We start from the raw sequence: 115343 nt of genomic DNA, 5'->3' as shown, positions 1-115343 counted from the left end.
CGGTGACAGACGCCCTGTGGCCGGCCGTGACGTTGGTGGTGGGAACGGCGGTTTTCGTCCACGGAGCCTGGCGCGCGCGGCGGACCCACCGAGCGGCGCCCCTCCGCGCGGCGGAGGCCCTCGGGGCGGCGGTGGCAACGCGCGCATCGGAACCGCTTGAGCGGCTTTTGGACGAACTCGAGGCCACCCCGTTGTCTTTGGATGTGGATGGCTCGGCGTTCCTTCAAGTGGTTTTGGACCGGGGGTGGGACCGGCGCCCCGATTTCTTGAAGCCTTTGCGGGACGGTTTGCGTGGGCAAGGAGTGGGCCTGGATTTTGTTTCGCTGCGAACCGCGCTGGCGGTCTTGTTTCAAGGGGATTATCCCACGCCCAACGACGCGCCCGTGCTGCGCGTTTGGTTGGCCGACGAAGAAATGGCGGGCCGGGTGCCGCGAAACCCCGGAGCCGACGCGGTGGTCATCGCGTTGAACCCGGCCGCCGACGCGGTCCTGCGGGCGGCCGGTCACAAGCCGCTCGATGGCGCGGGGTTGGTCCAAGGCGGGGTTCTTTCCCTCGCGGCGGTGGAACGGTTCACCCTCGCGCGGGGTGTGGATCCGGGGCGGTTCGCCGGATGCCGGCTTTTGGTTCCGATGTCCTTTCCCCTGCGCGCGGATGGCGCGCGGACGGACTTGTTCCGGCAGGCGATCGTCGTGCTCATGGACGCCCTGCGAAGTGTTCCCCTCAAGCCCATGGACCTGGACGCCATCGATCGGGTGGCCCGCGCCATCGCCCGCTCGGCCTAGGGCCCAGCGCCCGGCCCTTTCCGGCCCCCGGCCGGTTGTTGACAAGGACCGATTTCTCTGTTAACTTTTAAACACTATGGCCCACACACACACAAACGTTCAGCCGCAGAACCGAGATCCGTTTCAGCCGCCGCGCGTGAAGCGGAAAATCGTCATTATCAAGCGCGGGATGCAAAGCAAATTCGTCTTTCTCGTCACGACCTTCGTGTTGATCGCCGTGACGGCCATCGGGGTGGATTTTTACTACCACTTCGGTCGGGAAATCCAAAATTTCATGGACCCGAGCCTTTACGAACTCTTCCAGAAAGACAGCTACATTTTCCTTGTGAAGCTCGCGCTCTACATGGTCGCCGTGACGATCTTCGCGGTTTTCGCCTCCCACAAGCTCGCCGGGCCGATCTATCGCTTCGAGCGGTCCGCCCGCGCCGTCGGATCGGGCGATCTCACGCACCGCGCCCGCCTGCGCACCGGGGACGAATTGATGGATTTCCAGGACGAGTTTAATTTGATGGTGGAATCCCTCCAGCGGTTGGTCACGCAGGACGCCCATTTGGCCATGCGGGTGTCCAAGCAATTGACCGACCTGATCAGCGACCGGCACTTGTCGGCGGAGGCCCATCAGCGGTTGGCCCAGATCAAGTCCGACGTGGACCACCTCCACAAGGGCTTTAAGATTTAACACGGCCTTGATCGACCCCGCCGCCGCGCCCGGTTCGCCGGGCGCGGCGGCGCTCTTTTGGTGGGGTCCCCGCGCCGTGGCGCCCGTGCTGGGCTGGGCGGCCTTGGCGGCGGCCGCGTTGTCCCTGTGGTCCCCGCCCGCACCGCCCGGCGCGGCCGGTCCCGTGGTGCGGGTCGTCGGGCGCGTGGCCACCCACCCCCGCGGCGCGGCCGTGGGGGACGTCATCGACTTGAAGGCCGAGTGGATCCAGGAAAGCGGCGCGCTCCGCCCGGCGCGCGGGCGCTGGCGGGTTTTTCGTCGCGCGCCCGGCCGTCCCTGGGCCTGGGGGGACCGCGTGGCCGTCGAGGGGATTCCCCGCCGCGTTCCGGACGGCGCGGGGGGCGTCTTGTGGGCCCTCCCGGGGCGGGACCGGTTGGTGGAGCGCGCCCCGCCGTGGGATCCCCGCCGCTGGATGTCGGCGGCCCGACAGGCCTGCCGGGCCGCCTTTCAAGAGCGTTTGAGCCCCGTCGCCGCGCCCTTGATGGCGGGAATCGTTCTGGGGGAGCGCCCCGCCGTCGGCTCCCGCCTCGCGGAGGATTTCCGCCGCAGCGGCACCCTCCACCTGCTCGTGGCCTCGGGCACCAACGTCGGTTTTGTCGTCGCCCTCTGGTGGGCGATCGCGCGCTGGGGCTTGTGGTGGCCGCGGCGCTGGGCCCTCTGGACCGTTCCGGCGGTGGCGTATTTTTACGCCGGGGTGGCGGGGAACGATCCGCCGGTTTTGCGGGCGGCGTTTATGGTCGCTTTCGGCGCGGCCGCGGCGCTGTGCGGCCGTTGGGATCGCCCGTTGAGGATTTTGGTTGTGTCGGGCGTCGTTCTGGTGATGACGCGCCCGGGTGTATTGTTTCATCCGGGGTTTCAAATGTCCTACGCGGCCACGGCGGCTCTGTTGTGGGCCTGGCCCCGAAAGCGGGACGGGGACGACAGGCCGCAAGGGATCGTCGCGCGGGGCCGGCTGACCCGGGTTTGGCTGGTCGGTCTCGCTCCCCAGGTGGCCCTCGCCCCCTTTCTGCTTTTTTACTTCGGCCGGTTTTCCTGGGTTGGAATATTTTCCAATATGGTGGCGGTGCCCCTGGCGGAACTGGCCCTGGGGATGGGCGCCGTGTTGGGGTTTTTGCACACGGTGTGGCCGTCGGCGGCGGGGTGGGTCGTCCCACCGACGGAGGGCGTGCTTCGGGTCTTGGCCGCTTGGACCCAGGGGTGCGCGGGACTGCCCGGGGCGGAGTGGACGCGGCCATTGAGCCTCGCGGGGGCTTTGACCGTGGCGGGAGGTGTGTTTATGGCGTTCTTCGCTTTTCGAAGGGGTCGCGACCGAAAAAAGTTTTTTGCCGGGGCGGCGCTCCTTGTGGCGACGGGGCTTTGGGCCGGCGCCGAGCGCCCCCCCACCCTCCGCGTGCGGTGGCAGGGCGGTCGGGTGCGGACAATCGGCGTGTCCCGGGGGGCGGAGACCTACGTTCTGCGTGTGTCCACCACCGGGGCCGGCCCGCTTTGGGCGAAGGGCGACGGCCGCGGGTTTCCCGGCGTTTTCCTCCGTCCGGAGGGGCCCGGTTACGCTTTCGAAATCCCGGGATCGACGGGGCGGGTGTTTGTGGCGGTGGGGCTCAGCCGGGCCCAACAAAAAATCCTCGTGCGCCGGGGCCTTCCCCGGGTGGAGGTTCTCGGTTGGACCCCGGCGGGGCGTGGCCCCCCGTCGGAGGAAATCCTCAAGGCGTTGGCGCCGCGTTGGATCGTGTACCAGGGCCCGCGGTTGCCCAAGGCGGTTCGCGCCCGGGACCCGCCGACGGCCGTGCATCGGGCGGGGGCGGCGGGTTTAACGTTGGAGGAGGACGGCGCCGGGTTCCGATTAACGCCCCGCTGAGCGTTATCGGGCCCGGCGAAGTGTTAAAATGCGGGCGTGAAAACACCGTCCGTGGGCATCGATATTGTGGACGTGGCGCGGGTGGGCCGGTTGGTCCGCAATCCGCGCTTTGTGGGTCGCGTCTTTTCGGACCGGGAGGTGGCCTATTGCCGGGAGAAAAAGAACGCGGCCCAGCATTTCGCGGTCCGCTTCGCGGCCAAGGAGGCGGTGTACAAGGCGTTGGGAATCGCGGGTGTCGCCCACAAAGAAATTTCGGTCCGCAACGCCCCCTCCGGGAAACCCCGCGTCGAATTGTCCACCCGTTTGAAAAAACACGAACCCCGGTTTTCCCTGTCCCTGTCCCACACCGCCACCCAGGCGGTCGCCGTGGCGGTCTACGCCCCCCGGTGAAGCGCCCCGTTTTCCAGTCCTGGTTGCCCCCGCGGCCGCGCGCCGCGCACAAAAACGATTTCGGCCACGTGCTGGTGATCGGTGGATCGCGGGGTCTGATGGGCGCGCCCCGTCTGGCCGCCGCCGGGGCGCTGCGCGCGGGCGCGGGTCTGGCGACCATGGCCGTGCCCGATTCCCTGGAGGTTGTCGCGGCCGTGGGCGGGCCCTGGGAAGCCATGACGTTGCCTTTGCCGGACCGGCGGGGCGCTTTGACGCCCCGGGCCGCGGAACCGGCGCGGGCTTTCCTGCGCCGCCGCCGGGCGACGAGCGTCGTGTTGGGGCCCGGTTTGTCGATGGCACCGTCGGCGGCCCGGTTCGTCGAAAAGTTTTTGGCGGTTGTCGATGTTCCGGTGGTTTTGGACGCCGACGGCTTGAACGCCGTGGCGGCGGGGGCCTGGCCCGCGCGGCGGCCCCCGCTCGTGCTGACGCCCCACGCCGGCGAGATGGCCCGACTTTTGGGCGTAACGACCGCGGTGGTGGAGAAAGACCGGCGGGGCGCGGCCCGGGCGGCCGCCCGGCGGTTCGGCGCGGTGGTTGTGTTGAAGGGATGGGGCACGGTCGTGACCGATGGGAAGGTGGATTTTGTGGCCGGTGTGGGGAACCCGGGCCTGGCCACGGGCGGCACGGGGGATGTTTTGGCGGGCGTGATCGGCGCCTTGATCGGGCAGGCGCGCGGCCCCGCTCCGGCCGAAACACTGCGCCGCGCCGCGGTCCTGGGCGTTTGGTTGCACGGCCGCGCGGGCGACCGGGCGGCCCGCGCGCGCGGGGAAATTTCCCTGGTCGCGGGGGACGTGGTGGACGCCCTGCCGGCCGCTTTTGCGGACGCCGGTTTCCGTCGTTGATTTTGATATAATAAACCGTCCCCCATGAATTCCCTCCGCCCCTTTATTCCTTTGCCGTGAACGACGCCGTCGCGCTTCAAACGGCGGTCGCGTTGCGTCGGAAAATTCACCGCTGGCCCGAGTTGGGCGGCCGGGAGTTCCGCACCACGGCCCTGGTGGCGCGGACCCTGCGGGACGGGGGCGTCCCGTTCCGGCGCGCGCGCCCCACGGGCGGCGTGGCCTGGATCACCGAGGGGCGCGGCCCCTGCGTGGCGCTCCGCGCGGACATGGACGCCCTTCCGCTTCAAGAGAAAAACCCCTCGACCTTTCGCTCCCAAAACCCCGGCGTGATGCACGCCTGCGGCCACGACGCCCACACCGCCATGCTGTTGACGGCCGCCCTGCACCTGAAAAAAGAGGGGCTGGGCGCGCCGGGCACGGTCAAGTTCTTGTTCCAACCCGACGAAGAGGGTTCGAAGGGGGCCAAGTCCCTGCTGGCCCAGGGCGCCTTTCGCCGGCCGGCGGTGGACGCGGTGTTCGGCGTGCACGTCAACCCCCGTCTGCGGGCGGGCACCCTGGGCGTCAAACCCGGCCCCTTGATGGCCGCGGTCGACCGGTTCACCTTGACGGTAATCGGCGAGGGAGGCCACGGGGCGTATCCGCACGAAGGGATCGACGCGGTGGTCCTGGCGGCGCAGGTGGTGACGGCGTTGCAGACCCTTGTGTCGCGCCGCACGGACCCGGTGGAACCGGTGGTGCTCACGATCGGGACGATCCACGGCGGGGAACGCTTCAATATTTTGCCGTCTTTGGTGACGCTCACCGGGACGGTCCGCACCCTGTCGGAGAAAACCCACACGCGAATGCCCGCTTTGATCCGCCGAACGGCCGAAGGCGTCGTGCGCGGGCAGGGCGGCCGGGTGGAATTGAAATACGAGGTGCTGGGCCGCGCGGTCGTCAACGACCGCGCCATGGCGGCCTTGGCCCGCCGCGCGGCCGTCGAGATCGTGGGCGAGACACGCGCCATCGCCTTGGACGCGCCGTCCATGGGGGGCGAAGATTTCTCAGAGTACCTCCATCGGGCGCCGGGATGTTTCGTCTATCTCGGCACGGGCGCCGACGCGCGCTCGCGCCGCCCTTGGCACCACGCGGCGTTCGCGTTGCACGAGCCCGCGATGCTGACCGGGGTCCGATTCCTTGTGGCGGCGGCCCGGCGGGCCCTGCGGGAGTTGGCCCGCTGAAAACGGTGGGCGGGTTGGGGGAGTGGGGGCTTTTGGCCGCGCTTCTGCCCCGGCTGAACCGCGGTTTGGGAAAAACGATTCCGCTCGGGCCCGGGGACGACGCCGCGCTCTTTCGCGCGGGCGGCGAGACCTGGGCGATCACGACCGACATGCTGGTCGAGGGCGTCCACTTTCGACGCCGATGGACGGGCGGCGCTGATCTGGGCCACAAGACTCTGGCGGTGAATCTGTCGGACCTCGCGGCCATGGGCGACGTCGAGCCGGTTTTGGGGGTCCTCTCGGCCGGTCTGCCGTCGGGAACGCCGGTGCCCTTCGTCGAGGATTTTTACCGGGGGTTCGCCGCCTTGGCCCGCCGGTCCGGTTTTAAGTTGGTGGGGGGCGACACGGTGCGGGCGTCCCGGATGACGTTTTCGTTGACCGCCTTGGGGCGCGTCCGGGGCCCGGTGTTCCGCCGCTCGACGGCGCGGCCCGGCGATCTGCTTTTGGCGACGGGCACGCTCGGCGACGCGGCGGCCGGGTTGCGGATTCTGGAGAAGCGGGGTCGGCCCGCCACGGCCGATGAGCGCTTTTTGGTGGATCGGTTTCGCCGTCCGACGCCGCGCCTGGCCTGGGCCCGGTCGCTCGCCCGCTCCGGGCAAATCACGGCGGGACTGGATGTGTCGGACGGTTTGTGGCGGTCGTTGAGAATTCTGACGGCGGCGTCCGGCGTCGGCGCCCGGGTGGACGCCGAGCGACTGCCCCTTTCGGGCGCGTTGCGGCGGTGGGCGGGATCGCGGGCCGCGTCCCTCGCCCTCGCGGGGGGGGAAGATTACGAATTGTTGTTGACCGCCGCGCCCGCTTCGGCGGGGCGGTGGATGAAAAGCGGGACGGTCCGGATCATCGGCCGCATCGAACCGGCGCGCCACGGCGCGCGGGTGTACGAAAATGGGATTCCACGGGAGGTTCCCCCTGCTTACGAGCACTTTAACGGTTAGAAAGGCCCCGGCCTTGGTCCGGGAAACGAAAAACGAGGCGGAAACGCTCGCCCTCGCGCAGGCCGTCGGACGCTTGATGAAGCCGGGGGATTGGATCGCCCTCATGGGCGAATTGGGCAGCGGCAAGACCGTGTTCGTGAAGGGCCTGGCGGCGGCTCTCCACGTGGAGGACACCCCCACGAGCCCCACCTTCGCGATCGTTCAGACCCACCGATCGAAAAAAGGGGCCGTGACGCTCCGCCACGTGGACCTTTATCGATTGACCCCGGTCGAAATCCCCGCTCTGGAATGGGAGGAGCTGCACGAGGACTCGGGCGTCACCGCCGTGGAGTGGGCGGAAAAAGGCCAATTCCTTTGGCCCTCGCAGGCGATGCCCGTGCGCATTTCCCACCAGGGGCAGGACGCGCGGCGCGTTGAGTTTTTCGTCTACGGATCCCGGTCCGAAGAGATCATCAAGACCCTCAAGAGGCTGACATGAAAATCCTTGGCATTGAAACCACCGGCCCGCGCCTCGGCGTGTGCGTGTGGGAAGACTTCCGTGTCCGGGCGGAAAAAACCCTCCCCGACACCGGCACCCACAGCCAGCAACTGATGCCCGCCTTGAACGACGTTTTTAAAAAAATGCCCTGGGGGCCGCAGGATCTCGACGCCCTGGCGGTGGACGTGGGGCCCGGCCGTTTCACCGGCATCCGCCTGGGCGTGTCGGCGGCCCGCACCTTGTCCCTCACGCTCCAGAAGCCTTTGATCGACATCACCAGCCTCGAAGCCTTGGCGGCCGAGGGGTCGGGGTGGCAGACGGGAAAATCCTTCGTTTGGAACTTCCGCGAAGACATGCTCTGCGTTTTGATGGACGCCCTGCGCGGCGACGTCTACATGGCGGTCTGGCGGTTCCACAAGATCACGGACAAAAGCCGCCGGGGCGTCCCCTCGGGGCGCTCCTACCACACCTTTGGCCACCACTTCAAATTGGTTCACGCGCCGACACTGTTTCCCTTCGATCGGTTCCTTCACTTCTTCCAAAACTGTTTCCAAGCCCAGTCCCTCCTGTTCGTGGGGTCCGCGGCCCAGCGCTACCGCAAGGAACTGTCGAAAGCCTTCGGCCGTCGAGCGCGTTTCAACGCCGCGGTGGCGGATTCTCACGCCTATTGGGTGGCCGCCCTGGGGTCGGAAAAATTTTTCCGGCGGGAAGTGAAGTCCTTCAGTCAGGTGCGTCCGTTGTACCTCCGCCCCTCCTACGCCGAAGAGGCCGCCGCGGCCCGCTGATCGGCCTTTGTCCGATTTGCGCGCTTTCGGTCCCGAGGACGTTGCCGCCGCCGCGGACATCGACCGGCGCGCGTCCGCCAGCCCGTGGACCGCGGCGCAATTTCAGCGGGAGTTGACCGGCCCCCACAGTCGCGGCTGGGCCCTCGTCGAAGGGGCCGCGTTGGTGGGATACGCTTTCTTGTGGATGGTGGCCGATGAGGGCCAGTTGGCCAACCTCGCGGTGACGGAGGCCCAACGGCGCCGCGGAGGGGGGACCCGGTTGTTGGAGCGCCTGCTCGACGAAGCGCGCCGCGCCGGGGCCCGTCGAGTCACTTTGGAAGTGCGCGAGGGCAACGCCCCGGCCCGCGCGCTCTACGAAAAACACGGTTTTCTCACAACCCACCGCCGCCCCGCTTTTTATGAAAACCGCGAGGCGGCGCTCTTGATGGAGCGAGCACTGGAATGATGAAAAAAGCGTGGATTCTTTTGTTGTGGGCGGCCCCGCTCGCGGGGTCGGCGGATCCCTGGGCGGCCCTCAACGATTTTGGCCGGGCGCGGTGGGAAGCCCGCCTCGGCCGGTGGAACGAATCGATCGCCCGCTACCGCGGTTTGGCGGCCCAATTCCCGGAGTCCGTCGCGGTCCGGCGGGCGCTGGCCGAAACCGCCCTTCGCGCGGGCCGGCCGGAGGACGCTATGTCCGCGGCGCGGGAATGGGTGGCCCTGGACAGCGCCACGGCCGCGGGGTTCCTGGCCCTGGGCCGTGCCCAACTGGCCGCCGGTGAAACCGCGGCCGCCCGGACCGCCTTCGACCAGGCCCTGCGGCTTGAGCCGGAGAACGTCGAGGCCCTCGGTTGGGCCTCCAGTCACCGCGAACGATCCGACCCCGGCGCGGCGCGCGCCCTTCTCGAAAAATTTTTGCTTGCCAACCCGGAGCAGGAGGACGTGCGAACCCGCCTGGCCGAAATGCAGCAGACCCAGGGGGATTACGCCGCCGCCGAGAAAACCTGGAAGAAGGTTCTGGCCCAGGATCCGGAAAATCTCGACGCGCAACTGGCGCTGGCCGGGCTTTACGACGCGCGTGGCGACACGGCCACCGCCGTCGCCGCCTACGCGGCGTATTTGGAGTTGAATCCCGATGACGTCCAGGTCCTGACGCGACTGGGGCAATTGGAGTACGGCCGCGATCGGGGGGACGCGGCGCGGGATTTGCTCGACCGCGCCCTCCGCCTCGCCCCCGACAACGAGAGCGCGCTCTTTTGGCGCGCCTTGATCGACCAGGACAAGGGGGATTGGCCTTCCGCCCTCGCCCGCATGGAGCGCGTCGCCGAGTCGAACCGCGACCCGGGCGTATTGATCCGTCTGGCGACGTATTATTCCCGCCTGGGACGGACCCGCGACGCGTTGCGTGTCTTCAAAACCCTCCAAAAATCCCAACCCGACAATCCCGATTTCGCCTACTACCTGGCCCTCGCCCACGCGGAGGCGGGCCGCGTCCGGTCGGCCCGACGGTGGCTGACCCGCACGGTGGCGCTCGACCCCGCGCGCGTGGACGCGCATTTTCAGTTGGCCCTGGCCTGGGACAAGGCCGGGAAATTCGACCGGGCGGTGCCCGCCCTGCGCCGGGTCATCGCCCTGAATCCCGAGCATCACGTCGCGCTCAATTACCTGGGGTACAGTTGGGCCGATCGGGGTGAAAATTTGGAGGAAGCCCTGTCCTTGGTCCGTCGCGCCGTGGCCCTGGATCCGGAAAATCCCGCCTATCGGGATTCCCTGGGCTGGGTTTTTTTTCGGCTCGGTCGGTGGGACGAAGCCATCGCCGCTTTGGAATCGGCGGCCCCGATCGCCGCGGACGCCGTGGTCTGGCGGCATTACGGGGACGCCCTCGCCCAACAGGGCCGGAGGGACGCGGCCCGCCGCGCGTGGCGGGAAGCCCATTTGGCCGATCCCGCGGATTCGGGAACCCGTCAGCGTCTGGGTTCCGGCTTGGTCCCCGACGATGTCACGGATTTGTCCGGTCCGCGCGTCCTGCTCAAGCGGGCGGAGCGCAACTTTCGTGGGATGAACGTCCTCTCCGGGGTGGCGGCCGTGGCGGGCCGGGCGGGGGACGGTTTTCCGGTGCGCGGGTCCGCGCTGTTCTATTACGCCCGCCCCGACCGATTCCGTTTCGAACTGTTGGGGCCGCCGCTCACGCCGCAAATGGTTTTGATTTCCGTGGGCGGCCGGTCGCGGTGGTCTCCGACCGGCGCGATCGATGTCGACCCGGGGCCGTGGCTCGCGTTGTTGGGCGGTGTTTTCTCCGGCGCGGTGTTTTCCCGGTTCGACGACCCCGCGGTGACCGTTCGCGTTGAAGGCGGCCACCTGGTTTACAGCGGACCGGCCGGGGAATTGCGCCTGGATTTAAAAACCAAAACCCCTCTGTCGCTTTCGGTCCCCGACCCCTCGGGCGCGCCGGTGCGTCTCGCCTTTGCGGACCCCCGGGAGGTCGATGGCGTGTGGCTTCCGGGAGCGATGGAGGTGCGGGCGCCCAACGGGGTGGCTTTGACCTTTCGCTTCTCCCGTATGGCCGTGGGAGAAAAGATCCACGCCGACGTGTTCCGCCTGGACCCATGAACCCGTCGCTTCATTCCCCGGCCAAAATCAACCTTTTTTTGGAAATCCTCCGCCGGCGGGCCGATGGCTACCACACGCTGGACTCCGTATTTCAAGAAATTTCCCTGGGGGACCGTTTGCGGGCCACGCCCCGCCGCGACGGCCGGGTGGTGCTCACCTGCGACGACCCGTCCTTGCCCGTGGACGAACGCAACTTGGTGCGTCGCGCCGCGGACGCCTGGACCGCCGCCCGGGGGCCGGTGGGGGTGACGTTCCGTTTGACGAAGCGGATCCCCGTGGGCGCGGGACTGGGCGGTGGATCGGGCAACGCGGCCACGGCGCTGCGCGCTCTGAACGCGTTGTCGCGGGCGCGCGCACCGGTCCGCGCGTTGGCCCGGATCGCCCGGGGTTTGGGCGCGGACGTTCCGTTCTTTTTGCGCGGGGGGTTGGCCCGGGCGGGGGGAGTGGGCGAGGTGTTGACGCCCCTGCCCACGCGCCGCCGCCGGCCCCTTTGGTTTGTTTTGGTCTTCCCGCGCGTTTTTTCCTCGACGGCGGAGGCTTACCGCGCGCTTCGGTTTCCCTTGACGGCTCGGCGTTCGTGCCTTAAACTGACCCGAGCCCTGCGGGCGGGGGAACCGCCGCGCCTGTGGGCCTCGTGGCTCTTTAACCGGTTGGAGGAAGTGGTGGTGCCGCGCCTGGGTCCGGTGGCCGAAACCAAACGGGCCTTGGTCGCGGCGGGCGCGTTAACCGCGCTGATGTCGGGGTCCGGTTCGTCCGTTTTCGGGCCGGTCGACGACGCCGCCCACGGGCGCCGCGTGAAGGCGGCGCTGCCCCGGTCCGTCGGGGACGTCTGGCTCGTCCGTTCGGTGGACCGGCCGTGACCGTCGCCCGCGGGAAAGGGGATTTCTCCGCCGTCGCCGAGGGGAGAGTTTATGGAAATCAGCGAGATCCGCGTCACGTTGCGCAAAGAAGACAAGCTCAAGGCTTTCGTCACGGTCACGTTCGACAAATGTTTCGCCGTCCGCAACATGAAAATCGTGGATGGGGAGAAGGGGGTCATGCTCTGCATGCCCTCCCGGAAATTGCCCGATGGGACGTTTAAGGACGTCGCTCATCCCATCAACGCCGATTTCCGGTCTTACCTCGAGCAACGGATTTTCGCCGCCTACGAGGAGGAAGTAAAGCGTTCGGCCAACGGCTCCTCCCCCGCCTCCTAACTCGTTAAACCCAACCCCCCGGGATTTGCTAAAATCCCGCTCCGTCGTTCCCCGTGACTTTGATTGGATTTTTGGGGCGTCGCCAAGTGGTAAGGCAACGGCCTTTGGAGCCGTCATTCCTAGGTTCGAATCCTAGCGCCCCAGCCATTAAAGGTTGATACAAACTGTCCATTGAGGCCCGGCCGCGAACAGCGGCCGGGCTTCTTTGCTGTCCGGGCGGGCGGGAAAAGATTCGATTCGGAATTGCGGGCGGGCGAATCTAAGGCGGGGGCCGCGTGCGACGCGGCCGTGGTAGGCCGCTGATTTGAAAGTCTTTTTCCGTCGGGCGGGCGGGCGAAGTCGGGGGCGGCGGCGTCCGAAGGACGCCCATAAAAGAACTCAACCGAAGTCGTCTTTTTCGAGTAGTTGATCCCGGCAAGGCGTTGGCGAATGGCCAGAATCCTTTCCATCCCGGTCCTGCGCGCGCAAATGTTAAGAAATTCCTTTAAGGTTTCAGCCGCCTTTTCGGGGGTCAGACCCCCCTCCAATAGCCCTGGTTCGAGTCCAGGCCCTTGGGGGGTCCGGGTTTGGCTGTTGTGTACAAAAACGAGATTTTTGAGGTAGTCCTCATCCATAGAGATGCGGAGGAGGTTCTTGTAGAGCATATCGTGGAACCGCTCCGCGTTGATCTGGCGGGTGGAGCAGGTGTCCCATCCCTTGTGGGTGAGGTTCGCGCAACGGTAGTAATGATAGCGGCGGTGTCCGCTCTTATTGTCCTTGTCCGTGTAGGTGGAGGTCATGACGGAGCCGCATTCCTGACAACGAATGAACCCCGTGAATGGCAGGGCGGGCACGTGGTCGGCGCGGTGGCGGGGGGTCTCCTTCATGAGGGTTTGGACGTGGCTGAAAATGTCATCGGTGATGATGGCGGGGTGGAGGCCGGGGTGCGCCTTGTTCTTGTGGACGACCTTTCCGGTGTAGGTCTGATTTTGGAGGACGTGCCAGATCATGGCTTCCGTGGGGAGGTTCCCCTTGGGGGTGGTCAAGCCCTGCGCTTTGACGCGGTCGTGGATGCGGCGGATGGAGCGCGTTTCCGCGTAGGTGTTGTAGATCATCCTCACGGCCTCGTCCCGAGGCGCGTCCAGTACCAATTTACCCTCCTCGACTTTGTAGCCGAAGGGCGGTGTGCCGCCGAAGTACATCCCCCGCCGCACTCGTTGGATCACCTTGTCCTTGACCCTCTCGGAGGCCAGTTCGCGCTCGAATTGGGCGAAGGTCAGCATGATGTTGCGGAGGAGCCGCCCGGCGGGGGTGGACGTGTCGAAGCGCTCCGTCACGGAAATGAACCCCGCCCCGTGCTTCTCAAAAAGTTCGATCAATTGATAGAAGTCGCGCGGTGACCGGGTCAGCCGGTCAATCTTGTAGGTCAAGACCATGTCAATGTTCCCGGCGCTGATGTCCCGGAGCATGTCCTGCATGGCGGGGCGGTGGGTGTTCGCCCCGGTGAAACCCGCGTCGGTGTACACCTTGAAAATCTTGAACCCCTCCTGGCTGGCGATGAAAGAGCGGATGCGCTCCTCCTGGGCTTCGCAGGAGTTGAACTCGACCTCGGCCTGCATGTCCGTTGAAACGCGGGTGTAGATGGCGCAGAGGGTGGATTTATTTTTGTCGGCGGATTCAGTTTGCATGGGACGCCTCCGTTGACTAAGATGTGAATGGTAGCGACTCAAATACTACTTACTATTGTAGTAGTATAATAAGCAGTAGTAAAGGGCGGCGTCATGCTCGGAAAAAACATCAAAGCGTTCCGGACGAAAAAGGGATGGTCGCAACAGAAACTTGCCGAGGCCGCGAGTCTTTCATACGCGACGATCACCAAGCTAGAGCAGGGGAGGGCCAAGGAGCCGACGATTCATTCCATGATCAAGCTGGCCGACGCCTTGGGCGTGAGCATTGACGCACTCGTGGGGCGGACCCCGCCGAAGTAGAGCGCGGCTTACTCGGACCATCCGACGATCCGCACGTGATCGCCGTCAATCCAGGCTTTCCCCTTCCCTGCCGTCGGTTCGATGAGGTAGTCCACCGCGTGGGGCTTCAAGCGCACGTCTCGAATGATGACCGAGATTTCAACCCCGTTGCTCCATACGAGACCTTCCCGCCCCACCGCCAACTGCTCGTCCTTGAGAGACATACGCCCCCCTTTTTGCGGATTCATTACATAGTGCATGATGCACCATATTTTAGGCCAAAAAAATTCGCCTACGACTTCTTCGCCTCTTTTTCGATCAGCCAGCGGATGTAATTTGAAATGCTGCGCTGATCTTTCTTGGCGAGAGCCTGTAGGGTCTTCATTTCTTCGGGCGTCAAACGAACCTGGACCGCCCGCACCCTTGGGTTGCTGCTCGTCCGGACCATCTGTTGGAAAGTATGACATTCTGCACTACATAGGGTCAAGGAGTATGTCGGGTTTCTACCTTGCGAGGTGCGGCGGCGACGTGGGCCGACGCGGTGAGCCGTAAGAGCGAACGGGCCGAGTTTGGGCCAACCGAGCCCGCCATTCACATGCCGGTACGGATTCCCCTTTCCCTTTAGGGAGAGGGGGCGGGGAGAGGGCGCGCGCAGGACCGGGATGGAAAGGATTCTGGCCATTCGCCAACGCCTTGCCGGGATCAACTACTCGAAAAAGACGACTTCGGTTGAGTTCTTTTATGGGCGTCCTTCGGACGCCGCCGCCCCCGACTTCGCCCGCCCGCCCGACGGAAAAAGACTTTCAAATCAGCGGCCTACCACGGCCGCGTCGCACGCGGCCCCCGCCTTAGATTCGCCCGCCCGCAATTCCGAATCGAATCTTTTCCCGCCCGCCCGGACAGCAAAGAAGCCCGGCCGCTGTTCGCGGCCGGGCCTCAATGGACAGTTTGTATCAACCTTTAATGGCTTGATAGACGAAGTTGTTCCAAAATTCGCCTGTTCTTTCCCAACTATATCACATCACTATTGGGACAGCGTGAAGGTGTCGGGGGAGAAGTGCGTCCGCTCGGCGCGAGCGCCGCGCCTTTGATCCCTCGCCCCCTTGGGGGAGAGGGTGGCCGAAGGTCGGGAGAGGGGGTCCCGCCCCGTCGGTGGCATCGTCGGTCACTTGGCGGTGACCGTTATAACCCGCCACCCGCAGAGAGAGAGACACCGCCGCGCTCTCTCTATTAAGAGACAGCAGAGAGCGGGGAGGCAGAGGCGGAAGGCTCGGGCCTTCGGCCCTCGCCCCGCGCCGGGGGCTGTCGCGTCCGCGCCCGGCGTGATCGTCCCGGCGCTGTCGTCGCGCAGGCTGGATCGTCACCGTCGCCTGGGAAAAACCGGAAGCCGCCACGCGCGGGAGGAAAGAAGCTGGTCCCGCAGAGGGAGAGGGAAACCCCCGCGCCTGGCTGTCGCGGCGAAAGGCAGAGGCCGCCGCCGCGCTTGAAAAGAAGAGCCCCGGCCCTTCGGGCCGGGAGGAAGAAGGCCGCTCGGCGGGCCGAAAGACGGCCCGCCTCGCTCGGTTGTCGCTGGCGGTTGGACGGCTGGACCGGGACGGCGGGGCCGTCGCTCCGGTTTGCGGAGCGCGAGACGGCCGCGCGCGGGGCCGCCACGAAAGACGCGCGGCGGCCCCACGCGCTCGTTGATCGCTGGCGGTTGGACGTTTGGCGGGACGGCTGACGTTGCGGGCTTCGGCTTGCGGAGGCGCGGCGGGCCGTCGCCAAAGACGGGCGTCGTCCCGTCGCGTTGGGATGGCTGGCCGCTGACGGCTGGACGTTTGGACGGGAAAGGCTGGGCGAGCGCTCCGGTTTGCGGAGGAGAAGGCCGCGCGGCGGTCCGCCACGAAAAACGCGCGGCGGCCCACCGCGCTCGTTTGTCGCTGACGGTTGGACGCGGCGGGGACGGCGGACGCCGGGAGCTGCGGCCTTCGGGAAAGAAGCTCCCGGGGCCAGCCGCCACCAAAGACGGGCGGCGTCTGTCCCCGGCCCGCTCCGCGCCCGGCTTCGCACGGGCGCCCGCCCAAGTCAAAGGCAACGTCAAAGGCGGCCCCGGCCCCGCCTGACGGCGGGGCTCCCTGCCCGGCCCGGCGGTCCTGTCCTGTTTGGGGGGAGGGGGGCGCGCGCGGGGTTGAATGGCGGGGTGGATCTTCCTAAATCGTATCCGTCGTTGGGAGGCTTGGGCTTACCTCGCGGAAGCCAGGCCGACCGCCGTTGGACAACCTTTCAAGGCGGGCTTGGTCTGCCGAAGAGTTCCCGGCGACCAAGACAGCCGGTTTTCCGCCAAAAATGGGGGGAGGAGGTATGGAACGAACCTTGAAACGTTCTAAGGACGAATGAAGCAGGGATATCCGCTCCTCGGAAGCGCACCCAAGAGGACTACCTTCTGTGGCCGGTAGAAATCGAGGCAAAAACGCTCCGTCCGGCAATACCGCGCAGCGTGTCATGCCGCGTGCCATTGACAGGCCCAAAAAGATCGCCTATAACATGACTGACTGTTCAGTCATTTATGGAGCGATCATGAAAAGCCGCCATAGAACCGAAAAACACGAAGTCAGAAAACGCCAGATTTTGGATGCCGCGCGGAGCATTTTGATCCGAAGAGGGTACCAGGACGTCCGGTTGGACGACATCTCCCGCTCCGCCGGCATCTCCAAGGGCGCGCTCTATCTTTACTTTCGCGACAAAGAGGACCTCTTCGCCGCGGTCCTGGGCGACCTCGTCGAGCGCCTGGAGGCGCGCCTGCAAGGAATTCCGCCCCAGGGTTCGGCGCTCGACATGCTCCGAAAGACCGCGCAAGAAGAGCTTGCCTTCGTGGACGAAAACAAGGACTTCATCGTGCATTTCTCCCTGGAAAAACCGAGCTTATGCGGAGCCCGGGCCGGGAAGGAGCTCCGGAGAAGGTTCGCCAAACACCTGCTTTTTCTCTCGGAACGCATCAAGGCCTGCATAAAACAGGGAAGCCTGATGTCCCCCGATCCTTCCCTGGGCGCGTTTTTCCTGATATCGCTGGTGCGCATGTTCATGCTTCGAAAACTCATGGGGCAATCCGCCAAGCCGCTCGCTTCATGCGCGACGGACCTGATGGATCTCTTTCTGAATGGTCTGGGAAGAAAAGAGGCCAAGGCCCATGAAAAATAGCCTGCTCGTCCCGCTCCTCGTTTTTCTCCCTCTCTTCCCGGCATGGGGCGCGGAGCCTTCCACGGGAACTTTGACGTTGTCACTGGATGACGCGGTCGAGATGGCTCTCCGGCAAAACCTGGACGTCTCTTTGGCCGAGTTGAACCTCCGCATGTTGGAGAGCCGACACCGGGCCGTTTTTGGCTTGGCCGTCCCGGACGTGAGCCTGACAGGGAACTACACCCGGAATTTCGAGAGACCCTCTGTCTTTTTCTCGGGCAATAGGACCGAGACCGGCTCCGCCAACAGCTACCGCGCGGGCGTGGAACTGGAGCAGACGGTTTACTCCGGGGGTAAGCTGGGGAAAGGCCTCCGGGCGACCCGCCTCGGCGTCGAAGCCGGGAAGGACAACCTCCGCGGGGCAAAAGACGAGATCACCCTCGCGGTCAAAAGCCTGTTCTATTCGGTTCTCCTGGCCAGCGCCACGGTCACCATTCAGGAGGACAACCTCGCTTCCGCCGAAGAGCACCTGAGAACCATCAAGGAGAGGTTCAAACAAGGGTTGGACAGCGACCTGACGCTCCTGCGGCAGGAGGTTGAGGTCGCCAACGCCAAACCCGCCGTGATCCAGGCGCGCAACCTTCTGGACCTGGGTTTGACCCTGCTGAAGGACGCCATGGGCATCGACGTGGACCGCCCCGTGCTGCTGACAGGGAGGCTCGATCCGGCGGACCGCAAGGTGCCGAGCTACGCCGGGCTCTCGCGCCTCGCCCTCGAGCGCAACCCGGAGTTCCACGCCGCCCAAAGAAGCGCCGAGGCCTCCATGAGCCTGATCCGGGCGGCCGCCGGCGACCTCCACCCCCAACTCTCCATTTTCGCCAATTACCAGTGGTTCGCGGAATCGGAAGACCTGAGCCCGGGGCCGAACGAGCGGGCGACGAGCGCCGCCGGAGGGCTTAAGCTTCGCTATCCCTTTTTTACCGGCGGAGAGACCCTCGAGCGAGTACGCCAAGCCAGGCTGGAATACGAGAGGGCGCAGACGCTGGCAAACGAACTGGAACGCTCGGTACGGGTCGCGGTGAAACGGAATTGGCTGGCGGTCATGGAGGCGAGCGAACGCGCGGAATCCCAAGAGTCGGCCATCGGACAGGCGCGCAGGGCTCTGGAGGCCACGGAAATCCGCTACAAGGCCGGCCACGCCAGCCAGCTCGAGCTCAACGACGCCACTTTGGCGCTCAACCGGGTGCGCATGTTGTACGCGCAGGCGCTGCACGACTATCAAGTTGCTTTGGCGGCGCTTGAACGCGCCGCGGGCACGAAGATCGAGGAGATGAAGCCATGACCACACGACGCGAATTAGGGGTGATCCTGCTGGCGATGACGGTTGCGGCCGGCTGCGGTAAGAAAGAGGAGGCCGCGCCGACGCTCGAGACCTTTCCGGTCCGCGTTGAGGCGGCGGCCAAGCGCACGCTTGAGGACGCCCTGATCCTCGTGGGCTCGCTCAAGGCCAAGGACGAGGCGACGGTGTTCTCGCGCGTGCCCGGCAAGCTCAAAGCGAACCTCGTCAAGGAAGGCGACAGGGTTCGCCGCGGCCAGCCGGTGGCGCTCGTGGAGCGTGACGAGGTGGGCGTGCGCTTCGAGCCGGCCCCGGTCCCCTCCACTCTCAACGGCGTCGTCGGCCGAGTCTACCTCGACCGGGGCGCGGACGTGACTCTCAATACCCCGGTCGCCCTCATCGCCGACGTCAGCGCCGTCATCGCCAAGGCGGACGTCCCGGAGCGCTATGCCGGGCGCGTTCGATCCGGCCAGGACGTGCGCGTGCGCGTCGAGGCCTTCCCCGAACGAACCTTCCAAGGCCGGGTTTCCCGGGTCAGCCCCGTCGTGGACCCCGCCACGCGCAGCGCCTACATGGAGGTCCTGCTCGACAACTCCTCGGGCCTGCTGCGCTCGGGCATGTTCGCCAACCTCTCCATCGTCGTGACCGCCAAGGCGGGCGCGCTGGCGGTGCCCGTCGAGGCCGTCACCGACGGCGGCGGCCCGTCGATCTTCGTGATCAAGGACGGCAAGGCCGTCAAGCGCGCGGTCGTCGAAGGACTCAAGACCGAGACGCACGTCGAGATCAAGGAGGGCCTCTCGGCGGGCGAAGAGGTCGTCACCTTCGGCCTTTTCGGGCTCAAGGACGGAAGCGCCGTCCAGGTGCTCGCCCCGGAGCCGGGAGAGAAGAAATGAAGCTCGCCGACGTCAGCATCAGCCGTCCCATCTTCGCGACCATGATGATCTCGGCGCTGGTCGTGCTCGGCCTTTTCTCCTACGGCCGGCTCGGCGTCGACCTGTTTCCGAATATCGACCTGCCCATCGTGACGGTCTCCACGACGTTGCGGGGCGCGAGCCCCGAGGAGATCGAAACCTCGCTCACCAAGCAGATCGAGGAGGCGGTCAACACGATCTCCGGCATCGACGAGCTGCGCTCGACGAGCTTTGAAGGCCTGAGCCAGGTGATCGTCACCTTCGTGTTGGAGAAGGACGCGGACGTCGGCGCCCAGGAGGTCCGCGACGCGGTCGGACGGGTGCTGGCCGATCTCCCGCAGGGCACCGATCCCCCGGTGATCCAGAAATTCGACCCCGGCGCCGCGCCCGTGATGTCGATCGCCGTCAGCGGCGCTCTGCCCCTGCGGGAGATCACCGAAATCGCCAAGAAGAGGATCAAGGAGCCGCTCGAGACGATCAAGGGCGTGGGCAAGATCAGCATGGTCGGCGGCCGCGAGCGGGAGGTCCACGCCGTGGTCAACCCGATGAAGCTCGCCGCCTTCAAGCTCTCGATCAAGCAGGTCAAGGAGGCGCTCCAGCAGCAGAACATCGAGGTCCCGGGCGGCCGCGTGGAGCAGAGCCGGCGCGAACTCGTGCTGCGCACGATGGGGCGCATCGAGTCCCCGAAAGAGTTCGAGAGGGTCGTCATCGCCAACGTGAACGGCGTGCCCGTGCGCGTGCGCGACATCGGCCGCGTGGAGGACGCCGAGGAGGAGCCCCGCTCGCTGGCCCGTCTCGACGGCACGAGCGCGGTCTCTTTGATCGTGCAAAAGCAGTCGGGCATGAATACGGTCGAGGTGATCCAGCGGGTCAAGGAAGACCTCGCGGACCTCAAGGCGGCCCTCCCTCCGGGCGTCTCCGCCAAGGTCGTGCGCGACCAGTCCGAGTTCATCCTGGGCTCCGTGCACACGGTCCAGGAGCACTTGGTCTTGGGGGCGATCCTCGCGAGCGTCGTCGTCCTTCTGTTCATGGGGAGCTTTCGCAGCACCTTGATCGCGGCCGTGGCCATCCCGACGAGCCTCATCGCGACCTACATCCTGATGGACACGGCCGGGTTCACGCTCAACAACATGACCCTGCTGGGCCTGGCCCTCGCGGTCGGCGTCGTCATCGACGACGCCATCGTGGTGCTCGAGAACATCTTCCGGCACATGGAGGAGGATGGCGCTCCCGCCATGCGCGCCGCCGGCGAGGCGACCCGGGAGATCGGCACGGCCGTCATGGCCACGACTTTGTCGCTCGTCATCATCTTCCTGCCGTTGGCCTACATGCCCGGCATCGTGGGGCGCTTCCTCAAGGAATACGGCTTCACAGTGGCCTTCGCCATCATGGTGAGCCTCTTCGTGGCCTTCACCTTGACGCCGATGCTCTGTTCGCGGTTCCTTAAAATCCAGCACGGTCCCAAAAACAAGCTGCAACTGTGGGTCGATCGCCTCAACGACTATCTCAAGGAGCGCTACGGCCGGATGGTCGAGTGGTCGATGCGCCGCCGCCGGCTGATGGTCGCCGCCACGATCCTCACGATCCTGTCCACCGGCGTCATCATCCGCTTCGTAGGCAAGGATTTCATCCCGCCGGACGACGCCGGCGAGTTCCAGATCACGATCAAGTCGCCCGAAGGGACCTCGATCAAGGCCATGGACCTCATTCTCAAGCAGATCGAGGCGGAGGTCAACCGGCTGCCGGACGTCGAGAGCCTGCTCGCCTCGATCGGCGAAGGCGAGGGGGCGAGCGTCAACGACGGACTGGTCTATGTCCGCTTGGCGCCCCTCGGCAAGAGGAAGGCCAACCAGTTCGTGGTTATGGCCCTGGCGCGCAAGGCGCTGGCCAAATATGAGGGGCTGCGGATCGGGGTCACGCCCATCGCCGCCATCTCGGGAGGAGGCTTCAAGTCATCGGACTTCAACTACGTGATCTCCGGCCCGGACCTCGACCGCTTGAGGGACTACTCGGCCGCCATCGTCGAACGCCTCAAGAAGGCCCCGGGCATCGTGGACGTGGACACTTCGCTCACCTACGCCAAGCCTGAGCTCAGGGTCCGCATCGACCGCGACCGCGCCCAGGACCTCGGCGTCAAAATCGAGGACATCGCCAACAGCCTGCGCACGATGGTCGGCGGCGAGGAGGACATCACCAAGTACAAGGAGGGCGACGATCTCTATCAAGTGCGCCTGCGCGTGGACAAGAATTACCGCGACCGGCCGGACGTGATCTCGGGACTGTACGTGCCGTCCTCCAAGGTCGGCTTGGTCCGCCTGGACAGCGTGGCGACCCTCGTGGAGGCGCGCGGCCCGTCGCAGATCGACCGCGTCAACCGCCAGCGCTCGGTCACCATCACCGCCAACCTGCAGGGCGCGCCGATCGGTTACGCCATCGACAAGGCCAACGAGGTGGTCAAGGAACTTAACCTGCCGCCCGACTACAAGACGGGGCTGCTCGGCAAGGCGAAGGAGTTCGGGCGCATGATGAAGGGCTTCCTGGTCGCCTTCGGGCTCTCTTTCATCTTCATGTACATGGTGCTGGCTTCCCAGTTCGAGAGCTTCGTCCATCCGGTGACCATCATGATGACCTTGCCGCTCTCCATCCCGTTCGCCCTGATCTCCCTGCTCGTCATGGGCCAGAACCTCACGATCTTCTCGATCATGGGCATATTCATGCTCTTCGGCATCGTCAAAAAGAACGCCATCCTCCAGGTGGACTACACGAACACGCTGCGCGAGCGCGGCATGGAGCGCGACAAGGCCATCCTGGAGGCGAACAAGACGCGCCTGCGGCCCATCCTCATGACCACCATCGTGCTCGTGGCCGCCATGCTGCCGGTGGCCTTCGGCGGCGGGCCTGGCGCGGCCAACCGGGCGACGATGGCCGTCGTCATCGTGGGCGGGCAATCGCTTTGCCTTCTGATCACCCTGCTCGTCGTGCCCGTCTTCTACTCGCTCTTCGACGACGCCACGCAATGGGTCAAGGCCCGCATGGGAGGCGATTCATGAAGCTGCTCCTGCTCGTGTTCCGTTCCACGTTCGAGGACGCGGTGCTGCGCATCCTCGACGCGCTCAAGCTGCCCGGCTACACGGAGGCCCCCCAAGTCTACGGCACGGGCGCGATGGGACCGGTCTTCGACAGTCACGCCTGGCCGGGCTTCAATGGCATGGTGCTCTCGGCCCTGAGCGAGGAAGACGCGCGCCGGGTCGTTGACGCCCTGGCGTACTTCGCCCAGACCCGCGAAAAGGACGGAGAGCACATGCCCATCCGCATCTTCTCGGTCCCATGCGAGCAGTTGCTTTAAATCCAAGGAGTGAGCCTGGACGCGCAAAAGGAACCGATGGCGGCGGATAAGTAATGGCGCGGATCAACCGGCCGGCGCCGTGACGAAGGGGGCCTTGGTTGGAGCGCTGGCCATCGTCCTCTCCGCGCTTCCGGCGGACGCTCAAGACGGCGGGTTTGGGGCGGGAGGCTTCTTCTCCTCATCAGAGGACAGGGCCGGCTATTCCATGTCGCTGACTCCGGCCCGCGCGGGAGCACCCCGCATGCTCCGGCATGAGGCCGACGGAAGCTTTATCGTCAAGCGGAGCGGTTCCGATGCCTGGTCTGTGTCGGCCCACGCGGGCGAGCTCGAGTTGAGCGCGTCTCCGGTGGTCCCGGGCACGGGGCTGACCATTCCGAGCAAGCTCTGGAGCGTGCAGGCCGGCGGAGCCTTCGCGCGCCGCATCGGCGAGCGCAGGCGATGGGGAGCCAGCCTGGGGCTTGGCTCCGCCAGCGACGAGCCGTTCAACTCCATCCGTGAGACGGAGGTGAAGGCGATGGCCTACCGCGAGTTTCCCAGCCGCGAGCGCAACTCCTGGCTGCTGTTCTTGGCCTACTCGAACAACCGCTCGTTTCTCAACAACATTCCGTTCCCCGGCGTCGCCTATGTGGTTCGAGAACCCGTTCCCGGCCTCCATGCGACGGTCGGCCTGCCCTTCATCCTGCTGTCCTATCAACCCGGGAAGAACTGGCGGCTGGCGCTCTCCGCATTCGGTCCGACCAATATTTCCGCGGAGGGAGCCCGACGCCTGGGCTCATCGGCATGGGCCTATGCGCGTTTCGAGCGCAATCCCTCTCAGTGGCTTCGGGCCGGCCGGGAGAACCTCTCCGACCGGCTCATCTTCGACCGGCAGGGACCCCGCCTCGGCGTGCGAAGCCCGCTGGGAGGAGGCGTATCGGCGGACCTGTCGGCCGGCTTGGACTTCCGCAGACGATTCTACGAGAGCAAGGATGCCAACCGTTCTGGCGTTCCCAAAGCCGAGCTTCCTAACGCCTGGATCGGTCTCTTGCGGTTATCCTGGCGTCGTTGAGAAGTCAGAACTGCCAAAGTTGCGCTCGGTCTTTGACAACCACATGGGAGCCCCGCTTTTTCAACCAATAAATCCGGGCGCGAACATCGGCCCGCTCATCGCCCACTTCGGCGCGGCCCGAACCTGGACGCATGCCAAAAGAGTTCTTGATCCGGATCATGGAGGAGTCCGATGAAGATGCTGATCTTGGTATTTCGCTCAACGCTCAACAAGGAGATATTTCGCCTCCTCGATGGGCTGAAGCTTCCTGGCTACACGGAGACGGCGGAGGTTTACGGAGCGGGCTCGATGGGGAGGGTCTTCGACAGCCACGCTTGGCCCGGCTACAACAGCATGGTGATCTCAGCCGTGGACGAGAGCGACGCACGCAAAGTCGCGGGCGCGATGAAGGAACTGTCCGTGAGATTGACCGCGCAGGGCGAGAAAGTCCCGCTGCGCCTCTTCGCAGTCCCCTGCGAGCAAATCCTGTGATCCCGCCCTGGATCGGCGATTGGGGGTAATTTATGCTCAAAGAAGGCGTTGTTGCGCCGGATTTCTCGGCGGTTCTTGACGACGGCCAACGTTTCCAGTTGTCGGCGTACAAGGGCGAGAAGAACGTTGTCCTCTATTTCTATCCGCGGAATTTCACGCCGGGATGCACCCGCCAAGCGTGTTTGTTCCGGGACAACTATGGCGGGCTGGATGCATATGACGCGATCCTCGTCGGCATCAGCAACAATACCGCAGATTCCCACGTGAGATTCCGTGTTAAATACAAACTTCCGTTTCCCCTCATCGCTGATCCCGACAAAAAACTGATCGAGCTGTATGACGCCAAAGGGCCGCTCGGTCTGCTCACGGCGCGGGTCACGTATGTTATTGATAAAGTCGGCGTTATTCGCCGGGTTCTCCGTCATGATTTTGCGGTGAACCGTCATTGGCCGGAAACCCGGGACGCCCTATCAGCGCTAAAAAATACCGGTCAACCGACGAGCTGATGCGGCGCTGGCCATCTTGGCTCCCGGTGATGAGAGCTGGGAGCATTTCAATGAATCATATGAGCACGAAATAGCGGCGGATGATCTTCGATTCGTGCCGGACGATGAGAGGAGATTCGCAAAAGCCAGAAAGGGATGAGGCCGCTTCTTTTATGCCGGACCGGAACCCTTGACGTGCCCCCGAAGGCCGCCGTTAAACTGAAGAGACACAGGACGGAAAGCGCCAAATCAAGGTTGCCGGGCTACCGGCCTCCCCTCCGATCCGGGGATACCCGGTCGGGGTATCGCAACATGGAGATCCACGGCAAGCTCCTGGCCGTGGCACCTCTGAAGGTCGCGGCTGATTGTGCCTGGCGCCCCGAGGTCATGGAGCCCCGTTTCGCTGGGGCGCAATGGGGCGCAAGACCCAATCCGAGAGACGGTCCCTTCTCCATCTGGCGGCCGCCGGAGGCGGACCCGAAGGAGAAGCCGCAGTATGAAGCCGCCGTTTTTCGGCGGCCGACGGCCGGCCGGCACGCCGGGCCGTCCTGGGTGAGGGCTCGCAACCGAATTCTGTGGCCGGATCGAGGGAACAGCCGTGACCGTTTTTAACGTATTGCGGGAGAGTATGAGGATTCAGAAAGCATTCAAACGGGAGGAAATCGTGAGCTTCATTGACAAAAGCCTGCTTGGTGACGAGAAGGTAATTCATCGGACGAAACGGCATTGGATTGTTTTCTTTTGGCCCGCGGTTCTCCTGGTGTTGGCGGTGTACGGGTTTTCAAAGGGCGGAGGCGGGGCCGTTTGGGGCGTCCTCTTGGTTTTCACCTCGATCATCACTTCCATCATCTGCTGGCTTGAAAGATGGACTGCGGAGTTCGGCGTGACCAACAAGAGGGTCTTAGTCAAGGTCGGCCTGATTCGTCGCAACTCCCTGGAAATCCTTCTGCCGAAGGTGGAAGGCGTCCATGTCCAGCAAAGCATCTTGGGACGGATGCTTGGGTACGGGACGATCATCGTCAACGGTACGGGCGGCTCCAAGCAGCCTTTCCACAAGATCGACGGGCCTATGGAGTTCCGCAAGCAAGTCCACGAACAGATGAACCCCGCCTGACCGGAGTAATACCGGTCTTGGAGGCTCGATAGCATGGGCCAGAAAATAGCGGTCGCCATCATTCATGGCATCGGGCGGACGGAGCCGGATTTTGCCGACGGCCTGATGAAGGACTTGCGACGGCAGTTTACCGCCGAAGGGGCCGACGCGCCGGACTTGGTGATGAAGCCCGTCTATTGGTCGCCGGTCCTTCAAGGCGGGGAGGATGAGTTATGGCGGCGGGTCAAGCGCGGTGGTCCTATGGATTTCACGCGGCTGCGTCGGTTCATGCTGGACTTCGCGGCGGATGCAATCGCCTATCAGCCGTTGCCGCGAGAAAAGAAAGTCTATGAGGCCATTCACCGGGTCGTCGCCCAAACCTTCCGCGCCTTGGCGCGGGAGGCTGGGCCGAAGGCTCCTCTTTGTGTGATCGCCCATAGCCTGGGAACCGTCGTCGCCTCCAACTACCTTTACGATCTACAGACGGCCCCCCGAAAAGACATTCTCCCCAAAACGGTCAAGAAAGAGATGGAGAAGACGCCACTAGAGAAGGGCGAGACGTTGGCCTTCCTCTACACGTTGGGGAGCCCTATCGCCCTATGGAGCCTCCGATATACCGATTTCGGCAGACCGGTCCGGGTACCAGCTCCGGGACTGAAAAGGCATTGGCGGAAGCTCTCCGGAGAGTGGGTCAATTTTTACGATGAGGACGACGTGATCGGCTATCCGTTGAAGACGGTCAACGCGGCCTATGGGAAGGCCGTCACGCGGGACCGGGCTGTCAGCGTGGGCGGGGTTTTCACCGGCTGGACCCCTCTTTCCCATACCGACTATTGGACCGATGGAAGCGTGACGGGACTGGTCGCCAAGAGTCTGGCGAAGGCGTGGAAAAAGTTAAACTTCTGAATCTCTAAAATACGGGGCGGGGGTATCGGATCATGGATTCGCAAATCGTGACGGCCTTCCTGGCCGGGTTAGGCGGGGCTGGCACCCTGCAACTTGTCGCCATCTTTTTAGGCAAGAAGTGGGCGGAAGTCCGGATACAGGAGTCGGTCAAGCACGAATACGATAAGAAGATGGAGGAGTTCAGGGCCGGTCTTAGGGAAACCTCGGACGAGAAAGCGGCGGACAAGACCCTCTTCATGAAACTCCTGGAAAAGCTTCCGGCCACGGGCGGCGGCATAGATTTCATCAGGAGCTTTGACTTTGAAAGCGGGTCGTTCTTGAGGACGAGAATCTACGATCTCCATGACTTCGATCGTGTATGGAAGAATCCCGACCACCTCTTTTTGGACGTGGAGATAAACGGAAAGAGAGGGGCGCTGCACAAGGCCGTGGAGGATTTCCTCCATGCCTATGCGACGTACACTTTCCCTCTGAATACGGATATAGAGTGGGCGGCGGTCCCTCCCGATTGGGCGGACCATATGCCGCAGAAATATTCCGAGGCGGTGAAGCTGTTGAATGGCCGCGCGGATGCGGTGGTCGCGGCTTACGATGATTTGGTGAAAACCGCTCGCGGGAAATTGAAGTGCTGAAAGGACGGGACCTTTTATGGCCGAATTGACGGAACTCCAAGCGCAATTGAAACGTCGGTTGGCCCGCCTCGGGGGCCAGGTCGAAGCCCTGGAAAAGATGATTGACCAGGGCGAGAAGTGGGAAAAGATGTTGGAGCTTGCCGCCGCCGTGGAAGGGGCGACGGATCAGGTGACGGCGGACCTGTTTGAGGGATACCTGGACTCCTTGGGGAGCAAGGCCAGCAAGGACGCGCGGAAGGTTTTGAGCTTGGTGTTGAAGCGGCTGTAAACCTCGGGGACGGGATGAAAGACTACGCCTCATATAAAACCGAGAGCCCGATAGAGGAAGACTTCCTCCGGCAAATCCTCAAACATATCTCCGACGATGTGAAGTTGGAGGCCCAGGTGGAAATGCCGACCAGGTGGGGCATGTTCCGGGCGGACTTCATGGTGACGACTTCAGCCGGGGTTCGGATCGTCTATGAGTGCGACGGAGCGGATTTTCATGACGCATGGCTGGACGACTGGCGGGATGTCCTGACCCTCGGAGAGAAACGCGCTGACCGGGTAGTGAGGTTGCGCGGCCAAGACATCGTGTATCACCTCAACGACCTCCTCTATGCCCTTTGCCGGACGAACCCGGAGGTTTTCACCGTTCAAGGCCGGTCGCGCTTGGAACGGTTGGCTTGCTCCGAAATCGTGAAGTATGAGGGAGAGCTTACGCGGACCGCCATGCCATTCTCTTTCCAGGACGACTCTGACCCTATAAAAAGATTCACGCTTCTAGCCAGGAAGATGGACGCGGACGATCTGAAAGGCCGATTTTTCTCAAAGTGCTTGGCCTGGGCTATGGAGCATCCGGGTTGGCCTGTGGAGCAATTGGCGTCTACTTTCATGAAAGATATTTCCCAAGAGGCGACTCAACCCTAGGGGGAGTCCAGAATCCCGGAGGTTTCGATGCGTCGTTGGACAGCGTGTATCGGCTTCATCTTCTCTCTCGTTTCCCCTGCGGTAGCGGCAAGCATGTATGAACATCCTTTGATCCACGGCGGCGGAGTTCCCTCGACGCAAGCGGATTTCCCCCAAAGACTCTCCAACTTCATCAGCCAAGACGGCCAGGGCGACACGGGCGAAGCCCTACTTAGGAGCTACTTCGGCCCATCCCGCCGGAACGACCATATCCCGGACCTGGTTGTAGCCTTCGGCAAGGGTCGGAAAGACCCGGTGATGGCCCTGGTATTCAAGGGCCGCCGGGTGGACCGCTTGCCGAATGAGGCGTATGTGTGGGCGGTGATCTTTACGGAGGAGGGAGCCCCGATCCTCTCCAAGACCCCCGTCAAACCCGATCTGCCCGTCATGACGATGGGGGACTCCAAAGAAGTGTGCTTGAAGGAAGCCAGCCAGCTTCAAGTGCGGCTGGAAGGCTTGGCCTACGAGAAGGAGAAAGCCTCTGGAATCAACGCTATGGAGGTGATCCGGCTGTACACCGGCAAGGAGCCGTCCATCGTGGGGCAGAAGGGCCTGGAAGGGGAGTGTATAGCCGTGGACTTAACCAAGACCGGTCCGGTCGCGGGGACGACGATTAAGAAAGTGGTTATCAAGTTCATGCTCTCCAAGGAAGCCGTCTATCGGCTGATCTTCCAGCAGACGGGGGAGCTTCAAAGCAGCGCCTACCATTTCTCCAATATGCGGTTGTCCTGGTTCGGCGCGGGAGTGGGAGTAAGCGCTATCCGTGAGGAAGACTGGTTCAAGAAGGCTACGGTCAAGCCCTACATCTACGGCCACCTGTATGTCTCCAAATACCTGAACCCCTGGAACCGCTCCCTGGCGTTGGCTCTCGGCATCCCGCTCGAAAGCAAGGTGGAGGAGGCGACGGTGGGCCTCCGGTATAGCCCGAGGAATGAGTGGATCAACCCGGATTTTTCCCGATTCGGCCTGGTGGTCGGCTATAACTACCACCGCCCGATAGACGACTACGCCGGGAGCGGGAAACAATGGCGGTTCCTGGTGGGGGTGGACTACAAGCTATGAGCCGAGAGCCGGACGAGGACATGCGCCGGGCGGTGGAAGACGGTACCCATGAGGGCTTGAACGATTTGGAATACGCCTTCCTGGTGGAACTGGCTCGGGAAGGGAAGGCCGAGAAGGCGGCGGCCTGTGTGGGGATCGGCGGGGAGGTCATGAGGAGTCTCCTTCGGAAACTGGAAGGGATGGACTTGCTAGACGCCGCCGCCCGGATGCTCCCGGAGTTGCGGGACGTTTTGCTCCAAGACCCCCGGAACGGCAAGACCATGTCCATCCTCGGCAAGCCGAAGGTCGCGGAGTTTTACCGACGGTTGAAGCGGGAGTATGGTTTCGTCCACCCGGAGATCCCCTTGGCGGCCTTCATCCGAGAAGCGGCGGTAAAGGAGTGCTTGGGGCGGAAGGAAGACCGTTGGTACTTCCTGACGGCCCGCGTGGACTTCCTGGTCTGCGACCGGGACGGCTTCCCGCGCCTGGCTTTTGAGTACCAGGGCGGCGGCCACGAAACCCCGGAGAAGCGGAAGAAAGACGCGCTGAAACGGAAGCTCCTAGAGGCCGCCGACATTCCTTTGCGGGAGGTCGGGCCGGGCGCGGCCCAGGCGTTGCCGCCCGTGAATGAGGACGAATCCAGCCCCGCCCGGTCCCTGGTGTCGGATTGGGGCAAGTCGTCCCCCGCCCGCCGGTTTGAGTCCTACCTGTCCACGATCCAGGGCGAACCGATGGAGCCCGAATACCCGACCAACTGGAACCACCTCAAGAAGGAATACGTCGCGGTCCTCGGATTCCAGGGCGGGGCCGTGGAGCGCCGCCTTTTGGGGAAGCAAGTCGGGATGAAGCGGGACGGGCGCTCGGCGGACCTGGAATTCAAGGCGGACGAGTTGCCCGACGCCCTGCCGGTCGGGACGACGTTGGAGATTCGGGACGGCTCCCACAAGCACCTTTTGACGAGCTACTTCCGAAAGGACGCGGGCGGCTGGCGGCTGTTGAAGCGGAAGGAAGGGGCGTCGGCCTTGTTCCAAAAGGATGAGGACGCGGAGTGATACCCCTACCGGGTATAAAAGGGATGGTACCCATGTTCCAAAACAAGAAACACCATGAAATCGTCGGAATGGTCTATCGGGGGTGGGGTTGGGCTACTTTGCTTTCAGGTGGGATGATGGTAGCCATAGCGGGATGCCTCCTGTTTTTCATGCGGCTCAAAGACTTCCAAGACGTTTCACCAATTCTTATCGGTGCGTCATGCCTCCTCGCCAATACCGCATTGATGTTCCCGCTTGGCAAGGCGTTGTCCGCTCATAAGGAGTGGGGGCGAAAGGTGGGCGGTGGGCTGGCCGCTCTTATGCTGATTGGGTTTCCCGTTGGCACGGTACTCGGGGGTTGGATGTTGTGGGGCCTAATAAAGAAGTGGGATGAGTAGCGAAGGAGGCGCGACGATGAGCAAGGACATGGTGTTGAGCGTCCCGCAGTTCGAGAAGTTGGCGAAGGACTTACAGCGGTTGGTGGACGAGGGCCGGGACAAGGCGAAGGCGGCGAACAACGCCATTTTCTTGAAGACGTGTTGGGCTATGGGCGGACGGATCGAGGTAGAAGACCTGGCCGAGAACGCGGGGTATGCGACGACGGTCATGGAACGGCTGGCGAAACCTTTGAAGACGGACCGAACAACGCTCGTCCGATGCGTCCAGTTCTACCGGGCGTATCCGAAGGGAGCGCCCGACACGCCTTTGACGTGGAGCCATTACCGCTACCTTTTGACGCTTGGGACGGACAAGGAACGGGTTTACTACGAGGAGAAAGCAATCAAGGAAGGCTGGACGCGGGAGCAGTTGGCGAAGGCGATCAACGCCGAGGACTACTTGGCCCCGAAGGACGGCTCTAAGAAGGCCAAGAAGCTCCCTCGTCCAACGTCTCCTTTTTTCACCTTCCGGGCGGAAGTTCTCCGGGTGGTGGACGGGGACACGATCGTTTTCCGGGTGGACCTGGGCTTTCAGGTCTGGAAAGAGCAGATCATCCGCCTGGCTGGCGTGGATGCCCCGGCCTTGAAGGAGGGCGGGGAGGAAGCTTTTGAATACGTCCGGGCGCAGATGGGGAAGGCAAAAACGGTTGTGATCCAGACGAACAAGATAGACATCTACGGGCGGTACGTGGCGCATGTCTATTACAGTTTCGACGAGAACGACAGTTGGGAGAAGGTCTTCGCTTCCGGGCGCTACTTGAGCCAAGACCTTCTTGACCGGAGCTTGGCGAGAGCCGTTTAGAAACTTGGGGCCGAAGGCCCCACCGGGGCGCGTAGCGCCCTGGTTTGGTTTTGCTCTTTGAATGGGACTACCACCCGCAGCCTGCCGCGCTCCCCACGTGCGGCCAAGTGAGGCGAGGACCGGCCACCAACCCTCTGGGTTGGTTGGACGGAAAAAGGGGGAGGGGGGGCTAATTTTTCGCCGGCCAGCACCCCCGCCCCCGGTTTGCGCCCTCTGGGCGCAAACCCTGGCCACGGCCGATGGAACGAAGCGGAGACAGAAGAAGGCAAAGGAAACTTAGGTGAACCAAGAACCCCCAAGAAGGCGCGAAGCCGTGGGGGGGAGGGGGGGCGTCTTGGCCGCCGCAAATAGCTCCAAGCGTAGCGCAGGTAACAACTCGCGCCCGCTAGGGCGCGGGGGTGGCAGTAAGCGGGGCGGCCACTTGGGTGTAGTGGCCGCGGCTTTTGACTTGGATTTTGACTTGGCTCCCTGTGCGGCGCACCTGCGCCTTGCCGAGCAGCGGCACCGGCTGGAGCCGGGCACAGGGTAATAAATATGGCCTTATACCCCCCTGGGGTATTTCCTTGCGCATAGTGTGACCCGTGGGTCACATGCTTTTGCCCCGGACAGGCCCCCTTTGGGGCCTGTTTCCCTGACCGGCACGGTGGGCCTGCTACCTTTCCGATTCCCCGCGCGCGCCCCCCTCCCCCCAAACAGGACAGGACCGCCGGGCCGGGCAGGGAGCCCCGCCGTCAGGCGGGGCCGGGGCCGCCTTTGACGTTGCCTTTGACTTGGGCGGGCGCCCGTGCGAAGCCGGGCGCGGAGCGGGCCGGGGACAGACGCCGCCCGTCTTTGGTGGCGGCTGGCCCCGGGAGCTTCTTTCCCGAAGGCCGCAGCTCCCGGCGTCCGCCGTCCCCGCCGCGTCCAACCGTCAGCGACAAACGAGCGCGGTGGGCCGCCGCGCGTTTTTCGTGGCGGACCGCCGCGCGGCCTTCTCCCTCCGCAAACCGGAGCGCTCGCCCAGCCTTTCCCGTCCAAACGTCCAGCCGTCAGCGGCCAGCCATCCCAACGCGACGGGACGACGCCCGTCTTTGGCGACGGCCCGCCGCGCCTCCGCAAGCCGAAGCCCGCAACGTCAGCCGTCCCGCCAAACGTCCAACCGCCAGCGATCAACGAGCGCGTGGGGCCGCCGCGCGTCTTTCGTGGCGGCCCGCGCGCGGCCCGTCTCGCGCTCCGCAAACCGGAGCGACGGCCCCGCCGTCCCGGTCCAGCCGTCCAACCGCCAGCGACAACCGAGCGAGGCGGGCCGTCTTTCGGCCCGCCGAGCGGCCTTCTTCCTCCCGGCCCGAAGGGCCGGGGCTTCTTCTTTTCAAGCGCGGCGGCGGCCTCTGCCTTTCGCCGCGACAGCCAGGCGCGGGGGTTTCCCTCTCCCTCTGCGGGACCAGCTTCTTTCCTCCCGCGCGTGGCGGCTTCCGGTTTTTCCCAGGCGACGGTGACGATCCAGCCTGCGCGACGACAGCGCCGGGACGATCACGCCGGGCGCGGACGCGACAGCCCCGGCGCGGGGCGAGGCCCGAAGGCCCGAGCCTTCCGCCTCTGCCTCCCCGCTCTCTGCTGTCTCTTAATAGAGAGCGCGGCGGTGTCTCTCTCTCTGCGGGTGGCGGGTTATAACGGTCACCGCCAAGTGACCGACGATGCCACCGACGGGGCGGGACCCCCTCTCCCGACCTTCGGCCACCCTCTCCCCCAAGGGGGCGAGGGATCAAAGGCGCGGCGCTCGCGCCGAGCGGACGCACTTCTCCCCCGACACCTTCACGCTGTCCCAATAGTGATGTGATATAGTTGGGAAAGAACAGGCGAATTTTGGAACAACTTCGTCTATCAAGGTTTTTATCGCCCGACGGTTTCGGCGTGCTCCGCCGTTGCCCGGCGTACACCCCGGTGGGACCGCTGAAAGCGTAGGCCACGAAAACCGCGAGGGCGAAGTAGACGGCGTTTTCCTTCCCGAACAATTCCAAACCCAGCACCACCCCCGCCAACGGCGTGTTGGCGGCCGCCGCGAAGACGGCCACGAACCCGAGACCCGCGAACAGATCCACGGGCGCGGCCAGGAGGTGGGCCACGACGTTCCCCAGGGTGGCCCCGACAAAAAACAGCGGCGTCACTTCACCGCCTTTAAAGCCCGCGCCGAGGGTCGTCGCGGTGAAGAGGGTCTTCCACAACCAACTCCACGGGGTGGCGCCCTCGTCCCGGAACGCCGATAAAAGGGTCACGGTGTCGGGGGCGCCCGGCGGCGCGTCCACCCCCAGCCCCAAGTAATCCCGGGTCCCCAAAAGCGCCGTCAAGGCGATCAAAAGGACGCCCCCGGCCACGGGACGGAGCCAAGGGCGGGGAATCCATCGACGGAAGGCGGCGCGCGCCCGGTGAGACACGAAAACGAAGAGAGCGCTCGCGAGCCCGAACGCCACCGCCGCGGCCAGCACCTTGGCCGTGAGCGCGGGCGCGAGAACCGGGGCCACGGCGATCTGTTGGTGGTAATTGGTGTGGTGGGTTCCCCAGGACAGGCAAACCCAATGGCCGACCACCGCCGCCCAAAGGCAGGGGACGAGGGGTTCGTAATCCAGGTGACCAAGGACCGCCACTTCAAGTGCGAACACCGCGCCAGCGACGGGGGTCCCGAAAACCCCGCCGAACCCCGCCGCCACCCCGGCCATCAACAGGGTCCGCCGGTCCGCCGCGGAGAGGTCAAAAACGCGGGCGAAAAACGCGCTGATGCCGCCCCCCATTTGAAGGGCTGTTCCCTCCCGTCCCGAGGACCCGCCGCCCAAATGGGTGAGCAACGTGCCCGCCAAGATCAACGGCGCCATGCGGCGGGGCACCCCGGCGCCTGGGCTGTGGATCTGTTCGATCACCAGATCGTTTCCGCCCTCGGCCTTTTGGCCCCATCGGCTGTAAAGTCCGTGGATCGCCACGCCGATCACGGGCAAGGCCCACAACAGCGCGGGATACCGCCAACGCAATCCGGTGGTTCGGTCGAGGGCCCAAAGGAAAAACGCGCAGGCCGTGCCGATGGCCGCGGCCGTCGGGGTGATCAACAGGATCCACCGCAGGGTGTGCCGCGCGACGCCGGCGAGGGGGAGCGGAGAGGGGCGCATGGGGCGGGTTACTTTTACTAAACCGCGTCGCGGCCTTCGCCCGGCCGCGCGGGACGTCCCCCGTTCTCCCACCCTCCCGTTGAATTTGGGTGTGAGGTCGAGGCCCCCGGACGGGAGGCTCGCGGGGGGGCGGCGGCGAACTCGGGAGGCACCAAGACGTTCAGCGCCCGGGGGAGAAGATCGACGACCAACGACCGCCCCGAGCGGACTTCCCCGTCCAGGTGGTAGGGACGTTCTTCGCCGAAATCGACCCGGAGGCGTTGCGTTCGAATCGTTCGCAGATACGACGCGCGGCGAAAGGTGCCCGCGAAAATCCGGGGCACGGCCACGAGGAGTCGGTGCCACGGGGCGTTTTCCACCACCACGACGTCCAACAAACCGTCGTTGACCACGGCGTCGGGGGCGATGCGGGCGCCGCTGCCGTATTGTTTGCCATTGGCCAAGGCGACCAGCAGGGGCGTGACCCGGGTCTGGCCCCCGTCGTGATGCAAAGTCAAAGGGGACGGCCGGTATCGAAGAAACTCACGCACGCCCAGCTTGATGTAGGGCCATCGACCCCGGCGACCGCCCGACTCGCTGTTTTCAAACGCCCGGGCGATTCGGGCGTCGAGGCCGAACCCCGCGACATTGAAAAAGAGTTCGCCGTTGACGCGTCCGACGTCGATAGCGAGGGGCCGGTACGCCGGCAGCGCGCGCGCGGCGGCGGTGGGATCGAGGGGGATATTGAATTCGCGCGCCAATCCGTTGCCCGATCCCTTGGGCAGGATGCCCAGCGCCGCGGGCGTGCCGACGAGGGCCCGAGCGACCTCGTTGATCGTCCCGTCGCCGCCGATGGCGACGACCGCGTCGAACCCATCGGCCACGGCCCGCCGGGCCAGTTCCCACCCGTGGCCGCGGCCTTCCGTTCGCTGAAAGCGGTGCGGCCGGCCGCCGCCGTTGAACGCGCTCCTCACAGCGGTTTCAAAGACCGCGGGATCGCGGCCCGTCCCCGCCGCCGAATTCAAGATGAACGTGTATTTCATGAACAATGAGTCCTCGGACTGTTTTGTGGAAAGCCGCTCGGTTCGTGCGGCGGGGATCGGGCGGTCCGCCGCGGGCCCACGGGGACCCCGCCCCGCACCGCGCGGGGGATAAAGTATATAATGATTTATCAACCGCGAAGGAGACGCCATGCCGAAACCCACGACCAAGTCCCCGCCCCCCCCTGATGTTTTGAAGGAATCCGCCGCCCTGGCCAAAACTTTCTTGGCGGCCCTCAAGGAATACAAAGACAGCCCCGCGATCCGCAAAGCCGTGGAGGACGCGGTGGCCGGATTGCGCGAGGCCGGCCGGGAACTGGCCGACGCGCTGGAAAAAACCCGCCACGCACCGGCCAACGCCCGCCTTGAATCCACGGTGAAGAAGGCCGTCACGGGAGGCCGGGCCAAGGCGGAAAAGTCCCTTCACAAATACCGGTCCGCGCTGGCGGACGGGTTGGTCAATCTCAGCCTTCACATCGATCGGCTGGCCGACCGCATTAAAACGCGGAAAGGGTAATACCATGTCCGAGACCCCCCCCCCGGTTGCACCCCCCCCGGTGCCTCCGATTCCATCGGGGCCGCCGTTGTTGGCCCGCGCCAAACGGTTTGTCGTCAAATGGACGGTCCTGGGCGTATTGTTCGCGGGTTTTGGTTTGGCCCTGTGGACATGGGGGTCCTTGACGTATGTATATTCCAAGGGCGAGCGGGCGGGTTACGTGCAAAAGTTTTCGAAACGGGGATGGATTTTCAAAACCTGGGAAGGCCAATTGGCCATGGTCAATTTACCGGGCGCCATGCCCGAAATTTTTGAATTCACGGTCCGCGATGCCGCCACCGCGGTTCGCATCGAGGAATCCATGGGCCGGCGGGTGGCGGTGACATACCATCAGCACCGGGGGATCCCCGTACGAGCCTTTGGCGACACCCAGTATTTCGTGGTGAATGTGTCCCTCGTGGAAGACGCCGCCCCCGCCGCGCCCATAGCGCCGGTGTCCCCCATCCCCACCCCGGGCGCTCCGACGACGTAACGGGGGTACTGCCCCGCCTTTTTTTGTTACAACTTTGTTACAAAACCTTAAGGTGATCTAAGCGGGAGGGGGGCTAGACTATGAGCGGCCCGGTAAACACCGGCCGCCTATGACGCCACGCCATCCCCCGAGGTCTTTCGTGACGCGGGCCCTTGCTTCCGGGCTGGCCGCGCTCTATTTTTTCACCAACGTCGCGGCGGGCCACGCCGCGGAAAGCAATTTCTGGAAGGATCGAAGGCGGGCCGCCAGCCTCCAGTGGGGCGAACCGACCACCGCGGCCCCATCGCGCGGGGGAGCGCTTTACGCGCGTTTGCCCACCGCCCCCTCCCAGGGGCCCGATCTGTCCTCCCTGTGGGAACAACCTGTCCATCGGGTCTCCCAGGACCTCGCCGAAACCACCCAAAAAAACACCGTCCGCGGACCTGACGCGCGCCTCGTGGCGGTGGCCCAGGCCGTCGCGCCCTTCGGGCAGGTCCGACGCGTCAAGGCGTCCCCCGTGCCCGGCGCCCCCCTCATTCTCCACGTGCAGGACGTTCACGGCAATTTGGACGCTCAGCGCAACATGAGCGGCATGGTCCTCGCTCTCGCGCAAAAGCAGAGCCCTCTCGTGGGCTTGGAAGGCGCCTCCGGCGCCTTCGAGATGGAATCGTTTCACGCCTACCCCGATCTGGATATCGTCAAAACCGTCGCCGATTATTTCTTGGAAAAAGACCTCATTGGCGGTCCGGAGCACGCCGGCCTTGTGGCCCCGAAACCCCTTACCCTCTGGGGCGTGGAGGACCCGGCTTTGTACCTGGCCCACGTGGCCGCGGTGAAGGAATCCCTCGCCGGGCGCGGGCGGGCGGACGCGTTCCTCGGTCATCTGGCGGCGGCGGTTGAAGCGTTGAAAAATGACCACTATTCCCCGGCCCTCCGCGATTTCGATAAAAATCAAACCCTTTACGAGCGGGACCAGCGCGGACTGGGCGAGTACGTTGAAAACTTGAAGGGATTTCAAAAAACCCTTTCGGCCCGGGAATTCCCCAACGTGGAGAAACTCTTGGTCGCGGCCCGCCGCGAAAAAACCATGGACTTCGAGGCGGTCGAAAACGAACGCCGGGCCCTGGTGGAGGGCTTGGCCACCCGTCTCTCGGTGCCGGAACTCCAAGACCTCGTCCGCCGCAGTTTGGATTTGAAAGCCGGGACCATCCGCCAGCGGGATTATCAAACCCATTTGAAGGATCTCTGCGCCCGCCACAAGCTGGCTCTGTCCCGGTTCCCGCGATTGGTGGGCTACATGGACTACATCGCCGACAGCGAGTCCATAGAGCGGGAGGCTCTGCTGAGCGAGCTTGATCGCCTGGAAACCTCGGCCCAGGATGCTTTGGCCCGGACCCCGGTTCAGCGGGACATCGTTTCCCTGGCTCGGGACCTGTCGCGCTTGAGCAAACTGATCGCCAACGAAATGACCCCCGGGGACTGGTCGGCCTACGAACCGCGCCGCGCGGCGATGGCGCGGCTGGGGGAGCGCCTCAAGGCCCTGCCCGGCGGTCGCGCGGTGGAAACGCCCGCCGATTGGGAAGGTTTTGTCCGTCCCTACGAGGAATTTTGCCGCAAGGCCCTGGCCCGGAACAGCGCCCTGGCCGACCGCACGCTCGAAATAATGAAAAGCGAGCGCAAAGGCACGGCCGTTCTGGTGGCGGGGGGGTTCCACACCGACGGACTGGTGGATTTGCTGGCCGCGCGCGGCGCCACGGTGGTCGTGCTAACCCCAAAAATCGGCCCGGTGGACGGGGCCTCCAACTATCTCGACGTCTTCGCCCGTGATCCGTTGCCGGTTGAAAAGATATTCGCCGGCGAACCCATCGCCCTGAAAGACCGTTGCGGCTTGGGCGCGGGGGAACTGGCCGGCGAGCAAACGGCCCGGGTGCACGCCGCCGTCGCCGGGCGGACCCTGATGGTGGCCTGGGAGGATTTGCGGGGCCTTGGACACAACGCGCGGACCATTCTGCGCGAGCTGCGGGAACGCCTTTTGTCTTTGAGTCAGGAAGTGGCCGGTCTTTCTCTCCTCCAGCCCCGCGTGCAAGCGGTGGGATCCGACGGATTGACCTTTTCCTACCGAGCGCCCAACGGCCGGGAGGAAAGCGTCTCTTTCCGTGAAACGGACGACGGAATCGTCGCTTCGGGGCGCCGGCGGTCGGGGCCCGGCGTCTGGTGGCGCGGGGCGACCGGATGGGTGGCGCGGCTTTTTGCCCCACGCCCGACCTCCCGGACGCCCGCTCCGGAAGCTCCGGTGGTCGGCGAAGGGAGCTTTTTCCTCGTGCGCGATCACGGCCAAGGACGGTTCTCAAAAGAAGTCAAAGAAATCGTCGGACCCCGGGGCGGCGTGCAATACAAACTGTCCGAAGCGGACCGCGAGCGTTTGGCGCAGTTGGCGGTTGAATTCAGCGACCGTGTTCGTGAACCGGTGGCCCGGGCCAGCGGCGGGCGTGTTCAAATCCCCGCGTTCGAGCGTCGCGGACGCACGCTTTGGGTCGATCAAGCCCCGGGTGGACCGCGCGCCACCGAAGCCCCGGGCGACCGCGGCGCTTACCTGGACGCCATGCGGGGCGCCGATATCGCCCTGGGGTTGGAGGGGCTCAACGATCCCATTTACACGCCGGACGGCTGGCGGGTGCACGTCGATCGTGAATTCCACAATTTTTATTTTGACGCCGAAAACCCCGTGGTCACCTGGATCGATCCCGTTACGGTTTGGCCGCCCGCGGATCGTCAAATCCCTTCTGAAAGGGCCGTCGAAACGCCCGCCCTCTCCCGGCCGGATCCTCTCGCGCGGGAATGGGCCGTGGCCTGGCGCGAGAGCTTCGGTTTCCTTCGCCCGGTAGCCTTCTTCCGGGCGCACGCGACGTGGACCGCCGCGGAACGCTGGGTCGGGGCCCTGTTGATCGTCGGTCTGTGGGGCGTCTTCGGAGAAACGGCGGCGACGATTTTCCAATGGGCCGGTCAAGTCTCCAACGTTGCGGGGGCCGCCCCGTTGGGCGCCTTGACCGCCGGGGTGACGGTGGGCTGGGCGGTGACGGTGCCGTTGCACGCGGGGTGGAATCTCCTGGCGGACCGGGTCAACGCCGTTCTCTCTTCGCGGGGCGGCGCCTTCCGTCTTCCCCGTCTGACCGTTCACGAAGACATGACGCACGAATTCGAAGCCATCGAATCCAATCTTCAGACGTTGAGGAACAGCCTGACCTACCTTGAAAAAGAAAAAGGCAACCCCTCCATTCGTCTTCAGGTGGTTGAATTGTACCTCCAGACCATCGATCGCCTCACGCGGTTGATGGCGGACATGGAGAAATACCTCCCGAAAGCCAACGTCCAAAAGTTCCGATCGAGAATTTTTGCCAGCCAGGATTGGCTCCCCCCGACCGGGCAAATCATCAATCTCATCGAACTCATCGGTCGGGATGGGAATTTTCAAACCGCGCACGGGTTTTTGGGGCAAATCGGGCGTAACTCGGAGTTTGTGAGCCCCCTGGACACGGTTCGCTTGAAGGAAACCCAAACGGTCCTTCGTCAGGCGGCCCTTCAGGCCGAAACCCAGCGGATGAAAGGGGTCCGGCCGAACGGGAAACAGGTGCGCGCCATCGTCGGCACCCTGGCCCTCTCCAAAACCCAGGAGCATTGGTTGGATGTGTACGCCGCTTTGGAGCGCGGCGGTTTGGACGTGTCTTTCGATCGCATGGCGGCGGTGGGCGGCCGGTCCGCCGCGGAATACAAGCGCTTGTGGGACGAGGGCCTGGGCGGCTTCCTCACCGACAACTGGGCCGGCGGGGTTCGCCCTTTGCCCGGGGACGAAACTCTTCTTGATGATTTGGAGGCGGCTCTCGAAATTCACGCGGAAGAAGAGCCGACCACCGACGGTTTCCTGAAAAAATGGCCCACGGCGGAAGATTTCTCGGCGCAAATCGCCAAAACCGCGAACGTCCCCGAACCCTTGGTCGGTTTGTGGTTGAAACTGGAAAAAAAAGGGGAATACGCCAAGCTCGTTAAAAGATTGACCTCGGCGTCCCCGATGCTTATTGTCGACAGGGACGGCGTTGAATGGCGGGTCATGTCGGCGCCCCGGGTTTTCGAAAAAATGAAACCCACCCAGGCCGACACCGTGTCCCGGTTGGCGCGGAAACTGATCGAGTTGGGGGACGCGGGGCAAACGCGGGGGGCCGAATACAGTCAGCGCGGCATATTGAGAGAAAAGTGGGCCACGAGTTGGTGGATCTTCGGTAAGAAATTCGACGCGCAAAAAACCCTCATGATTTACTGGTTCGGAAGCGGCTCGGAAGCGCATGAGCCCGGGGATTCCTTCGCGGCGAACAAAGACGTGGAGCGCAAAGTTTTTGAGAACGCCGATAATTTTAACCCGTCCAACGCGATTGTGGTCATGTCGGACTTGACCGAGTCCCGGGTCAAACCCGCCCCGGCGGGCGCGTTGCCCCGCGTCGTGGAGTGGCTGAAGGCGCGGGGGAACGACACGGGGGCGGCGATCCGCAAGGCGCCGCTGATTGAGTCCGGGTTGTTTTCGGTGGCGTTCCTGGTGCCCTTCGCGTTGACGGTGTTCGGGGTGGACGGGGCGTCCTGGGCGGTGGGCGGAGTTTACGCCCTGATGAACGCTTACTTTGGGCTCCAACACACGCGGGTGTACCGGTTCCAAAACGGCCAATGGGTGGAAGGGCTTTCGACGTGGAAAACCAAGGCGTGGCTGATGGGCGTGGGGGCGGTGGTGCACGCGCCGCTCTTGTTGCTGGCCTTGAACCCGTTGACGGGACCCGTCGGCATGTTGGCGATGTACGCCGGGGCGGCGGGAGCGAGCGTGGCCCTGCACCGGCTTTACAACTGGGCGGCGGCGAAACTCGGCCTGCCCGCCGCCACGGTGCCCGGCGACCCCGCGGTCGCCCGGCAGGCCCGCGCCCAAAACGCTCTCCGGGTGTTGATTCAACTTTCCAAGCGGTTGACGAATAACGATTCGGCCGAAACCCCCGAAGAAACGCAGGCCATTCAAAACGTTACGTTGGCGCAGGTCTACCAGGGTGTCCACCGGTTGGCGGGGCGTACCGAGCGCGGCGGACAAATCCGTAGCGCTCTGCGGCCTGAGGAAAGACGGTCGTTGTCGGACTTCTTCCTCAACGAAATGGGGATTCTCAATACTTTTCTCGTGAAATACACCAACGATTTGGCCGCCATCGACAGCAAACGTTCTTTCGCCGGAGACCCCTTGGTGACAACCCAAGAATCGGCGCGCCTGCGGGATGAAATCGGAAAGGCCCACGGCGAATTGTTGCCCATTCTTCAAACGTACGCCATGTTGGGGGAGGGGGCGGACGACGAATTCCGTCGGGGATTGGCATTCCAATTGGTGGGTATCCTGAACCATCCTTCGGTGGACGTCAATCTCAAGGAATCGTTCTCCCGGTTTTTGGCCGACCGCATGATGCAAGAGGACGAATCGTTTTCCGCCGAGGTCCTTTTTGATTCGCTGGTTCCGGTTGAGGCCGTATTGCCCAAGGGCCGGGAGTTTTGGAAGGCCATTTTTTCGGACGCCTGGCCCCAGGGCCAGGATCCCAATTCGTTGATGTCCTCGCTTGAACCCGGGGACCGGGTTCAACGGCGATTGGGTTTGGCCATCATTTCCTTGTACGGGACCAATGAAATCATGTTGCTTAAATTGATGGAGGACCCGAAAATCCCGATACCGTTCCGGTTGATGGCCCTGCAAAGGATGACACAGCGCCCCGATCTAAAAGAGGAATCGGTTCGATCCCTGATCGAAATTTTGAACAGCCCGGTTTTTGACCGGGAGGTTGTCGATTTCCTTAAAACCGCATCCGACGACGCGCAATGGACGGGGGATTTGTTTGAAAACCCACTTTTTTCTTCCGAAGACGGGAAGGCGTTTCTCACCGGGGTTGCGGTGATTTTACGGAAGCAGACGGGGGAAACGGAATGGGAATCCTTCCGGTCCGTTTCGGAAAAAATCGCCCATTCCCGTTTTCTTTCTTATTGGGACAACGCCCATTCTGAAATGTCTTTTGGCGGAAGCATGTACCGAACTTACCATCGGGGGGTCCAGTACGCCGGCCGGGTCTTCGCCATGGTCGCCGCCCATGAAATGACGCACGCGTTTCTGGAATCCTTGAGTTACGGTTACGAAACCACCACGGAGAAACGGTTTCATGAGTTCCTTTCGGACATGGGGACCAACAGCCTTTACGAGGTCTTGCGATTTTCCCTTGGGGACATGATGTCCTACGCTCAAACCACGGGCTATTTCACCCGGGGCGACGGGGGCGTCAAGAATCAGCATGAACGCGCTCGTCGACAATTGTTGCTTTTCAACGAAGCGTTGAACAATTCGATTGGGGTCCGCCATTTTGACCCCGGTGAATTGATGAAGACGGGGATAAGCCTTATTCGACGCGGCGGCGCGAACGCCACCGACCCGAATTTGACCTTTTCCAATCTGTTTCGGTCCTATTTCGGATTGGAACCCATGGGCGCGGACGGGTTGGCGGGTGTTCCCCTTGAGGACGGGTTGATCTCGACGGAGACCATGGAGCGATGGTTTGCGGAACGCCCCATCGCCGTCCCAACGACGCCGGCCCCTCCGGAAACTTTGGGTTCAAGATTGTGGAGCCGATTGGCGCGACGCTTTTTCCAACCCCCCTCTGCTCAGATCCTATCCCCGCGTTTAAGAAGTGAACGCGTTGGGAACCGTTGGGTGGTCACGAACGGCGAGGGGTGGCGGGTGGAACTTCCGGTGTTGCCGGTTCAAACTTTGGACGGAACCTTGTTTCCCTCCGTTCTTCCCGCCGGTTATTTGGAGGCCCGCCTGGGGAACCAACGGGTGACGTCCTTTCGGGGCGCGGCGGAGGACGTGTCCTTTGAAGAGACGATCGAAATTTTGGACAAATTATTCAAAGAAACCGTCGCGGCCGGTGTTTTCCCCCGCGTGTTGGGGGTTCACGTGGTCCCGGGATCGAACGTCCCTCGACTCGTCCTCGAGTCTTTCCCCATTGCCGATTCGTTTGAAAATCTTGGCCTGCAACGACTCACCCCGGAGCTGGATCACCAAATGGAGACCCTCTTTTCGGACCGGTTGATGGAGCGGTTTCGAAGCGGAGCCTTTAATTTGGATCAGGGAATATACCACCGGCATTTCTATTTAATCGATGGGAAAGTCCGGTTCCGTCTCCCGGTGGAAACTTACGCCTTAAAACGGTTCTTCGAGTACTTCAAATCCAAACCAACGGTTCCGGCGGGGGCGATCCCCGGGGTTGTGCACTGGCTCAAAGCGCGCGGCAACGACACGGCGGCCGCAATCGGCAAGGCGCCGTGGATTGAGTCGGGTTTGTTTGCAACGGCCTTCCTTGTTCCCGCCCTCATGGTCGTTTCCGGGGTGACCGTCCCGCTCTGGGCGGCCGGGGGGCTTTACGCTCTTTCCAACGTGTATTTTGGCCAAAAGCATTCGCGGGTTTACCGTTTCGACGGACTGCGTTGGGTGGAGGGGCCGTCCACGTGGAAAACAAGATTGTGGTTGGCCGCCGTCGGGGTGGTGGTCCATTTGCCCGTGTTGTTGGCGACGTTAAATCCCTTGGCGGGGCCGGTGGGGTTCCTGGGCCTCTACGCCGGGGCGGCGGCGGCCAGCGTGGGTTTGCACAGGCTCTACAACGCCGTCGCCCAGCGGTCGGGCTGGCCCGCCGCGACAATTCTCCCGATCGGTGTTGGACAACAAGGAAAGCCGGTCCCTGGGCCCGTCGTTGAGGCGGCATGGGTACCGCCTGTTCAATTCAGACTTCTCACTTCGAACCAATTGGCAAAGGCTTTAATCGCGGCATGGGAAAGTCGCGACCTTTCCGAACTCAAGGACTTGGCCTTGTCTCGAGGTTTGGACCTGGAAACTTTAAATTCCCTTCTTGAAAGAAGTGAGGGCGAGCCCGGAGAGATTACGGAAGGCCAAATTAAAAGGATGTTCGGTGTGTTTAAGGAAATTGATTTCTCTAAGTTTAAGATTGAGGCCCAAAAGGGTCGGGGATTGGGAAGGGAAATCGATTTGTCCATCGATTTCTTGAACTCTTTGACCAAAGAAGAGATTGCCTTGGCCTTCCGCAACATGTTTGGGATTCGCGTTTCGGCGGGTGATATCTCGGACCAAGTGGAACTTGAGTATTTGCAGGTCGACCAAGCCGAACACAAGCATGTTTTTAAGGCCCATTTTAAATTGCGAGAGGTTCCCTCGGGGAAGACGGGTCTGTCTTTGGCGATCCTTAAAGAGGAAAAGAGCGGGTTGGGCCCTGGGCTCAATATCACCGACCGTGAATTGGAGGATTTGGTTCACCTTCGGGGCACAGGTTATGTCCCTCGCGTTGGACTTGTGGGCCAATTGGATGATGGGGCTCGGGTGATCATCGAACCATTTATTCCGGGCCTGACACTCACCGAATTGCAGGAAAAAGGAGAACTGACCAATTCCCTGCGGACTCGGGTCTCTCGTGTTTTGTTTTCAATTGCGCATGAACTGGATGGAAAAATCCCATACGATTCTCACGGGGGGAATTTTATTCATGATTCCACCGGGGATCGCCTGGTCATGGTGGATATCGGCGAAATGCGGGAAGAAATATCTCCCGGACGGATGACGCCAGCCAAGAGAAACGGCTTGGTTCGGGTCGTGAGAAACCTTTTTGAGGATTACGGGGATATCACCGGGGCCGATGTCCAAGCGAACGAGGCCCTTTTAGCGGGGATTCTTGAAGCGGGGCGAACGATGGGTATGGGGATTTTAAGGGCCGTGGCCGAAACCCCGGATGAGGAGCTAAAACTTATACAAGATCCAAAGGCCCGAAAAGCGATTTCAATCACACGGAATTATTATGAAAAGATTCGATCGCCCGGGTTGATTGCGCGGGGGTCCCAAGTTCCCGCCGCGGCGATCCCGGGCGTCGTCGATTGGCTCCGGGCCCAGGGGTTGAACACCGCGGAGGCCATACGCAAAGCCCCGTTGTTCGAGTCGGGTTTGTTCTCGATCGCCTTCTTGGCCGTGCTGGCCTTCGCGATGGCGGGAATGGACGGTGGGTCCTGGGCCGCTGGCGGCGTTTACGGGCTGATGAATGCCTATTTTGGGTACAAACACGAGACTGTTTTTCGCTACCAAAACGGCGGTTGGGTCGAAACCCGCGCGACGTGGAAGACACGGGTCGGATTGATGGGGGTGGGGTTGGCCATCCACGCGCCGCTGTTGCTTTCGGCCTGGTCGGCCCCGTTCGTGGGGGGGCTCTGGTTCGCCGTTTTGTATCCCTTCCTGGCGGCCGCCGCTGTGGGGGCCCACCGATGGTACAACGAGCGCGCCAAGGAGCGTGGTTGGGCCGCCGCCACGGTCCCACGCGCCTCCCCGGCCCCGGGTGCCGTGATCGGGCAGGGCTCTTTCTTTGTTGTAACCGACGCCGGCAACGGGGAGCTGCGCAAAGAGGTGAAGGAATACGTCGGACCGCCCTCGCGGCTATACCGTTTGAGCGAGGCCGAACGGGAAAAAGCCGCCGCGCTGGTCGTGGAACACACCAACCGCATTCGTCGGGCGGTGAACGAACAGCTGCGTGTGCGAAACCCCGAGCGTTTGGCGACAAAAAATTTCCTTCCTTATTTACGCCGCGAAGGGCGCTTCATCTTTGTGGACACCGTGGAGGGGGTCCCCTTCTCCGAGGCCGTGCAGTCGATGTCGGAGGCGATGGCCGAGGAGGCCCGCCGCGATATTCGCGGGGCCGTTCGAGCGGCCTCCGAGGTGTTTGACCTGAAATACGACCAGATGTTGGAACGCGAAGACGGCTGGCGGATCGGCGTGGATAACCGGCCGGACAATTTCCTTTTCGTGGGGGATGATTTGACGGGGTGGATCGACGCGATATCCCCCTGGCCCCCCGAAACGCACCGCGTGAGCGGCCCGGGGGATTCTCCCCCGACGGAAGGCCCGGGCGCCGGAACGGGGGTGCGTGTTGATTTCGACGGGCCTATGCCCAGGGTGGACGGTTGGGCGAGTCCCCTGGAACGAGCCGCTTTGTTTGATGTTCAATCGCGGGTCGCGGCCCTGGTGAAAGGCATGCCGCCGTTGCGCGCCGAGACCCGGAACGGGTTTCCGTCGGAGGCCATGGACAGGCGCGGCCACCCATGGCCATCCTCCCATCGGGGGCAGGACGGGGACGCGCAGGTCTTTGAAATTCAATCCAACGGTAAAGCCTACCAAGTCAAAATCGCTTTCGGTCTGGGGGCTTACGCTTTAGCGAGCGCCGCCGCCGGGGCGGCTCCCGCGACCGGTGTGCCCGGTGTGCGGGCCCTGGTGGACTTTTCCGTCACGGACGCGCCTTTGCGGTATTCTTACCTTGTCGCCGAAGCCCCCATCGGGCAGTCGGTGGGGGAGGTGCTCGCGCCGGCCACGCAGAATCCCGCGGAGGCGCGCGACGCTGTTTTGGCCCGGATCGAAGCGATCCCGGCCGAGCACGTCCGCGCCGCCCAGGAAACCGTGCGGGCCCTTGCGGACCGCGGTGTCAGCGTCAACGCGGCGTTGACCCGTTACGACAACCGGTTCGGGTTTGTTTTTGAGGGGCTGATGAACGACGCCGATCCGTTGCGCTCACGCGCTTTGGAGTGGTTCCCGGTTCGCAACACGCCCGACGAGACCGCCCGGGAGGTTGTCGCCAAAGTCCTGAGCGCCGTGGCCGGCGTTTATCCGAGCCACCTCAATCCTTATTACAACGCCGCCCGGGAAAAAGTCGCCGCGGCCGCGCTGGCCCCCCGCCCGGCGGATCGGCGTCTCGCCTCGATCTTGGTCGACAATTTGCGCCGGGCCTGGCGTGAGCAAATCAGCGCTTTCCGTCCCGAGACTCTCTTCCCGTCAGGGTTCTCGCTGCGGCAGGCGGCGCAGTCCGCTTTCTTCTTGGTGGGGTTGTTGAGCGCCACGATGGACGCCGTGGGGGCCTCGGTGGGGGTGGCTTTGGGCGGAAAAATGGCGGCCCTGGCCCAAGCGCTTTCGTTTGGGACGGTGGCCGGCCTGTCCGCCGCGGGTTGGCGGGCCGCGACCTCCCCGGCCCGGGATTCCTCCTCGGCGGATGTGATCCGGGTGGACGAGGCCGTCACGAACCCCTTCGGCTGGCGGATCGACGGGGAATCCCTCGCTGGAGACGCGCGCCTGGGCCTGGCGGAAGACCTGGGACGATTGTTGTTGGGCGGGGTGTCCCGCCCGGTGTGGTTGGGTTTTAAAGATTTGCGGCGCTCGTACCGCCGCTCCACGGCGGCCGACCCCGCGCCGTCCTCCCGGGCTTCCTTCCGCGCTCATCTGGCCGATATGGCCCGGGGCCAAGGGCGGGACCCGATTTTTCCCGAGAGCAGTCGGTGGGGTGTTCGAGAAAATGAAGTGTTCCGCGCGGCGACCCTTTGCAAGGGACAGGCCTGGGGCGGAATAAGCCTTTCGCGCTGGGCCTTGGCGGAATTGATTCTGGCCACGGCCACGCCGTTTCATCGGACCATGCCGTGGTTCCATCGCTCGGCGCGTTGGGCCCTCGGCGTGGAGTCGGATTTCCTTGAGCGGGGGGCCGCCCGGACCCAAACGGACCGGCTCACCCGCGCGGCCCGCGCCCTCGCCGTCCTTCGCGCGGCGGGGTTCTCGCTTTCGTCCCCCAAAAGTTTCCTGAATCAGGAGGTTTCCCAGGAACAAGACCGCCGCCTGTTGTTGAACGCCGCCGGGGTGGCGAACGCCGACGTGTCGTTGGTGGCGAACGCCTACAACGCCGCCCTGGAAAAAATCGCCGCCACCAACCTTTGGAACAACGCCGCCACGGCGGCCTTCGTCCGGTTGAACGGCGGACGGGCTTTTCTCCGCGAGGGCGTTCCCGCCGGCGGTCCCACCGGCACCCTCTATTTCAATATTGACGCGCTCGTTCAGGCCGACGCCGCGACCGAGGAACAGCGGGGCAAAGTGGCCGAATCCCTGGAGGGCGTGTTGTCGGCCCTCTCGGGCGAATACTTGCGGGACCGGCTGGTCCTGACCACGTCCCTGTCGGGCGACGCGGCCACGACGGAGGCGTTGATCGCGCGGTTGACGCGGGAATTCGGCCCCTCGTTCAGGAGGGCTCTCCGGGACCTGACGGTGTTGACCGGGGAAAGCGCGCCGAGCCTTTACGAAGAGGGCGCCCTGCGCCTGTCGGTGCTGGCGGACCACGCCAAAGGCCGAGGGACCGGGGAGTTGGAAGTCTGGACCCACGACGCCAAAAAAGTGCTGCGCGACCGACCGGGGCTCGATAAGATCCTTGTGGTGGATATTTTGGACATTGCCGTGAAATTCGATAGGATGTTGCGGCAGATGCGGTTCCTCGCGACCAACGCCTGACCCTCGCCCCGCGTTACGGGGTCCCCCTGTTTCTTTCCCGTTCGACAAACCGCGCCCGGAGAAAGGGCCATCCGGTGTATAATGGCGTTGCGTTTGATTTCCCGTTCCGGAGGTGGAGGATGAAGCGTTTGGCGGTCGCGGCCGTGGCTTGGATCGGTTTGGTTCTCGGGGGGGTGACGGCGGAAACTTTGCGCCCCTCCGGTTTGGTCAAGGTGTTCACGGGGGGCAACGGGGAAAAAGTCACCGTCGTGTTTCTGGAACCTTACAAACGGAACCGGGTGCTGATCAAATTCGAAGGTGTGACGGGTGATTGGGAGGGGAAGATCCTCATGCACACCCGGGAAAACCGTCCGGGCGTTGACGATTACCGCGCCTTTATCGATGGAAAGCCCTACGTGTCTTTGGTGGGGCGCGCGCGGGGCGGGACGATGCGCTACGAGCTTTACGCGCCGGGCCTCGCTTCCGGCCCCATCGCCGTTTCTTACGACCCCGAAGAGTCTAAAAAAGCGCTCGGGGCCCGCGTGGTTTACGAGTTCACGACGCCGGGGGAGTGATCGGCCGGAATATCCCCGGGTTTTCGCAGAGGATGGTCCGGTTTTTCCCGAGGGATTTTGATTTCAACAGCGCCTTGTCGGCGGCGTCCAGGTAGTCCGCCAGGCCGCCGACGGCGGCGGAGTAGGCCATAATCCCGATGCTGATCGTCGGGGGCAAAACCAAGTCCCGCCGCCCGGCGAACAACGCCGCGACCTTCGTCCGCACGCGCTCGGCCACTTGGCAACCTTGGGTCGCGGCCGCGTGGGGCAACACCACCAAAAATTCATCGCCGCCGTAGCGGCCCGCCAGGTCGGTTTCCCTCACCGTGGTCTTGATGGATTCGGCGATCGTGCGCAACACCGTGTCCCCGGCGCCGTGGCCCAACGTGTCGTTGATGGTTTTGAAGTTGTCCACGTCGATGAAGAGGGTGCAGAGGGGGGCGCGGTAGCGGGCGGTCCTTTTGATCTCGCCTTCCAGCCCCCGCAGGACGCCGCGGCGGGTCGCGAGGCCTGTCAGGGCGTCGGATTCCGCCAGGTCGCGGTAGCGCCGAAAGGCGCGTTTGAGCAGGTCGGAGCGGGCGCGCAGAATGTACCCGCGTCGGGCCGCCAGGGCCAACAGGCCGCCGACCAACGGAACCGTGAGCACCAGAGCGAAAAGGTAGTAATGCGCCATGGTCTCCCATTCGCGCAGGGCGAAAAACCGGAAATCCTCCCAAACGGTCCAAAAGACGCGGCCCAGCGCGAAACGGGAAACCCACAGCCAGCGAAGTCCGATTAAGGCCGACAAAAGGGTGGCGCTGAGGATCAGGGTCGCGGCGACGGGGCGGAAGGCTTTTTGACCGAACATGGGCCCATCATACAAAACCGACCGGTCGGAGACTAGCGACCCCGTGGTAAGTATTGTATTATAGGCCGGCTTAGACGAACTTCCGGTAGCAAAACCGTTGACAGAGCTGAACGTTCTCATTTTGGCGGCCGGGGAAGGCACCCGGATGAAATCCGATTTGCCCAAGGTTCTTCACGTCGCCGCGGGCAAGGCGCTCCTTGAACACGTCCTGGACGCGGCGGCCCCTTTAAAAGGCCAGGCCGGCGTGGTCGTGGGCCGGGGCGCGGACCTCGTGCGGGAACGGTTGGCCGATCGGGCGGGTTTGGTCTTTTTCATTCAGAAACAGCGCCGGGGCTCCGGCGACGCGGTCAAGCCCGCGGCGCGCTGGTTGGCCCGACGGGGCGGCGACGTGGTGGTGCTCTGCGGCGACGCGCCGCTCGTCCGGCCCGAAACGTTGAAAGATTTGGTGCGCGCGCATCGGCGGCAAAAGAACGCCGTGACCCTTTTGACCGCGACGGTGGCCGACGCCACGGGCTACGGCCGCGTGCGGCGCGGCCCCGACGGCCGCCCGACGGCGATCGTGGAGCACCGCGACGCGACCGCCGAAGAGCGGGCCATCCGAGAGATCAATTCCGGGACGTACTGTTTCCGCGTGTCCGATTTGCTGGCGGGGTTGCGGCGGTTGCGCCCCGACAACGCCAAGGGCGAGTACTACATCACCGACTTGGTCGCCGACTTGGTTCGGCGGGGCCGCCCCGCGGGGGCGCTGTGCCTGTCCGACGGCAACGAAATTCTGGGCGTCAACAATCGGCGCGAGCTGGCCGAGGCGGGCCGCCTTTTGAACCGCCGGCGGTTGGACACCCTGATGGACGCGGGCGTGACCATTGTGGACCCGGCGACGACCTACATCGACGCCGGCGTGCGCGTGGGCGGCGACACGGTGATCGAGCCGCAGACCCATTTGTTGGGTCGCACGACGGTGGGCCGGGGGTGTCGGGTCGGTCCCCAGACGCGGCTTGAAAATTGCGTCGTCGGCGACGGGGCGCGGGTTTTGGCCACCTTCGGCGAAGGCGCGCGGGTGGAGCGGGGCGCGCGGGTGGGCCCTTGGGCGCGGTTGCGAGCGGGCGCCGTGGTGGGCCCCGACGCGCACGTTGGAAATTTTGTGGAGATCAAGAAATCCCGGTTGGGGCGGGGAGCCAAGGCGAACCACCTGACCTACCTGGGTAACGCGACGGTCGGCGCCGGGGTGAACGTGGGGGCGGGGGTCATCACCTGCAACTACGACGGGGTGAGCAAACACGCCACCGTGCTGGGCGCGGGGGCGTTCATCGGTTCGAATGTGAATTTGGTGGCGCCGGTGCGGGTGGGCGCGGGCGCGATCGTGGGGGCGGGTTCCACGGTCACGCGCGACGTTCCGACGAACGCACTGGCGCTGGAGCGGTCAACGATGGTGGTCAAGCCCGGTTGGGCGGACCGCAAACGGAAGGAGCTTAGAAAACAAGCCCATGGTCAAAAAACCCAGTGACGGCCCGGCGGCCGCTTTGAAAATTTTCTCCGGAAACGCGCACCCGGCCTTGGCGAAGGAAATTGCCGACGTCCTCGGCACGGCGGTGGGGCGGGCCCACGTGGGCCGCTTCCCCGACGGGGAAGTCGAGGTCAAGATTCAAGAGAACGTGCGCGGGGCGGACTGCTTCATCGTGCAGCCCACCAGCTACCCGGCGAACGACAATTTGTTGGAGTTGCTTTTGATGGTGGACGCGCTGCGGCGCGCCTCCGCCTGGCGGATCACGGCGGTGTTGCCCTACTTCGGTTACGGCCGCCAAGACCGCAAGGCCGAGCCCCGGGTGCCGATCTCGGCCAAACTCGTCTCGAATATTATCCGCGCCGCCGGTGTGGACCGCGTGTTGACGATGGACCTCCACGCCGGGCAGATCCAGGGCTTTTTTGACATTCCCGTGGATCATCTCTACGCAAACCCGGTGCTCGTGAGTTACTTTAAAAAGAAAGTGGCCCCCGAGGAATGGGTGGTGGTCTCGCCCGACGCGGGCGGCGTGGAACGCGCCCGGGCCTTCGCCAAGCGCCTCGAAACGGGTTTGGCGATCATCGACAAGCGCCGTCTGTCGCCCAACGAAGCGGCGGTCATGCACGTGATCGGCGACGTGAGGGGGAAAAAGGCGCTCATCATCGACGATTTGGTGGACACGGGCGGCACGCTGGTCAAGGCCGCCCAGGCGCTCAAGGACGCGGGGGCGATCCACGTTTCCGCCGCGGCGGCGCACGGGGTTCTGGCGGGGCCGGCCATCGACCGGCTCAACGCCTCGCCGGTGGAGGAGCTGGTCATCACGAACAGCATCCCCCTGAACCACAAGGACGACCGGAAAATAAAAGTTTTGTCGGTGGCGTCGCTGTTGGCCGAGGCCATTCAGCGCATCCACAGCGAGCAGTCGATCAGCGAGATGTTCATCTAGTTTTCAAATCCAGAGAGGGTAACGACCATGCAGACCATTGAATTGGGCGCTGACAAGCGCGAAATTGTGACGAAAGGGACGCTCCGGACGCTTCGCGTGGGGGGCATGATCCCCGCCGTCGTCTACGGGGGGAAAAAAGAACCCGCGAACCTCATTATCGAAGGGAAAAAACTGATCCGGGTGCTCAAGGGCCACGGCATGAACGTGCTCGTGAACCTCAAAGTCGGGGCCGGCGCCGAAGTCGTCCTGTTGAAAGACCTTCAGCGCGACGTCCTCACCCACGAGATCATCCACGTCGACTTTCAACGCATCTCCATGACGGAAAAACTCGACGTCAACGTGCCGATCCACATCAAAGGCGAAGCCCCCGGCGTGAAGGTCGGCGGCGGCATCATGGAACACATCCTGCGCGACCTGCGGGTCCGTTGCTTGCCCGCGGACATTCCCGACGGCATCCACCTCGATGTGAGCGCCCTGCAACTCAACCAGGGGCTCAAGGTCAAGGACATCGTCGCGCCCCAGGGCGTGGAGATCTTGAACGAAGCCGAGGCCCTGGTGGTCAACATCGTCGCGCCCGCCGCTGAAGAAGTGGCGACGCCCGCGACGGCCGTTGCCGGACCGGCGGAGCCCGAAGTCATCGCCAAGGGCAAGAAGCCGGAAGAGGGCGAAGAAGGCGCGGCCCCCGCGGCCGGCGCCAAGGCCCCCGCCGCCGGCGCCGCGAAAGCGCCCGCCGCGCCCGCCGCCAAGAAGTAAAGCGAGCCGGCTGTGGACCCACGCCTGGTGGTCGGTTTGGGAAACGACGAAAAGAAGTACGACCACACGCCCCACAACATCGGGTTTTTGACGCTCGACACCTTGGCCAAGCGGCTGAAGTTGTCCTGGAAGGATGAAAAGGACAAAGTTCACGCCGCCGCCAAGGGCGACGTGCGTTTCATCAAGCCCCGCTCGCTCATGAACGTCTCGGGGACGAGCGTCGTGTGGGCCAGCGCCTGGTGGCACATTCCTCCCCCGGAAATCCTGGTGGTTTGCGATGACTTCGCCCTGCCCTGGGGCCGTCTGCGCATCCGCCGCAAGGGCAGCGCCGGCGGGCACAACGGCCTGGACTCCGTCCTGACTTCTTTCTCCACCGAAGACATCCCCCGCCTGCGGGTGGGCGTGGGCCCCGTGCCCGAAATGATGGACGCGAAGGATTACGTCCTCCGCGCCCAACCGGCGGACCGCCTGCACGAGTTGGCCGACCGCGCGGCCGACGCCCTGTCGGCGATCCTCACCCAGGGTTTCGACGCCGCCATGAACCACTTCAACGGAATTGGGATTTAATAAGCATAACTAGCAGTCATTGACTTTGAGTGCTAGTTATGCTAAGCTGAAGACACGTTGTCCTTTTAAAGGAGGCCATCGTGTCGGATAAATACACCCTCAAAAGCCAGGAAGTCCTGCAGGAAACTCAAAGCCTCGCCTTGCGCCGCAGCCACCAACAGGTGGACGTCGCCCATTTGGCCATGGCCCTTTTGTCGGTGGAGGGACACATTGTCCCCGAAATTTTGCAAAAGGCCGGGGTCCCGCTTTCCAAAGCCCGTTCGCACATTGAAAGCCGCCTCAATCGGCTTCCCGTGGTCAAGGGCAACACCCAACTGTCCGCCACGCCCCTCTTTCGCGACGCGGTGGTCCAGGCGGAAAAAGAAGCCAAGGATCTCCGCGACGATTTCGTCTCGCCCGAGCATTTCCTTCTGGCCCTGCTGGGCGTGGACGACGATTTCGCCAAAACCCTGGGCCTCACCCGCGACCAGGCCCTGCAGTCCATGTCCACCCTCCGCGGCTCCCACCGGGTGACCGACGAAAACCCTGAGGCCAAATACCAGGCTCTCGAAAAGTACGGCCGCGACCTGACCGAAGCCGCCCGCCAGGGCAAGCTGGACCCCGTCATCGGCCGCGACGAGGAAATCCGCCGCGTGGTGCAGGTGCTCTCCCGCCGCACAAAAAACAACCCCGTTTTGATCGGCGAGCCCGGCGTGGGCAAAACCGCCATCGCCGAAGGACTGGCCCAGCGCGTGGTCTCAGGCGACGTGCCCGAAGGGCTTAAAGAAAAGAAGGTCATCTCCCTCGACATGGGCGCCCTCATCGCCGGGGCCAAATACCGCGGCGAATTCGAAGACCGCCTCAAGGCCGTTTTGAAGGAAATCAAAGACGCCGGGGGAAACGTCATCCTTTTCATCGACGAACTCCACACCATCGTGGGCGCGGGCGCCACCGAGGGCGCCATGGACGCCGCCAATCTCCTCAAGCCCATGCTGGCCCGGGGCGAACTGCGCTGCGTGGGCGCCACCACCCTGGACGAATACAAAAAGCACATTGAAAAAGACGCCGCCCTGGAACGCCGCTTTCAGCCCATCACCGTGGGCGAGCCCACGGTGGAACAATCCATCGCCATCCTGCGCGGGCTTAAAGAAAAATACGAAGTCCACCACGGCGTGCGCATCAAAGACAGCGCCCTGGTGGCCGCCGCCACCCTGTCGCACCGCTACATCGCCGACCGCTTTTTGCCGGACAAGGCCATTGACTTGGTGGACGAAGCCTCCAGCCGCCTGCGCATGGAAATCGATTCCATGCCCGTCGAGCTCGACGAGGTGGAACGCAAACTGCGCCAGCTCGAAATCGAAAAGCGTGCCCTTCAAAAGGAGTCCGACGCCCCCAGCAAAGAGCGCCTGGACAAATTGGAAAAGGACATGGCGGAGCTCAAGAAAAACTCCGACGGCATGAAAAAGCAGTGGGAAGTGGAGAAGGTCGCCGTTGGCCGCATTCGGGACATCAAAGGGAAACTTGAATCCTTGAAGCTCGAAGAGCAAAAGGCCGAACGCGCCGGGGACCTGGGCAAGGCCTCGGAGCTCCGTTTCGGCCGCCGCCCCGCCCTGGAAAAGGAAATGAAAGAGGCCCAGGACCGCCTGGCGGGCGTGCAAAAAGACACCAAGATGCTCAAAGAAGAGGTGGACGAGGAAGACGTCGCCCAGGTGGTGTCCAAGTGGACGGGCATTCCCGTCACTAAGATGCTCCAGGGCGAAATGGCGAAACTTTTAAAACTTGAGGACGAACTGCACAATCGCGTCGTCGGGCAGAACGAGGCCGTCCAGGCCGTCGCCGACGCCATCCGCCGCTCCCGTTCCGGCCTGGGGGACCCCAACCGCCCCCTGGGTTCGTTCCTGTTCCTCGGGCCCACCGGCGTGGGAAAAACCGAGCTGGCCCGGGCCCTGGCCGAGTTCCTTTTCGACGACGAGCGCGCCATGGTCCGCATCGACATGTCCGAGTACATGGAAAAGCACGCCGTGTCGCGCCTCATCGGAGCCCCTCCAGGCTATGTTGGGTTTGAAGAAGGCGGCCAACTCACCGAGGCTGTCCGCCGCCGGCCCTACGCCGTCTTGCTGTTGGACGAGGTGGAAAAGGCCCACGCCGACGTTTTCAACGTTTTGCTCCAAATCCTGGACGACGGCCGCCTCACGGACGGCCAGGGCCGCACAGTGGACTTCAAAAACACCGTCATCATCATGACCAGCAACATCGGCAGTCAGTTCCTGCTGGAGGCCAAGTCTGAAAAAGACGTGCGTCAGCAGGTGATGTTGGTGCTGAAGGCCCACTTCCGTCCGGAGTTTTTGAACCGGGTGGACGAGACGCTCATCTTCCACCGCCTGTCCGAAAAAGAGATCGCCAAGATCATCGACATTCAGCTCAAGGGCCTGGAAAAACGCCTGGCCGAGCGAAAGCTCACCCTGTGCCTCACCGACGCGGCCAAGGCCGCGCTGGTCAAAGAAGGTTACGACCCCGACTACGGCGCCCGTCCGCTGAAACGCGCCATTCAAAAGGAGATTGTGGACCCCTTGGCCAAAAAACTGTTGGCGGGGGACTTCCAGGAAGGCGACGGCATCGAAATGGACGCCCTCGCGGGGGGAAGTTTGTTCTTTAAAAAGGCGCCTGTCTCGACCAAAAAGGGAAAATAGGTATCCTGTCCCCGGAATTACCACGGCGGTCCGCCGCTGAATTTTAACGTAAGCCTCCGAAGAAAAGTCTCTTGTTCATTTGTGGTGGTCACTTGCTTAATCGCGCAGCAAAAACGGGGACCGACGTCGGCAAAACATCTTATGGCTGTGCTTTTTTTCCCAAATGCCGATACACCCAACCATTGACAAGCGAATAGGGGACGCCTCTCATTTCGGAATATCGAAAATCCGGGGACAGGATACCGATATTTCATTCCCGCCGTATTCTTTGACCTTATTCCCTTCCTTTGACTTTGAAGCGAATCCCAGTCTCAATCGCCTCACCGCATGAAGCGATTAATTTCTTCATCTTCGGTATACTTTGAAGGCCATGCCCGATTTTCCCGTTAGTCCCAGCAAATGGAAAGCCCTCGAAGCCCGTCTCACGGGGTTGGGGGTCTTTGAGCGGGATTTGGAGGAGCAGTTCGTGCGCTCCGGCGGGCACGGGGGACAGAACGTGAACAAGGTGTCCACCTGCGTGGTGCTATTGCACCGTCCTTCGGGCACGATCGTGCGGTGCCAGGAAGAGCGTTCCCAGGCCTTAAACCGCTATCTGGCTCGCCATCGGCTGGCAGAGAAAATGGAAGAAAAACTGTTGGGCGCCCAGAGCGCCAAACAGCAGGCCATCGAGAAGATCCGCCGCCAAAAGCGCCGCCGCAGCCGCCGGGCCAAGAACAAGATACTCCAAGACAAACGCCATCAATCGCAAATCAAAGAAAACCGAAGGCCACCGGATTGGGGGCAATAGTGTTCCCTGCATTCCGCCCCATGCTTCGCGCCCCGCGTCCCCTTTTCCGATTGCGGACCGTCGCCGTTCTTTTGATCCTTGGGACGACCCTCTCCCGGCCTCTTGGGGCGGGGGAGTCCGCGTCGCCGGGCCGCATCCCGTCTTTCCACGGCGGCTTCCTTCACCCCGCCGGTGTGGATGTCCTGGGCTATACCGTCGAGCACCGTTGGCGGGAGGGCGTTTACCCCTATTACACCTTCGGCGTGCCGTCCTTCGCCGCGGCGGGGTTGGCGTTCTACGCCAAACACGACCGTTCGGGCCCCGTGGTTACCGTCGGGGTGGGGCTCGGGTCCATCGCCTACGGCTCGGCCGCCTACCAATGGCGGCTTCGCGAGCGGCTCTTTCTCAAAGTGGGCGGCGGCTACACCACCGGCATCGCCTATTCGGGCCTCTTCCCCGTGGCCTCGGTCGAAAAGAGATATTAAGTCTATGTTCCCAACAAACCCCACTTCGATTAAACCCCGCTTTGGCGGCTGGATGGAAAAATGATTATTCCTTTCGAAGGGGGGTGCGCCTGCGGAGCGATCCGTTACCGTTGCGGCGCCGCGCCCCTCCGCATGTTCCAATGCCACTGCCGGGACTGCCAGCGGGCCACGGGCGGGCCCTTCGTGGCGGGGCTTCTCGTGCCGATCAAAGCGTTCACGTTTGTGAAGGGCGCGCCGACGTACCACGCCGTTCCCAGCGCCCGGGGCGGCACCAACACCCGGAGCTTTTGCGGGGCCTGCGGGTCGCGTCTCACGGGCGGCCAGCGGGGCGCCCACTGGCCCTTTATCGGGATCACCGCCTCGAGCCTGGACGACCCCTCCGTCTTTAAAAACGAGATGCACCTGTTCGTGTCCCAGGCCCAGCCCTGGGACCGAATCACCGACGGCCTCCCCCAGCACGCCGCCTACCCGCCGGACCCGAAGAAAGAGTAGCCGTCAGGGACGACGGGCCGGGGCGATCTTGAGTTTGCCCTTCGGAGATCGCTGATAAAGCATTGGGCCCCTCCCCAAGGGCCGGGATGGGACACGGCGGAAAATCAATTTTAAGCAACGATTCCATATCCGCTATAATTGCCGCAATTTATGAGACGTTGGCCCCTTTTCATGCTGATGGGAACCGCTCTGTCGGCTTCCGCCCTTTTCGCCAAACCCGCCAAGAACCTTTCCGACATCGAGCGGATGCGGGACGCGGCGGGGACGCGCGCGCGTTTTGACCGCTTGGAAACCGCCGTGGCCCAGGCCAACCTGATTTTCGCTTCCACCGTCGGCGTGGTCTCCCAGCCCTTCGCTATTGAGGCGCAACGCCTGCCGGGCGGCGAGTGGTCCGTGCGGGAACGCATGGGCGTCTTGGACCAATCCTGGACGGGGCCCGGCCTGGCCTTCCCCGCGGCGGAGCCAACGGAAGCGTCCCGCGCTCGGGAACGATTTTTCTTTTTGCTGGCCCCGGACCATTTGGCCCGGGGGGTGCCCGAGGCCCCCTACTTGGGTTTGGGGCACTTTCAGGGGCGGCTCTGCCGCCGGCTCGAGGTCAAATCGCCGGCGGGCGAAGGGGCTTGGACGGTTTTTTTGGACACGGACACGCACCGGTTGCGGGGGTTGCGGACCGCCGACGGCGGCGCGTGGTTGTTTGAAGACGAGCAGATGTTTCAAAACCAATTCGAATTGCCCACCCGCTGGAGCCGCTTTTCCGCCGCGGGCAAGCGGATGGAGGTTGTGCAGATCACGGCGTTGGCCTTCAACGTGTTTCTGACAAATTTCAAGGACGCGCCCGCGGAACCGCCCGTCGCGCCGGGCCGAGGAGAGAAACGATGAGGGAAGAACGAATGATTTGCCGGCACGCCGCCACGGCGTTCGATGGCCGCTTCACGCTCAAAGGGGCCGAAAACCATTACGCGCCGGACCGCGCTTTCGACACCGAGCACATCCGCCTGGACCTGCGGCTGGATTTCCGCGCCAAGTCCCTGACGGGGACCTGCGAAACGACCCTCCGCGCCATCGCGGACGGGGCGGACCAAATGGCGTTCGACGCGGTGGGGTTCCGGTTGGGGAAAATCCGCGTGGACGGTCGCCCCGCGAAATTTGATTACGACAAAAAGAAACTGACCGTTCGTTTCCCGCGCGCCGCGCGGGCCGGCCAGCGGGCCGTCGTGTCCATCGAGTACAAAGTCGTCCGACCGCCCCTGGGCCTGCATTTCATCGGACCGGACCGGGGGTACCCGGACAAGCCCCGCCAGGTCTGGACCCAGGGCGAGGACGAGTTCGCCCGCTATTGGTTCCCCTGCCACGACGCGCCCCACGACCGCACCACGACCGAAATGATCGTGCGTGTGCCTCGGGGGTTCACGGCGATTTCCAACGGGCGGCTCGTGCGCAAGGCGGCCGCTGGGCGGGAGACGCTCTTCCATTGGAAGCAGGAGATCCCCCACGCGACGTATCTGGTCACCCTGGCCGTGGGCGAGTTTTCTGAAATCAAGGAGACCTGGCGAGGCAAGCCGGTGCTTTATTACGTGCCCAAAGGCCGCGAAGACGACGCCCGCCGCGCCTTCGGGAATACGCCCAAAATGATGGAGTTCTACTCGCGCAAAATCGGCGTGCCCTACGCGTACCCCAAGTACGCCCAGGTGGCGGCCTTGGACTTCATTTTCGGCGGCATGGAGAACACCAGCGCCACGACGCAAACGGCGCTGACGCTCCACGACGAGCGCGCCCATTTGGATTTTTCCTCCGATCCGCTCGTGGCCCACGAATTGGCTCACCAGTGGTTCGGCGACCTGCTGACCTGCCGGGACTGGTCCCACGCGTGGCTCAACGAAAGTTTCGCCACCTACTTCGAGGCGCTTTTCACGGAGTTCGACAAAGGCCCCGACGAATTCGCCGTGGAGTTGCACAACAACGGCGAGATCTATTTCGAGGAGGACCGCGACCACTACCGGCGGCCCATTTGCACCAAGGTGTTTAAACATCCGTCGGACCTCTTCGACCGGCACCTGTACGAAAAGGGGTCGCGGGTGTTGCACATGTTGCGGCATGTGTTGGGCGAGGACGCTTTTTGGAAATCCATGAACATTTACGTGAGCGACAACCGCGGCCGGGTGGTGGAAACGCGTCAATTGCTGGACGCCATTGAAAAAGCCACGGGCAAAAACCTGTCGCGGTTCTTTGATCAATGGATTTACGGGGCGGGCCATCCGGAATACAAAGTGCGGTATTGGTGGGACCCCCGTTCGAAAGAAGCCGTGGTGCGGGTCATCCAGGCCCAGGCGACGAACAACGAAACGGGGCTCTTCGCCCTGCCCGTGACGTTTGCCTTCCGCACCGCCAAGGGGGAAAAGCGCTTCACCGAAACCGTCGAAAAACGGTCCCACCTTTTCCGCTTCAAGCTGGACGGCGAGCCGTCCCTGGCGTTGTTCGATCCGGACCATTGGATCCTGAAGAAGGTGGATTTCCCCAAAAACGAAAGCATGTGGGTTCAGCAATTGACGGTGGACCCGACGATCCTCGGGCGCGCCGAGGCCGCCCGGGCCCTGGGCCGGCTGGGCGGTCCGGTCGCCACGGCGGCCCTCGCGGCGGCGCTTCCGAAGGAAAAGTTTTGGCACGCGCAAAGCGAAATCGCCCAGGCCTTGGGGCAAATCCGCACGCCCGCCGCGGTGGAAACCTTGTTGCGCGCCCATCGGGGCGTTGAACACCCCAAGGCCCGCCGGGGCATCATCGCCGCCCTGGGGGAAGTGAAAACCCTGGACGTGCGCGCCGCGCTCATGGAGTCCGTCGAGGCGGAAAAGAGCTATTTCGCCCACACGCAAACCTTGCGGTCGCTCGCCAAGCAGGGCGACCCCGAGGTGCGGACTGTTTTGGACAGGGCCCTGCGGCGGGATTCGTGGAACGACGTGATCCGTTCGGGCGCCCTGGAAGCCTTGACCGCCCTCCGTCCCGACGATGTCGTGGCGGTCCTGAAAAGGCACACCGCCTACGGCGTGCCGCACACGCGGCGCATGGCGGCCATCCGCTGCCTGGGCCAGGTGGGGGTCGGCCGGGAGGACGTGCGCAAACACTTGCAGGAATTGGTCGACGACGACTATCTGTTGGTTCAATTGGCCGCGGTGCGGGCCCTGACCCTCATCGGCGACGAACGGTGCATTTCCGCCCTCGAACGATTGACCCAGGGCCATCGGGACGGACGGCTGATCCGCACGGCGGAAGAGGCCGTCGCCAAACTGAAGAAAAACGTCGAAGACAAATGACGCGATGGAGCGTGTTGTTGGGCGACCCTCGGGGCGCGGAGCCGGCCGTCCTCGCGAAGTGGTTCGCGGCGCGTAAAGGCATTCCCTTGTTCGACGCCCAACGGTTGGCGCGCCACAGTTGGGGCTTCCTCGCGGAAAATCTGTCCGAGGCCGAAGCCCACGGCGCGGCGGCCGAAGCCCGGGCCGCGGGATTGCCCGCCGGGATTGTTTCGGAAGACCGTGTTCCCCCCTTGCACGACCCCGTGCCCGTCCAAGGGCTCACGCGGGCGGGGGCGTCCCTTGTTTGGAGGGCGGGGTCCCCCCCGACGGATTCGGCCCCCGTTCCGGCGGCCGCCCTGCGCCTTTTGACCTTCGCGAGTTTGCGCCGGGACACCTTGGTCACGAAAACCGTCGTGGAAAAAGCCTCCGGCGGCCGCCGCCTGGCGGGTCTGGGGGTTATGTTGACGACGGGAATCCCCGTCGGGATGGGCGGGTCCAAGGAAGTGCGGCGGACCGAGACGTCCACGGAATGGATTGTCTTTTTGGATGTTTTTACGGCGGAAGGGCGCCGGCGTGTCTCGCCGGACCATTTTGATTTTTCCGATTTGGGCGGGGAAAAACGCGCGGGCGGACCGGAAAACATTCGCGCCTTGGCGCGGGTCCTCCACGAAGCGGCCCCCCAGGCCCAGTTGGGACGCGGCACCCGGGTGTTGCTGGAGGGGAAGCCCCTGAACAGCGCGGGGTATGACGATTTGGACGATGTGGACAAGGAATGCCGGTGGCTCCTCGCGCTCGCGAATTGACCGAAACGCCGCCGGGCGCCGAACGGGCCCTGACCGTCAGCCAAGTCAATCAAGCCATCGGCGCGGCCCTGCAGGAACGGTTCGCCGACGCCTTTTGGATGGTGGGCGAAATTCAAGGGTATGACCGGGACCTTATAAAAGCCGGCCAACGGCGGTGGGGGCAGATCTATTTTGAGTTGATCGAAAAAGAATCGGGCGCGGATTCGGTGAAGGCGGGCATCAAAGCGTTGGTCTGGGGCGACGCCCACAACGCCATCCGCGCCAAGCTCAAGGCCGCGTCGGCCGACCTGCGGCTGCAGGACGGACTTCAAGTGAAGTTCCTCTGCCAGGTCGATTTCTATTGGCCCCGGGCGGGCCTGCAATTGAAAGTGCTCGATGTGGACCCCCACTTCACCCTGGGCGACATGGAACGGGCCCGGCGGGAGTTGATTGAAAAATTGAAAGCCCAGGGGCTCTTCGACCGGAACCGTTCCACCGAACTGCCCCTCGTGCCCTTGACGCTCGGGCTGGTCACCTCCGATGGAAGCGCCGCCTACCACGATTTCGTCGAGGAACTGCGGTCGTCGGGCTACGCGTTCGCGTTGCGGTTCATCGACGCGCGCATGCAGGGGGTGGAAACCGAGCAGGACGTCCCCCGCGCCATCGAGGCGTTGGCCGCCGATCCCGCGATCGACGCCGTCGTGTTGATTCGCGGTGGGGGATCGCGATCCGATCTGATTTGGTTCGACAAAGAAAAGATCGCCCGGGCGGTGACGTCCTGCGAAAAACCCGTCCTGACGGGCATCGGCCACGAAATCGATTCGTCGGTGGCGGACCTCGTGGCCCACACCTCCCGCAAAACCCCCACGGCGGTCGCGCAATTCCTGGTGGAGCGCGTGCGGGCCTATGAGTCCGGGGTCCTTGAGGCGGGGCGGCAACTGGGCGAGGCCGCCCGCGCGCGCTTGACGACCGAACGCACGGCGCTCAACGACGCCGCGCGGGATTGGCGCGAGGGCACCGCGCGGTCCGTCGCGGGCACCCGGGAGGCCCTGGCGCGGGCCCAGGAACGTTTGAAATCCGGCGCCCGCCGTGCGGTGAGCCTGGCCCGGGAGCGGTGGGCCGCGGTTCCCGGGCGGCTGGATTCCGCCCAGCGGGGCTTTTTTAAATCCCGGGTGGAAAAGTTGACCTCCCTCCGCAAAGAGTGCGAATGGCGAGACCCCCGCCGGCTTCTGGCCCGGGGGTACAGCTTGATTTACGCGGGGGGAAAACTCGCGAAGCGGTTGGCGGACATCAAAACGGGGGAGTTCATCGAGGCCCGTCTCGTGGACGGGCTGGTGACCGCCAACGTGTTGGCGACCAAGAAGGAGAAACCATGAGCAAAAAATCCGAAACCTACGCCCAGGCTTACGCCGAAGTGCAGAAAATCCTGGAGGGCCTCGACCAGGGCGACATCGATGTCGACGATTTGTCGGAAAAGGTGAAGCGCGCCGCCGAATTGATCGATTTTTGCCAAAAGCGGCTCCGGGAGACGGAGTTGCAGGTCAAGCGGGTGATGGAAAAACTGGAAAAGCCCGCCGAGGAGTAGATTTCCCGAAAGAAAAAAACGGCCCGGAAGGCAGTCGCCTTCCGGGCCGTTTGTTTTGGAAACCGGCGTCAGCCGATCTTGCCGACTTTGGACGAGATTTTGTACGCGCTCCAGACGAACGCCAGGCCGATGCCCGCGAAGACGGCGAGCGTGACGGGATTCATCGCACTGTAGTGCGTCGCCGCCAACATGCCGAACAGCATGGGGCCGGAGAGGTACGTGTTGATCTTGGAGAACAGCGCCGCCCGGGCGCGCAGGGCGGGCAATTCTTCCGGGGCGGCTTTCGCCACGCCGAGGCCGAAAATGCGTTTCTGCGAGGGCCAGATCACGAACCACACGTTGAACCACATGATCGAGCCGAGCAGAACGCCCAACAGGATCCACGCCGCGCGGCCGGTGAGGCCTTCCGCGTCCTGGAAAAGGTTGGTGGGGCCGCCGCCGACGCCGGGGGTGTACATGTACACCATCGCGAAGAGGATCCAGCCGGTGATGAACGTGACCATGGCGCCCCAGCGGAACCACCACAACACGCGGGGAATCAATTGGGGATTGACCGCTTTTTTCGTCGCGTCGTCCAGGGCGGGTTGCAATTGGAGATTGATGAAGTTGAAGAAATAAAGGCAGCCCATCCAAAAAATCCCCGCGAAGACGTGGAACCAGCGCGCGAACAGGTGAAAATTGCTGAAGAAATCAGACAGTGCCATGGGGCCTCCCGATATATTATAAACTTGTAATAATTTAACAATTCCGGAGGTTTTTCGCAACGTGATCAAATTGGCCACCCTCTGTTACCTTCAACGCGGCGGCAAAACTTTGATGCTCCACCGTATAAAAAAACCCAACGACATCCATCGGGGCAAGTGGAACGGGCTGGGGGGGAAATTGTTACCGGGGGAGTCCCCGGAGGAATGCGTGATCCGCGAGGTGCGCGAGGAGAGCGGCCTGCGGATTACAAAGCCCCGTTTTCACGGCTTCTTGACCTTCCCCGGTTTTGACGGCGAGGACGATTGGTACGTGTGGGTGTTCACGGCGAACCGCTTCACGGGCCGCCCGCGGGAGTCCGCCGAAGGGGTGTTGCGGTGGATTCCGAACGCGGCGGTCCCCCGCTTGCCCCTCTGGGAAGGGGACCGGATTTTCTTAAAGTGGCTAAAAAAGAAGAGAACGTTCCTGGGAACGTTCTCTTATCGGAAGGGCCGCCTGGCGTCCCACCGGGTTTCCTTTTATTAAGGGATCAAATGTTGGCGCGGCCCGCGAAGTTCCGCCCTTTGAAAAGCACGTGGGCCAGGGCCGGCAACAGCACGAGGGCGGCCAGCATGTTGGCCACGAAGGTGAACGCGAACAATATCCCCATATCGGCCTGAAGCTGCAGGCCCGACAAAACCCAAACTCCGGTTCCCAGCGAGAGCGTGCCGGCCGTGAAAAAGACGGCTTTTCCCGTGGAGCGCAGGGCTTTGCAATAGGCGGCGTCCACGTCCATCCCCTCCAGTAAAAATTGGCGCATGGTGCCGTACATGTAAACGGCGTAATCCATTCCGACGCCGGCCCCGACCGACACGATGGGGAGCGTGGCGACCTTGAGGCCGATGCCCGTCAGCGCCATCAGCGCGTAGGAGCAAATCGAGACCAGGGTGAGGGGCACCACGATGCAGACCATGGATTGCCACGATCGGTAGAAAATGAAAATGACGATCAACGTCATGCCGTAGAACCACCCCAGCATGGGCGCCTGGGATTTTCGTAGCACGTCGTTGGTCGCCGCTTCGACCCCGATGTTGCCGCCGCCAAGGCGCAACCGGATGTCTTCCCGGGGGTGGGCGGCGAGGAAGTCTTCCACCGCCGCCACCACCCGACGAATGGCCGAGGCGGTGTGATCCTTGACGAAGACATACACGGGCAACACCGTGCCATTGAAATTGGACAGGCCGGTGTCGGAGTTGGCGTCGCCCGTGGCCGTGCGGAGATTTTCGGTGTCCCGGGGGAGGGCGTACCATTTGGGGTTGCCTTCGTTGTAGACGGCGAAGGCACGGCGCGCCCATTTGGAAAGACTGACGGCGGTGAGCACATCCGGTTGGAGGTCCATGTGTGCGGTGAACGCGTCCACGTGGCTGAAAAGTCGGTAGTCGATGCAGGTGTCGGCGTCACTCTCGGCGTAGACGACCAGCAAATCGCCCCCCACCGCGAAATGGCGCCGGATGGCCGCCACGTCCCGGTTGTAGCGCGCGGTGGGGCGCAATTCCGGCGCGCCCGGGTGGGTGTCCCCGATCGGGACCCCTTTGCCGATCCAAAGGGCCACGGCCAAGGTCACGAGGGTGAGCCAAAGGGTGACGCGCGCCCCGCGCGGCGTGGAAAAAGAATCCCAAAAATTCCACAGGGGACTGTGACTGTGGTGGGGGTTGGCTTGGCGAACGACGGCGCTCCATCGGGCGGGAAGATAAGACAGCAAAACCGGGAGAAGAAACAAGTTGATCAAGGCGATGGACACGGCTCCCAGGTTGGCGCTTAAAGCGATTTCCCTCACCACGGGGATGGGGATAAATAAAATGGTCGAAAAACCGATGTTATCGGTCGCGAGGGCGATCATGCCGGGGGCGAAGAGTTTCTCAAAACTGGCCTGGGAGGCCACGCGGGCGTCTTGGTTTTGGGCCCATTCCAAGCGGAAGGAATTAATTTTCTGGATGGCGTGGCTGACCGCGATCGCAAAGACCAGGAACACAATCACCACCGACATCGGGTCCAGGCCGAACCCCACCATTTTCATGGAGCCCAACAACCAACTTAACGACAAGAGCGCGCAGCCGAGCGCCGTAAAGGTCAACGACCTCGACCGGGTGTAGGCGTACACGACCGCCGTCGTGAGAAGGATGGTCAGCAAGAAAAACGCCACCCCCATTTTGCCCTTGTCCTTGATCTCTCCGATCAGTTTGGGAAAGCCCAGGATGTGGACAGTGAGTCCGTTTTTTTCAAAGGGAACGCGAACCCGCTCCTCCAAATCCCGGGCCACGGCGTAGGTGTCGAGTTTACCGCCGGTGTCCGGGTCCTGCGCCGTGACTTCGGCCGTGACCAGGGCCGCGCGGAAATCTTTCGACACCAAGAGGCCCAATTGCCCGGATTTGATGATGTTCTCTTGAACGATTTGAAATTGGTCGGGGGTCGGCTCGAACTCCGGCGGGATCACGGTGCTTCCCTCAAACCCGTCGTCCACGATCTCGACGTAGCGCACCCCGGGGGAAAAGATGGATTTGACCCGGCTGGGGTCGATGCCCCGGATGGACATCAATTCTTCGGTGATGTTTTTGAGGGTATCGAAAAAGTCGGGGTTGAAAATGTCCCCCTGGTTGTTGATCACCGCGACCACCACACGGTTGCCGCCGCCGAAGTCCGGTGCGTGTTTGAGGAAGGTTTCGATGTAGGGGTGGCGGGTGGGGATCATCTTGGTGAAAGCCGCGTCAAGCTCGAGCCGGGAGGCGAAAAACACCATGACCGCGGTGGCCGCGAGGAACCCCCCGATCACTTTTGGGCGATGGGAAAACAGGAAGGCTCCCAACCGATGGCTGAACGTGGTGGGGGACGTCATGGTTGGGCTCCCTCGCGAAGTTGTTGGAGGGGATAGGACCGGGTCTCGCCGTCCGAAAAGATCAAAACGGTGTCCGCGTCCAAGGGCAACAGGCAATGGATGTCCCGCGTGACCGGCAGTCGGCGGACGTCGGCGGCCCCGGTGCGTGAATTCAGAAAAATCAAGGTGCCTCCCGCGCCTCCCACAAGTGTCGTGTCTTTACCCACCCGCACTGCCCCGTGGAGGGACCGTTGGGTCAGTCCCGGCAGTTTTTTCCACGCGCCGTCGACCGGTTGCCTGACAAACACGCGTCCCCGGAGGCCGAACAGAAGGACACCCCCATTGTCCAGCGCGGTGCCTCCGAAAAAACTCCCGGGGGACATTTTGGGCGATAGCGACCAGGAGCGGCCCCCATCGCGGGAGACGTACAGAACGCCGGCCTCCCCCGCGGCCCAGAGCGCGCCCCCGGCGTCGCGGACCAAGGCGAAAAGATGCAGGTCGCTGTTTTTCCCGATGGTCACGGGGGTCCATGTTTCGCCCCCATCCAAGGAGCGGAGGGCGGTCCCGTAGGCCCCCACCGCCCAGATCCGCTGGGGGTCCAAGGCGAGCAGATCGAACAAGGGGGCCCGTTCGGCGAAGAACGACTGATCCGCCGGGTCGTCGGGCGCGGGAGATTCGTCATTGGGAGAACCCCGCACCAATTTCCAAGAGGCGCCGCCGTCGTTGGTTTTTAGAATGACCCCTTCATGCCCCGTCGCCCACCCCGTGAGGGGATCGGCGAACCGGACGGCGGTGAGCGTCACGTTCACCGGAACGGGGGCTGACTTCCAACTGGTCCCCCGGTCATCCGACAAACGGATCATCCCGCGTTCGCCCACGACCACCACCCGTTCGCCCGCCTTGTCCGCGGCCAGGAACACGGCCGGTTCAAGGGGGGCCGCGACCGGGGGCGTCGTGGCGCGAAGGAGAGCCGCCAAAAAGAAAAGCGCCGCCCCCTCGGATGCGCGGAGGAGGCGGCGCTTCGTGTTCAAGGAATTTACCGAACGCCGACGGTCCGCAAACCGGCGGGGGAATACATGTCTTCGTTCAGGTCCGCGTTGAAGTCGTAAGTGGGGTGGCCCTCAAACAGGTAGCGGCGGGAGGGCAGATCCATCATCACCTCCGCGGCCGCCCACACCAATTGCCGATCGTAAAAGACGATCGGGTGACATTCACTGACCCGCCAGAGCGACCCGCGTTTGTCGTACTGGTCCGCCACGAGGAGGTGCCAGGAGTCTTCGTCGATGTAGAAGGTGCGGCGGCCGAAGATGTTGTCTTTGTCTTTCCTCAGTTTGCCATCCACCACCCACACGCGGTGAAGCTCGTAGCGCAGGAAGTCCGGGTTCGGGTGTTGGGCGTGAATAATGTCTTTGTGGTCACCCAGCTTGGCATACAACTTGTAGGCGTTGTAGGGGACGAAGATCTCTTTCTTGCCCAACAACTCCCACTCGTAACGGTCCGGCGCCCCGTTCCACATGTCGTACTGGTCCATGGTGCGCAGGCCGTCCGCGGAGGGCGAGGGCGAGTCGTAGGCGATGAAGGGCGCCTTGCGGACGCGCCGCAGACCTTGCGTGTAAAGCCACGCGCGGCGCGGTTCGGCGACTTGGTTGATGGGTTCATGGACCATGGTGATCAGACCGGCGTAGCGGGCCGGGGACAAAAAGTTCTGCATGAAGTAGAACGCGATGTTTTGGCTCGACGGCGTGCGCTTCCCTTTGGAGAAGGTCAGATAGAAACTCTCGATGATTTTGACCACCGAGAAGTTTCCTCCGGCCGTCACCGGGGTTTCGTCGGTTTGCCGCACCACGTTTTCCCCGCGATAGTGCAGGGAGTGGTTCCAGAGCACTTCGACCCCGCTTTTGGGGATGGGGAAGGGCGCGGTGAAGGCCGCATGGATGACGCCGTTGCCGGCCTCGGCCAACATGGCTTTGAGCGCGTTTTGTTTGGCCGCGGCGTAAACATGGTCGGGAGCGCCGGCCGAACGGCGGGTCGGGTAGACATGCATTTTGTAGCCCGGGTACTTTTTAAACAGTTCTTGTTGCCCGGGGGTCAGGCGGTCTTTGTGTTTCTCGACCGTGGCCGCGGTGATCGTGAAGAGCGGCCGATCCTCGGCGTAGGGATCCTCGTAGCGGTTTCCCTGAACCGCTTTTTTGGGCAGGCCGCCCGTCCACGCGGGGATCATGCCGTCCGCGTTCGGCTTGGGGTCGGCCCCCAGGGGGGTCAACTCCGTTCCCAGTTTTTCGGCTTCTTGCGCGCTCACCGCGGCGCCGGCGGGGACGTAAAGCGTCGCCGTCATCAGCGCGGCCAGCAGGGTTGAAATCATTTTTTTCATGGCGGTCTCCTCTTGTCCTTCCCTTAGAAGTAGTACTTCAGCGTGACGTTGGAGAAGTCCCGGTCCGCGTCGGTGTTGTTGAGCGAACTCGCGCCGAAATTGGCTGTGTACCCCACGTCCAGGGCCACGGAGTTCAGATAGTTGAACGTCAACGTGCCCCCGAGGGATTTGCGGCCTTCCAGGAAGTTCCCACCCGCGGGGGAAACGCCGTCCACGTCGTGGGCGAAGCTGATCGTCGGGGTGACCCCGACGGGCCCCAGCAGGCTGTAATAGCTGATTTGCAGGCGGGCCTGGTAGCCCCAGGCCGTTTTGGTCGGCGCCAACCCGCTGGCGTTGGATTCCAAGGCGGCCAGCCCCGCGCCGGGTTCGCTCCAGAGACGCGACAGCGCGGCTTCCACCAGGAATTGGGCGTTGTCGGCGAAGAACGGATTGGCGGAGGCGAAGTCCTTCACCAGTTGCAGGTCAAACTGACCGGTTTTGAGGTCCGTGTAGCCGTGGACGTTGGTGTCGCTTAAGGCGCCACCGGCCCAAATAGGAAGAGTTGGCCTGATGGCGTTAGTAAACACAGACGATCCCGCCAATTGAGTTGGATTGTTGTAGCGGTGGGCGTACTCGAATTGTAGGCCTAATCCCATGACGTCGGTGTTCAACCCGACGCCGGCCAATTTGACATTCTCCGGATATTCCGCGTAATAACGAATCGCTCCGGGAATAAATACAGGGAAGCCCAAGTCAGTGGCGGCGTTGCCCCGAACGCTCAAGATCGGGGTCCGGTTGTGGGTGTTGGTGTAATAGAAGCCCAATTCCGTGCCGGTCAAGAAAGGCAGCATGTATTTTAAAGACACGCCGTATTCGCCGCCGTCCTTGGCCAGGACGTCCGCCCCCCGGGTGGCGGTTCCCACCGAGGTGGTGATCCCTTCCACGCTCGGGTCGCCGAGGGTGTCGTTGGTGCTAAAGAAGGTGCCCGAGGCTTCCAGCTGGGTTTTCTTGAACTGGGTGTTGTAAAACCCTTCGACGTTCATGCCCTTCAGCAGGCCCAGCGACAACCACGCCATCGGCGTGGGAAGCATGGCTTCCTTGATTTCGGAACCGGGTTGCCGGAGGTTCCGCAGGTCGAACCCGTTGGCGGAGGCGATGCCGCCTTGGAAAAAGAGGGCTTCGCCCCAGTTGACCACTTGGTTGCCCAACTTCATGGAAAGGGCCCGTTCCCCTATATTGAAGGTGCCGTGGGCGTAGGCGTCAAAGAGTTCGATGTCTTTGCCGATTTCGTCGCGCACCTCCGGGGTGAGGTTGGTGGCCGATTTTTTGCGATCGGCGTTTAAAAAGTCGTGGTACTCGGAGAATCGGACGAAGGCGCCGACACTTTTGTAGCCGAGGGCGATTTCGTGGGTGCCCTTGACCGTGCTGGCGACCGGCCCGCGTTTGTAGTTCTTATCGCCCTCGTTCCCGGTGGGGTTGTTGGCGATGAGGTTTTGGTCCTGTTCGGCGGTGCGCCAAATGGTGCCGAACGAAAGGGTGGAATCGATGTTCAACTCCACGTCGCCCCGGCTGAGTTCGATGGCGCGGGCGGGGGCGGCGGCGGATATCGCCACGACCAGGGCCCACGCGCTGACTCGACCAAGGGAACCGATCCTTGTTTCGATTGTTTTCATAAGTTGTCTGTCCTCCACGCGGTTGAACAACAAACGATTCAGAGTCTCGAAAAGGATAGGGGGGGAAGATCGGCTTGTCAAGGCTCAATTGGGGGAAAACCGGATTGACGTGTCCTCATGGCGTCCCGCAGGCGCTGGTGCGCGAGGCGGTCGAGAGGGTAACGCGCCATGAAGCCGGCCGCGATGAGGAGGAGAAGGCCCATGCCCGGACCAAAAAGCGCGCGAAATCCCGTCAAGGCGGCCTCCGAAGGGGTCCCGCCCCGGTAGCCGACCGCCGCGAGCCCCCAACCCAACAGCAAAACCCCCAGGGTCCGCGCGATTTTGTCGATAAGGCCAAAGAGTCCGAAATGGATTCCGTCCCGCCGCTGGCCCGAATGGTGTTCGTCCCAGTCGATGGCGTCGGGCAGCAGCGCGGTGGGCGCGACCCAGTGGGCGGCGAGCCCCATGCCGACCACGCTCAACGAGATCCAGGCGGCCGCCCCACCGCCCCGCGGTGTCAACCAGAGACTGGCCATGGCCAGCCCGGTCACCGAAAGTCCCGCGGCGTAGGCCCGTCCCTTGTCCCAGCGGCCGATCACCCAGCGCCAAAAGGGGATAAAGAGTCCGACCATGGCCATGACGAATCCCATGGCTTTTGGAACGCCTCCGGGGTCTTTCATCCAATGCACGACGAAATAAGGCATACCGGCGGTCATGAACGTAAAAGCCAACCGCGCGACCGAGGTCCCGGCCAGAACCGAGCGAAACGGTTTGTTTCGTAGCGGGAGGAGCAGGGTTTTGAGGCTCATTTTTTCGCGGGGGACGACGACGGGGGGCTCGCGCAGGAGAACCCCCGCGGCCAACATCCCCACCGTGGCGAGGACCCCCAAGGCCACACCGGCCCCGGCGAAACCCGTGCGGGCGTTGCCCCACCAATGGGCGACGGCGGGCACACCCGCCGCGCCCAAAAAATAACCGATCAGCGCCCCCACCGAGGCCCAGGCCGCCAGGGTGGACCGTTCGTCGTAATCCGTGGAGAGCGCCGCCACCAAGCTGTTGAGGGCCACCATCGTCAGTGTAAAAAACGTGTCGAAGAGAAGATAGGCGAAAAGAATCCAGGCGAACAATTTCCATTCCGCGAGTCCGGCCGGGGCCCACCACAGGAGCGCGCAGGTCACCCCCAAGGGCAAGGCGCCGATCAACAGATAAATTCGGCGGCGCCCCCACCGGGAGCGTGTGATGTCGGTTAAATGGCCGGCGAGGGGGTCGTTCACGATGTCCCAAAGTTGGCTGATCATGAGGGCGGTGTTCATGATGTAGGGCGCTATGCCGAGGACATCGGTGTAAAAGAAGAGCAGGTGGATGTTCATGGCCCCGATGAGCCCCACCGCCCCCATGTTGGCGAGTGCGACCACCCCCATGGACCACCGGGAAACGGGTTTCGGGGGTGTCACGGGCCGATGTCGGGGTTCTTTTCGACGAATTCCCGGACGTCGCGGCGCAGCATTTTGGCAAGGAAGCTCCGGGGCAATTCATCGAGCACGCGCGCGTCCTCGGGCCTCTGCCACGCGGCGACGCGGGAGCGGACAAACTCCAGAATATCGCGCGCCAGGGGGGCGCGGGGTTGTTCCCGAAAACCCCGTCGGAGCGACAGCACGAGCGTCAATCGCCCGGTGTTTTTGTTCAACACGAACGCGGCCTCTTTGACGGCCGGGTGATCGTGGGCGGTTTCCTCGACCACGCGGGGGAAGAGTTTCTGGCCGTGGCGGTCGATCACGTCCTGCTCCCGATCCAAAATGTGGAGATAGCCCTCGTCGTCGAAGAAACCGTAATCGCCGGTGCGCAAAAATCCGTCCACCAAGACCCGCGCGTTCAAGTCCTCCCTGTCCCAATACCCCGTGAACAGGGTCGGGCTTTTCACCCACACCAGTCCGGTGTCCCCCACGGGCAAGGGCCGGCCGTTTTCGTCTTTAATTTTGACCTCGACCCCTTTGACCACGCGGCCCACCGATGACAAAACCGACCGGGGCGCCGGCCGGCCGCCGCGGGCGTGGTCCTCCATCGGGAGAAACGTCACCGGCGGGAGCACCTCGGCCATTCCGTAGCCCTGTTGAAAGAGGGGCCCGAACCGACGCACGGCTTCCTCCAGTTTGGCGGCGGGCATGGGCGCCGTGCCGTAAATGATTTGAACCACCCGGACCATAAAGTCCAACCGCTCGGGGGGGAGGTCGAGCAGGTCGATGAGTTGGCTGGGGGTCAAAAACAACCGGGTGGCTTTGGTTTGGCGAATGGTCGCGACCACGCTGTCGATGTCGTGCTGTGGGCAGAGGGCCAAGCAGCCGCCGGTCGTCAGCCAGGGAAAGATGAGCCCGCTGCCGGCGCCGATCAGGGGAATGCCCGAAAGCAACGTGCCGGGGCGGGCCGCCGAAATTTTTAAATGGGGGATGAGAAGCCGGAGGCTTCGGACGGGCGACCCCTGGGCCACGGGGAGGCATTTGGGGAGCCCGCTTGTCCCGGAGGTGAACCCCATACCGCAGATGTCCTCGGGCCGAAGAGCGGGGGTGGGGTCGAGCGCGGGGGCGGCGTCCACCCGCGCTCGCAAGGCGGCGTCCACCGGCACGCGCCGCGCCGCGGAATCGACGGCGGCCAAGGCTTCCGCCGCGGCGGACCCGGTGGCCGGGTCGTGCAGGAACAGCACCGGATGAAACACCCGCGCCGCGCCGGCCACGAACGCGGGCGGGGTGGCTTCGTGAAAAAACGTAACCACGGCTCCCGTCAAATACAAGGCCAAATCAATTTCGATGAACTCCCCGTCGTCTTTCAGTTGAACGAACACCCGGCTGGAGGGCCCCACCCCCCATTCGGCCAATAGACCACACCACCGGCGAACCCGGTCGGCCAATTCGTCGAACGTCAGGACGCCGCGGGACGAGACGAGGGCGGTGCGGGGGCCAAAGGACCGGAAGGCCCGCCGGATGATGTCGCGGGGCAACGGGTAGCGTCGCAAAAGGAAAAGAACGCTCTTTTGCCACAGCCATTCCCGGGGGTTCATTCGCGGGCGATGATCTGTCGCAGCACGGCCGGCAGCACGCCGCCGTGGGCGAGGTAGTCGATTTCCACCGGGGTGTCGGCCCGGGCGATGGTGTCGAAGGAGCGGACGGTCCCGTCCTCCCGTCGGATGTTCACGGTGATTTTCTTTTTTGGTGTCAATCCGGCGGTCAGGCCTTCGATGTCGAAAGTCTCCCGTCCGGTCAGGCCCAGGGTGTCCCGGGTTTCTCCGGGGAGGAACTGCAGCGGCAAAAGGCCCATGCCGACCAGGTTGGACCGGTGGATCCGTTCGTAACTCTCGGCAATGACCGCCCGCACCCCCAAGAGACGGGGGCCCTTGGCGGCCCAATCGCGGGAGGAGCCCGACCCGTACTCTTTGCCGGCGATGACGATCAAGGGGACCTTGTCCTTTTCGTAGCGGGCCGCCGCGTCGAAGATGGCCAAGCGCTCGTTGGAGGGAAGGTGGACGGTGACGCCCCCTTCGACGCCCGGCACCATCAAATTTGTAAGTCGGATGTTGGCGAAGGTGCCGCGGGCCATGATCTCGTGGTTGCCCCGCCGGGCGCCGTAGGAATTGAATTCCTTTTTCGGGACCCCGAGCGCGATCAGGTGGCGCCCGGCCGGGGAGTCCTCGGCGATGGACCCCGCCGGGGAAATGTGGTCGGTGGTGATGGAGTCCCCGAACACCGCCAACGCCCGGGCGTTGCGGATCTCGGCCAAGCCCGGGGGAGTGCGGGACATGCCGTCAAAATAAGGCGGTTTTTTAATGTAGGTCGATCGCTCGTCCCAGGCGTACAGATCGCCGGCCGCCACCGGGAGGGCGTTCCACGCCGCGTCGCCTTGATTGACCGTGGCGTAGCGGGCGCGGAACATATCGGGTCGAACGACGGTTCGGACCGTTTCGTGGATTTCCTCTTCCGAAGGCCATATCTCCTTCAAGTAAACGGGATTTCCCCGTCGGTCGGTCCCGAGCGGTTCGCTGGTGAGGTCGATGTCCATCCGGCCCGCCAGCGCGTAGGCCACGACGAGGGGCGGGGACGCGAGGTAGTTGGCTTTCACGTGGGGGTTCACGCGGCCTTCAAAATTGCGGTTTCCGGAGAGAACGGCGGCGGCGACCAGCGACCCTTCCTTGATGGCCTTGACGACCGGGTCGGGGAGGGGCCCGCTGTTGCCGATGCAGGTGGTGCAACCGTATCCCACCAGATGGAAGTTGAGTTTTTCCAGGTAAGGGGTCAGGCCCGCGGCGTTCAAATAATCGGTGACGACGCGGGACCCGGGCGCCAGGCTGGTTTTGACGGTGGGGGCCACGGCGAGGCCTTTTTCCACCGCTTTTTTGGCGAGGAGCCCGGCGGCCACGAGGACGCTCGGGTTCGAGGTGTTGGTGCAACTGGTGATGGCGGCCAACACGACGGCCCCGTGGCCGATGAAGCCGTCGCCGGGCACGGCCGCTTTCCGCGTCACGGTGTCGGCCGGGATTTCAAAACCGCGCTCTTGAACGGGCGCTGTCAAGGATTTCAAGAACGACGCCTTGGCGTCCGAAAGGGCCACGCGATCCTGGGGACGCTTGGGCCCGGCGATGGTCGGGACAATGCCGGAGAGATCAACTTCCAAGAGGTCGCTGTAACGGGGCTCGGGGGCCTCTCCCCGGAAAACGCCCTGGGCTTTCGCGTAGGTTTCCACGCGGCGGACGAGCTCGTCGGAGCGTCCGGTGAGTCGCAGGTAGGCCAGGGTCTCCTTGTCGATCGGGAAAAACCCCATGGTGGCCCCGTACTCGGGGGCCATGTTCGCGATGGTGGCGCGGTCGGGCAGGGAGAGACGGTCGAGTCCCTCGCCGAAAAACTCCACGAATTTGCCGACCACGTTTTTCTTCCGGAGCAAATGGGTCAAGGTGAGCACGGCGTCGGTCGCGGTCACCCCCTCGGGCCAGCGGCCGGTGAGGCGCACGCCCAACACCTCGGGGATGAGCATGGACGAGGGTTGGCCCAGCATGGCGGCTTCGGCTTCGATGCCGCCCACGCCCCAGCCCAGCACCCCCAGGCCGTTGATCATGGTGGTGTGGGAATCGGTTCCGATCACGCTGTCGAAGAGAGCCAACGGCACATCCCCCGATCGGTCCACCCGCACCACGTCGGCCAGATGCTCGAGGTTGACTTGGTGGACGATGCCCATTTCCGGCGGAACCGCCCGGAAATTCCGCAACGCCTTTTGCCCCCATTTGAGGAAGGCGTACCGCTCTTGGTTGCGCTCGTATTCCAGAGCGGCGTTTTTCGCGAAGGCGTCGGTGGATCCGAAAGCGTCGACCTGGACCGAATGGTCGATCACGAGATCAACGGGGAAAAGCGGGTTGATGCGCTTGGGGTCCCGGCCGAAGGCGCGGGCCGCGTCGCGGAGGGCGGCCATGTCCACAACCACGGGCACGCCCGTGAAATCCTGCAACAGGACGCGCGCGGGGATGAACGGGATCTCTTTTTCGGGCAACCGGTCCGGCGTCCAGGCCGCGAGGGCCCGGACGTCGTCGGCGGTGACCAGGCGACCGTCTTCCAGGCGGAGAAGGTTTTCCAGGAGAACGCGGATGGAAAACGGCAGGCGCGACAGGTCCCGTTGAAGGGTCCGGCCCAGATCGGCCAACGAGAAAAAATGGAGGCCCGCTTCCAAAGGACGGCGGGCGTTGAAGCTGTTGAGGGACGAAGTCATGGAAACCTCACGGTTTTTGAAGTATAGATGGGCATTCTATAAAAATCACCGACCATATTAATTTGTTACAAAAAGTTTACATGGACTTAAGGCGATCTTACGCGGGCTTTGTCCATAATCTGAACGTGTTAAACATTGCCCGGGAGGGTCCCATGCAACACCGTTTAAAACGCAAACCCCTTTGGTCGGCGCTCGCCGTCGGCTTCACATTCCTTTTTACCACCGTCGCGGCTCCCGTGGCGGAAGCCAATTTTTGGGAACAGCGCCGGGACGCTTCCCGGCGCGCGAACGGCAAGGCGTCGAGCGCCGGAACGCTCTACGCCGGCCTTCCCGCGTCCCTGGGTGACATTGACCGCGTCCTCCCCGCGGTCAATGGCGCCCTGGGCAACGCTTTGCGAGCGGCTCCGCCGGCCGAATTGAACGGCGTTGAGACGCCGGCCGACCGACGGGCCGCCCAACTGCCCGCCTGGTTGCGCGGATTGCCCAACTCCGCCGGAGAAATCCGCCGCGTGTCGTTGGCCAAAAACCCCGACACCGCGCCCGTGGCGGTCCTGGTCCAGGACGTTCACGACGTTTATTCGGCCCAGACCAACATCGCCCGTGTCCTCGCGCACATTCAGGATTCGGCCGCCCGCGCCAAAGCCGGACCGGTGCTCGTCGGCGTTGAAGGCGCGCACGGTCCTTTCAACGTCAAGGAATACCGCGACCAGATCGGCCTGCCGGGGTATGACCTGGCGGCTCAGCTGTTGTTAAGGACCAATTTAATCGCCGGACCCGAGTATCTGGCTTTCACGGCGACCGAAGAACCCGCCCTGTGGGGCGTGGAAACCCCCGCGGACTATGTGGAAAACGTGGAGGCCTACAGGTCCGCCCGGCCGGCGCAGGTCGCCGCCGCCGGGTCGTTGGACGCCGTCGAATCCGCCTGGAACCGAAAAGCGGCCGAGGTCCTTTCGCCCCGGTTGCGGGCCCTGAACGAGACGCTCACGGGGTACGCCGATGGGAAAGCGTCCTTGATTCAATTGATGGACAGCCTGACGGACTCCCCCGCGGCCGCGCGGTTGGCCGAAGTCCGAAAATTGAACCAGGCCCTCGCCCTCGAATCGAAAATCGATTTTCAGCGGGTGGAAAAAGAACGCGCGGGCCTGATTGAGGTCCTGGTCCGCAAGCTGGATCCGTCCGCCGTGGAGCGTCTCATCGCCGCTTCGCTCAGTTACCGGGCCGGTCGGATCGGGTTCGGCGCCTACAACCGGGAACTCCAAAACTTGGTCAAAAGCCACGGAATCTCCTGGGCCCATTACCCATCTTTTGAGCGGTATGTGCAATACGTCCTGGTGGCCGAGGACATCGACAAATTCCGCCTTTTTGACGAAATCGACACGTTAAAAAAAGACGCCGTCGCCGCCGCGGTCAATACGCCGACCGAGAAGGCGATGATGGATTTGGCCGAGGACGTCCGGCTGGCCCATCGGTTGATCCGGCAGGAATTCGGCCCCGCCGAATGGCGCCTTTACGTTGAACACCGCAAGACGGCCCCGGCGCTCAACGACCGCGTGAAAACCGTCCTTGGTGCGGGCGCCCCCGCGGCCCCGTCCTCAGCCGAGATGGCCCGGTTTGAACGCTTTTACACCGCCGCGGAGCGGCGCAACGATTCACTGACCGCGAACCTCAAGGCCCGCGCCGCGCGCATGAACGCGAAAATTTTGACCATGGTCGCGGGCGGGTTCCACACCAGCGAGCTGGAGCAGCGGTTGGCCAAGGACGGTTTTTCCGTCGTGACCGTCACGCCCCAGATCGGGGAAGTCCCTTCGGGGACCAAGTATTTGGACATCTTCATGGTCAAGAACGTCCCGATCGAAAAATACCTGGCCGGCGACGCCCTCTACCTGTCTCCGCCCCACGCCACCACCACGGTGCCGATGCCGGGTCTCAAGGACAACCCCAAGACCCCCGGCGCGGTTCGCCGCGGCATGGCCGCCGCGATGCTGGCCTTGACGGTCATGTTGGCGGGGGTTCCCGCCGCCCAGGAGTACCGGGAAAAACATTTCCAGGATATTGACGTCACCGTGGATGTGAACCCCGTGAGCGGGTTGCCCCGGGTCCACGCCGAAAACGGTCCCACGGTTTACGGCCGGATCGGCGCGTTGCCCTACGACGGATCCCCCAAAGGCGTTGAATTCGCCTCCGAAGGGGACACCCAAGAATCCCGGGTCGGCCTCCTCTACACGGCGGAAAACATCGCCCAAGAACGGTCCGGGATCGTCCCCGTTTTGGCGAATTTCCTTTTCTTTTCCGTTCCTCGGGTTTGGACTTACGCAGGCGACCGCGTTGTCGGAGTCGGTCGCTCCATGAAGACGGCCCTGGTCCAGGGCCAATCCAAAGTCGGGGCGATAACGGCCGGAATTTTGTTATTCGCCGCGTCGTCCTCCGCCGAAGCGGGGGCGTTGTTCGCTTCCGCGGAATCGCTCGTCGCTGTCTCGGGGTTTCTCTTCTTTCTGGTCGCGGCGGGGATGATGTCCTGGGTGCTTCTCGCGCGGCGCCGCAAAGGCGAGCGGGGCGGTGTTTACCTCGGTTTGGGAGTGGCTTGGGATCTTCTGTTGACCGGGTTCGGTTGGGTCCAGGGGGCGCTCTTGCCGAACCGGACACGGAGCATTGCGTTGTCCGGGACGGAGTTGATAAAAAAAATAACGATCGCAAATTCCACGTGGATCGCGCCGGTCAAAAAGGGGGAGTTCAGCGCCGGCAATGTGGGCCGTTTCGCCCAGGCGGCGGCCGACGTTATTAATTTGGGAAAGGTCGGGAATGAACGGGTCAAGGTTCTGGTGGGGTTTGGGACCCGCCGCGGCGCAAAAGAGTACGCCCTGCATTTGGCTCGGGTGCTGCAGGCGAACGGGCTGGATGTGGAGATGACCGACCGCCCCACGCCGGCCACGGCGGGAAGTTTTGAAACACAACCGAACGCCGGGAGGTCCCGGTACGCCTTTTGGGTGACGGCGGGGAGTCATCCCAAGCTTTCCGATTTGAAAAATCGCGTTGCCGTTAACGGAATTAAGATTTTTAAAGACGGCTTCGCGGGGAGCGACGCCCTCAGCCAGGCGATCGAGCAAAAAGCCAACGATGCCGAGTCCGGTTCTTCTTATAGATACACACGGCGAAAGGTGCGGGAGGCCAAAGCGGCGGACCGCTTGTCGAATGTCCACAACGAGGCTTTCGGATCCCCTCAAGACTGGCCGCGGGAAATCCGGGAGTCCCTGCTCGTCGATTCGATGAACGGGACGGTGGCGCCTTTCGCGGAGGGATTGCAAAAGGTCTCGGCGGTTCGCGCCGCGGTGAATCAAGCCCCTTTGGCGAAGTGGGGAGCCCAGGAGGTTTTCGATGAGGAGGGGTCGGCGGTGGCTTGGGCACCGGATCCCTTTGACCCGAGGATGTTGGGCCCGACCGTGGGGTTGTTGAAACCCGGGGAATACGCGTTTTTCTTCAACGAAAGCGGGGAGCGGATGTCCGTCGTGGAGAAACGTCCCGACGGCATGGTTCACTACTACACGCCCAGTGAAATCGCTTTCATGATGGCCTACTTTCTCGGTTGGGAAAAAGGGCAACCGGGGAAGATCGTGACGACCATGCCGCGCACCCGTTGGCTCGATCGGTTGGCGCGTCTGAAACACCCGGCCAATGACGAGATGGCGTCCCTTGAGATCGTGCCGACCGGTTCCGAAGAATTCGCCATGTCCGCCGATGGAGATCTGCTCCTCGCCGCCGACGCGAGCGGCCATGTCCGCTACAGTTGGGGGAACACGGTGTTTGCCAATTCGGCGGAGGCGAACGCGCGGCTGTTGGTCGAAATTATCAAGGAGAAAGGGAGGCTCTCCTCTTTCCTTGAAACCGCGAAAAAAGCAACCCTGCAGCCGGTGTATGTCGAGGCGCATGGCCGCCGACCCAACGCGACGGAACTGGCGGGGGCCTTGGCGGAGAACGATTTCGTTTACGTGCGGAAGACATTTCATGGCTCCGGCAACCAGGCGGATACCATCGATTTGGTTCGGGGAACCCCAGCGGCCGCGCTCTTTTTTGCGCGGACCTTGACACAAATATTGGCGGATCGAGGCATTGCCCTCCGCCACGTCCGGATCGACCGCAGAGACCCCCTCGGACTCATGATCGAATTCGCCGGCGGGGGATGGGTGATGGTGCGCCGGGTGGGCGATCAACCCATATTCCGGGTGTACACCGAACAAAACAGCGCGGAAGCGGCGAATGCCGTGGTGGAGGCGACCCGGTGGGTGTTCACTTTCCTGGAAGGAAAGACCTTGCTCGGTTCGGCCATCGACACCTTGGAAAAGGACATTGAAAGGGCCTATCAGAGGAACACCCGAAATGATTGGCAAGATGACGCGGTGGAAGTTTTGCAACACGTTCGTGATTTCATCAGCGACGCCAAGGCGACCTGGGGAAGAATTAAGAACCTGCCCCCCGATCGGCTCCAGCGTCGGTTCGAATCGATGGAGATTTTGAGGGGGATTCGGACCGCCATCGCGCTGCCCCAAATGACTTACGCGTTGCCTCCGGAATACGGCGTCGACCTGCCCACCGCCCTGGAGGATTTATGGTTGGATGTCGGACGGTCCTTGGAAAACGCCCGCGTTGGCGAAATCAAGGAATATATGGAATCGCATCCGGCGTTCATGGCTTCGGCCAACAAAGACGGGGTGGCAAAAGCCATGGAGGCCGCCCACTTCGTCCATCGGAACGGGCGGGCCGACCTGGAACATTGGAGGCCCTCGGTTTGGTCGGCCTATGAGGATCACGGGGAGGTGTGGTCCCCCTATCTGTCCGCCGATCTCCTTCGCGACTTGGTCCTCAGTCTCGGGTTGGCCTTGGATGCGAATGGACAAGTCGTTCCGCCGGCCAGCGTGAACGCGGCGATCCTTTCCCATGTCGACAAAAATTTCGGGAAGGCGAGCGACCCCAACAAACGCCTGGAAGAGTTTGTGAAAGCCGAAAAGGGCGTGGTCGGGGACCCCAAAGCCGCCATCGCCATCGCGAACGCGGTGGGGGTTGAAATCAAATCGGCGCGTGATTTCAAAGCTCTCGCCGAGCAACTGAGTCATGTGATTTGGTTTTTAAAAATTAAGGAATTGTGGGCCGCCAAACGCGCCGTGGTGACCCAGGAGAGTTTCGCGCGGGTTTTAAGGGCTGTTAAACGCTTGTTGGTGGAACCCGGGGTGGAGGCCGTCGGTCTTCCGGATGACGTTTTGGCGATGCGTTTGGTGGCTTTGAATCTGCCCCTCTCGATTGTGTTGGAGGCGGCGGAGGGCGGCAATAACAGACCAACGTTCGTCCCGGCCGCGCCGAAAGCCCGTTTAAAAAGGGCCTTGGAATTGGTGCCTATGTCCGGGGGCATGGCTTCCCGTTGGGCCGCTTCGTTGAAAGCGCTTTATGACACGGGCATTTTGAAAGAATCCGAAACGCGTGGGGCGAGCCGCCAAGTTGCGGCCGAGTGGATTCCGGGGTACAACGGCATCCGTTTGGGCGTTGACTCCATGGCGGTCGATGGCGGGGGGCGACAACAACACATCGTCAGCCCCTTCACGTGGCGCGAAATCATGGCCGAAGTTTGGAGATCCCGTTCCCTGGCCGGCGAGCAGGGGAAAAGAGTGCGGGTCCTGGCCGTTCCCCAAAACCCCGGCGATGGAATGATGCTGACCCGTAAAGGGGGACCGTTCGCCTTCGATGACGAAGGTGAAATTCGGCCCATGGAGAATAAAGTCCTCGGTCACGGCAATGTGCGGGGGCTTCCTCTCGCCATGCTGGATGCCCTGCGCGCCGGAACCCCCTATGGTTTTTTGAGAGCCGGCGACGGCCCCTTGTCCCAGATTAATTCCCCTCAACTCCAAGAAATTCGTGATCGTGTCGTCTGGGCGGCCGAGCAAGGGCGGCCCCTGGTCCACGTTTCGATCGGGAACAGCCGTTCCCCCGGTCAGAAGGGGGGGGGATTCGTCGCTGTGAATGAAAGGCCCGACGTCCTTGATTATTTAATACCCACCGAGCCCAACGCCAAGGGTTTCGTCGCCGACCGCGATATCACCATGTTCTCGACGTTTCAGAATGTGCTCAACTACGCGGCCGCCATCTATGCGGTGAGCGGGGGCGTTAAAGTCGAGGGGCAGGATCTGCTGACATGGGATCAGATGACGGCCGTCTCGGCCTTGGACTCGGACGCCACGCGCGACTTCGCGCGCCGGATATCCCTTTTGACGGCCACTCAATTGACGGAGATGACGGAGCGCTTCATCAGTTTGTTGCCGTCGGAATACGTTGAAAAGTCCGAATTCGTCCGAGAGGCGTCAAGCGACTTTTATTTCGTTCAATGGGAACAGGTGGGGGGGGCTTGGCACGGAGCTCTCGCCGATGCCGTTCGGGACCGTCGGAAGGAGGAAGGGGGGACGGTCAATCATCGGTTGACGCTGGCTTATGTCGACATCAGCATTGAAGAGACACGCATTCTCTCCGGGCGAGACCTGAGCCGTTATCGGGGCCCCCTCCCGACTTTCGCCGAAGTCAAATCCGCCACCGGGTTTTATTCGATTCTCGAGGACGTCGGTTTGCTCCTGGCCTCGGCGTCGAAGAGGGGCGGTTTCACAAGGAAAGTGGGCGCCGCCGTCCGTTCCCTTGTGCCGCGTCGGCCCCTTGGGTCGACAGGATCGGGAGTCCCGGCCGGGGGGAAAAAGGAGAAAGGTTTTTTATTGGGCGTGGGAATCCCTTTCCTTCTGGTGGCGGTGTCGGCGGCGGCGTTGTTCTTCTCTCCGGCGGCGCTCGCCGCTCCCTTGGTCTCGGGCGGCGACACCCCTTTTTCCTTTTTTACCGCGTTGGCGGATTTGAGCCCTTGGATATGGATCGCGGCGGGCGCGGTCTCGTTGGGGCTCTTCGCCTTCACGGCGCGGGGCCGGCGCGCGGCCGACACGCTGTTCCGGGCCTTTGACAACGCGCCGGTGTGGGTGAAAATGTTGATTATCGCGACGGTGTTTTACCTGGGTTCAAAAACCGTCGACGCCGCTTTGGCGTCCCTGGGGGTCCTCGGCGCCCTCACTCTGGGCCGCCGCGCCGGGCCGACGGTGTATGAAACGGTGGGTTCCAAACCCAATTGGGACGCGATGGTGCCCCCGGTGGTCGACCCCTTGGCCTCCCTGCGGGCCACGGGCCAGGAATTGGCGGGCCGCGTGGCGAACACCGACCGTCTGGACGCTCTCGGGAAATCCTTTGCCGCGCCGGCGGGCAGCCGCGGCGATTTTGAGCCGCTCTTCCGCGATCCGGAGGCGAACAACGCCGACCGCGGCGGTTGGGTGAACCGACCCTGGGAATTGAACGACGACCCGGCCACCTTGGAATCCGTTGAGACCGAGGCGGCGGGGCTTCGTGAAAAGTTTGATCGATTGGTGGTGGTCGGCCTGGGCGGTGAAAGTTCCATCGTGGGGCCGGATCAGACGGCCGACGGAAAAACCATGACGGTGGTGGCGAACACCTCCCCCGAGAAACTCCAACGCGCCGCCTACTCGTTGACTCCCGCGGAACTGAATCGCACGGTCTTTTACGTCATCAGCAAATCGGGGGGCACGACGGAAACCCTCGCGAATTTGGACCTCATCAGCGGTCTTCTCCGTTCGCACGGCTTCGACCCGAAGAGCCATATCGTCTTCGTGACCGACCCCGGCACGGGCCTGGCCCGGCGGGGCGCGAAAGACGGCATTCCGGTCAAGTCGCGGGAGTATATGGAACGGACGAACACCGGCGGTCGCAACACCCTGGTCAATTTCCCGACCTTGCTGGCCCTGTCTTTCCTGCGGCCCGGCGCCGCCAAAGCCCAGGTGAACGCCATTGTGGAAAACCACGCCCAGACGCCGACCGCGGCGGACCCCTGGGTCCAGGCCGCGAACCGGCTTTCGGCCGCCATGCAAACGGGGGTGACCAAAATGGCCGTCCTGGAGCCCGAATCCCTGCGCGCGCAATTGGGGGTTTGGCAGCAACAAAACGTCGAGGAATCCCTGGGCAAGGACGGCAACGGTTTGACGGTTTACACCCAGGCGCCGCCGTTGGATGTTTTGGCCCGCAACGCCAACCGGGACTGGGTGTTTGTGGAACTTCAAATCAAGGGGCGGGAAAACGAAACCACTTCCCTCGCCCAGGCCTATCGCGACGCGGGGTTTGAAGTGGTGACCGTGCCCGTTCCGGCCGGCGAAGCCGCTCCCGGGGCCGCTTCCTACGGTTGGATGAAAATGGTGGCGTTCTTGGGCGCTTTGAACGACATCAACTTCTCCAACCAGCCGGCGGTGGAATCGTATAAGTCCATCATGGAGGCGGGCAATTTGTCTTTGAAAGCCACGGAGGACAAAGCCCGCGCCGTCGACGCGCTGGTGTCGGCCGAAGGCGTCACGGTGTCTTTCGACGGGCTCCTGCCCTTCCTGTCGGAGGCGCAGAAGCAGCGGGTGGGCCGCCTGTTGGCTGAGCAAAAGCTCTCCCCGGCCGCCGCGTTGGGGTTGGTTCTGGCCGATGCACGCGGGTTCAACGCCTCCCTGCGGGATTTGACGCTGTCGTATTACGAAGACGCGGATCCGCAGACGGCGGAATTCTTCAATGATTTGGCCGCGCGCACCCAAGCGGCCACCGGCGCCGCCGTCAAGTGGGGGGAAGGCACCGGCGTTTTGCACGGGCTTTTCGTCAATTGGTTCGGCGGGCCCCTGCACCAGATCCCGGTGCACATCGTGACCCGCTACAAGGGGGACTTCTACGGCAAGGGGAGCGCGCTCCTTCAGGAGGGCGCCGTGGCGGCCCACCAAGCGTTGGTGAAGGCGGGCCGTCCTTCGGTTCTGGTGGTCGTGGACGCCGATTTGGACGTGGCGGGGCGCCGCACCGTGGGTCGGTTCTTTGGCGACGTGGCCGACGCGATGGTTGTGGCCGACGGAGCCCTGGCTTCCGGCGCCCGTGACACTCTGGACGTGCTGGGGGAAACCCCAATGAGCGCCACGACGGCCGATCGGTACGCCGATGGCGTGGTCAGCGGTTTGATGGCTTCGCAACTGGCTCTGCGCGCGAATCTCCGGCACCAACGTTTGGCCGATACGGTTGGGGAGGTCGCGGGGTCCTTTGCGACGGCGCTGTTCGGCGCCGAAATGGCCGCCCGAGCGCAAACGGGCTATCGTCAAATCGTCGACAGCGTGAAGTCGGACGCGAAAGCGCAACCCGTGGCGATCGGCGGCGTCGAGGCCGGACGCGCGGTGACGCGGTACCTGGATGGAACCTCCTCGCGGGCGGCCCTGCAGGACGCCCTGAACACCCTGAAGCGCCATTTGGCCGGCGAGAACAGCGTGGCCCTGGGGCGCGCCGGCACGGGCCTCCTGGTGGTGCTGGAAAGCGAATTGCGGGACGGCGAGAACGCCGATCTGGTGCGGGACATGGAAGCCTTGGGCGCTCGGCATCCCCGGGTCAAGGTCCAGGTGGGCGACGGCAACGACGTCCTCGGCCGCAACGAAAATGGCGAGCGCGTGTTGCGGGTGGGCGCCGCGATCCAACTGCTGGGCGTTCAACCGCTCTCCATCGACGTCATTCTTCCGCCGGCGACATCGACCTTGGTGGAAAAATCGGGCTACGAGGACATCGTGCGCGTGCTGCGCTGGATCCTGGGCGGCGTCGCGGTGGAAGTGACCTCCGGCGTCGAAGCCGGCATTCAAGCCCTGGTGGCGACGCTGAAGAGCGCGTAACGGCTCCGATCGATTCAAAAAAAACGGCCTTTCCCCGCGCATCGGGAAAGGCCGTTTTCTATAATAGAACCCATGAAAAGCAAAGCGAAGAAAACAACGAAAAACCAGCGCCGCGTCCAAATGGAGGCGCCCCCCGCCTACACGGCCCGGTTGGTCGCCCTCTGCGCCGGGGCCAAGGAGGCCAGCCGGGCGCTGGCCGTGAGCCCCCCCGAAGCGCGTGACCGCGCTCTGCGGACCCTGGCCGAGGCCCTGGAGAAAAATCAGGACGACATCCTTTTCAAAAACGAAATCGACCTGGAGGCGGGCCGCCGCGCCGGGCTTTCGGCGTCGCTCTTGGACCGGCTGGCCTTGACGCCCCGCCGGGTGGCCGACATGGCCGCCGGGTTGCGCGACATCGCGGCCCTTCCGGACCCCCTCGGCTCGGTCGCGGGCGAGTGGGAACGCCCCAACGGCCTCAAAGTGCAGAAAGTCCGCGTGCCGCTCGGGGTGGTGGCCATGATTTACGAAGCCCGGCCAAACGTCACCGTGGACGCGACGGGCCTTTGCCTGAAGTCGGGGAACGCGGTGGTGCTTCGCGGGGGGAAAGAGGCGTTGGAGTCCAACACCGCCCTCGTGCGTGTTTTGAAGGAAGCGTTGGTTCCGACGGGCTTGCCCGCGGATTGCGTGCAGTTCGTAGAAACTTCGGACCGGTCGGTGATTCGCGATTTGGTGCGCATGGACCGATTCGTCGATCTGGTGATCCCGCGCGGCGGGGAGGAGATGGTCAACGCGATCCGGGAAATGGCCACCGTGCCCGTGTTGTCCCACGGCAAGGGGCTGTGCGCGGTCTATGTCGACCAAGAGGCCGATTTGGCCATGGCCGAGAAAATCGCTCTGAACGCCAAGATCCAGCGACCGGGCGTGTGCAACGCGATGGAAACCCTGCTGGTTCACGGGGCCGTCGCGGATCGTTTTGTGCCCGCCATGGTGCGGCGCTTCGCGGAGAACAACGTGACCGTTCACGGCGACGCCGGGGTCCAGAAACGGGGCGGCGCGGCCGTCGTGCCGGCCACCCCCGACGATTTCAACACCGAGTACCTGGATTTGCACGTCGCGATGAAGGTCGTCGATTCCCTCGACGCGGCCATCGACCACATCAACACCCACGGCAGCCATCATTCCGACGCGATTGTGACGCGGGACGAGGACGCCGCCCGCCGGTTTCTGGCGCGGGTGGACTCGGCCGCGGTCCTCCACAACGCCAGCACCCGCCTCCACGACGGCGGCGCCCTGGGCCTGGGATCGGAGATGGGGATTTCCACCCAAAAAATCCACGCCCGCGGCACCATGGGCGTGCCGGAGCTGACCACCACCAAGTACGTCGTCCGCGGCAGCGGGCAAATCCGGGAATAGTGCCCGCCCGACGCCCCGCGGTCTACGGGTTTCTTGGCGGCAGTTTCGACCCGGTCCACAAATCCCACATCGCCTTGGCCCGCGCTGCCCTCAAGGAACGGGGTCTCAGGGTCGTTTACCTCGTCCCGGCGGCGCGTTCGCCTTTCAAAGACGGGCCCCCACGCGCCTCGGCCGTGGACCGGTTGGCGATGCTGCGGCGGGCGGTTCGCGGGGTTCCGGGTTTGCGCATCGGGGATTGGGAAATTCACCGCCCCGGCCCATCCTACACCTTCGCCACGCTGCGCCGCCTGCGCCGGGCTTTCCCGGGGCGGCGTTGGGAGGTCCTTTTGGGGGAAGACGCCTGGTCGGGGTTTCGCGACTGGAGGCGGTGGCGGGAAATCGCGCGGCGCCACCCGTTGGTCGTGGCGCCGCGGACCGGTTCGCGCCCCGTTTCCCTTGCCGGAGTCCACTTTTTAAAAGCGCGCCTTGGCCCGCTCTCCTCCACCGCGGCGCGCGCTGCCATCGCTCAAAACGGCCCCTGGCGGGGGATGGTTCCCGAAGGGGCGGCCCGGGTCATCGAGAAACGGAGGCTTTACCGGGGGCCCGAGGCGCTTCCCCCCCCGCAGGCCTTCGCCCTGCGCCGTTTGTTGACCGGGGAGCGGTGGCGGCATTCCGAAGCGGTGGCCCTCTGGGCGCGCGCCCTGGCCCAACGTCACGGCGTCGACCCGGAGCGGGCGGAGCGCGCCGGGTGGTGGCACGATGTCGCCAAGAATTGGTCCCCCGGCCGCCTGCGGGATTACGCCCGTCGAAAAAAAATTCCCATCCCCTGGGGAGGAGCGAAAGCGTTGGACCCTCTGCTCCACGGGCCGGTGGGGGCCCGCTGGGCCCGTGACCGGGGATTTTTAACGGACCCGGCCGCGCTCGCGGCCATCGCGCGGCACACCGTTGGGGCGCGGCGGATGTCCCGCCTTGATAAAATCCTTTACGTGGCGGATTTCTCCTCGCCCGATCGGCGCTATCCCGAGGCCGCCCGCGTGCGGCGTTGGGCGGTGAAGGATTTGGACCGGGCCCTTCGGGAGGCCCTGCGGGCCAAATTGTTGCATACCCTTGAACGCGGCCGGATCGTGATGCACACTTCCGTAGGTCTTTGGAATCAGTTGTTATCGGAGTCCCGGTGAAAGGAAGAGTTTGGGCTAGCCCCGAAGCCGGCCGCTGGCTCGGCGGTGTCGGGTTGGCGGCGGTCGTCGGCCTGGCGCTCGCGGCGTCGATCTCGCCGGTGGCGGTCGCCCTGCGACGGGGCGAACCCGTGACGGGGGTGGCCCTCGGCACCGATCTGGCCGAGAACGCGCCCCATTCGGACACCCTGTTGGCTTGGGTGGTTCGACCCCGGTGGGGCCGTGTGGATGTCTTGTCCATTCCCCGGGACACCCGGGTGGACATCCCGGGTTATCGATTCCGACGGATCAACGAGGTCTACGCGTACCATCACCGCACCCAAAAGGACGCCCTGGGGGCGGCCGCGCAAACGCGCAACGCTGTGGAGCAATTGTTTCGGGACGCGGGCGGGGCGTTGCCCCTGCGCAACGTCGTGCAAATCGACTACGATGGGTTTCGGCGGCTCATCGATCGGTTGGGGGGCGTGACCGTTTCCATCGACGAACCGATGGATTACGACGACCACGCCGGTGATTTTCACGTGCATTTTTCCACGGGGCCGCGTTTATTGAACGGGGACGATGCCTTGGGGTTTGTCCGGTTTCGCGGGCGGAGCGGCGACCGGGGCCGGGTGTTGCGGCAAATGGAATTTGTCCGGGCCTTGGTGCGTCGGACGGCCTCTCCGAATATCGTTTGGCGGGGGCCGCTGGTTCTGGTGGACACCATCGGTGCCGTGACGACCAATATGTCTTTGTTGGACATGGCCTTTTTGATTTTTGAAGCCCGTCGCTGGTCGCCCCGCGCCGTTCACCCGTGGATATTGCCGGGCAAACCCAAAGGCGCCTATTGGGAGATGGACCGGGAACGCGCCTTGTACGTGTTGTCCCAGTTGGCGAACGGCGGCGGACCCCTCGCCCCGGCCGAAGGGGGTGTGGAGGACGCCGGGATCCCTCCCGGAACCGAACCGGTGTCGGGGCTTCGCGTCACCGTCAAAGTGTGGAACGCCACCTCCCGGGGGGGGCTGGCCCTGCGGGTCGCGCGGCGCCTTCGGGATGCCGGGTTTGACGTCGTGGAGTGGGGCAACTATAATGGGCGCCAAGCCAAAAGCCGCGTGATCGATCGGTCCGGTCGCTTTGACGGCGCGCGCGGCGTGGCGGAGGCCCTGGGGGTGGGCTCTTTGTATTCGGACACCGACCCCGCCTTAAGAACCGACGTGGAAGTGGTTTTGGGAGAAGACGCCGCGGCTCGCTGGGAAGCGGCACAGGAGACCTCGCATGGACATGATTGACATTTTGCGCGCGGCGGTGAAACAGGGGGCGTCCGACGTCCACCTATTGATCGGGCGGCCCCCGTTCGTTCGAAGGAACGGCGAGGTGATGGAATTGAACGGGTTCGCGGCCGTCACCGCCGAGGAATCCAAGCGGTTGGTGTACTCCCTATTGTACGACGAACAAAAACAACGCTTCGAACAGGATCTGGAGTTGGACTGTTCTGTCGCCATCCCCGGGTTGGCCCGATTCCGGGTGAACGTGCTCCTCCAAATGAACGGCATCGAATGCGTCATCCGCGTCGTGTCCTCCAAAATCCCCACGGCCGACGAGATTAAACTTCCGCCGACGGTCGTGGAATTCGCCAATTTGCCCCGTGGCCTTGTCCTGGTGACGGGGGCCACCGGCGCTGGAAAATCCACGACCCTGGCGTGCCTTATCGAGCTGATCAACGATGCCCGCCGTCAGCACATCCTGACGGTGGAGGATCCGATTGAATTTGTCTACGAATCCAAGCGCTGCATCCTGCGCCAGCGGGAAGTCGGGGCCTCGACCCGGGGGTTCGGTCAGGCCCTCAAGCACGCGCTTCGTCAAGATCCCGACGTGATCCTGATCGGGGAAATGCGCGATTTGGAAACGATTTCTCTGGCGCTGACGGCCGCGGAAACCGGCCATCTTTGCTTCGCCACCCTTCACACCACCGACGCGGCCCAGACCGTCGACCGCATCATCGATGTGTTTCCGCCCCACCAGCAGCAACAAGTCCGCGTGCAGTTGTCGACGGTGTTAAAGGGGGTCGTGTGCCAAACCCTGCTGCCCACCAGCGACGGCACCGGCCGCGTGGCGGCGCGGGAAATTATGGTCGTCACCCCGGCCATCGCGAATTTGATCCGGGAAAACAAGACCCACATGATCTATCAGGCCATTGAAACGGGTTCCAAGTTCGGCATGATTCCGTTGGACCGGGCCCTGGCCGATTATGTCAACGACGGCACCGTCTCGTTCGATGACGCCGTCGCCAAATCGTCCGACCCGGATAAACTGCGGGAAATGACGGGCCGCTCCTCCGGCGGTTCGCGGTCCTCCCGATCGGCGGTGTATTAAAATGCCTCCCACATCCATTCAAGATCTTTTGAAGCAGGTCCACGATCGTGGCGCGAGCGACTTGCACCTCAAAGCCGGCCGTCCCCCCATGATGCGCGTCCAGGGGGAAATCATCGCCCTGGAAGGGCAAGCGCCCCTTGAAATCCAGGACGTGATCAATTACGTCTATTCGCTCATCAACAGCGCCCAGCGCGGCACGCTGGAGCGGGACCGCGAATTGGATTTTTCTTTTTACCTGCGCGGGATCGCCCGTTTCCGTGGCAACGCGTTTTTCCAAAAAGGCGCCGTGGGGGCTGTGTTCCGTCTTATTCCCGCGGCCGTCCCGACCCTGGAAGGGCTCGGCCTCTCGCCGGTGTTGAAGGACATCATTGGCCGTCGGCAGGGCTTCTTCCTTGTGACCGGGCCGACGGGTTCTGGGAAAACCACGACCTTGGCCGCCTTGATCGACCACATCAACAAAACCCAGCGCGTCCACGTGGTGACCCTGGAGGACCCGATCGAATACGTGTTCGAGGACAAGCTGGCCGTCATCAACCAGCGGGAGGTCGGGACCGACACCCACGATTTTGCCCAGGGCCTTCGCCGCGCTCTTCGGCAGGACCCGGACGTTCTTCTCATCGGGGAGTTGCGCGACGCCGAGACCATGACCACCGCGATGAACGCGGCGGAAACGGGGCATTTGGTTCTTGGCACCCTCCACACCAACGACGCGAAGCAGTCCATTGACCGCATCATTGACACTTTTCCGCCCGAACAGCAGAACCAAGTGCGGATGCAGCTGGCCAAATGCCTGCTGGGGGTGATGGCCCAGCGATTGATACGCAAGGCCGACAACACCGGACGAATCGCGCTTCAGGAGATCATGATCAACAGTCCAACGATTCAAAAGCTGATCGAGGACAACAAAGTCGGCGCCATCGGCAAAGCCATGGAGGATTCTCAGGAATACTACAAGATGCAGTCCTTCAATCAAGCCCTCCTCGGTCTGCTTACGAAGAAACAAATCACCCTGGAGGAAGCGTTGTCGTATTCGCCCAATCCCGGCGACCTCAAGATCCGTCTCCAAACCGAAGGCCTCTTGGGGGGGACAACGCCCTCCGGGCCCCCCATCAATCTGCGATGATCCCCCTCGAACGGTTGGCGGTTATCCCGGTGCTGTCCGGTGTGGCGCCGGAATTGCGAGAGAGGTTGGCGGAGCGCCTGCGTGAAGAAAAAATACCCGCCGGGCGCCTGGTGTTCGGCGAAGGGGGACCGGGGGACGCGGTCTATTTCATCGCTGAAGGAAAAATTACGATTCAAAAGGATCTCGACAAGGCGCGGGGACTTTCCAAAACCCTGGCCGTCATGCAAACCGGCGATTTCTTCGGCGAAATGGCGCTCCTGGAGCGTGAACCCCGCTCGGCCTCGGCCGTCGCCCTGGAACCGACGGTTTTGCTCGTCCTCCCGGTGGAGGACGTGCGGGCGTGGCTGTCCGCGGACTCGCGGGTTCCCCTGCGCCTTCTGCTGCCTTTCGTCGAGGCGCTCAGCGCGCGCCTGCGGGAAACCACGCGGGAAATGACGCTCTTTTTCAACGTCGGACGCGTTTTGGTGCAGGACCCGGATTCCCACCGCTTGGGGGCGGAGCTCCTCGACACCGTGATTTTGGCTTTCGACGACCCCGTGACCGCCGGGTTTTGGCTGTGGAACGATTTTTCCGGGGAATACGAGATGATCGCCGGCAAGGGGCTGTGGACCGAGGCCCACCGTGGGGCGCGCTCCGAAAAAGACCCGCTTTTCGCTTGGTTGACGGAAAAAAAAGAGTGCGCTCTTTCGACCGATTGGCCGGCGGACGAACGGTTCGCCACGGCCCAGGCGGCCTGGCCGTCCTTGCGTTCTCTGCTCGCCGTGCCCGTGCCCGGGGACCGCCGCCCCATCGGTTTTTTCGTTTTGTCGCATGAGGTCATGCCCCACTATTTCACCCCCGCCCACCGCCGCATGTTGGCGGGGATGGCCAATCTGGTGGCCCCGTCTTTTGACAGCGCTTTCCTTCGACTGGAAAAACGCTCCCAGGAGAAACTCAACCGAGCCCGACAGGATTACCGATGACAACCTCTCCGTTTCGCGCCGTCGCCAAGACGGCGTCCGCCGCCGCCGATGACAAAAAAGCCCGGAACATACGCGTCTACGACACCGGGGGGTCTTCCGGGGTGGCCGATTATTTTCTGCTGGCCACCGTGGACAGCGCTCCCCAGATGAACGCCGTGGAAGAGGAAATTGACCGGCGGGTGAAAACGGACCACGGCCTCGACCCTCTTCGGCGGGACGGGCGGGGGTCCCGTCAGTGGCAAGTTTTGGATTACGGCGGCCTTGTGGTCCATTTGATGACCGAGACCGCCCGCGTGTTTTACGGGTTGGAGCGATTGTGGGAGCACGCCCGGTCCCTTGAATCCGCGCCCGCAAAAGCCCCCCGCGTTTCCCCGCGGACGCGCAAGACGCCCGCGCGCCGCGGGCGCCGTTCCAAATGAAAAACGCCGTTCGCGAGTTGCTGGCCACGGCCGTCCGGGCCTGGGCGGCCGAGCAGTCCCCCGCCGTCACGGCGGTGGACGTGGCCGTCGACCCCGCGCCGGCCAACGTGCCGGGGGATTGGGCGTCCAACTACCCGTTGAGCGTGGCCAAGTCCGTCCGCAAGGCCCCGCGCCAAGTGGCCCAGGAAATTCTGGACCGGTTGCCCCGGGGCGGGCCCATCGCCAAAGCGGAAATCGCCGGACCCGGCTTTTTGAACATCACGTTGAGCGCCGAGGGGCTGGCGGCCGAATTGAACCGATTGCGCGATCAACGGGACAATTACGGCCGGCGGCCGGGGGCGGTCGGGGAAAAAGTGTTGATCGAATTCGTCTCGGCCAACCCCAACGGACCCCTGCACGTCGGTCACGGGCGGGGGGCCGCCCTGGGGGATTCCCTGGCCCGCCTGTTCCGTCACGCCGGCTACGACGTCACCACCGAGTACTACATCAACAACATCGGCAACCAGATGGAGAACCTCGGCGCGTCCGTCCTGTGGCGCATCGAGAGTTTGGACCCGTCCTATCCGTTGAACGAGGAGAAAGAGGCTTACCGGGCCAAGAAGCCGGAGGACCTGTACAAGGGCGCCTATTTGATTGATGTGGCCCGTGACGTGATGCGCCGTTATCCGAAGGGCGCGGAGCGAGGAAAGGGAATCCCCTTTTTCCGGGACGAAGCCCTGGCCTTCATTTTGGGCGGCATTCGACGGGATCTGGAATCTTTCGGGGTTCATCACCAAAACTGGTACCCGGAATCGCGCCTCTACGAAGAGGACCGGGTGGAAGCGGTTTTCCGGACCCTGCGCGAGCGCGGGGACATCAAGGACGAGGACGGCGCGGTCTGGTTCCTTTCGACCAAGTACGGCGACGACAAGGACCGGGTTTTAAAACGCCGGGACGAGCGCCCCACCTACTTTGCCTCGGACATCGCCTACCACGACGAGAAATACCGGCGGGGGTTCCACCGCTTGATCGACATTTGGGGAACCGACCACCACGGGTACGTGGCGCGGGTCAAGGCGGGCGCGCGCGCCCTGGGCCACGATCCCGACCGCCTGCACATCCTTTTGTACCAGCTGGTCACACTCCTTCGGGGCGGAAAACCCGTCGCCATGTCCACGCGCACGGGGGAGTTCGTCACCCTTTCCGAGGTGGTCCAGGAAGTGGGGAAAGACGCTTCCCGGTTCTTTTTCGCCCTGCGCGGCCCCAACAGCCATTTGGAGTTCGACCTGGATTTGGCCAAGAAACAAGCCTCCGACAACCCCGTTTTTTACGTGAAGTACGTCCACGCGCGATGCTGCTCCCTGTTTCGGGAGGCGGCAAAACGCGGCGGCACGGACGCGTCGGACGGTCCGGTGCCGGCGCCCGAGGCGCTGGAACCCGCCGAGCGGGATCTCCTGGTCCGTCTGGCGGCGTTCCCCGACGTCATCGCCCAGTGCGTCAAAGATTTCACGCCCCACCACATCACCGAGTATCTTCTGAAATTGGCGGGGGGGTATCACCGTTTTTACGAATCCTGCCGCGTTCTCGGTTCCTCGCCCGCTCAACAGCGCTTCCGCCTCGCTTTGGTGGACGGCGTGCGCGTGGTCATCAAAAACGGTTTGGGCCTCCTCGGCGTCGACGCGCCCGAGGAAATGTAGTCGCCAATCACGACATATTCCCTCCGGATTCAAAGATAAAATCATTGAAAAGGGCCCCGCGCGGGGGTATGTTTAGGCGAGGTTAACGTCGAACCGCGCGATCGGGAGTCCAGCCGCCGAGGGACTTCGCGCGCGGTTCACAATCGAGGACGCGCGATGGCGGCCACCCCGTCAAAGAAACCCGACAACAACGAATTCCATTGGACGCCGGAAGGCATTCGGCGGGTGGAGGAACCGGCGCCGGTTCCGTCCCCCGCGGCGGTCCCCGCGCGTGACTACGATCCGGCGCCCGACGCCGAAAGCCGCCGCTACCCGCGCATCGACCTCAAAGTTCCCATCCTTTACAGGATCTTGACCGAGGAGCCGAATCTCGCCTCGGCGGGTTTGCACCCCGATTTGCCCACGCGGACGGACAACATCAGCGTGACGGGGGCCGGTCTGATCCTGGCCGAAAAGTTGGCCCCCGGCACCCTGTTGGCGCTGTCCATTCATTTGGAAAACAAAAAGAAAATATCCGCCGTGGCCAAGGTGGTCTGGTCTCAGCCCACCGAAACGCCCCACCATCACCTCACCGGGCTCGAGTTTGTGGTGGTGTACCGGAAGGCGTCGTCCCACACGGAATACATGAGCCCCATCGCCCTCAAAAACCTCCTGGAATAAAAAACAATGTCAACCGTTTTGATCGCGGAAACGGTTGACATTATATCTCGCTTTTTGTTCAATCTCCGTCGACAATCAACGGAGGATATATGCCTTTTTCCACCACGCAGGACCCCCGCCTTTGGGCGGACCAAAGCCTCGCCGGCGCCCCCCTGACCCGGGCGGACGCGCGGGCCGTTCTTGACTGGCCCGACGAAGACCTTTTGGACTTGGTGGCGGCCGCCCACCGCGTGCGGCGCGCTCGTTTCGGCCGCCGGGTCAAAATGAATTTTCTGGTCAACCTGCAATCCGGTCTGTGCCCGGAAGATTGCTCCTATTGCAGCCAATCCAAAATCTCCAAAGCGCCCATCGAAAAATACCGGTTTCTTTCCGCCGACGAAGTGGTGGACATGGCGGACCGGGCCGTCGCTTCGGGGGCGGCGCGGTTGTGTCTGGTGGCCTCCATGCGGGGCCCCTCGGAGAAGGACATGGCGGCCGTCGACGAGGCCGTGCGGCGCGTGAAATCCAAGCACCCGGGGCTCGAGGTCTGCGCCTCCCTCGGTTTGTTGAAGGACGGACAAGCCGAGCGGCTCAAGAGCTCGGGCGTCGACGCCTACAACCACAACCTCAACACCAGCGAATCCCATTACGAAAAAATCTGCCACACCCACACTTACCAAGACCGCGTGGACACGGTGGAGCGCGCCAAGGCGGCGGCCCTGTCGCCCTGCTCGGGAGCCATTTTCGGCATGGGGGAAACGGCGGAGGACATCCTCGATGTGGCGTTTCGATTGCGCGAGACCGGGGTGGATTCCATCCCCATCAACTTCCTGATTCCCGTGCCGGGCACGGCCCAGCAGGGCCGCAACGACCTGACGCCCAATCGGTGCCTGAAAATCCTCTGTTTGATCCGGTTCCTCAATCCCTCCATGGAAGTGCGCATCGCCGGCGGGCGGGAACTGCACCTGCGCTCCCTGCAGGCCTTGGGGCTCTACGTTGCCAATTCGATTTTTGTCGGCGACTACTTGACCACCAAGGGCCAGACCGTGGACGCGGACCGGGCGATGGTGCGGGACATGGGGTTCGAGGTGGTCGGGGACGCGCCCGGCCCCCGGCCGGCCTTGTCCGAAAACGTGGAGTTCGTGACCCGCGCTTCGCGGCAATAACATGAACGTGCTCGTCACCGGCGCCGATCGGGGGATCGGGCGGTTGCTCGCCCTCGCGTTCGGGCGCGCCGGTCACACGGTGGGGGTCCACTGCCGGACCCGCCGGTCGCAGGCCGAAAAAGTCCAGGACGAATTGGCGCGGATGGGCGTTCGCTCGGACGTCTTTCAAGCCGACGTCGCCGACCCGGGCGAGGCGCAATCGATGATCGACGACGCCCGCGCCCGCTGGGGGCGTTTGGACGGCTTGGTCAACAACGCCGGGGTCACCCGCGACCGGTCCCTTCTCCGCATGTCGCCCGCGGAGTGGCGGGAGGTCCTGGACGTCAACCTCTCCGGCGTGTTCTGGTGTCTGCAAGCGGCGGCGCGGCACATGAGCCGCGAAAAAAACGGTTTCGTCATCAACATCGCTTCGATTTTGGGCGCGCGCGGCGGCGTCGGCTGCGCCAATTACGCCGCCGCGAAGGCCGGCGTGATGGCCCTCACAAAATCCGCCGCGCGTGAACTGGGGCGCTTCAACATCCGCGTGAACGCCGTTCTGCCCGGTTTTCATCTCACCGAAATGTCCGAACAGATACCGCCGGAGCAAAGGGCCAAGGTCGTCGCCGAGCACCCTCTGGGGCGGACCACCGACCCGGCCGATCTGGGCCGTCTGGTGGTGGCTCTGGCCGAAAGCCCCACCGTGTCGGGACAAATTTTCAACATCGATTCGCGGGGAATGTGATGCGGCGCGTCGTCGTCACCGGGGTGGGGTTGGTGTCCCCTTTGGGGCCCGATCGGGAATCGGGGTGGCGGGCTCTGATCGACGGTTCTTCCGCGACGGATCCGGAGGGAGGGCGCGCGCCTTTGATCGACGACGGGGGGCCCCGGGCGGTGACCCTCGCTTTGGCGGCCGCCGGGGAAGCCTGGAGGAACGCGGGTCTGAAAGACGCCGCGGGCATCGGGGGAGAGCGTTTGGGGTGTTTGGTCAGTTCCAGCAAACCCCTGCCCCCCACCGCGCCCGGCGGTCCCTGGCGCGCTCCCGACGAGGTGCCCACGGCGGTGGCCCGCGCGTTGGGGGTCGAGGGGCCCGTGATGAACTTGGCGGCCGCCTGCGCCACCGGGGCCCAATCGTTGTTGGCCGCGGCGGGTTGGATCGCGGAGGGGCGTGCCGATGTCGTCTTGGCGGGAGCGGCCGAAAGCGCCCTGCACCCTTTGTACAGGGCCGGGTTTGCCCAAATGGGCGTTCTGTCCAAGGCCGGGCGCGTCCGTCCCTTTGACCGCGACCGCGATGGGTTTATGATGGGGGAGGGCGCGGCGGTGTTTGTGTTGGAGTCGGTGGACAGCGCCGCGGCGCGCGGGGCCCGGATCTGGGCCGAGGTCTTGGGCGGCGATTTTTCTTCCGACGCGCACCACGCGACGCGCTTCAATGGGAACGGCGAACGGATGACGGCCTGCCTCCGCCGGGCCCTGACCCGCGCGGGCCTGACCGCCGACGACTTGGACTACGTCAACGCCCACGGCACGGCCACCCTCTTGAACGACGCGCTGGAATCCCAGGCTTTGCGACGTTTGTTCCCCCGGGGAACAACCCCCGTGTCATCGACCAAAGGGGCCACCGGGCACCTGCTGGGGGCCACGGGGGCGGTCGAGATCTCCTTCACCCTGCTGGCTCTGCGGGACGGCGTTCTGCCGCCCACCCTCCATCTGGAGCATCCCGTGGTCCCCGATATGGATTTTGTGCCGAACCGCGCCCGCCCGGCGAACCTCCGACGCGCGGCCTCGGTTTCCTACGGTTTCGGCGGCGCCCTGTCGGCCGTTGTGTTGGGGACAGCGTGACCGCTCCCCTCTCCCGGGACCTGCGGGTCGAGCTCGACGCGCTGACCGCGCTCCATCGGCGGCGCTCGCCCAAAACCCTCGCCGGCGCGCCGGGGGCCCGGGTGCTCATCGACGGCGCCCCCCGGGTGAATTTCGCTTCCAACAATTATTTGGGTTTGGCCGAAGACCCGCGCGTGCGACGCGCCGCCGCCCGGGCCGCGCGCCGGTGGGGCGCCGGCGCGACGGCGTCCCGCTTGATGGGCGGGACGCTCGAATTGCACCGGGAGCTGGAACGCGAAATTGCCGATTTAAAACGCCGTCCGGCGGCCCTGGTGTTCCCCTCGGGTTATCACGCCAACACGGGGATGATCCCCGCCCTGGCGGGCCCCGAGGACACGGTGGTCTTGGACCGCCTGGCGCACGCCTCCCTGGTCGACGGGGCCCGGCTGTCTCGCGCGCGGTTGCGGGTGTTCCAACACAACGATCCCGAGGATTTGGACCGCGTGCTGGCCCGGTTATCGGGTCCAGGGCGGCCCTGGGTGGTGACGGAAAGCGTTTTTTCCATGGACGGCGACCGCGCCCCCCTGGCGGAAATCGTCGCGGTGGCGGAGCGCCGGGGCGCGCGCACCTATGTCGACGAAGCCCACGGCACGGGGGTGTGGGGGCCGTCGGGGGCGGGATGGGTCAACGCCTTGGGTTTGTCGGACCGGGTGGACGTCGCCATGGGAACCCTGTCGAAGGCCTTCGCCTCCCAGGGCGGTTTCGTGTGCGGCGCGTCCGAACTGATCGATTGGGCCGTCAACCGCGCGCGGGCGTTTATTTATTCCACGGCCCTCGCCCCGGCGGCGACCGCGGCCGCCCTTGAGGCCGTCCGGATCGCCCGGGCGGAGCCGGACCGCCGGGAGCGCCTGTTCGCCTTGGCGCGGCGGTTGAGGACGGGTTTGGGTCTTTCGGGGGAAGGCCCGATCGTTCCCTGGGTGCTCGGCACCGACGCGGCCGCCGTGGCCTTGTCCCAGCGGCTCTGGGAGCGCGGCGTGTTCGCCCCGGCGGTTCGCCCCCCGACGGTGCCGAAGGGCACGGCGCGCATCCGCTTTTCCTTGACGGCGGCCCACACCGAGGCCGACATCGACGCCGCGCTGGCGGCCGTTCGGGCGGGCGCGTGATTCCCGCGGTTTTCATCACCGGCACCGACACCGGGGTGGGAAAAACCGTGGTGGCCCGCCTTCTCGCCGCGGCGCTCCGGGAGGGCGGACGGCGCGTCGGCGTTCTCAAGCCCTTCGCCGCGGGCCCGCCGGACGACGCCGTGGCGCTGGCGCGGGCGGCCGGAGGCCGCCAAAGCGTTAAAGACGTCACCGTCCTTCATATCGCGCCGCCCTTGACCCCCGCGGCGGTGCTGGGGGTCGGGCCCCGCGGGGCCGCGCGGGTTCGGCGCGCCTTCGCGTCGATGAAATCGGTTTTGCGGGGACTGCGAAAGGAAAACGACGTCCTGGTCGCGGAAGGCTTGGGGGGGCTTTTGGCTCCCCTGGGCGGACCGTATTTCGTGACCGACGCGATGGACCGTCTCCAATGGCCGGTGTGGGTGGTGGCGCGTCCCGCGCTCGGAACGATCAACCACACGCTGTTGACCCTGGAGGCCCTCCGGCGGCGTCGTTTGGACGTTCGGCGGGTGATCCTCAGCGGTTTTAACGGAAAGACCCGGGTGGAAAAAACCAACCTGGTCCTCTTGCGACGAATTGCGGGGTTGCCCGTCACGACGGTGCCCGTGGCGATCGGTCGCGCGGGGGAACGACGGGCCAAGGCCCTCCTTCAAAGCGCCTTCCGCGAGGACTTCGACGCATGAGCCGCGCCGCCCGGCTGGACAAGCAATATCTTTGGCACCCGTTCACACAACAGGCCGAATGGGAGAAAGGGGACCCGTTGGTGGTGTCCCGTGCACGGGGCGCGCGCTTTTGGGATGAGCGGGGCCGCTCTTTTCTTGACGGTGTTTCCTCCTTGTGGGTCACCGCTCACGGCCACCGCCACCCCGCCTTGGACCGGGCTTTGAAACGGCAGCTGGGCCGGGTGGCCCACACGACTTTCCTCGGGCTGACCCACGCTCCGGCGGCTGAACTGGGCAAAGCGCTCATCGATCTGGCGCCCCCGGGTCTCCACAGGGTGTTTTATTCCGACAACGGGGCCACGGCGGTGGAGGTGGCGCTCAAGATGGCTTTCCAATATTGGATCCATCGGGGCGAACACCGTCGGACGGAATTTTTGGCCCTCGAAGGGTCGTACCACGGCGACACGCTGGGCGCCGTTTCCGTGGGGGGGATCGCGGCTTTTCAAAAAAAGTTCGGGCCCCTCCTGTTTAAATCCCATTTCGTCCCGGCGCCCCATTGTTTCCGCTGTCCGTCGCGCAACGCCCCGCCCGCCCCCGAATTGCGCACGGGGGATGAGCCCGTTCCCGCGCCCGGGCGGCCCGGGGCGCGGCGCGCGGAAACCGGCTGCCGATGGGAGTGCCTCGGCGCCGCCGAAAAAATCGTTCAAAAGAATTCGCGCCGTCTGGCGGCCGCCATCGTCGAACCGCTTGTCCAAGGAGCGGCGGGCATGCGCGTCATGCCCGCGGGGTACCTCGCGGGACTCGCGCGGATACTGAAAAAGAACGGTGTTCCTTTGATCGCCGACGAAGTCGCCACCGGCTTCGGTCGCACCGGGCGGATGTTCGCCGTGGAGCACGAAGGGGTGCGCCCCGATTTCCTCTGCGTGGCCAAGGCGTTGACGGGGGGCTATTTGCCCCTGGCCGCGACGCTCACGGGGGAAAAAGTGTATCGGGCGTTTCTGGGTCGTTACGAAGAGTTTAAGACGTTTTTTCACGGGCACAGCTACACGGCCAACCCCCTGGCCTGCGCGGTCGCCCTGGAAAACCTGCGGGTGTACCGAAGGGAAGACACCTTGGGAAAATTGCGCCCCAAGCGGCGTCGTTTGACGGAATTCCTTCGGGGCCTCGCGGCCGATCCCCGGGTCGGTCACGTGCGGCAAATGGGTTTTATGGCGGGCGTTGAGTTGGTGTCCGACAAAAAGACGAACCGGTCTTTTCCCGTTTCTTTCCGCGCCGGCGCCCGGGTCGGCCGGGCGGCGCTGGCGCGCGGGGTGTGGACGCGCCCCCTGGGCGATGTCTTGGTCGTCCTGCCGCCCCTGGGCGTCTCGATGCGCGATTTGAACCGGGTGTTGGGCGCGTTGGGCGCCGGGATCGCGGGCTTAGGGTTCGTTAAAAAATAACTGGCTCAATTCGGCCGGGGGCTTTTGGCCCAGGACTGCGTTGCTCATCGCTCACTGACCGTCCAGTCGGCTCGCTCTTCGCGCCTTGTCCTGGACCAAAATCCCCTTGGCCAAATCGGCCACTTATTTCTTAACGAACCCTTGAGGAAAAAATGATTTTGATATACTTCGGGAAGGAAAAAATATGAATGAGAAAGAGGACCCCATGAATCTGAGTCAAAAAACCGCCGTGGCATTGACCGCCGCCGCGATCGCGGCCGCCGCCGGCGCCGCCGACGCCTGGAAAAACACCCCCGGGGTCTACGCCGTTTTTGAAACCGATTTGGGACGGATTGTCTGCCGTCTTCATCCCGAAAAATCCCCCAACACCGTGGCCAATTTTGTGGGTTTGGCCGAGGGGACCAAGGAATTCACCGACCCCCAGACCGGCGCCGCCGCGAAACGACGCTACTTCGACGGACTGATTTTTCATCGGGTGATCCCGGATTTCATGATCCAAGGCGGGGACCCCCTGGGCACGGGCTACGGCGGGCCGGGCTACAAATTCGACGACGAACGTCCGACGGGCGTCAATTTTGAGAAACCCGGCGTCCTGGCCATGGCCAACTCCGGACCGAACACGAACGGGTCTCAGTTCTTCATCACCGTCGCCCCCACGCCGGACCTGCCCCGTTACGGCCATTACGTGATTTTCGGCCAAGTGGTTGAAGGCCAGTCCGTGGCGGACGCGATCTCCAAGGTCAAGCGGAACGCCAACGACCGACCTTTGACACCCGTGGTTATGAAAAAAGTTTTGATTGAGCGGGTGGCCGGGAAAAAATAGTTTTTTTGAGGACCGTGCCGAAATAATTTTTCGACCTCGTTTTCCTCTCTGTGGGGCCGGCTTTGTTCCTGGGGCCCTCCCTTGTCGGGTCTCACTGTGGTTTCGCCGACGACTGTGGCTTTTTTTTAATCCCGTTGGCGCGGAGGTCGCGAAGGGCCCTGTGGAACGCTCTGTTTTGCGGTTTTTACGCGACGGTCCCGCGCGTTGGCCCTTTGTTGAGCCGTGATCGCCTTGGGGGCGCGCGGTTACGGAAGGATGAGGGGGGACGAATAGCCCGGGGCGCGGCCATCGGTGCGTTCGCTGGACACCGTTTCCACCCGTTTGATGCCGTCCCGGTTGAGGACGAGCCGGATGCGCTCGTAGCGGGTCTCCTCCGGCGAGGCGAAGCGAAGCACGATGTTGACGTGATACACCCGGGTGCCCCGCACCTGGTCCACCTTTCCCTTGGAAAGCCGTCGGAGGGTCACCTCGGGCTCGTCCATTTTGACCAAAAAATTTCGCAAATTGAACCGCACGATGTCGGTGATGCCGCCTTTCCGGGAGTGCGTTTTTAAAAACCGCTCCGAATAAAGGGCGATGTCCCGGGTGTAGTGGATCACCTTCTCCGCGCGCCACGTGTTTTCGATTTCGGTGATGTGGTCCCGGTCGCGGAGTTTGAGAACGATGGGGTCGACGCTTTTTTCCCTCGCGAAACTCACGGCCTCGCGGCAGGTGCCGATGGTCTTTTGATCGATGGGGTCCCGCAATCGGGTGGTTTGATCGTAAAGTCTTTTCGAAAGCCAGCCGTGCAACCAGGATTGGGTGAGCGCTTTGAGTCGGTCCTTGAACATGTAGCTGACCACCAAGATCCACAAAAAGCCGAGGGAGAGGGTTCCGAACACCCGCTGGTAATAAAAGGCGATGGTGGTGGCGAACAGCATGGCCACCCCGGCCCCGAGGGCCAGGACCATGTGCTCCAAGCCGCCCCGTTCATCGCGGGTTTCGACCGAAAGCCGCAAGGCGCTGGCCATGTACTTTTTGAGGACGCTCAAACGAAAGACGAACGTTTCGTTGTCCCCGCTCGCCTCCACCAGGGAGGGGAGTTGCACGAGTTTGCGGTGGTTGATCTCGGCGCCGATCAAATCGATGAGCGACTGGATGTGCCCCGCGTGGCGGGGATCGCCCCGCTGTTGGAGAAGCGAGAGAAGGTCTTGGGAGCGGTCTTCGATGAGCAGGCTGATGTATTCGTCGGTGTAATGGTAGACCGCCGAGAGACCCGCCGGCAGGCCCGGGTCGGCCACGCGCGCGCGCAACTCCCGGTAGCGTTGGATGAGTCGTTGGGATTCCACCAGGTATTCGTCCAATAGGGCCGACGCCTGCGCCACCATTTGCGGCGCGGCGATCGGCGGAAGCAGTTTGGCGATGGCGCGCGTTTGGGCCCGGAGGGTGTTTTTTACAACGCAGCCCAACAGGCGCATTTCGTAGTCCAACCCCGCGATGATTTTTGGGGTGGGGGCGGCGAGGCCGTTTTCCAGGCCTCGGACCACACGGCTCAGGGGCGACCGCTCCGATCCCGGATCGGTCAGTGTGGTAAGGGTGAACTCCGGGGTGCGAAATCGGATGTAGAGGATGAGGTCCCGGTAGAAGCGGTCTTTGGTGTAGGTGGATTCGTTGACGTCCAAATTCTCCGGGAGGAAGAAATACGTGTCCACCCGGTAATTGTCGCGCCGGTGGTGCGGCCGCAGGTCGTACCCCAGCTTGATCTCGATTTGGTATTTGTCGTGGGCGCGCACCCAGCCTTCGTTTGTCATCGTGTCTCCTCCTTATATCTTAGGGCGCGCGGCGGCCCAGCGCAAGGGTTGAACCGATTCGTGAAATGAGAAAGAATGGGACGGTGAAACCCCGTGTTGACCACCCCTGGAATTTGTCCCAAGACGCGGCCGATCGGTGGCGTTCGGATCTGGCGGGCCAACGCGATCCCCGTCCGGCGCGGCGGGCTTGGAGCGGGACGCGTCGCGTCGCCGTTGTGTCGGTGAAGGACCGGACGGCGGGGGTGGTGGTCTGCGACTGGCCTTCCGGTCGGTGCCGACGCAGGATCCGCGCGAAAGCAACCCGGGCGGCCGTGTATTTGCCCACCGCACCGACGTTCCTGGCCGCTCAAACCGTGGAGCCCGCTTTGAGCGCGCTTTCGGACCCCCCCGACATTCTCCTCGTTGATGAGGACACGATCCGTCCCGGAGGGTTCGGATTGGCCGACCACCTGGGGGTGCGTTGGGGCGTCCCCAGCGTGGGGGTCTCCTCGGCCTGCGCGGGCGAATGGGACGAACCCCCGCCGGGATTGGACGGGGCCCACGTTTTTGTAAAAGACGGGGGAGTTCCCGCGGCGTTGGCGGTCCGGGCGCGGGCCCATCGACCGCCGCTCTTTATCGCGCCGGGACACCGCATGGATCTGTTGGGCGCGCTGGAGGTCGTCTTGTCGCTTCCCTTGGCGCCGCGGGCCCCCTGGCCGCGCGCTCTGGCGTTGGCCCGGTCCGTCGCCGCGAAAAACAAATCGCGCCCAGGGTTCCTCCGGCGGCGCAAAGTTCTATAATAAAACCGCTTCAAAACCGAAAGGCGGCCCCATGAAAAACCTTTTGATCCCCGTTCTTTTGTCCGCGCTGGTGTTGCCCGGCGCCGGCCAAATGTTCAACCGTGAAAAAATTAAAGGCGTCGCGCTGATGGTTCTTTTCCTCGCCCTTTCGGTGGCGCTCTGTGTGTTGGTGGTTTTTGCGGTTCTCCCGCACATTCCGCGGGACGGTTCAACGATGAGTTACCTCGAAGTCCAGGCGTTGGGTACTCGGGTCATGGTCGAAAAAGGCCGATCCATCGAAGCGACGTGGTGGGCGATGATCACCGTCTGGGCGTTCGGCATCCTGGACGCTTTCCTTGGCGCCCGCGCGCGGGCCCGGGCGAACGCGCCGAAAAAATAAATTTTCTTCTTCACATCGGGAGGACGACCATGGTGACGGGTTTGGTTTTGGTGCGGCTCAACGCGGGACGGGAAAAACAAACATTGAAGCAAATCAAAGATACCAAAGGCGTGGCCCACACCTCGGCGGTTTATGGCCGTTGGGATTTGGTGGTCGACATCGAAGCGGAGGACCTGCCTTCCATGACCCACGTCGTGGTCGAAAAAATCCGCGCCATTCCCGGCGTGGCCTCGACCGAGACCCTCGTCACCACCGCCATTTGACGCCGTGCGCCCCCCGCGCTTCCTGAACACGGCCCTGCTCATGTCCCTCCCCCTTGCCGCCGCCGCGGCCAACGTCAACGTGTTGCCCAACGGTCTTCGGTACGTTGTGATTGAAGACCACGCCGCCCCCGTGGTGTCCCTGCAAATTTGGGTCCGTTGCGGCGGTGTGAACGAGGCCGGCCCCACCTCCGGCGTGTCCCATTTCCTGGAGCACATGATCTTCAAGGGCACCGACAAAGTATCCGCCAATGAAATCTCGAAAATCGTGGAATCCAACGGCGGGTCGATCAACGCGGCCACCGGGGGGGAAACCACCCACTATTACATCGACATGCCCTCCGACAAATGGGAAACGGCCTTTGACATTCTATCGGAATCCGTCCTGCGCCCGGCCTTCCCTCCGGAGGAATTCGAAAAAGAGCGGAAGGTCATCCTGGAGGAGATCAAGCGGCGCAACGACGACCCGCAATCCGACCTGTGGGATGGGTTTTTGGAAGCCTTGTATACCCACACTCCCTATCGACAGCGGGTGATCGGGTCGGTCGAAAGCATCACCGCCATGACGCGCGACCGCATGGTCGACCAACACCGACTTTATTACGTGGCGAAAAACATGGTCGTCGTCGTGGCGGGCGATGTCCGCCGCGCCGCCGTGGAAAAGAAAATCCGCGCTCTGTACGGGACGTTGCCGCGCACCGCCCCGCCGCCCCCGCCCCCCTTGATCGAACCCCCGGCCGAAAACACCGAGGTGCGCTTTATCCGTCGGCCCGCCAAGCAAGCGCATGTGGCGGTGGGGTTTGTCGGTCCCACCCTGAACGATTTGGACCAGGTCGCCATGGACCTCTTGGCCACGGTGCTGGGCGGGGGCCAGAGTTCGCGTCTTTACCAGGCCCTGCGGGAGGAAAAGCGGTCGGTGTGGTCGGTGAGCGCCAGTTTCATCACCCACGCGGGGTCCGGGGCCTTCGGGATTTTCGCCGAGTGCCCGCCGGAAAAGGCGCGTTCCCTCGCCAACGACATTTATTTCTTGCTGCACGAAGCCCAATACAACGGGTTCAGCGCCGAGGAAGTGGCGCGCGCCAAAGCCCAATTGCGCAGCGCCTGGCAATTCGGCCAGGAGACCTACCACGGCCAAGCTTCCCAGTGGGGGTTCTTCACGGCCCTGGGCCGCCCGATCATGGTTCGGGAGTACATCAAGCGCCTCGACGCCGCGACCCCCGACGATCTGCGCCGGGTGCTCGGTGCCTACACCCTCGGCCGTCCCCTCGCCGGGGTGGCCGTCCTCCCCGCGGAAGCGGGCCGCTGATGTCATGCGGAACCGGAAGGCGTTAGCTGTGGCTGTCGTTTTCGTCGCCTCCACGGCCGGGGCGGTCATGGTCCGCGATTTCCCCAACGGTCTCAAATGGATCCACCGCCCGGTGAAGCACAATCGCATCGTGGCGGTCCAACTCTTCATCCCGGGGGGCCTGCTGAACGAGCCCGCGGAAAAAGTGGGGGTCACCGCTCTCACCACAGCCGTGATGCTCAAGGGCACGACGGTCCGCAACGCCCTCCAATTGGCCCAGGCGATGGAGGGCCTGGGGGCGTCCTTCGGCGTCGACGCCCAGCCGGATTGCCTTTCCGTGGGCGGGCAGGTGACGCTCGATAATTGGAAAAGCGCTTTCGACCTTTTTGAGGATATACTCCTCAACCCGTCTTTTCCTCCCTCCGAGGTGGAAAAAGAGCGCGAGGCCTTGCTCAACGCCCTTCGCACCCGGCACGAGCAAATTTTCGTGGTCGCGGACGAGCGGTTGCGCCGCGAACTCTACGGCGACCACCCCTACGCCCGGGCCGAGGAGGGGGAGGAAAACACCGTCCGCGCCTTCACACGCGAAGATCTGGTGTCCTGGCATCGCGAACGCTTCCGCCCCGAAGGCGCGGTCTTGGTGACGGCCGGCCCTGTGCCCTCGGCCGTGTTGACGCGACGGGTGTCCCAATTGGTTGAGCGGTGGCCTTCCGGGGGCGGCGGGGCCCGGGCGGGGCGTCCTGTTGCCCCGCTGGCCCAATCCAAAATCGCGGTGGAAACACCGGAATTCGAGCAATCCTATTTGATGATCGGTCACCCCGCCCCCGCGGTGGGCGATCGACGCTACCCGGTGATGAAACTTCTCAACGCCCTGCTCGGCGGCGGCATGAGTTCGCCGCTCTTTCGCGAGGTTCGCGAGGAGGGCACCCTGGCTTACGAGGTCTCGTCGTTTTATCCGTCGCGTCGCTGGGGGGGATCTTTCGTGGTCTACGCGGGGATGGACCCCAAAAATCTTTCGTTGGCGGAGGAAAAGGTTCGCCGCGTTCTTCAATCGTTCGTCGATCAACCGCCCTCCGCCCAGGATTTGGCGGACGCCCAAAGCTACATCCGCGGCCATTATTTGATGGACCACCAAACCAACGCCCGTTTGGCCTGGTACCTGGGCTGGTGGGAATTGCTGGGCCTTGGCCACGAATACGATTTGGTGTATCCCCGGGATGTGGCCGGCGTGAGCGCCGAGGAAATCCACGCGCTGGCCCGGGAAATCCTTTCGGGTCCGTCCATCACCGTGCGGGTGGAGTCCCGGCCCCCCGCTCGTTGATGCCCCCTCGGCTTCTCTTCCTCCTTTTCTCGTTCGCGCTGTTGTCGTCCTGTTCGCGCGACCCCCTCCCCGAACCGGCCCTGACGGGCGATGGCCCGCCCGTGAACGGCGACACCTTCGTCGAGGCCTCGCTCGGCGATCCGACCCGCCTGAACCCCCTTTTGGCGACCGATTCGGCCTCCAACACCGTCAACGGCCACGTTTTCAACGGCTTGGTGAAGTACGACCGTGATTTGAAATTGGTGGGCGATTTGGCGGCTTCCTGGACCGTCCGTCGCGGCGGTTTGGAAATCGTTTTCAAGCTTCGTCCGAACGTGCGCTGGCACGACGGCGCGCCCTTCACCGCCGCCGACGTGGTGTTCACCCACGAGCGGTTGGCGGACCCCAAGGTGCTCACCCCCTTCGGTGCGGATTTCGCCCTGGTCCGGTCTGTGGAGGCCGTGGACCCGTTGACCGTCCGGGTCACCTACAAAGAACCCTTCGCCCCCGCCCTGGAATCCTGGGGCATCGGGATTGTTCCCCGGCACGTGTTCGCGGGGAGGGATTTCAACGCGCACCCCGCCAACCGGAAACCCATCGGCACCGGGCCTTTCCGATTCGTCGAATTGAAAACGGATGAAAAAGCCGTTCTCCGGGCCAATCCGGATTACTTCGAGGGCCGTCCCCATCTGGACCGGGTGATCGTCCGAGTGATTCCGGACAGCTCGGTCCAGTTCCTTGAATTGCGGAACCAATCCATCGACACCATGGGCCTTCGGCCCGACCAATACAACGCCTACGACGCTTACTTCCAAAACCACCAAAAGTTTCGTTACCCCTCCTTCAGTTACACCTTCCTGGGCTTTAACCTCAAGGGGCTTTTGTTCCGGGACAAGCGGGTCCGCCGCGCCTTGGCCATGGCCCTGGACAAACGCGAGATCATCGACGGTGTCCTCTTGGGTTACGGGCGGTCCGCGACGGGGCCCTTCCCTCCTTCCTCCTGGGCCTTCGATCCAACAGTGCCGGAGATTCCCCACGATCCCGCGGCGGCCCGGACGCTTTTGGCCGAGGCGGGTTGGACCGACACGGACGGGGACGGTGTTTTGGACAAGGACGGCCGCCCTTTCTCATTCACCGTGATCACCAACCAAGGCAACAAATTGCGCGAGCAGACGGCGGTCATTCTCCAGTCCCATCTGGCGCGCCTGGGCGTCAAGGTGGAGGTTCGCGTGTTGGAGTGGTCGTCCTTTATTCACGATTTCGTCGATAAAGGAAATTTTGACGCGATCATTCTGGGTTGGAATCTCGGACGGGACCCCGATCAATACCTGATTTGGCATTCCAGCCAACAGGGGGAGGGACGTTACAACTTTGTCGGTTACGAAAATCCCATCGTCGATCGACTCTGGGAGGAAGGCCGCCGCACCTTCGACCGCGCCGCCCGGGAACGCGTCTATCGTAAAATACATCGCTTGCTGGCCGAGGACCTGCCCTACGTTTTTCTTTACTACCCCGACAGCCTGCCCACCGTCCACAAACGGTTTCGGAACGTCGAAGTGGCTCCGGCGGGGTTGGGTTGGAATTTTCGGGAATGGTACGTCCCCAAGATCCTCCAGCGTTATCGGTTGGCGGAGCAATGACCGCTTTTCTCCTTCGCCGTTTGGCGTTGACCTCGGTGGTCCTGGTGGGCATCACCCTCATGACTTTCCTGGTTATGCGCCTCGCCCCCGGCGGTCTCACGGCCGGCGCGGGGGACCTGAGCGCCCGGGTGTCGGCGGTGGAGCAGCGGAAAAAATTCGCGGCGGCCTACGACCTGGACAAGCCCTGGCACTTGCAATACGGCCGGTGGCTCGGGCGCCTCGCCCGGCTCGATTTCGGCCGGTCTTTTAAAGACGATCGGCCTGTCCTTGAAAAAATCGGCGAGCGGTTGCCCAACACCCTGTTGTTGAACGTCCTGTCCCTGGGGTTGGTTTTCTTGATCGCCGTGCCTCTGGGCGTTCTGGCGGCGGTCAAACAAAACAGTTTGTGGGACCGGGCCGTCTCCGTCCTGGTGTTCGTCGGATTTTCCACGCCCGCCTTTTGGCTGGCCTTGATGCTGATGCTCTTGTTCGGGGTCCGGCTCGGTTGGTTGCCCGTGTCGGGCCTGCACGCTTTAAACGCCGACGAGATGTCCGGGGTCGCGCGTCTCATCGACACGGCGCGGCATTTGATCCTCCCCGTCTTTATCTCCGCTTTCTCGGGCTTGGCCGGCCTCTCCCGGTTCGTGCGCAACGGACTTTTGGACGTGGTGCGCCAAGACTACATCCGCGCCGCCCGGGCCAAGGGTTTGCCGGAATCCCGGGTCATCGGTCGCCACGCCTTGCGCAACGCGCTCCTCCCGGTGGTGACGATCCTGGGTTTGTCCCTTCCCGACTTAATCGGGGGTGGTTTCATTTTTGAAACTCTGTTCGCCTTCCCCGGCATGGGGCGGTTGGGGTTCGACGCCATCATGGCGCGGGATTTCCCCGTGGTGATGGGGGTCGGCACCATCGCCGCGTTTTTGACCTTGGCGGGCAATTTTTTGGCCGATGTGGCCTACGCGATCGTGGACCCCCGCGTGCGGTTGGCCGGAAAGCGCCCGTGACCGGCCGACGGTTTTTCAAAAACCGCCTGGCCTGGGCGGGGGGAACGCTCTTGACCTTGATCGCCCTGGCGTCGGTGGCGGCCCCGGCGCTCACGTCCTTAAAGCCCGACGGGCAGCGCCTCACGGAGCGTTTGCGGCCGCCTTCCCGGTCCCATTGGCTGGGAACCGACGACCTGGGCCGCGACGTCGGGTCGCGCCTGCTGCACGGCGGGCGGGTTTCCCTGCGGGTGGGCCTGGTGGCCGTTTTGATTTCGGTGGTGTTGGGCACCTTGGTGGGCCTTGCCGCGGGGTATTTCGGCGGTTGGGTCGACGGGGTGTTGATGCGCGCGGTGGACATCGTCCTTTGTTTTCCGACGATATTTCTGATCCTCATGGTCATCGCCTTTTTGGAGCCGAGCCTCACCAACGTCATGGCCGTCATTGGTTTCACCTCCTGGCCGGGCCTGGCCCGTTTGGTGCGCGGCGAGACCTTAGGCCTTCGTGAGAGGGATTTCATCTGGGCCGCGCGGGGGCTGGGCCTGTCCGCGCCCCGGATCCTGTTTGTCCACCTTTTGCCCCACTTGGTCGCGCCCGTCCTGGTGTCGGCCACGCTCGGCGTCGGCGGGGCGATCTTGACCGAGTCGGCGCTTTCCTTCCTGGGGCTCGGCGTTCAGCCGCCCACGGCCTCCTGGGGCAACGTGTTGGCGAACGGCAAAGACTACCTTCATGTGGCCTGGTGGCTGTCCCTGTTCCCCGGCGCGGCGATCCTCGTCACGGTGCTGTCTTTAAACATGCTGGGCGAAGGCCTGCGCGACACTTTGGACCCCCGGGAACGCTCGTGAGCCTCCTTGTCGTCGAGAACCTGCGCGTCACCTATTTCCGGGACGGCGTTCCCCTGCCCGCGCTGCGCGGGGTCACATTTTCATTGTCGGCGGGGGAGTCCCTCGGCTTGGCGGGGGAATCGGGCTCGGGGAAATCCACCCTGGCGGTGGCTCCGCTCCGTTTGTTGCCCGACAACGCCCGCCTGTCCGCCGATCGACTGGTCTTTGACGGCCGGGATTTGATGGCCGCCTCACCCCGCGACCTGCGCGCCCTGCGGGGTGGCGCCGTGGGCACGGTTTTTCAAGACCCCTTTTCCTCCCTCAATCCGGTGCTGACCGTCGGGGACCAAATCGAGGAGGTTTTGGAGTTCCACGCGGGGGGGCGCGACCGCGGCCGTGTGCTGGCCCTGTTGGAACGCGTTCGCCTGTCGGAACCCGCCGCTCTTTATGGGGCCTACCCCCACCAATTGTCAGGCGGCCAGAGGCAACGCGTCTGCCTCGCCATGGCCATCGCCGCCCGCCCGAAACTGTTGATCGCCGACGAGCCCACCACGGCCCTCGACGTGACGGCCCAACGGGGGATTCTTGATCTGTTGGACGAACTGCGCCGGGATTTAAAAATGGCCCTTCTATTGGTGACGCACAACGTGGGTCTCTTGGTGGAGCGCACCGACCGGTTGGCTGTCCTGTACGCGGGGGAAATCGTGGAGCTCGGACCCACGCGGGAGGTTTTAACAAACCCCGCCCATCCCTACACCCAAGGTCTACTGCGTTCGTTGCCTCGCTTGTCCCGCGTGGAGCCTCGGTTGCCGGCGTTGCCCGGGCAACCGCCGGACCCCCGCCGATTGCCGTCGGGATGCGCTTTTCGCGAACGCTGTGCGCAGGCTTTCGCGCGGTGCGCCGTCGACCCTGTATTGCGGCCCGTGACCGGCCGTCCGGTGGCCGTGGCCTGCCATTTGCACGGGGGGGCGGCGTGACGCCTTTGCTTGAGTGCCAAACCCTTTCCAAGGTGTTTCCCGTCCGGGGCGGCCTTCTGCAAGCCCGGCGGGGCGTCGTTTCGGCGCTCACGGACGTTTCGTTCGACCTGCCCGTCGGCGGGGCTCTGGGCGTCGTCGGCGAATCGGGTTCGGGCAAAAGCACCCTGGCGCGGATTCTTGCGCGGTTTTTGGCGCCGACCGGCGGCCGCGTCCTGTGGGAGGGGAGTCCGGCGGAGGGTTTTTCTCGACGGGAGTGGGCCGGGCGTGTGCAAATGGTGTTCCAAGACCCGGCCGCCTCCTTAAACCCCCGATTGACCGTCGGGACCCAGCTGGCGGAAGCCTTGGCGGTGTCCGGCGGCGGTCGGACCGTGGCCGAGGCCCTGGCCGAGGTGGGCCTGCCCGCCGACGCCCGGGTCCATTACCCCCACGCGTTTTCGGGGGGACAAAAACAGCGCATCGCCATCGCCCGGGCCCTGGCGCCCCGGCCCCGTCTCCTGGTGGCCGACGAGCCCGTGTCCGCCCTTGATCTTTCCGTCCAGGCGCAAATATTGAACCTCCTGGCCGATTTGAGGGACAAACACAAGTTGGCCTTGATCCTGATCAGCCACGACTGGACCGTGGTTCGGCACATGACCGATCGCGTGCTGGTCCTTGAGCGGGGCCGCGCGGTCGAGTCCGGAACGACGGAAGAAGTGCTGGCCCGACCCCAAAGCGAAACGACCCGCGCCCTCCTGGCCGGCGTCCCGGAGGCTCTGCGATGACCGAAAAAACCATGGGCGGTTTGTTGCGCCGATTGGCCGACCTTCCCGGGCCCGATCGATGGATAGTGGGCGGACTGTTGCGGGACGCTTTGCTGGGGCGCCCCCTGGCGGACGCCGACTTCGCGGTGAACGGCGACGCCCGGTCTCTGGCGGAAACTTTTGCGCGTCAAAACGGCGGCTCGTTTTTTCCGCTCGACGAGGAGCGGGGCACCCACCGGGCGGTGGTGGGTCCGTTGGTTTTCGATTTTTCCCGCCTTCAAGGACGGGACCTGGCCGCCGATTTGGGCCAGCGGGATCTGACCATCAACGCCCTGGCCCTGCCCGCGGCGGCCTGGGG

The 115343-nt window shown here is 63.7% G+C and carries 91 protein-coding genes, 1 tRNA gene and 1 pseudogene (2 of these 93 only partly in view); 79 read left to right on the top strand and 14 right to left on the bottom strand.

What is annotated here, in order from left to right; all coding sequences use genetic code 11:
* The 14 genes from IPI56_08080 to IPI56_08015 form a co-directional block, all read left to right on the top strand.
* Positions 1-782, top strand: partial view of a hypothetical protein gene (locus IPI56_08080; GenBank protein ID MBK7545682.1) — the 3' end only. It extends 4105 nt beyond the left edge of the window; 782 of the gene's 4887 nt are visible here — the last part of the coding sequence; its start codon lies off the left edge, out of view; the stop codon is at positions 780-782.
* Positions 783-918: 136 nt separating this feature from the next.
* Positions 919-1461, top strand: a complete 543-nt coding sequence (locus IPI56_08075) for a methyl-accepting chemotaxis protein (protein ID MBK7545681.1) — start codon at positions 919-921, stop codon at positions 1459-1461.
* Positions 1462-1468: 7 nt separating this feature from the next.
* On the top strand, positions 1469-3355 hold the full coding sequence (locus IPI56_08070; protein ID MBK7545680.1) for a ComEC/Rec2 family competence protein: 1887 nt from the start codon (positions 1469-1471) through the stop codon (positions 3353-3355).
* A 36-nt stretch (positions 3356-3391) separates the two neighbouring features.
* The gene (gene acpS / locus IPI56_08065; protein ID MBK7545679.1) at positions 3392-3745 is read left to right on the top strand and encodes a holo-ACP synthase; all 354 of its coding nucleotides are present in this window, start codon (positions 3392-3394) and stop codon (positions 3743-3745) included.
* Positions 3742-4626, top strand: coding sequence for an NAD(P)H-hydrate dehydratase (locus IPI56_08060; protein ID MBK7545678.1), 885 nt, complete (start codon positions 3742-3744; stop codon positions 4624-4626). The genes acpS and IPI56_08060 overlap by 4 nt, the downstream gene beginning before the upstream one ends.
* 56 nt (positions 4627-4682) lie before the next feature.
* Positions 4683-5846, top strand: coding sequence for an amidohydrolase (locus tag IPI56_08055; protein MBK7545677.1), 1164 nt, complete (start codon positions 4683-4685; stop codon positions 5844-5846).
* Positions 5847-5878: 32 nt separating this feature from the next.
* Positions 5879-6820 (top strand): thiamine-phosphate kinase, encoded by a 942-nt coding sequence (gene thiL / locus IPI56_08050; protein ID MBK7545676.1) that lies wholly within the window; start codon positions 5879-5881, stop codon positions 6818-6820.
* A gap of 13 nt (positions 6821-6833) precedes the next feature.
* Positions 6834-7298, top strand: coding sequence for a tRNA (adenosine(37)-N6)-threonylcarbamoyltransferase complex ATPase subunit type 1 TsaE (gene tsaE / locus IPI56_08045; GenBank protein MBK7545675.1), 465 nt, complete (start codon positions 6834-6836; stop codon positions 7296-7298).
* Entirely contained in the window at positions 7295-8083 is a 789-nt protein-coding gene (tsaB, locus tag IPI56_08040; protein MBK7545674.1) for a tRNA (adenosine(37)-N6)-threonylcarbamoyltransferase complex dimerization subunit type 1 TsaB, read from the top strand. The genes tsaE and tsaB overlap by 4 nt, the downstream gene beginning before the upstream one ends.
* Positions 8084-8090: 7 nt before the next feature.
* Positions 8091-8528, top strand: a complete 438-nt coding sequence (gene rimI, locus IPI56_08035) for a ribosomal protein S18-alanine N-acetyltransferase (GenBank protein ID MBK7545673.1) — start codon at positions 8091-8093, stop codon at positions 8526-8528.
* Positions 8525-10672 (top strand): tetratricopeptide repeat protein, encoded by a 2148-nt coding sequence (locus tag IPI56_08030; GenBank protein MBK7545672.1) that lies wholly within the window; start codon positions 8525-8527, stop codon positions 10670-10672. Before rimI ends, IPI56_08030 begins: the two co-directional genes overlap by 4 nt.
* A complete protein-coding gene (ispE, locus tag IPI56_08025; protein ID MBK7545671.1) occupies positions 10669-11532 on the top strand; it encodes a 4-(cytidine 5'-diphospho)-2-C-methyl-D-erythritol kinase in 864 nt (287 codons plus the stop codon). Before IPI56_08030 ends, ispE begins: the two co-directional genes overlap by 4 nt.
* Before the next feature lie 51 nt (positions 11533-11583).
* Complete coding sequence (locus IPI56_08020; GenBank protein MBK7545670.1) at positions 11584-11868, top strand: septation protein SpoVG family protein; 285 nt, start codon at positions 11584-11586, stop codon at positions 11866-11868.
* 72 nt (positions 11869-11940) lie between these two features.
* Positions 11941-12015 (top strand) — tRNA-Gln (locus tag IPI56_08015).
* Here the strand turns inward: IPI56_08015 and IPI56_08010 are convergent.
* Positions 11988-13535, bottom strand: coding sequence for a recombinase family protein (locus IPI56_08010; GenBank protein ID MBK7545669.1), 1548 nt, complete (start codon positions 13533-13535; stop codon positions 11988-11990). The two genes, IPI56_08015 and IPI56_08010, sit on opposite strands and share 28 nt — an antisense overlap.
* A gap of 93 nt (positions 13536-13628) precedes the next feature.
* On the opposite strand from IPI56_08010, the gene IPI56_08005 reads away from it, so the two are divergent.
* Positions 13629-13835, top strand: coding sequence for a helix-turn-helix transcriptional regulator (locus tag IPI56_08005; GenBank protein ID MBK7545668.1), 207 nt, complete (start codon positions 13629-13631; stop codon positions 13833-13835).
* An 8-nt stretch (positions 13836-13843) separates the two neighbouring features.
* Here IPI56_08005 and IPI56_08000 read toward each other — a convergent pair whose 3' ends face one another.
* Positions 13844-14038: a hypothetical protein gene (locus IPI56_08000; GenBank protein ID MBK7545667.1), complete on the bottom strand. Its 195-nt coding sequence runs from the start codon at positions 14036-14038 to the stop codon at positions 13844-13846.
* A 1259-nt stretch (positions 14039-15297) separates the two neighbouring features.
* Here IPI56_08000 and IPI56_07995 point away from each other — a divergent pair.
* From IPI56_07995 to IPI56_07910, 18 genes are all read left to right on the top strand, one after another.
* Positions 15298-15534, top strand: a complete 237-nt coding sequence (locus tag IPI56_07995; GenBank protein MBK7545666.1) for a hypothetical protein — start codon at positions 15298-15300, stop codon at positions 15532-15534.
* A 704-nt stretch (positions 15535-16238) separates the two neighbouring features.
* Positions 16239-16991 carry a TetR/AcrR family transcriptional regulator gene (locus tag IPI56_07990; protein MBK7545665.1) on the top strand — a complete coding sequence of 251 codons (753 nt, stop codon included), beginning with the start codon at positions 16239-16241 and terminating at the stop codon, positions 16989-16991.
* On the top strand, positions 16981-18312 hold the full coding sequence (locus tag IPI56_07985; protein MBK7545664.1) for a TolC family protein: 1332 nt from the start codon (positions 16981-16983) through the stop codon (positions 18310-18312). The genes IPI56_07990 and IPI56_07985 overlap by 11 nt, the downstream gene beginning before the upstream one ends.
* Entirely contained in the window at positions 18309-19199 is an 891-nt protein-coding gene (locus tag IPI56_07980; GenBank protein ID MBK7545663.1) for an efflux RND transporter periplasmic adaptor subunit, read from the top strand. Before IPI56_07985 ends, IPI56_07980 begins: the two co-directional genes overlap by 4 nt.
* On the top strand, positions 19196-22267 hold the full coding sequence (locus IPI56_07975) for an efflux RND transporter permease subunit (protein MBK7545662.1): 3072 nt from the start codon (positions 19196-19198) through the stop codon (positions 22265-22267). The genes IPI56_07980 and IPI56_07975 overlap by 4 nt, the downstream gene beginning before the upstream one ends.
* Positions 22264-22563 carry a hypothetical protein gene (locus tag IPI56_07970; protein MBK7545661.1) on the top strand — a complete coding sequence of 100 codons (300 nt, stop codon included), beginning with the start codon at positions 22264-22266 and terminating at the stop codon, positions 22561-22563. The genes IPI56_07975 and IPI56_07970 overlap by 4 nt, the downstream gene beginning before the upstream one ends.
* Before the next feature lie 241 nt (positions 22564-22804).
* Positions 22805-23611 carry a hypothetical protein gene (locus IPI56_07965; GenBank protein ID MBK7545660.1) on the top strand — a complete coding sequence of 269 codons (807 nt, stop codon included), beginning with the start codon at positions 22805-22807 and terminating at the stop codon, positions 23609-23611.
* 171 nt (positions 23612-23782) lie between these two features.
* Positions 23783-24082 (top strand): hypothetical protein, encoded by a 300-nt coding sequence (locus IPI56_07960; GenBank protein MBK7545659.1) that lies wholly within the window; start codon positions 23783-23785, stop codon positions 24080-24082.
* A gap of 32 nt (positions 24083-24114) precedes the next feature.
* The gene (locus IPI56_07955) at positions 24115-24588 is read left to right on the top strand and encodes a peroxiredoxin (protein ID MBK7545658.1); all 474 of its coding nucleotides are present in this window, start codon (positions 24115-24117) and stop codon (positions 24586-24588) included.
* Between the two features lie 643 nt (positions 24589-25231).
* On the top strand, positions 25232-25681 hold the full coding sequence (locus IPI56_07950) for a PH domain-containing protein (protein ID MBK7545657.1): 450 nt from the start codon (positions 25232-25234) through the stop codon (positions 25679-25681).
* 33 nt (positions 25682-25714) lie between these two features.
* Positions 25715-26566, top strand: a complete 852-nt coding sequence (locus IPI56_07945; protein MBK7545656.1) for a chemotaxis protein — start codon at positions 25715-25717, stop codon at positions 26564-26566.
* Positions 26567-26598: 32 nt separating this feature from the next.
* A complete protein-coding gene (locus IPI56_07940; protein MBK7545655.1) occupies positions 26599-27198 on the top strand; it encodes a hypothetical protein in 600 nt (199 codons plus the stop codon).
* 16 nt (positions 27199-27214) lie between these two features.
* The gene (locus IPI56_07935; GenBank protein MBK7545654.1) at positions 27215-27466 is read left to right on the top strand and encodes a metal-sensing transcriptional repressor; all 252 of its coding nucleotides are present in this window, start codon (positions 27215-27217) and stop codon (positions 27464-27466) included.
* Between the two features lie 14 nt (positions 27467-27480).
* Positions 27481-28107: a hypothetical protein gene (locus tag IPI56_07930; GenBank protein MBK7545653.1), complete on the top strand. Its 627-nt coding sequence runs from the start codon at positions 27481-27483 to the stop codon at positions 28105-28107.
* 27 nt (positions 28108-28134) lie between these two features.
* Positions 28135-29208, top strand: coding sequence for a hypothetical protein (locus IPI56_07925; GenBank protein MBK7545652.1), 1074 nt, complete (start codon positions 28135-28137; stop codon positions 29206-29208).
* Positions 29205-30239 (top strand): DUF2726 domain-containing protein, encoded by a 1035-nt coding sequence (locus tag IPI56_07920; GenBank protein MBK7545651.1) that lies wholly within the window; start codon positions 29205-29207, stop codon positions 30237-30239. The genes IPI56_07925 and IPI56_07920 overlap by 4 nt, the downstream gene beginning before the upstream one ends.
* Positions 30240-30271: 32 nt before the next feature.
* Positions 30272-30616, top strand: a complete 345-nt coding sequence (locus IPI56_07915; protein MBK7545650.1) for a hypothetical protein — start codon at positions 30272-30274, stop codon at positions 30614-30616.
* Positions 30617-30632: 16 nt separating this feature from the next.
* Positions 30633-31457, top strand: coding sequence for a thermonuclease family protein (locus IPI56_07910; protein ID MBK7545649.1), 825 nt, complete (start codon positions 30633-30635; stop codon positions 31455-31457).
* 1148 nt (positions 31458-32605) lie between these two features.
* Here IPI56_07910 and IPI56_07905 read toward each other — a convergent pair.
* Both IPI56_07905 and IPI56_07900 read right to left on the bottom strand, forming a co-directional pair.
* Complete coding sequence (locus IPI56_07905) at positions 32606-34591, bottom strand: chloride channel protein (GenBank protein ID MBK7545648.1); 1986 nt, start codon at positions 34589-34591, stop codon at positions 32606-32608.
* Between the two features lie 17 nt (positions 34592-34608).
* Complete coding sequence (locus IPI56_07900) at positions 34609-35613, bottom strand: diacylglycerol kinase family lipid kinase (protein MBK7545647.1); 1005 nt, start codon at positions 35611-35613, stop codon at positions 34609-34611.
* A 148-nt stretch (positions 35614-35761) separates the two neighbouring features.
* Between IPI56_07900 and IPI56_07895 the strand changes: the two genes are divergently transcribed.
* The 4 genes from IPI56_07895 (at position 35762) to IPI56_07880 (ending at position 49592) form a co-directional block, all read left to right on the top strand.
* Positions 35762-36127, top strand: a complete 366-nt coding sequence (locus IPI56_07895) for a hypothetical protein (protein ID MBK7545646.1) — start codon at positions 35762-35764, stop codon at positions 36125-36127.
* 109 nt (positions 36128-36236) lie between these two features.
* On the top strand, positions 36237-36638 hold the full coding sequence (locus tag IPI56_07890) for a hypothetical protein (protein MBK7545645.1): 402 nt from the start codon (positions 36237-36239) through the stop codon (positions 36636-36638).
* 139 nt (positions 36639-36777) lie between these two features.
* A complete protein-coding gene (locus tag IPI56_07885) occupies positions 36778-49038 on the top strand; it encodes a WW domain-containing protein (GenBank protein MBK7545644.1) in 12261 nt (4086 codons plus the stop codon).
* A gap of 119 nt (positions 49039-49157) precedes the next feature.
* Positions 49158-49592 (top strand): hypothetical protein, encoded by a 435-nt coding sequence (locus IPI56_07880; GenBank protein MBK7545643.1) that lies wholly within the window; start codon positions 49158-49160, stop codon positions 49590-49592.
* Here the strand turns inward: IPI56_07880 and IPI56_07875 are convergent.
* Complete coding sequence (locus IPI56_07875) at positions 49573-50418, bottom strand: GGDEF domain-containing protein (protein ID MBK7545642.1); 846 nt, start codon at positions 50416-50418, stop codon at positions 49573-49575. The two genes, IPI56_07880 and IPI56_07875, sit on opposite strands and share 20 nt — an antisense overlap.
* A gap of 145 nt (positions 50419-50563) precedes the next feature.
* Between IPI56_07875 and glmU the strand changes: the two genes are divergently transcribed.
* From glmU to xseB, 14 genes are all read left to right on the top strand, one after another.
* The gene (gene glmU, locus IPI56_07870) at positions 50564-51922 is read left to right on the top strand and encodes a bifunctional UDP-N-acetylglucosamine diphosphorylase/glucosamine-1-phosphate N-acetyltransferase GlmU (GenBank protein ID MBK7545641.1); all 1359 of its coding nucleotides are present in this window, start codon (positions 50564-50566) and stop codon (positions 51920-51922) included.
* Positions 51903-52865, top strand: a complete 963-nt coding sequence (locus tag IPI56_07865) for a ribose-phosphate pyrophosphokinase (GenBank protein MBK7545640.1) — start codon at positions 51903-51905, stop codon at positions 52863-52865. The genes glmU and IPI56_07865 overlap by 20 nt, the downstream gene beginning before the upstream one ends.
* Before the next feature lie 27 nt (positions 52866-52892).
* Complete coding sequence (locus IPI56_07860) at positions 52893-53618, top strand: 50S ribosomal protein L25 (GenBank protein MBK7545639.1); 726 nt, start codon at positions 52893-52895, stop codon at positions 53616-53618.
* A gap of 12 nt (positions 53619-53630) precedes the next feature.
* Entirely contained in the window at positions 53631-54185 is a 555-nt protein-coding gene (locus IPI56_07855) for an aminoacyl-tRNA hydrolase (protein ID MBK7545638.1), read from the top strand.
* 77 nt (positions 54186-54262) lie between these two features.
* Positions 54263-56854, top strand: coding sequence for an ATP-dependent chaperone ClpB (clpB, locus tag IPI56_07850; GenBank protein ID MBK7545637.1), 2592 nt, complete (start codon positions 54263-54265; stop codon positions 56852-56854).
* A 92-nt stretch (positions 56855-56946) separates the two neighbouring features.
* On the top strand, positions 56947-57051 hold the full coding sequence (locus IPI56_07845; GenBank protein ID MBK7545636.1) for a hypothetical protein: 105 nt from the start codon (positions 56947-56949) through the stop codon (positions 57049-57051).
* Between the two features lie 173 nt (positions 57052-57224).
* The gene (locus IPI56_07840; protein MBK7545635.1) at positions 57225-57641 is read left to right on the top strand and encodes a peptide chain release factor-like protein; all 417 of its coding nucleotides are present in this window, start codon (positions 57225-57227) and stop codon (positions 57639-57641) included.
* Positions 57642-57661: 20 nt separating this feature from the next.
* On the top strand, positions 57662-58105 hold the full coding sequence (locus tag IPI56_07835; protein ID MBK7545634.1) for a hypothetical protein: 444 nt from the start codon (positions 57662-57664) through the stop codon (positions 58103-58105).
* A 60-nt stretch (positions 58106-58165) separates the two neighbouring features.
* A complete protein-coding gene (locus tag IPI56_07830) occupies positions 58166-58597 on the top strand; it encodes a GFA family protein (protein MBK7545633.1) in 432 nt (143 codons plus the stop codon).
* A 150-nt stretch (positions 58598-58747) separates the two neighbouring features.
* Positions 58748-59476, top strand: a complete 729-nt coding sequence (locus tag IPI56_07825; protein ID MBK7545632.1) for a hypothetical protein — start codon at positions 58748-58750, stop codon at positions 59474-59476.
* Positions 59473-61902 (top strand): HEAT repeat domain-containing protein, encoded by a 2430-nt coding sequence (locus IPI56_07820; GenBank protein MBK7545631.1) that lies wholly within the window; start codon positions 59473-59475, stop codon positions 61900-61902. The genes IPI56_07825 and IPI56_07820 overlap by 4 nt, the downstream gene beginning before the upstream one ends.
* The gene (locus tag IPI56_07815; GenBank protein MBK7545630.1) at positions 61899-62684 is read left to right on the top strand and encodes a hypothetical protein; all 786 of its coding nucleotides are present in this window, start codon (positions 61899-61901) and stop codon (positions 62682-62684) included. The genes IPI56_07820 and IPI56_07815 overlap by 4 nt, the downstream gene beginning before the upstream one ends.
* Entirely contained in the window at positions 62660-64039 is a 1380-nt protein-coding gene (xseA, locus tag IPI56_07810) for an exodeoxyribonuclease VII large subunit (protein MBK7545629.1), read from the top strand. Before IPI56_07815 ends, xseA begins: the two co-directional genes overlap by 25 nt.
* On the top strand, positions 64036-64248 hold the full coding sequence (xseB, locus tag IPI56_07805; GenBank protein ID MBK7545628.1) for an exodeoxyribonuclease VII small subunit: 213 nt from the start codon (positions 64036-64038) through the stop codon (positions 64246-64248). Before xseA ends, xseB begins: the two co-directional genes overlap by 4 nt.
* A gap of 68 nt (positions 64249-64316) precedes the next feature.
* Here xseB and IPI56_07800 read toward each other — a convergent pair whose 3' ends face one another.
* The gene (locus tag IPI56_07800; GenBank protein ID MBK7545627.1) at positions 64317-64952 is read right to left on the bottom strand and encodes a urate hydroxylase PuuD; all 636 of its coding nucleotides are present in this window, start codon (positions 64950-64952) and stop codon (positions 64317-64319) included.
* Between the two features lie 61 nt (positions 64953-65013).
* Here IPI56_07800 and IPI56_07795 point away from each other — a divergent pair, with 61 nt between their 5' ends.
* Positions 65014-65475: an 8-oxo-dGTP diphosphatase gene (locus tag IPI56_07795; protein ID MBK7545626.1), complete on the top strand. Its 462-nt coding sequence runs from the start codon at positions 65014-65016 to the stop codon at positions 65473-65475.
* 4 nt (positions 65476-65479) lie between these two features.
* Here the strand turns inward: IPI56_07795 and IPI56_07790 are convergent, their stop codons facing one another.
* The 7 genes from IPI56_07790 to acnA form a co-directional block, all read right to left on the bottom strand.
* A complete protein-coding gene (locus tag IPI56_07790) occupies positions 65480-67822 on the bottom strand; it encodes an MMPL family transporter (GenBank protein ID MBK7545625.1) in 2343 nt (780 codons plus the stop codon).
* Positions 67819-68832, bottom strand: a complete 1014-nt coding sequence (locus IPI56_07785) for a hypothetical protein (protein ID MBK7545624.1) — start codon at positions 68830-68832, stop codon at positions 67819-67821. The genes IPI56_07790 and IPI56_07785 overlap by 4 nt, the downstream gene beginning before the upstream one ends.
* 5 nt (positions 68833-68837) lie before the next feature.
* Positions 68838-70172 (bottom strand): DUF1329 domain-containing protein, encoded by a 1335-nt coding sequence (locus IPI56_07780; protein MBK7545623.1) that lies wholly within the window; start codon positions 70170-70172, stop codon positions 68838-68840.
* Between the two features lie 23 nt (positions 70173-70195).
* Complete coding sequence (locus tag IPI56_07775; protein ID MBK7545622.1) at positions 70196-71824, bottom strand: DUF1302 domain-containing protein; 1629 nt, start codon at positions 71822-71824, stop codon at positions 70196-70198.
* Between the two features lie 77 nt (positions 71825-71901).
* A complete protein-coding gene (locus tag IPI56_07770) occupies positions 71902-73257 on the bottom strand; it encodes an MFS transporter (protein MBK7545621.1) in 1356 nt (451 codons plus the stop codon).
* Positions 73254-74855: an acyl--CoA ligase gene (locus IPI56_07765; protein MBK7545620.1), complete on the bottom strand. Its 1602-nt coding sequence runs from the start codon at positions 74853-74855 to the stop codon at positions 73254-73256. The genes IPI56_07770 and IPI56_07765 overlap by 4 nt, the downstream gene beginning before the upstream one ends.
* Positions 74852-77545, bottom strand: a complete 2694-nt coding sequence (gene acnA, locus IPI56_07760) for an aconitate hydratase AcnA (protein ID MBK7545619.1) — start codon at positions 77543-77545, stop codon at positions 74852-74854. Before acnA ends, IPI56_07765 begins: the two co-directional genes overlap by 4 nt.
* 152 nt (positions 77546-77697) lie before the next feature.
* Here acnA and IPI56_07755 point away from each other — a divergent pair, with 152 nt between their 5' ends.
* The 17 genes from IPI56_07755 (at position 77698) to IPI56_07675 (ending at position 104052) form a co-directional block, all read left to right on the top strand.
* Positions 77698-87294: a hypothetical protein gene (locus IPI56_07755; GenBank protein ID MBK7545618.1), complete on the top strand. Its 9597-nt coding sequence runs from the start codon at positions 77698-77700 to the stop codon at positions 87292-87294.
* Positions 87295-87366: 72 nt separating this feature from the next.
* A complete protein-coding gene (locus tag IPI56_07750; GenBank protein ID MBK7545617.1) occupies positions 87367-88686 on the top strand; it encodes a glutamate-5-semialdehyde dehydrogenase in 1320 nt (439 codons plus the stop codon).
* Complete coding sequence (gene nadD, locus IPI56_07745) at positions 88686-89843, top strand: nicotinate (nicotinamide) nucleotide adenylyltransferase (protein MBK7545616.1); 1158 nt, start codon at positions 88686-88688, stop codon at positions 89841-89843. Before IPI56_07750 ends, nadD begins: the two co-directional genes overlap by 1 nt.
* Positions 89840-91108, top strand: coding sequence for an LCP family protein (locus tag IPI56_07740; GenBank protein MBK7545615.1), 1269 nt, complete (start codon positions 89840-89842; stop codon positions 91106-91108). The genes nadD and IPI56_07740 overlap by 4 nt, the downstream gene beginning before the upstream one ends.
* Positions 91095-92192, top strand: a complete 1098-nt coding sequence (locus IPI56_07735) for a type IV pilus twitching motility protein PilT (protein MBK7545614.1) — start codon at positions 91095-91097, stop codon at positions 92190-92192. Before IPI56_07740 ends, IPI56_07735 begins: the two co-directional genes overlap by 14 nt.
* 1 nt (position 92193) lies before the next feature.
* Positions 92194-93315, top strand: coding sequence for a type IV pilus twitching motility protein PilT (locus IPI56_07730; protein ID MBK7545613.1), 1122 nt, complete (start codon positions 92194-92196; stop codon positions 93313-93315).
* Complete coding sequence (locus IPI56_07725; protein ID MBK7545612.1) at positions 93312-94277, top strand: cyclic nucleotide-binding domain-containing protein; 966 nt, start codon at positions 93312-93314, stop codon at positions 94275-94277. The genes IPI56_07730 and IPI56_07725 overlap by 4 nt, the downstream gene beginning before the upstream one ends.
* Entirely contained in the window at positions 94274-94696 is a 423-nt protein-coding gene (rsfS, locus tag IPI56_07720) for a ribosome silencing factor (GenBank protein ID MBK7545611.1), read from the top strand. The genes IPI56_07725 and rsfS overlap by 4 nt, the downstream gene beginning before the upstream one ends.
* Positions 94693-96372, top strand: coding sequence for an arginine--tRNA ligase (locus tag IPI56_07715; protein MBK7545610.1), 1680 nt, complete (start codon positions 94693-94695; stop codon positions 96370-96372). Before rsfS ends, IPI56_07715 begins: the two co-directional genes overlap by 4 nt.
* Positions 96373-96528: 156 nt before the next feature.
* Positions 96529-97032, top strand: a complete 504-nt coding sequence (locus IPI56_07710; GenBank protein ID MBK7545609.1) for a PilZ domain-containing protein — start codon at positions 96529-96531, stop codon at positions 97030-97032.
* Positions 97033-97121: 89 nt separating this feature from the next.
* Complete coding sequence (gene bioB / locus IPI56_07705) at positions 97122-98177, top strand: biotin synthase BioB (GenBank protein ID MBK7545608.1); 1056 nt, start codon at positions 97122-97124, stop codon at positions 98175-98177.
* A 7-nt stretch (positions 98178-98184) separates the two neighbouring features.
* Entirely contained in the window at positions 98185-98898 is a 714-nt protein-coding gene (locus tag IPI56_07700) for a 3-oxoacyl-ACP reductase FabG (protein MBK7545607.1), read from the top strand.
* Entirely contained in the window at positions 98898-99992 is a 1095-nt protein-coding gene (locus tag IPI56_07695) for a beta-ketoacyl-[acyl-carrier-protein] synthase family protein (GenBank protein ID MBK7545606.1), read from the top strand. Before IPI56_07700 ends, IPI56_07695 begins: the two co-directional genes overlap by 1 nt.
* Entirely contained in the window at positions 99989-101134 is a 1146-nt protein-coding gene (gene bioF, locus IPI56_07690; protein ID MBK7545605.1) for an 8-amino-7-oxononanoate synthase, read from the top strand. The genes IPI56_07695 and bioF overlap by 4 nt, the downstream gene beginning before the upstream one ends.
* Positions 101131-101811: a dethiobiotin synthase gene (bioD, locus tag IPI56_07685; protein ID MBK7545604.1), complete on the top strand. Its 681-nt coding sequence runs from the start codon at positions 101131-101133 to the stop codon at positions 101809-101811. Before bioF ends, bioD begins: the two co-directional genes overlap by 4 nt.
* A complete protein-coding gene (gene bioA / locus IPI56_07680) occupies positions 101808-103229 on the top strand; it encodes an adenosylmethionine--8-amino-7-oxononanoate transaminase (protein MBK7545603.1) in 1422 nt (473 codons plus the stop codon). The genes bioD and bioA overlap by 4 nt, the downstream gene beginning before the upstream one ends.
* 205 nt (positions 103230-103434) lie before the next feature.
* Positions 103435-104052, top strand: a complete 618-nt coding sequence (locus IPI56_07675; protein MBK7545602.1) for a peptidylprolyl isomerase — start codon at positions 103435-103437, stop codon at positions 104050-104052.
* A 245-nt stretch (positions 104053-104297) separates the two neighbouring features.
* Here IPI56_07675 and IPI56_07670 read toward each other — a convergent pair whose 3' ends face one another.
* Positions 104298-105842, bottom strand: a complete 1545-nt coding sequence (locus IPI56_07670) for a hypothetical protein (GenBank protein ID MBK7545601.1) — start codon at positions 105840-105842, stop codon at positions 104298-104300.
* Positions 105843-105925: 83 nt separating this feature from the next.
* Between IPI56_07670 and IPI56_07665 the strand changes: the two genes are divergently transcribed.
* The 10 genes and pseudogenes from IPI56_07665 to IPI56_07620 all read left to right on the top strand — a co-directional run.
* Entirely contained in the window at positions 105926-106621 is a 696-nt protein-coding gene (locus IPI56_07665) for an endonuclease V (GenBank protein ID MBK7545600.1), read from the top strand.
* A gap of 31 nt (positions 106622-106652) precedes the next feature.
* A complete protein-coding gene (locus IPI56_07660; protein MBK7545599.1) occupies positions 106653-107000 on the top strand; it encodes a hypothetical protein in 348 nt (115 codons plus the stop codon).
* Between the two features lie 29 nt (positions 107001-107029).
* Positions 107030-107263: an Lrp/AsnC ligand binding domain-containing protein gene (locus IPI56_07655; protein ID MBK7545598.1), complete on the top strand. Its 234-nt coding sequence runs from the start codon at positions 107030-107032 to the stop codon at positions 107261-107263.
* A gap of 4 nt (positions 107264-107267) precedes the next feature.
* Complete coding sequence (locus IPI56_07650) at positions 107268-108566, top strand: insulinase family protein (protein ID MBK7545597.1); 1299 nt, start codon at positions 107268-107270, stop codon at positions 108564-108566.
* Positions 108567-108594: 28 nt separating this feature from the next.
* Positions 108595-109866: an insulinase family protein gene (locus IPI56_07645; protein MBK7545596.1), complete on the top strand. Its 1272-nt coding sequence runs from the start codon at positions 108595-108597 to the stop codon at positions 109864-109866.
* Positions 109866-111485, top strand: coding sequence for a peptide-binding protein (locus tag IPI56_07640; GenBank protein MBK7545595.1), 1620 nt, complete (start codon positions 109866-109868; stop codon positions 111483-111485). The genes IPI56_07645 and IPI56_07640 overlap by 1 nt, the downstream gene beginning before the upstream one ends.
* Positions 111482-112468 (top strand): ABC transporter permease, encoded by a 987-nt coding sequence (locus IPI56_07635; GenBank protein MBK7545594.1) that lies wholly within the window; start codon positions 111482-111484, stop codon positions 112466-112468. The genes IPI56_07640 and IPI56_07635 overlap by 4 nt, the downstream gene beginning before the upstream one ends.
* The gene (locus tag IPI56_07630) at positions 112465-113289 is read left to right on the top strand and encodes an ABC transporter permease (protein MBK7545593.1); all 825 of its coding nucleotides are present in this window, start codon (positions 112465-112467) and stop codon (positions 113287-113289) included. Before IPI56_07635 ends, IPI56_07630 begins: the two co-directional genes overlap by 4 nt.
* Positions 113286-115006, top strand: a pseudogene (locus tag IPI56_07625) (ABC transporter ATP-binding protein). The gene IPI56_07630 and the pseudogene IPI56_07625 overlap by 4 nt, the downstream one beginning before the upstream one ends.
* On the top strand, positions 115003-115343 hold the beginning of the coding sequence (locus IPI56_07620) for a CCA tRNA nucleotidyltransferase (GenBank protein MBK7545592.1). The gene runs 1078 nt beyond the window's last position; 341 of the gene's 1419 nt are visible here — the first part of the coding sequence; it begins with the start codon at positions 115003-115005; the stop codon falls past the right edge of the window. Before IPI56_07625 ends, IPI56_07620 begins: the two are co-directional and overlap by 4 nt.

Source organism: Elusimicrobiota bacterium (assembly GCA_016706425.1).
Taxonomy (GTDB): Bacteria; Elusimicrobiota; Elusimicrobia; order FEN-1173; family FEN-1173; genus JADJJR01.
The sequence above is the reverse complement of the archived record's forward strand: the minus strand, read 5'-3'. Positions and strand labels throughout refer to the sequence as shown.

Coding starts and splice junctions, on each gene's coding strand:
- tsaB (MBK7545674.1), top strand. CDS start 7,295: ATGAAAATCCTTGGCATTGAAACCACCGGCCCGCGCCTCGGCGTGTGC.
- IPI56_08030 (MBK7545672.1), top strand. CDS start 8,525: ATGATGAAAAAAGCGTGGATTCTTTTGTTGTGGGCGGCCCCGCTCGCG.
- ispE (MBK7545671.1), top strand. CDS start 10,669: ATGAACCCGTCGCTTCATTCCCCGGCCAAAATCAACCTTTTTTTGGAA.
- IPI56_08020 (MBK7545670.1), top strand. CDS start 11,584: ATGGAAATCAGCGAGATCCGCGTCACGTTGCGCAAAGAAGACAAGCTC.
- IPI56_08010 (MBK7545669.1), bottom strand. CDS start 13,535: ATGCAAACTGAATCCGCCGACAAAAATAAATCCACCCTCTGCGCCATC.
- IPI56_08005 (MBK7545668.1), top strand. CDS start 13,629: ATGCTCGGAAAAAACATCAAAGCGTTCCGGACGAAAAAGGGATGGTCG.
- IPI56_08000 (MBK7545667.1), bottom strand. CDS start 14,038: ATGTCTCTCAAGGACGAGCAGTTGGCGGTGGGGCGGGAAGGTCTCGTA.
- IPI56_07985 (MBK7545664.1), top strand. CDS start 16,981: ATGAAAAATAGCCTGCTCGTCCCGCTCCTCGTTTTTCTCCCTCTCTTC.
- IPI56_07980 (MBK7545663.1), top strand. CDS start 18,309: ATGACCACACGACGCGAATTAGGGGTGATCCTGCTGGCGATGACGGTT.
- IPI56_07975 (MBK7545662.1), top strand. CDS start 19,196: ATGAAGCTCGCCGACGTCAGCATCAGCCGTCCCATCTTCGCGACCATG.
- IPI56_07970 (MBK7545661.1), top strand. CDS start 22,264: ATGAAGCTGCTCCTGCTCGTGTTCCGTTCCACGTTCGAGGACGCGGTG.
- IPI56_07965 (MBK7545660.1), top strand. CDS start 22,805: ATGCTCCGGCATGAGGCCGACGGAAGCTTTATCGTCAAGCGGAGCGGT.
- IPI56_07960 (MBK7545659.1), top strand. CDS start 23,783: ATGAAGATGCTGATCTTGGTATTTCGCTCAACGCTCAACAAGGAGATA.
- IPI56_07955 (MBK7545658.1), top strand. CDS start 24,115: ATGCTCAAAGAAGGCGTTGTTGCGCCGGATTTCTCGGCGGTTCTTGAC.
- IPI56_07945 (MBK7545656.1), top strand. CDS start 25,715: ATGGGCCAGAAAATAGCGGTCGCCATCATTCATGGCATCGGGCGGACG.
- IPI56_07940 (MBK7545655.1), top strand. CDS start 26,599: ATGGATTCGCAAATCGTGACGGCCTTCCTGGCCGGGTTAGGCGGGGCT.
- IPI56_07935 (MBK7545654.1), top strand. CDS start 27,215: ATGGCCGAATTGACGGAACTCCAAGCGCAATTGAAACGTCGGTTGGCC.
- IPI56_07930 (MBK7545653.1), top strand. CDS start 27,481: ATGAAAGACTACGCCTCATATAAAACCGAGAGCCCGATAGAGGAAGAC.
- IPI56_07925 (MBK7545652.1), top strand. CDS start 28,135: ATGCGTCGTTGGACAGCGTGTATCGGCTTCATCTTCTCTCTCGTTTCC.
- IPI56_07920 (MBK7545651.1), top strand. CDS start 29,205: ATGAGCCGAGAGCCGGACGAGGACATGCGCCGGGCGGTGGAAGACGGT.
- IPI56_07915 (MBK7545650.1), top strand. CDS start 30,272: ATGTTCCAAAACAAGAAACACCATGAAATCGTCGGAATGGTCTATCGG.
- IPI56_07910 (MBK7545649.1), top strand. CDS start 30,633: ATGAGCAAGGACATGGTGTTGAGCGTCCCGCAGTTCGAGAAGTTGGCG.
- IPI56_07905 (MBK7545648.1), bottom strand. CDS start 34,591: ATGCGCCCCTCTCCGCTCCCCCTCGCCGGCGTCGCGCGGCACACCCTG.
- IPI56_07900 (MBK7545647.1), bottom strand. CDS start 35,613: ATGAAATACACGTTCATCTTGAATTCGGCGGCGGGGACGGGCCGCGAT.
- IPI56_07895 (MBK7545646.1), top strand. CDS start 35,762: ATGCCGAAACCCACGACCAAGTCCCCGCCCCCCCCTGATGTTTTGAAG.
- IPI56_07880 (MBK7545643.1), top strand. CDS start 49,158: ATGAAGCGTTTGGCGGTCGCGGCCGTGGCTTGGATCGGTTTGGTTCTC.
- IPI56_07875 (MBK7545642.1), bottom strand. CDS start 50,418: ATGTTCGGTCAAAAAGCCTTCCGCCCCGTCGCCGCGACCCTGATCCTC.
- glmU (MBK7545641.1), top strand. CDS start 50,564: ATGAAATCCGATTTGCCCAAGGTTCTTCACGTCGCCGCGGGCAAGGCG.
- IPI56_07865 (MBK7545640.1), top strand. CDS start 51,903: ATGGTCAAAAAACCCAGTGACGGCCCGGCGGCCGCTTTGAAAATTTTC.
- IPI56_07860 (MBK7545639.1), top strand. CDS start 52,893: ATGCAGACCATTGAATTGGGCGCTGACAAGCGCGAAATTGTGACGAAA.
- IPI56_07840 (MBK7545635.1), top strand. CDS start 57,225: ATGCCCGATTTTCCCGTTAGTCCCAGCAAATGGAAAGCCCTCGAAGCC.
- IPI56_07835 (MBK7545634.1), top strand. CDS start 57,662: ATGCTTCGCGCCCCGCGTCCCCTTTTCCGATTGCGGACCGTCGCCGTT.
- IPI56_07830 (MBK7545633.1), top strand. CDS start 58,166: ATGATTATTCCTTTCGAAGGGGGGTGCGCCTGCGGAGCGATCCGTTAC.
- IPI56_07825 (MBK7545632.1), top strand. CDS start 58,748: ATGAGACGTTGGCCCCTTTTCATGCTGATGGGAACCGCTCTGTCGGCT.
- IPI56_07820 (MBK7545631.1), top strand. CDS start 59,473: ATGAGGGAAGAACGAATGATTTGCCGGCACGCCGCCACGGCGTTCGAT.
- IPI56_07815 (MBK7545630.1), top strand. CDS start 61,899: ATGACGCGATGGAGCGTGTTGTTGGGCGACCCTCGGGGCGCGGAGCCG.
- xseB (MBK7545628.1), top strand. CDS start 64,036: ATGAGCAAAAAATCCGAAACCTACGCCCAGGCTTACGCCGAAGTGCAG.
- IPI56_07800 (MBK7545627.1), bottom strand. CDS start 64,952: ATGGCACTGTCTGATTTCTTCAGCAATTTTCACCTGTTCGCGCGCTGG.
- IPI56_07790 (MBK7545625.1), bottom strand. CDS start 67,822: ATGACGTCCCCCACCACGTTCAGCCATCGGTTGGGAGCCTTCCTGTTT.
- IPI56_07780 (MBK7545623.1), bottom strand. CDS start 70,172: ATGAAAAAAATGATTTCAACCCTGCTGGCCGCGCTGATGACGGCGACG.
- IPI56_07775 (MBK7545622.1), bottom strand. CDS start 71,824: ATGAAAACAATCGAAACAAGGATCGGTTCCCTTGGTCGAGTCAGCGCG.
- IPI56_07765 (MBK7545620.1), bottom strand. CDS start 74,855: ATGAACCCCCGGGAATGGCTGTGGCAAAAGAGCGTTCTTTTCCTTTTG.
- acnA (MBK7545619.1), bottom strand. CDS start 77,545: ATGACTTCGTCCCTCAACAGCTTCAACGCCCGCCGTCCTTTGGAAGCG.
- IPI56_07755 (MBK7545618.1), top strand. CDS start 77,698: ATGCAACACCGTTTAAAACGCAAACCCCTTTGGTCGGCGCTCGCCGTC.
- IPI56_07750 (MBK7545617.1), top strand. CDS start 87,367: ATGAAAAGCAAAGCGAAGAAAACAACGAAAAACCAGCGCCGCGTCCAA.
- IPI56_07735 (MBK7545614.1), top strand. CDS start 91,095: ATGGACATGATTGACATTTTGCGCGCGGCGGTGAAACAGGGGGCGTCC.
- IPI56_07730 (MBK7545613.1), top strand. CDS start 92,194: ATGCCTCCCACATCCATTCAAGATCTTTTGAAGCAGGTCCACGATCGT.
- IPI56_07725 (MBK7545612.1), top strand. CDS start 93,312: ATGATCCCCCTCGAACGGTTGGCGGTTATCCCGGTGCTGTCCGGTGTG.
- rsfS (MBK7545611.1), top strand. CDS start 94,274: ATGACAACCTCTCCGTTTCGCGCCGTCGCCAAGACGGCGTCCGCCGCC.
- IPI56_07715 (MBK7545610.1), top strand. CDS start 94,693: ATGAAAAACGCCGTTCGCGAGTTGCTGGCCACGGCCGTCCGGGCCTGG.
- IPI56_07710 (MBK7545609.1), top strand. CDS start 96,529: ATGGCGGCCACCCCGTCAAAGAAACCCGACAACAACGAATTCCATTGG.
- bioB (MBK7545608.1), top strand. CDS start 97,122: ATGCCTTTTTCCACCACGCAGGACCCCCGCCTTTGGGCGGACCAAAGC.
- IPI56_07695 (MBK7545606.1), top strand. CDS start 98,898: ATGCGGCGCGTCGTCGTCACCGGGGTGGGGTTGGTGTCCCCTTTGGGG.
- bioA (MBK7545603.1), top strand. CDS start 101,808: ATGAGCCGCGCCGCCCGGCTGGACAAGCAATATCTTTGGCACCCGTTC.
- IPI56_07675 (MBK7545602.1), top strand. CDS start 103,435: ATGAATCTGAGTCAAAAAACCGCCGTGGCATTGACCGCCGCCGCGATC.
- IPI56_07670 (MBK7545601.1), bottom strand. CDS start 105,842: ATGACAAACGAAGGCTGGGTGCGCGCCCACGACAAATACCAAATCGAG.
- IPI56_07660 (MBK7545599.1), top strand. CDS start 106,653: ATGAAAAACCTTTTGATCCCCGTTCTTTTGTCCGCGCTGGTGTTGCCC.
- IPI56_07655 (MBK7545598.1), top strand. CDS start 107,030: ATGGTGACGGGTTTGGTTTTGGTGCGGCTCAACGCGGGACGGGAAAAA.
- IPI56_07640 (MBK7545595.1), top strand. CDS start 109,866: ATGCCCCCTCGGCTTCTCTTCCTCCTTTTCTCGTTCGCGCTGTTGTCG.
- IPI56_07635 (MBK7545594.1), top strand. CDS start 111,482: ATGACCGCTTTTCTCCTTCGCCGTTTGGCGTTGACCTCGGTGGTCCTG.